103 protein-coding genes and 2 pseudogenes (2 of these 105 running past the window's edge) are annotated in these 111,444 nt (G+C 74.8%); 54 read left to right on the forward strand and 51 right to left on the reverse strand.

The window, feature by feature from the left end:
• On the reverse strand, positions 1-537 hold the 5' portion of the coding sequence (locus ACZ6J5_RS10185) for a LacI family DNA-binding transcriptional regulator (RefSeq protein WP_469389714.1). It extends 486 nt beyond the left edge of the window; 537 of the gene's 1,023 nt are visible here — the first part of the coding sequence; its start codon is at positions 535-537; its stop codon lies off the left edge, out of view.
• A 182-nt stretch (positions 538-719) separates the two neighbouring features.
• Between ACZ6J5_RS10185 and ACZ6J5_RS10190 the strand changes: the two genes are divergently transcribed.
• From ACZ6J5_RS10190 to ACZ6J5_RS10205, 4 genes are all read left to right on the forward strand, one after another.
• Positions 720-1,979 carry an MFS transporter gene (locus ACZ6J5_RS10190; protein WP_469389716.1) on the forward strand — a complete coding sequence of 420 codons (1,260 nt, stop codon included), beginning with the start codon at positions 720-722 and terminating at the stop codon, positions 1,977-1,979.
• A 55-nt stretch (positions 1,980-2,034) separates the two neighbouring features.
• Positions 2,035-2,742: an alpha/beta fold hydrolase gene (locus tag ACZ6J5_RS10195; RefSeq protein ID WP_469389718.1), complete on the forward strand. Its 708-nt coding sequence runs from the start codon at positions 2,035-2,037 to the stop codon at positions 2,740-2,742.
• Between the two features lie 14 nt (positions 2,743-2,756).
• On the forward strand, positions 2,757-2,975 hold the full coding sequence (locus ACZ6J5_RS10200) for a hypothetical protein (RefSeq protein WP_469389720.1): 219 nt from the start codon (positions 2,757-2,759) through the stop codon (positions 2,973-2,975).
• An 82-nt stretch (positions 2,976-3,057) separates the two neighbouring features.
• Positions 3,058-4,458: a flotillin family protein gene (locus ACZ6J5_RS10205; RefSeq protein WP_469389722.1), complete on the forward strand. Its 1,401-nt coding sequence runs from the start codon at positions 3,058-3,060 to the stop codon at positions 4,456-4,458.
• A gap of 236 nt (positions 4,459-4,694) precedes the next feature.
• Here ACZ6J5_RS10205 and ACZ6J5_RS10210 read toward each other — a convergent pair whose 3' ends face one another.
• Both ACZ6J5_RS10210 and ACZ6J5_RS10215 read right to left on the reverse strand, forming a co-directional pair.
• The gene (locus ACZ6J5_RS10210; protein WP_469389724.1) at positions 4,695-4,862 is read right to left on the reverse strand and encodes a hypothetical protein; all 168 of its coding nucleotides are present in this window, start codon (positions 4,860-4,862) and stop codon (positions 4,695-4,697) included.
• Positions 4,863-4,923: 61 nt separating this feature from the next.
• Complete coding sequence (locus ACZ6J5_RS10215; RefSeq protein ID WP_469389726.1) at positions 4,924-6,015, reverse strand: glycosyl hydrolase family 18 protein; 1,092 nt, start codon at positions 6,013-6,015, stop codon at positions 4,924-4,926.
• A gap of 247 nt (positions 6,016-6,262) precedes the next feature.
• Between ACZ6J5_RS10215 and ACZ6J5_RS10220 the strand changes: the two genes are divergently transcribed.
• On the forward strand, positions 6,263-6,679 hold the full coding sequence (locus ACZ6J5_RS10220; RefSeq protein WP_469389728.1) for a type II toxin-antitoxin system PemK/MazF family toxin: 417 nt from the start codon (positions 6,263-6,265) through the stop codon (positions 6,677-6,679).
• On the opposite strand, the gene ACZ6J5_RS10225 is transcribed toward ACZ6J5_RS10220, so the two are convergent.
• Positions 6,664-7,497 carry a TIGR02452 family protein gene (locus ACZ6J5_RS10225; protein ID WP_469389730.1) on the reverse strand — a complete coding sequence of 278 codons (834 nt, stop codon included), beginning with the start codon at positions 7,495-7,497 and terminating at the stop codon, positions 6,664-6,666. The genes ACZ6J5_RS10220 and ACZ6J5_RS10225 overlap by 16 nt on opposite strands.
• Before the next feature lie 145 nt (positions 7,498-7,642).
• Between ACZ6J5_RS10225 and egtA the strand changes: the two genes are divergently transcribed.
• The 4 genes from egtA to egtD are packed head-to-tail and all read left to right on the forward strand — an operon-like array spanning position 7,643 to position 11,923.
• Positions 7,643-8,896 (forward strand): ergothioneine biosynthesis glutamate--cysteine ligase EgtA, encoded by a 1,254-nt coding sequence (egtA, locus tag ACZ6J5_RS10230; protein WP_469389732.1) that lies wholly within the window; start codon positions 7,643-7,645, stop codon positions 8,894-8,896.
• Positions 8,893-10,209, forward strand: coding sequence for an ergothioneine biosynthesis protein EgtB (egtB, locus tag ACZ6J5_RS10235; RefSeq protein WP_469389734.1), 1,317 nt, complete (start codon positions 8,893-8,895; stop codon positions 10,207-10,209). The genes egtA and egtB overlap by 4 nt, the downstream gene beginning before the upstream one ends.
• Complete coding sequence (gene egtC / locus ACZ6J5_RS10240; protein WP_469389736.1) at positions 10,209-10,961, forward strand: ergothioneine biosynthesis protein EgtC; 753 nt, start codon at positions 10,209-10,211, stop codon at positions 10,959-10,961. The genes egtB and egtC overlap by 1 nt, the downstream gene beginning before the upstream one ends.
• The gene (gene egtD, locus ACZ6J5_RS10245) at positions 10,958-11,923 is read left to right on the forward strand and encodes an L-histidine N(alpha)-methyltransferase (RefSeq protein WP_469389738.1); all 966 of its coding nucleotides are present in this window, start codon (positions 10,958-10,960) and stop codon (positions 11,921-11,923) included. The genes egtC and egtD overlap by 4 nt, the downstream gene beginning before the upstream one ends.
• On the opposite strand, the gene ACZ6J5_RS10250 is transcribed toward egtD, so the two are convergent.
• From ACZ6J5_RS10250 to ACZ6J5_RS10260, 3 genes are all read right to left on the reverse strand, one after another.
• Positions 11,818-12,822: a lysophospholipid acyltransferase family protein gene (locus tag ACZ6J5_RS10250; protein WP_469389740.1), complete on the reverse strand. Its 1,005-nt coding sequence runs from the start codon at positions 12,820-12,822 to the stop codon at positions 11,818-11,820. The genes egtD and ACZ6J5_RS10250 overlap by 106 nt on opposite strands.
• A complete protein-coding gene (locus tag ACZ6J5_RS10255) occupies positions 12,819-13,643 on the reverse strand; it encodes a GNAT family N-acetyltransferase (protein ID WP_469389741.1) in 825 nt (274 codons plus the stop codon). The genes ACZ6J5_RS10250 and ACZ6J5_RS10255 overlap by 4 nt, the downstream gene beginning before the upstream one ends.
• Before the next feature lie 148 nt (positions 13,644-13,791).
• Positions 13,792-15,039 (reverse strand): extracellular solute-binding protein, encoded by a 1,248-nt coding sequence (locus tag ACZ6J5_RS10260; protein ID WP_469389743.1) that lies wholly within the window; start codon positions 15,037-15,039, stop codon positions 13,792-13,794.
• Between the two features lie 236 nt (positions 15,040-15,275).
• On the opposite strand from ACZ6J5_RS10260, the gene ACZ6J5_RS10265 reads away from it, so the two are divergent.
• Positions 15,276-15,491 (forward strand): dodecin, encoded by a 216-nt coding sequence (locus ACZ6J5_RS10265; RefSeq protein ID WP_469389745.1) that lies wholly within the window; start codon positions 15,276-15,278, stop codon positions 15,489-15,491.
• A gap of 25 nt (positions 15,492-15,516) precedes the next feature.
• Here ACZ6J5_RS10265 and ACZ6J5_RS10270 read toward each other — a convergent pair whose 3' ends face one another.
• Positions 15,517-16,005 carry a phosphatase domain-containing protein gene (locus tag ACZ6J5_RS10270; RefSeq protein ID WP_469389747.1) on the reverse strand — a complete coding sequence of 163 codons (489 nt, stop codon included), beginning with the start codon at positions 16,003-16,005 and terminating at the stop codon, positions 15,517-15,519.
• A 70-nt stretch (positions 16,006-16,075) separates the two neighbouring features.
• Complete coding sequence (locus tag ACZ6J5_RS10275) at positions 16,076-17,245, reverse strand: Dyp-type peroxidase (protein WP_469389749.1); 1,170 nt, start codon at positions 17,243-17,245, stop codon at positions 16,076-16,078.
• A 90-nt stretch (positions 17,246-17,335) separates the two neighbouring features.
• On the opposite strand from ACZ6J5_RS10275, the gene ACZ6J5_RS10280 reads away from it, so the two are divergent.
• Positions 17,336-18,697, forward strand: coding sequence for a right-handed parallel beta-helix repeat-containing protein (locus tag ACZ6J5_RS10280; RefSeq protein ID WP_469389751.1), 1,362 nt, complete (start codon positions 17,336-17,338; stop codon positions 18,695-18,697).
• Between the two features lie 50 nt (positions 18,698-18,747).
• On the opposite strand, the gene ACZ6J5_RS10285 is transcribed toward ACZ6J5_RS10280, so the two are convergent.
• Positions 18,748-19,467, reverse strand: a complete 720-nt coding sequence (locus tag ACZ6J5_RS10285; protein WP_469389754.1) for a hypothetical protein — start codon at positions 19,465-19,467, stop codon at positions 18,748-18,750.
• Between the two features lie 195 nt (positions 19,468-19,662).
• Positions 19,663-22,053, reverse strand: a complete 2,391-nt coding sequence (locus ACZ6J5_RS10290; protein ID WP_469390510.1) for an SdrD B-like domain-containing protein — start codon at positions 22,051-22,053, stop codon at positions 19,663-19,665.
• Between the two features lie 671 nt (positions 22,054-22,724).
• Here ACZ6J5_RS10290 and ACZ6J5_RS10295 point away from each other — a divergent pair.
• On the forward strand, positions 22,725-25,124 hold the full coding sequence (locus ACZ6J5_RS10295; protein WP_469389755.1) for an ATP-binding cassette domain-containing protein: 2,400 nt from the start codon (positions 22,725-22,727) through the stop codon (positions 25,122-25,124).
• A 13-nt stretch (positions 25,125-25,137) separates the two neighbouring features.
• Here the strand turns inward: ACZ6J5_RS10295 and melC2 are convergent, their stop codons facing one another.
• The 5 genes from melC2 to ACZ6J5_RS10320 form a co-directional block, all read right to left on the reverse strand.
• A complete protein-coding gene (gene melC2, locus ACZ6J5_RS10300) occupies positions 25,138-25,965 on the reverse strand; it encodes a tyrosinase MelC2 (RefSeq protein WP_469389757.1) in 828 nt (275 codons plus the stop codon).
• Between the two features lie 43 nt (positions 25,966-26,008).
• Entirely contained in the window at positions 26,009-26,398 is a 390-nt protein-coding gene (melC1, locus tag ACZ6J5_RS10305; RefSeq protein WP_469389760.1) for an apotyrosinase chaperone MelC1, read from the reverse strand.
• Positions 26,399-26,687: 289 nt separating this feature from the next.
• Positions 26,688-27,434, reverse strand: a complete 747-nt coding sequence (locus ACZ6J5_RS10310; protein WP_469389762.1) for a succinate dehydrogenase/fumarate reductase iron-sulfur subunit — start codon at positions 27,432-27,434, stop codon at positions 26,688-26,690.
• Positions 27,431-29,374 (reverse strand): fumarate reductase/succinate dehydrogenase flavoprotein subunit, encoded by a 1,944-nt coding sequence (locus ACZ6J5_RS10315; RefSeq protein ID WP_469389764.1) that lies wholly within the window; start codon positions 29,372-29,374, stop codon positions 27,431-27,433. Before ACZ6J5_RS10315 ends, ACZ6J5_RS10310 begins: the two co-directional genes overlap by 4 nt.
• Entirely contained in the window at positions 29,375-30,094 is a 720-nt protein-coding gene (locus tag ACZ6J5_RS10320) for a succinate dehydrogenase (protein ID WP_469389766.1), read from the reverse strand.
• Between the two features lie 95 nt (positions 30,095-30,189).
• Here ACZ6J5_RS10320 and ACZ6J5_RS10325 point away from each other — a divergent pair, with 95 nt between their 5' ends.
• On the forward strand, positions 30,190-31,086 hold the full coding sequence (locus tag ACZ6J5_RS10325) for a LysR family transcriptional regulator (protein ID WP_469389768.1): 897 nt from the start codon (positions 30,190-30,192) through the stop codon (positions 31,084-31,086).
• A 15-nt stretch (positions 31,087-31,101) separates the two neighbouring features.
• Here the strand turns inward: ACZ6J5_RS10325 and ACZ6J5_RS10330 are convergent, their stop codons facing one another.
• On the reverse strand, positions 31,102-33,273 hold the full coding sequence (locus ACZ6J5_RS10330) for a putative bifunctional diguanylate cyclase/phosphodiesterase (RefSeq protein ID WP_469389770.1): 2,172 nt from the start codon (positions 33,271-33,273) through the stop codon (positions 31,102-31,104).
• Entirely contained in the window at positions 33,270-34,082 is an 813-nt protein-coding gene (locus tag ACZ6J5_RS10335) for an SAM-dependent methyltransferase (protein WP_469389772.1), read from the reverse strand. The genes ACZ6J5_RS10330 and ACZ6J5_RS10335 overlap by 4 nt, the downstream gene beginning before the upstream one ends.
• A gap of 923 nt (positions 34,083-35,005) precedes the next feature.
• Here ACZ6J5_RS10335 and ACZ6J5_RS10340 point away from each other — a divergent pair.
• The 3 genes from ACZ6J5_RS10340 to ACZ6J5_RS10350 all read left to right on the forward strand — a co-directional run bounded on the left by ACZ6J5_RS10340 (position 35,006) and on the right by ACZ6J5_RS10350 (position 36,775).
• Entirely contained in the window at positions 35,006-35,254 is a 249-nt protein-coding gene (locus ACZ6J5_RS10340) for a hypothetical protein (RefSeq protein WP_469389774.1), read from the forward strand.
• Between the two features lie 28 nt (positions 35,255-35,282).
• The gene (locus tag ACZ6J5_RS10345) at positions 35,283-36,047 is read left to right on the forward strand and encodes a bestrophin-like domain (RefSeq protein ID WP_469389776.1); all 765 of its coding nucleotides are present in this window, start codon (positions 35,283-35,285) and stop codon (positions 36,045-36,047) included.
• Between the two features lie 167 nt (positions 36,048-36,214).
• Positions 36,215-36,775, forward strand: a complete 561-nt coding sequence (locus ACZ6J5_RS10350) for a hypothetical protein (RefSeq protein ID WP_469389777.1) — start codon at positions 36,215-36,217, stop codon at positions 36,773-36,775.
• 106 nt (positions 36,776-36,881) lie between these two features.
• Here ACZ6J5_RS10350 and ACZ6J5_RS10355 read toward each other — a convergent pair whose 3' ends face one another.
• On the reverse strand, positions 36,882-37,367 hold the full coding sequence (locus ACZ6J5_RS10355) for a hypothetical protein (protein ID WP_469389779.1): 486 nt from the start codon (positions 37,365-37,367) through the stop codon (positions 36,882-36,884).
• 324 nt (positions 37,368-37,691) lie between these two features.
• Between ACZ6J5_RS10355 and ACZ6J5_RS10360 the strand changes: the two genes are divergently transcribed.
• On the forward strand, positions 37,692-38,354 hold the full coding sequence (locus ACZ6J5_RS10360; RefSeq protein WP_469389781.1) for a class F sortase: 663 nt from the start codon (positions 37,692-37,694) through the stop codon (positions 38,352-38,354).
• A 61-nt stretch (positions 38,355-38,415) separates the two neighbouring features.
• Here the strand turns inward: ACZ6J5_RS10360 and ACZ6J5_RS10365 are convergent, their stop codons facing one another.
• Positions 38,416-39,291 (reverse strand): polysaccharide deacetylase family protein, encoded by an 876-nt coding sequence (locus ACZ6J5_RS10365; protein WP_469389783.1) that lies wholly within the window; start codon positions 39,289-39,291, stop codon positions 38,416-38,418.
• A 90-nt stretch (positions 39,292-39,381) separates the two neighbouring features.
• Here ACZ6J5_RS10365 and ACZ6J5_RS10370 point away from each other — a divergent pair, with 90 nt between their 5' ends.
• A complete protein-coding gene (locus ACZ6J5_RS10370; protein ID WP_469389785.1) occupies positions 39,382-39,828 on the forward strand; it encodes a universal stress protein in 447 nt (148 codons plus the stop codon).
• A 43-nt stretch (positions 39,829-39,871) separates the two neighbouring features.
• Here ACZ6J5_RS10370 and ACZ6J5_RS10375 read toward each other — a convergent pair whose 3' ends face one another.
• Positions 39,872-41,062, reverse strand: a complete 1,191-nt coding sequence (locus tag ACZ6J5_RS10375; RefSeq protein ID WP_469389787.1) for a CapA family protein — start codon at positions 41,060-41,062, stop codon at positions 39,872-39,874.
• Between the two features lie 230 nt (positions 41,063-41,292).
• On the opposite strand from ACZ6J5_RS10375, the gene ACZ6J5_RS10380 reads away from it, so the two are divergent.
• The 3 genes from ACZ6J5_RS10380 to ACZ6J5_RS10390 all read left to right on the forward strand — a co-directional run bounded on the left by ACZ6J5_RS10380 (position 41,293) and on the right by ACZ6J5_RS10390 (position 42,949).
• Positions 41,293-41,850 carry a sigma-70 family RNA polymerase sigma factor gene (locus tag ACZ6J5_RS10380; RefSeq protein WP_469389789.1) on the forward strand — a complete coding sequence of 186 codons (558 nt, stop codon included), beginning with the start codon at positions 41,293-41,295 and terminating at the stop codon, positions 41,848-41,850.
• A 4-nt stretch (positions 41,851-41,854) separates the two neighbouring features.
• A complete protein-coding gene (locus tag ACZ6J5_RS10385; protein ID WP_469389791.1) occupies positions 41,855-42,286 on the forward strand; it encodes a PaaI family thioesterase in 432 nt (143 codons plus the stop codon).
• 183 nt (positions 42,287-42,469) lie between these two features.
• Entirely contained in the window at positions 42,470-42,949 is a 480-nt protein-coding gene (locus tag ACZ6J5_RS10390; RefSeq protein WP_469389793.1) for a hypothetical protein, read from the forward strand.
• Between the two features lie 18 nt (positions 42,950-42,967).
• Here the strand turns inward: ACZ6J5_RS10390 and ACZ6J5_RS10395 are convergent, their stop codons facing one another.
• The 5 genes and pseudogenes from ACZ6J5_RS10395 to ACZ6J5_RS10415 form a co-directional block, all read right to left on the reverse strand.
• Positions 42,968-44,182 carry a sensor histidine kinase gene (locus ACZ6J5_RS10395; RefSeq protein WP_469389795.1) on the reverse strand — a complete coding sequence of 405 codons (1,215 nt, stop codon included), beginning with the start codon at positions 44,180-44,182 and terminating at the stop codon, positions 42,968-42,970.
• Positions 44,179-45,918, reverse strand: a complete 1,740-nt coding sequence (locus ACZ6J5_RS10400; protein WP_469389796.1) for a sodium/solute symporter — start codon at positions 45,916-45,918, stop codon at positions 44,179-44,181. The genes ACZ6J5_RS10395 and ACZ6J5_RS10400 overlap by 4 nt, the downstream gene beginning before the upstream one ends.
• Positions 45,919-45,928: 10 nt before the next feature.
• Positions 45,929-46,303 carry a hypothetical protein gene (locus tag ACZ6J5_RS10405; RefSeq protein ID WP_469389798.1) on the reverse strand — a complete coding sequence of 125 codons (375 nt, stop codon included), beginning with the start codon at positions 46,301-46,303 and terminating at the stop codon, positions 45,929-45,931.
• A 78-nt stretch (positions 46,304-46,381) separates the two neighbouring features.
• The gene (locus ACZ6J5_RS10410) at positions 46,382-47,131 is read right to left on the reverse strand and encodes a LytR/AlgR family response regulator transcription factor (RefSeq protein WP_469389800.1); all 750 of its coding nucleotides are present in this window, start codon (positions 47,129-47,131) and stop codon (positions 46,382-46,384) included.
• Between the two features lie 72 nt (positions 47,132-47,203).
• Positions 47,204-47,779, reverse strand: a pseudogene (locus tag ACZ6J5_RS10415) (TetR/AcrR family transcriptional regulator); the annotation flags it as partial.
• Between the two features lie 102 nt (positions 47,780-47,881).
• On the opposite strand from ACZ6J5_RS10415, the gene ACZ6J5_RS10420 reads away from it, so the two are divergent.
• Positions 47,882-48,328: an anthrone oxygenase family protein gene (locus ACZ6J5_RS10420; protein ID WP_469389801.1), complete on the forward strand. Its 447-nt coding sequence runs from the start codon at positions 47,882-47,884 to the stop codon at positions 48,326-48,328.
• A gap of 18 nt (positions 48,329-48,346) precedes the next feature.
• Here ACZ6J5_RS10420 and ACZ6J5_RS10425 read toward each other — a convergent pair whose 3' ends face one another.
• The 3 genes from ACZ6J5_RS10425 to ACZ6J5_RS10435 form a co-directional block, all read right to left on the reverse strand.
• Complete coding sequence (locus ACZ6J5_RS10425; RefSeq protein ID WP_469389802.1) at positions 48,347-49,219, reverse strand: Fpg/Nei family DNA glycosylase; 873 nt, start codon at positions 49,217-49,219, stop codon at positions 48,347-48,349.
• A 95-nt stretch (positions 49,220-49,314) separates the two neighbouring features.
• Positions 49,315-51,414: a SpoIIE family protein phosphatase gene (locus ACZ6J5_RS10430; protein WP_469389804.1), complete on the reverse strand. Its 2,100-nt coding sequence runs from the start codon at positions 51,412-51,414 to the stop codon at positions 49,315-49,317.
• 129 nt (positions 51,415-51,543) lie between these two features.
• The gene (locus ACZ6J5_RS10435) at positions 51,544-52,833 is read right to left on the reverse strand and encodes a DUF6777 domain-containing protein (RefSeq protein WP_469389806.1); all 1,290 of its coding nucleotides are present in this window, start codon (positions 52,831-52,833) and stop codon (positions 51,544-51,546) included.
• A gap of 183 nt (positions 52,834-53,016) precedes the next feature.
• Between ACZ6J5_RS10435 and ACZ6J5_RS10440 the strand changes: the two genes are divergently transcribed.
• From ACZ6J5_RS10440 to ACZ6J5_RS10455, 4 genes are read left to right on the forward strand one after another with little or no spacing between them, the layout of a single operon-like run.
• Positions 53,017-54,096, forward strand: a complete 1,080-nt coding sequence (locus tag ACZ6J5_RS10440; protein ID WP_469389808.1) for a YndJ family protein — start codon at positions 53,017-53,019, stop codon at positions 54,094-54,096.
• On the forward strand, positions 54,093-54,644 hold the full coding sequence (locus ACZ6J5_RS10445) for a DUF1990 family protein (protein ID WP_469389810.1): 552 nt from the start codon (positions 54,093-54,095) through the stop codon (positions 54,642-54,644). Before ACZ6J5_RS10440 ends, ACZ6J5_RS10445 begins: the two co-directional genes overlap by 4 nt.
• Before the next feature lie 59 nt (positions 54,645-54,703).
• Positions 54,704-54,859, forward strand: a complete 156-nt coding sequence (locus ACZ6J5_RS10450; RefSeq protein WP_469389812.1) for a hypothetical protein — start codon at positions 54,704-54,706, stop codon at positions 54,857-54,859.
• Positions 54,860-54,917: 58 nt separating this feature from the next.
• Complete coding sequence (locus ACZ6J5_RS10455; protein ID WP_469389814.1) at positions 54,918-56,342, forward strand: lipase maturation factor family protein; 1,425 nt, start codon at positions 54,918-54,920, stop codon at positions 56,340-56,342.
• Positions 56,343-56,411: 69 nt separating this feature from the next.
• On the opposite strand, the gene ACZ6J5_RS10460 is transcribed toward ACZ6J5_RS10455, so the two are convergent.
• The 3 genes from ACZ6J5_RS10460 to ACZ6J5_RS10470 form a co-directional block, all read right to left on the reverse strand.
• A complete protein-coding gene (locus ACZ6J5_RS10460) occupies positions 56,412-56,582 on the reverse strand; it encodes a hypothetical protein (RefSeq protein ID WP_469389816.1) in 171 nt (56 codons plus the stop codon).
• Positions 56,583-56,821: 239 nt separating this feature from the next.
• Positions 56,822-58,306, reverse strand: coding sequence for an SDR family NAD(P)-dependent oxidoreductase (locus ACZ6J5_RS10465; protein WP_469389817.1), 1,485 nt, complete (start codon positions 58,304-58,306; stop codon positions 56,822-56,824).
• Between the two features lie 84 nt (positions 58,307-58,390).
• Positions 58,391-59,131: an IucA/IucC family C-terminal-domain containing protein gene (locus tag ACZ6J5_RS10470; RefSeq protein ID WP_469390512.1), complete on the reverse strand. Its 741-nt coding sequence runs from the start codon at positions 59,129-59,131 to the stop codon at positions 58,391-58,393.
• 320 nt (positions 59,132-59,451) lie between these two features.
• Between ACZ6J5_RS10470 and ACZ6J5_RS10475 the strand changes: the two genes are divergently transcribed.
• Positions 59,452-60,408, forward strand: coding sequence for a DMT family transporter (locus tag ACZ6J5_RS10475; RefSeq protein ID WP_469389819.1), 957 nt, complete (start codon positions 59,452-59,454; stop codon positions 60,406-60,408).
• Here the strand turns inward: ACZ6J5_RS10475 and ACZ6J5_RS10480 are convergent.
• The 6 genes from ACZ6J5_RS10480 to ACZ6J5_RS10505 form a co-directional block, all read right to left on the reverse strand.
• The gene (locus tag ACZ6J5_RS10480; RefSeq protein WP_469389821.1) at positions 60,289-61,620 is read right to left on the reverse strand and encodes a transglycosylase family protein; all 1,332 of its coding nucleotides are present in this window, start codon (positions 61,618-61,620) and stop codon (positions 60,289-60,291) included. The two genes, ACZ6J5_RS10475 and ACZ6J5_RS10480, sit on opposite strands and share 120 nt — an antisense overlap.
• Positions 61,621-61,711: 91 nt before the next feature.
• Positions 61,712-61,864 (reverse strand): hypothetical protein, encoded by a 153-nt coding sequence (locus ACZ6J5_RS10485; protein ID WP_469389823.1) that lies wholly within the window; start codon positions 61,862-61,864, stop codon positions 61,712-61,714.
• A 123-nt stretch (positions 61,865-61,987) separates the two neighbouring features.
• The gene (locus ACZ6J5_RS10490; protein WP_469389825.1) at positions 61,988-62,332 is read right to left on the reverse strand and encodes a GNAT family N-acetyltransferase; all 345 of its coding nucleotides are present in this window, start codon (positions 62,330-62,332) and stop codon (positions 61,988-61,990) included.
• 35 nt (positions 62,333-62,367) lie between these two features.
• On the reverse strand, positions 62,368-62,793 hold the full coding sequence (gene panD, locus ACZ6J5_RS10495) for an aspartate 1-decarboxylase (RefSeq protein ID WP_469389827.1): 426 nt from the start codon (positions 62,791-62,793) through the stop codon (positions 62,368-62,370).
• Positions 62,794-63,064: 271 nt separating this feature from the next.
• Positions 63,065-63,208 carry a hypothetical protein gene (locus ACZ6J5_RS10500; RefSeq protein ID WP_469389829.1) on the reverse strand — a complete coding sequence of 48 codons (144 nt, stop codon included), beginning with the start codon at positions 63,206-63,208 and terminating at the stop codon, positions 63,065-63,067.
• 83 nt (positions 63,209-63,291) lie between these two features.
• On the reverse strand, positions 63,292-64,347 hold the full coding sequence (locus ACZ6J5_RS10505; protein WP_469389831.1) for a serine/threonine-protein kinase: 1,056 nt from the start codon (positions 64,345-64,347) through the stop codon (positions 63,292-63,294).
• Positions 64,348-64,608: 261 nt separating this feature from the next.
• Here ACZ6J5_RS10505 and ACZ6J5_RS10510 point away from each other — a divergent pair, with 261 nt between their 5' ends.
• Both ACZ6J5_RS10510 and ACZ6J5_RS10515 read left to right on the forward strand, forming a co-directional pair.
• Positions 64,609-64,827, forward strand: coding sequence for a DUF6458 family protein (locus tag ACZ6J5_RS10510; protein WP_469389833.1), 219 nt, complete (start codon positions 64,609-64,611; stop codon positions 64,825-64,827).
• 51 nt (positions 64,828-64,878) lie between these two features.
• Positions 64,879-65,250 (forward strand): PRC-barrel domain containing protein, encoded by a 372-nt coding sequence (locus tag ACZ6J5_RS10515; RefSeq protein WP_469389834.1) that lies wholly within the window; start codon positions 64,879-64,881, stop codon positions 65,248-65,250.
• A 250-nt stretch (positions 65,251-65,500) separates the two neighbouring features.
• Here ACZ6J5_RS10515 and ACZ6J5_RS10520 read toward each other — a convergent pair.
• Both ACZ6J5_RS10520 and ACZ6J5_RS10525 read right to left on the reverse strand, forming a co-directional pair.
• Positions 65,501-65,662 (reverse strand): annotated as a pseudogene (locus ACZ6J5_RS10520) (thiamine pyrophosphate-dependent enzyme); the annotation flags it as partial.
• 128 nt (positions 65,663-65,790) lie between these two features.
• Positions 65,791-66,177 (reverse strand): hypothetical protein, encoded by a 387-nt coding sequence (locus tag ACZ6J5_RS10525; RefSeq protein ID WP_469389836.1) that lies wholly within the window; start codon positions 66,175-66,177, stop codon positions 65,791-65,793.
• Between the two features lie 110 nt (positions 66,178-66,287).
• On the opposite strand from ACZ6J5_RS10525, the gene ACZ6J5_RS10530 reads away from it, so the two are divergent.
• Together ACZ6J5_RS10530 and ACZ6J5_RS10535 are read left to right on the forward strand one after the other, a co-directional pair.
• Positions 66,288-66,611, forward strand: coding sequence for a hypothetical protein (locus ACZ6J5_RS10530; RefSeq protein WP_469389838.1), 324 nt, complete (start codon positions 66,288-66,290; stop codon positions 66,609-66,611).
• Between the two features lie 108 nt (positions 66,612-66,719).
• Positions 66,720-66,881, forward strand: coding sequence for a DUF5670 family protein (locus ACZ6J5_RS10535; protein ID WP_469389840.1), 162 nt, complete (start codon positions 66,720-66,722; stop codon positions 66,879-66,881).
• Between the two features lie 73 nt (positions 66,882-66,954).
• Here ACZ6J5_RS10535 and ACZ6J5_RS10540 read toward each other — a convergent pair whose 3' ends face one another.
• On the reverse strand, positions 66,955-67,182 hold the full coding sequence (locus ACZ6J5_RS10540; RefSeq protein ID WP_469389841.1) for a DUF5133 domain-containing protein: 228 nt from the start codon (positions 67,180-67,182) through the stop codon (positions 66,955-66,957).
• A 282-nt stretch (positions 67,183-67,464) separates the two neighbouring features.
• Here ACZ6J5_RS10540 and ACZ6J5_RS10545 point away from each other — a divergent pair, with 282 nt between their 5' ends.
• From ACZ6J5_RS10545 to ACZ6J5_RS10560, 4 genes are all read left to right on the forward strand, one after another.
• Positions 67,465-71,493, forward strand: a complete 4,029-nt coding sequence (locus ACZ6J5_RS10545; protein WP_469389843.1) for a HAMP domain-containing protein — start codon at positions 67,465-67,467, stop codon at positions 71,491-71,493.
• Positions 71,490-73,925 carry a SpoIIE family protein phosphatase gene (locus tag ACZ6J5_RS10550; protein WP_469389845.1) on the forward strand — a complete coding sequence of 812 codons (2,436 nt, stop codon included), beginning with the start codon at positions 71,490-71,492 and terminating at the stop codon, positions 73,923-73,925. Before ACZ6J5_RS10545 ends, ACZ6J5_RS10550 begins: the two co-directional genes overlap by 4 nt.
• An 87-nt stretch (positions 73,926-74,012) precedes the next feature.
• Entirely contained in the window at positions 74,013-74,381 is a 369-nt protein-coding gene (locus tag ACZ6J5_RS10555) for an STAS domain-containing protein (RefSeq protein ID WP_469389847.1), read from the forward strand.
• Between the two features lie 68 nt (positions 74,382-74,449).
• Positions 74,450-75,622 carry a PP2C family protein-serine/threonine phosphatase gene (locus ACZ6J5_RS10560; protein ID WP_469389849.1) on the forward strand — a complete coding sequence of 391 codons (1,173 nt, stop codon included), beginning with the start codon at positions 74,450-74,452 and terminating at the stop codon, positions 75,620-75,622.
• 114 nt (positions 75,623-75,736) lie between these two features.
• On the opposite strand, the gene ACZ6J5_RS10565 is transcribed toward ACZ6J5_RS10560, so the two are convergent.
• Positions 75,737-76,249: a MarR family transcriptional regulator gene (locus ACZ6J5_RS10565; RefSeq protein WP_469389851.1), complete on the reverse strand. Its 513-nt coding sequence runs from the start codon at positions 76,247-76,249 to the stop codon at positions 75,737-75,739.
• Between the two features lie 670 nt (positions 76,250-76,919).
• Between ACZ6J5_RS10565 and ACZ6J5_RS10570 the strand changes: the two genes are divergently transcribed.
• Complete coding sequence (locus tag ACZ6J5_RS10570) at positions 76,920-77,366, forward strand: ATP-binding protein (protein ID WP_469389853.1); 447 nt, start codon at positions 76,920-76,922, stop codon at positions 77,364-77,366.
• Positions 77,367-77,425: 59 nt separating this feature from the next.
• Here ACZ6J5_RS10570 and ACZ6J5_RS10575 read toward each other — a convergent pair whose 3' ends face one another.
• The gene (locus ACZ6J5_RS10575; protein WP_469389855.1) at positions 77,426-77,680 is read right to left on the reverse strand and encodes a WhiB family transcriptional regulator; all 255 of its coding nucleotides are present in this window, start codon (positions 77,678-77,680) and stop codon (positions 77,426-77,428) included.
• A 360-nt stretch (positions 77,681-78,040) separates the two neighbouring features.
• Here ACZ6J5_RS10575 and ACZ6J5_RS10580 point away from each other — a divergent pair, with 360 nt between their 5' ends.
• From ACZ6J5_RS10580 to ACZ6J5_RS10605, 6 genes are all read left to right on the forward strand, one after another.
• Positions 78,041-78,448 (forward strand): STAS domain-containing protein, encoded by a 408-nt coding sequence (locus ACZ6J5_RS10580; protein ID WP_469389857.1) that lies wholly within the window; start codon positions 78,041-78,043, stop codon positions 78,446-78,448.
• The gene (locus ACZ6J5_RS10585) at positions 78,445-80,664 is read left to right on the forward strand and encodes a GAF domain-containing SpoIIE family protein phosphatase (protein WP_469389859.1); all 2,220 of its coding nucleotides are present in this window, start codon (positions 78,445-78,447) and stop codon (positions 80,662-80,664) included. The genes ACZ6J5_RS10580 and ACZ6J5_RS10585 overlap by 4 nt, the downstream gene beginning before the upstream one ends.
• A 175-nt stretch (positions 80,665-80,839) precedes the next feature.
• Positions 80,840-82,507 (forward strand): PP2C family protein-serine/threonine phosphatase, encoded by a 1,668-nt coding sequence (locus tag ACZ6J5_RS10590; protein WP_469389861.1) that lies wholly within the window; start codon positions 80,840-80,842, stop codon positions 82,505-82,507.
• Positions 82,504-83,601, forward strand: coding sequence for a cobalamin B12-binding domain-containing protein (locus tag ACZ6J5_RS10595; protein WP_469389863.1), 1,098 nt, complete (start codon positions 82,504-82,506; stop codon positions 83,599-83,601). The genes ACZ6J5_RS10590 and ACZ6J5_RS10595 overlap by 4 nt, the downstream gene beginning before the upstream one ends.
• Positions 83,598-83,993 carry an STAS domain-containing protein gene (locus tag ACZ6J5_RS10600; protein ID WP_469389865.1) on the forward strand — a complete coding sequence of 132 codons (396 nt, stop codon included), beginning with the start codon at positions 83,598-83,600 and terminating at the stop codon, positions 83,991-83,993. Before ACZ6J5_RS10595 ends, ACZ6J5_RS10600 begins: the two co-directional genes overlap by 4 nt.
• A gap of 130 nt (positions 83,994-84,123) precedes the next feature.
• On the forward strand, positions 84,124-84,549 hold the full coding sequence (locus tag ACZ6J5_RS10605) for an SsgA family sporulation/cell division regulator (RefSeq protein WP_469389867.1): 426 nt from the start codon (positions 84,124-84,126) through the stop codon (positions 84,547-84,549).
• Between the two features lie 23 nt (positions 84,550-84,572).
• On the opposite strand, the gene ACZ6J5_RS10610 is transcribed toward ACZ6J5_RS10605, so the two are convergent.
• Positions 84,573-84,995 carry an ATP-binding protein gene (locus ACZ6J5_RS10610; protein ID WP_469389868.1) on the reverse strand — a complete coding sequence of 141 codons (423 nt, stop codon included), beginning with the start codon at positions 84,993-84,995 and terminating at the stop codon, positions 84,573-84,575.
• A 168-nt stretch (positions 84,996-85,163) separates the two neighbouring features.
• On the opposite strand from ACZ6J5_RS10610, the gene ACZ6J5_RS10615 reads away from it, so the two are divergent.
• From ACZ6J5_RS10615 to ACZ6J5_RS10625, 3 genes are all read left to right on the forward strand, one after another.
• Entirely contained in the window at positions 85,164-86,021 is an 858-nt protein-coding gene (locus ACZ6J5_RS10615) for an RNA polymerase sigma factor SigF (protein WP_469389870.1), read from the forward strand.
• A 58-nt stretch (positions 86,022-86,079) separates the two neighbouring features.
• Complete coding sequence (locus tag ACZ6J5_RS10620) at positions 86,080-87,150, forward strand: YihY/virulence factor BrkB family protein (RefSeq protein ID WP_469389872.1); 1,071 nt, start codon at positions 86,080-86,082, stop codon at positions 87,148-87,150.
• A gap of 110 nt (positions 87,151-87,260) precedes the next feature.
• Positions 87,261-87,962, forward strand: coding sequence for a M24 family metallopeptidase (locus ACZ6J5_RS10625; protein ID WP_469389874.1), 702 nt, complete (start codon positions 87,261-87,263; stop codon positions 87,960-87,962).
• 188 nt (positions 87,963-88,150) lie between these two features.
• On the opposite strand, the gene ACZ6J5_RS10630 is transcribed toward ACZ6J5_RS10625, so the two are convergent.
• The 3 genes from ACZ6J5_RS10630 to ACZ6J5_RS10640 form a co-directional block, all read right to left on the reverse strand.
• The gene (locus ACZ6J5_RS10630) at positions 88,151-88,558 is read right to left on the reverse strand and encodes an excalibur calcium-binding domain-containing protein (RefSeq protein WP_469389876.1); all 408 of its coding nucleotides are present in this window, start codon (positions 88,556-88,558) and stop codon (positions 88,151-88,153) included.
• On the reverse strand, positions 88,555-90,150 hold the full coding sequence (locus ACZ6J5_RS10635) for a prepilin-type N-terminal cleavage/methylation domain-containing protein (protein ID WP_469389878.1): 1,596 nt from the start codon (positions 90,148-90,150) through the stop codon (positions 88,555-88,557). Before ACZ6J5_RS10635 ends, ACZ6J5_RS10630 begins: the two co-directional genes overlap by 4 nt.
• Before the next feature lie 68 nt (positions 90,151-90,218).
• Positions 90,219-90,863 carry a hypothetical protein gene (locus tag ACZ6J5_RS10640; RefSeq protein ID WP_469389880.1) on the reverse strand — a complete coding sequence of 215 codons (645 nt, stop codon included), beginning with the start codon at positions 90,861-90,863 and terminating at the stop codon, positions 90,219-90,221.
• A gap of 283 nt (positions 90,864-91,146) precedes the next feature.
• Here ACZ6J5_RS10640 and ACZ6J5_RS10645 point away from each other — a divergent pair, with 283 nt between their 5' ends.
• Positions 91,147-92,376, forward strand: a complete 1,230-nt coding sequence (locus tag ACZ6J5_RS10645) for a hypothetical protein (RefSeq protein ID WP_469389882.1) — start codon at positions 91,147-91,149, stop codon at positions 92,374-92,376.
• Positions 92,377-92,623: 247 nt separating this feature from the next.
• A complete protein-coding gene (locus tag ACZ6J5_RS10650; RefSeq protein ID WP_469389884.1) occupies positions 92,624-94,570 on the forward strand; it encodes an FG-GAP-like repeat-containing protein in 1,947 nt (648 codons plus the stop codon).
• Between the two features lie 138 nt (positions 94,571-94,708).
• On the opposite strand, the gene ACZ6J5_RS10655 is transcribed toward ACZ6J5_RS10650, so the two are convergent.
• The 3 genes from ACZ6J5_RS10655 to ACZ6J5_RS10665 form a co-directional block, all read right to left on the reverse strand.
• Entirely contained in the window at positions 94,709-95,260 is a 552-nt protein-coding gene (locus tag ACZ6J5_RS10655) for a PadR family transcriptional regulator (protein ID WP_469389886.1), read from the reverse strand.
• Positions 95,247-96,104: a prepilin peptidase gene (locus tag ACZ6J5_RS10660; protein ID WP_469389888.1), complete on the reverse strand. Its 858-nt coding sequence runs from the start codon at positions 96,102-96,104 to the stop codon at positions 95,247-95,249. Before ACZ6J5_RS10660 ends, ACZ6J5_RS10655 begins: the two co-directional genes overlap by 14 nt.
• Before the next feature lie 119 nt (positions 96,105-96,223).
• Positions 96,224-96,607 carry a competence type IV pilus major pilin ComGC gene (locus ACZ6J5_RS10665; protein ID WP_469389890.1) on the reverse strand — a complete coding sequence of 128 codons (384 nt, stop codon included), beginning with the start codon at positions 96,605-96,607 and terminating at the stop codon, positions 96,224-96,226.
• Between the two features lie 241 nt (positions 96,608-96,848).
• Between ACZ6J5_RS10665 and ACZ6J5_RS10670 the strand changes: the two genes are divergently transcribed.
• From ACZ6J5_RS10670 to ACZ6J5_RS10700, 7 genes are all read left to right on the forward strand, one after another.
• Complete coding sequence (locus tag ACZ6J5_RS10670; protein ID WP_469389892.1) at positions 96,849-98,585, forward strand: GspE/PulE family protein; 1,737 nt, start codon at positions 96,849-96,851, stop codon at positions 98,583-98,585.
• Positions 98,586-98,662: 77 nt separating this feature from the next.
• A complete protein-coding gene (locus ACZ6J5_RS10675; RefSeq protein WP_469389894.1) occupies positions 98,663-99,874 on the forward strand; it encodes a type II secretion system F family protein in 1,212 nt (403 codons plus the stop codon).
• Entirely contained in the window at positions 99,871-100,314 is a 444-nt protein-coding gene (locus ACZ6J5_RS10680; RefSeq protein ID WP_469389896.1) for a type IV pilus modification PilV family protein, read from the forward strand. Before ACZ6J5_RS10675 ends, ACZ6J5_RS10680 begins: the two co-directional genes overlap by 4 nt.
• Positions 100,311-100,838: a type II secretion system protein gene (locus tag ACZ6J5_RS10685; RefSeq protein WP_469389898.1), complete on the forward strand. Its 528-nt coding sequence runs from the start codon at positions 100,311-100,313 to the stop codon at positions 100,836-100,838. The genes ACZ6J5_RS10680 and ACZ6J5_RS10685 overlap by 4 nt, the downstream gene beginning before the upstream one ends.
• A complete protein-coding gene (locus ACZ6J5_RS10690; protein ID WP_469389900.1) occupies positions 100,835-104,788 on the forward strand; it encodes a hypothetical protein in 3,954 nt (1,317 codons plus the stop codon). Before ACZ6J5_RS10685 ends, ACZ6J5_RS10690 begins: the two co-directional genes overlap by 4 nt.
• Positions 104,789-104,845: 57 nt before the next feature.
• Complete coding sequence (locus ACZ6J5_RS10695) at positions 104,846-105,934, forward strand: type IV pilus twitching motility protein PilT (RefSeq protein ID WP_469389902.1); 1,089 nt, start codon at positions 104,846-104,848, stop codon at positions 105,932-105,934.
• A gap of 9 nt (positions 105,935-105,943) precedes the next feature.
• On the forward strand, positions 105,944-106,639 hold the full coding sequence (locus ACZ6J5_RS10700) for a 4'-phosphopantetheinyl transferase family protein (RefSeq protein ID WP_469389904.1): 696 nt from the start codon (positions 105,944-105,946) through the stop codon (positions 106,637-106,639).
• A gap of 23 nt (positions 106,640-106,662) precedes the next feature.
• Here ACZ6J5_RS10700 and ACZ6J5_RS10705 read toward each other — a convergent pair whose 3' ends face one another.
• Positions 106,663-111,444, reverse strand: the 3' portion of a protein-coding gene (locus ACZ6J5_RS10705) for a NaeI family type II restriction endonuclease (RefSeq protein WP_469389906.1). Its footprint extends 252 nt past the window's final position; 4,782 of the gene's 5,034 nt are visible here — the last part of the coding sequence; the start codon falls outside the window, past its right edge — the gene reads right to left on this strand; it ends in the stop codon at positions 106,663-106,665.

The raw sequence follows: 111,444 nt of genomic DNA on the forward strand, positions 1-111,444 counted from the left end.
GCGGCCGACCTGGGCCTGGTCCATGACCAGCGCGTGGGTGCCCTCGACCCGCTGCGGGCCGACGGTGATCACGCCCTTCGCGCCGGAGCGCTTGAGCAGCCCGACCCCCTGCGCGGTCAGCTCGACCTGGCCGAGCGAGACCACGGCGACCGGGCGCAGCTCGGCCCAGGCCCGGGCCGCCTCGTCCGGGTCGAGGCCGACGCTGCCGTACTGCACCACGGTGTAGTCGAGGCGCCGCAGCGCCCACTGGAGCTCGTTGAAGAAGCGGCTGTACAGCGGGCCGACCGGCACGTGGGCGGTGGGCAGCAGGACCATCCGGCTGTGGCCGGCGCGCAGGCTGCGGGCGGCGGCGTGCGGGACGTAGCCCAGCTCCTCGGCCGCCTCCTTGACCCGGCGCCGGGTGGGCTCGCTGATCCGCACGGCGGCGGTGTTGTTCAGGACGTAGCTGACGGTGGCCCGGGAGACGCCCGCGAGGCGCGCCACGTCGGCGCTGGTGGGGACGGAGCGTCCGGCGGACTGCTTGGGTGACTGGCTCATCGATCCGGCATCTTTCCAGAACGATCCGGACTCAGGTCTGGCGGATGGCCGGATTCGAGTGCTACACAGGGGTTACACGCGCCACTGACACGTGTAACCATCCTACGCGCCACCCACGCGCGGCACCCCACTCTCTCTTTCCGCTCCCGCCCCCGCACGGGCGTCTTCACCAGGAGGGCATCGTGGCCCTTTCCTCCCCCGGAACCTCTCCGGAAACCGGCACCGCAGGAGCCGCCTCCCCCGGATCACCCCGGCCCACGCGCGGGCTGCTGCCCCTGCTGCTCGCCGGCAACACGGCGATGTACGCGCTCTACATCGGCGTCCCCGGGATGCTGCTCGCGCTCCAGATCGAGGCCATCGACCCGGCCTCCAAGGTGGCCAACTTCGGCCTGGTCTCGGGCATCTCCGCGATCTTCGCGACGATCTTCAACCCGGTGGCGGGCGCGCTCTCCGACCGCTCGGGGCGCCGCAACCCGTGGATCCTCGCGGGCGGCCTGCTCGCCCTGCCGGTGATGTTCCTGCTGGGCAGCGTGCACACGATCCTGCTGGTGACCATCGCCTGGTGCCTCGGCCAGGCCGTGATGAACGTCTACCAGGCGGCCATCACCTCGGTGGTGCCCGACCGGGTCCCCTTCGCCTCGCGCGGCAAGGCGTCGGCCGCCGTCGGCCTCGGTATGCCGATCGGCTCCACCATCGGCGCGCTCGTCGGCGCCGCCTTCTCGGAGCACTACCGCACCGGCTACCTCGTCTTCGGCGCGATCGTCGCCGCGACGGCCGTGCTGTTCACCTCCTGCGCCCGCGAGGAGCGGATGCCCGCCAAGGCGCCGCTCCCGGTCCGGCAGCAGATCGCGGCCTTCGGCAGCGCGCTGAAGAACCACGACTTCCGCTGGGCGTTCATCGGGCGCGCGCTGCTCGTCCTCGGCTACTTCGCGGTCGCCGGCTTCCAGCTGTACATCCTCAAGGACCACACGGACCTGCCCGCCGGGCTCAGCGCCGAGGAGGCCGTGGCGATCCTGATGCCGCTCAACTCGCTTGCCATGGTGGTCTCCACGGTCCTCGGCGGCTGGCTCTCCGACCGCTACGACCGGCGCAAGCTCTTCGTCGGGGCCTCCGCCGCGCTGGCCGCCGTCGCCCTGGTCATCCCCGCCGTCTCGGCGAGCTGGACCGCGATGCTGGTCTTCTCCGTCGTCAACGGCCTCGGCTTCGGCTGCTACATGGCGGTGGACACCGCCCTGGTCACGATGGTGCTGCCGAAGGCCGAGGACGCCGCCCGCGACATGGGCGTGCTGAACATCGCCAACGCCGGTCCGCAGATCGTGGCCCCGTTCGTCGCCTCGCTGATCGTCTCGCTCAGTGGCGGATACACCACGCTGTTCCTGGTCGCCGCCGTACTGTCGGTGCTCGGCGCGCTCGCCGTGCGCCCGATCCGCAGCGTGCGCTAGGGGGTGTCTGACACCCCCTAGGCACCTTCCGCGCACCCGTAGAGAGGCATCCGCCGTGCAGTTGCACACCACCACCTGGGGAGCCGGCGACCGCGTCGCGCTCCTGGTCCACGGGATCATGGCCGACCACCGCACCTGGCGGCGGGTCGGCCCGGAACTCGCCGCGCGCGGCTACCGGGTGGTGGCCGTCGACCTGCGCGGCCACGGCGCCAGCGGGCGCGCGGCGGGGCCTTCCGGCTACGGTCCGCAGGACTACGCCGACGACCTGGCCGAGACCCTGCCCGGCGGGGCCGAGCTGGCGATCGGGCACTCGCTCGGCGGCCTCACCCTGGCGACGGCGGTGGAGCGGCTGGCCCCGCGCCGCGCGGTGTACGTGGACCCGGCCTGGTATCTGCCCGAGGGCCGGGACGGCTACCGGCCCGAGCTGTTCACCCAGCTCAAGTCGCTGACCCGGGAGCACATACGGGAGTTCAACCCGCGCTGGGCCGAGGAGGACCTGGACATCGAGGTCGACTCGGTGCGCGTCTGGGACGAGCGCTCCGCGCACGGCCTGGTGCCGTACACCGGGAAGGACCTGGCGCCCCGGCGCCCGGTGGTGCCCTCGCTGCTGATGCTGGCCGACCCGAGCATGCTGATCTCGCCGGAGCGGGCCGAGGACCTCGCGGGGCGCGGCTTCGAGGTCCGCACCGTGGCCGGGGCGGGGCACACGATCCAGCGGGACGACTTCGACGGGTTCATGTCCGCCCTGGACGGCTGGATCTGACGTACCTTCTGTTCATGGACGACGCTTCGATGGTGGGTTTGCTCGGCCGGGTCACCGGCACCGTGGGGCCCGGTCTCGTCGGTGAGGTGATCGTCCGGATCCGGGGCGGTGCCGAGCACTTCCTCGCCCATCCGGCCGTGCCCGGGGAGCGGATCGCGACCGGGACGGTCGTGATGGTCATGGAACATCTCCCGCCGCGCACCGTCTATGTCACAGCCGCGTACGACAGTTGACCGATCCATTGATCGGCCCGGGTGCCGGGCGCACACTCCCCTCACCGGATCCGCACGGCTCCGGTGAAGGGGGACCTTGCCCATGAGCCTCGGGATCCTGGCGGGCGTCGTCGTCGGCGCGCTGGCCGTTCTGATCGCTCTGTTCAAACTGATGTGGCGCGTCGCCGAACCCAACGAGGCGCTGATCATCTCCGGTTCCAACCACAAGATGGAGGGCCTCGGCGAGGGGATGGGCTTCCGGATCGTCACGGGACGCGGCACGCTGGTGCTGCCGGGTGTCCAGGCGGTGCGCAAGCTCTCGCTCGACCTCAACGAGACGCAGCTCTCGGTGGAGTGCGTGACCCACCAGGGCATCCCGCTGAAGGTGCGGGGCGTGGTGATCTTCAAGGTGGGCGACGACTTCGTGTCGATCGCCAACGCGGCCCGCCGCTTCCTCGACCAGCAGAAGCTGATGTCGGAGCGGGTGCACATCGTCTTCGCCGGCCATCTCCGCGCCATCGTCGGCGGGTTGACCGTGGAGGACATGATCCGTGACCGTGAGAAGCTGACCGGGCAGGCGCGTTCGGCCTGTGGCACGGAGATGGAGAAGCTGGGCCTCATCGTGGACTCGCTGCAGATCCACGAGATCGAGGACCCGACCGGCTACATCAAGAACCTGGCGGCGCCGCACGCGGCCGCGGTCCAGCGGGACGCGCGGATCGCCCAGGCGGAGGCCAACCGGCGGGCGACCGAGGCGGAGCAGCAGGCCGCGGCGCGCATGTCGGAGGCGACCAGGGACAGCGAGATCCTCCAGGCGGGCTACCAGGCCGAGCGCGACCAGGCCTCGGCGAAGGCGCGGCAGGCCGGTCCGCTGGCGGACGCGGCGGCGCGCCAGGAGGTGGTGGTCCAGGAGACCCGGGTGGCCGAGCTGGAGGCACACCGCAAGGAGCAGCAGCTCCAGGCGGAGGTGCGCAAGCCGGCCGACGCGCTGGCGTACGAGAAGCGGACGCTGGCCGTGGCCGAGCGCGACGCGCGCATCTCGGCGGCGGAGGCGGAGGCGAAGGAGACCGAGCTGGCGAGCGCGGCGGCGGCGACGGCCACCCGGGTGACGGGTGAGGCGGACGCGGCGGCGGCGCACGCGCGGGGTCTGGCGGTGGCCGAGGCGACGCGGGCGAAGGGTCTGGCGGAGGCCGAGGCGATCAAGGCGCGGGCGGCGGCGCTCGCGGAGAACCAGGAGGCGGTGGTCGCGCAGCAACTGGCCGAGAAGTGGCCGGAGATCGTGGAGGCGGGTGCCTCGGCGTTCGGCAACGTGGACCAGATGGTGCTGCTCAACGGGGCGGACGGCATGGCGGACATGTTCGCCAAGGCGCTGACCATGGGCGGCACGGGCCTGGGGGTGGCCCGCCGGCTGCTCGCCACGATGGGCCCGGAGGCGGCACCCGACGCCAAGGCCCCGGTCCCGGCGCCGCGTTCGCAGGAGATCGCGGTGGGCGACGGGCAGTAGTCCCGGGTACGGCGCGGGGCCCGGCACCGATGGGGTGCCGGGCCCCGCGTGCGCCTGCCTGCGCGGTGCGGCCGGGATCAGCAGGTCTCGTCCTTCTTGACGGCGCCGAGCATGTTTCCCCCCGGGGCGAGCGTGGACGGGGGTTCATCATCCACACTCCACCCCTGACGTGTACACGCACCCCTCGGAGCGGCACCTCTCGGTTCCCGGTGCGGCACCTCTCGGTCGCGCGCCCCTCAGTTGTGCCCGAACTTGCGTTCCTTGCGGTGGGACGGGGTGTCGAGGACGGGGCGCGGGGCCTCCCCGGCGGCCGAGGCCGGGCTCTCCTTCGCGGCGACCGCCGCCCGGTGCTCGTGACCGCCCGTCCGGGCGCCCTTGTTGACCCGTGTCTGCTTCTTGCCCACGGTCGTGCCTCCCGTCGTGCGTCGTCCTCCCAGGCTCGCACGGGGGTACGAAAGCCGCATGTCAGGCGGCGGGGGCCGGGGCGCCCTGGGCGAGCACCGACCAGAGGGCCGGGTCCTCGAAGCCGAGCGCCCACAGCGCGGTGTGCGTCACCCCGTACCGGCGCGGGACCGGCAGGTGCCCCGCGACCCCCCGGGCGTCCTGGTACCAGACCTCCCGGGTGTCCGCGCCCCGCGCGTAGCGGAAGTACGGGGTGCCGGAGACCGGGTCCAGCCGGTACGGGGCCTTCCGGGCGCGCCGCAGGGCCTCGGCCTCCTTCCACGTGACGTGCGCGGCCCGCCCCGCCGGGGTGCCGTCGGGGCGGACGCGCCAGTCCCAGCCGTAGGCGGGCAGGGCGAGTTCGAGGCGGTCGGCCGGGACGAGCGAGGTGGCGGTGCGCAGCACCTCCTCGTACCAGGCGGTGCTCGCCAGCGGCCCCGGGGCGCCGCCCGCCCAGTGCAGGTTGTAGCCCATGATCCTGACCCGGTCGGCGGCCTTGCCGAGGGCCGCGTAGTCCCAGACCCGGCCGCTCGTCGCGGTCTTCGGCATGACGGTGACGACACAGCTCCGGGCCCGGGCGCGCAGCCGGGCGCAGACGTCGGTGACGAGGGCGGCGTACCCGTCGCGTACGGCCGGGTACGCGACGTCGCCGGTGGTGGCGATGGTCTCGTAGTCGAGGTCGAGCCCGTCGTAGCCGCCCTCGGCGGCGGTGGCGAGGAGGGCGTCGGCGTGCGCGGCGCGCCGGGCCGGGTCGGTGAGGAGGGCGGCGAGCGCGCCGGGCGGCATCGACTCCATGACGGTGGGCACGACCCGGATCCCGGCCCGGCGCAGCCCGTCGACGACCAGCCGCTCCCCCGCCCCGGGGTGGGCGCCGACGGTGCCGTCGGGCTTCGCCTCGTACCAGAAGGGGCTCACGGTGTGGAGCTGGTCGGCGTGGCGCAGGGCCTGGAGGTAGGCGGTCTCCTGATCCCAGTACGGGAGCCAGGCGGAGACGGTGCGGCGGGCGGGCGGGGCGTCGGCGGTCACGGCGGCGCCGGCGGAGGCCCCGGCGGGGGCTTCGGTCAGCGGGGCGAGGGGCAGGAGCAGGGCCGCGGCGGCGAGGAGGGCGAGGCGCATGGGCACGAGCCTGCTGACCGGCCGCGCGTCCCGCCCGGCGTGCTGGGCCGTTCAGGCGCGCGGAGCAGTTCGGAGGTGCCAGGGCCGTTCGGACGCGCCGGGCCGTCCGGACGCGCGGGGACCACTCGCGCGTGCGGGACCGTTCGGGCGTGCGGGACCACTCGCGCATGCGGGACCACTCGCGCGTGCCGGGGCGACTTGTCGACATCCCGCTCCCGGGCGGCCACGGGCCGCTACCGTGCGGGGGATGACGACTCCCCTGTACTCCACGACCGAGGCCGACCCGCACGCCATCGGGCCGGTCCGCACCTCCTACGCGCCCGACCACGACGGCGACCCCGACCCGGGCGAGATCGTCTGGACCTGGGTGCCGTACGAGGAGAACGACGGGCGCGGCAAGGACCGGCCGGTGCTGGTGGTGGCGCGGGAGGAGGCCGGGACGCTGCTGGCCGTGCAGCTCTCCAGCAGGCGGCACGACCACGACCGCGAGTGGGTGCCGATCGGCTCGGGGTCCTGGGACGCGGAGCGGCGCGAGTCCTGGGTGGACCTGGACCGGGTGCTGCGGGTCCGGGACGAGGGGATGCGGCGGGAGGCGTGCGCGCTGGACCGGCCGCGCTTCGACCGGGTGGTGGCGCGGCTGGCCGAGCGCTACGGCTGGTCCTGACCGAACACCCGGCGGAAGGCGGCCAGGGTGGCGCGCTCGCGGCTGCGGTCGAGGATGCCGAAGACGACCTCGTCGAAGTGGCCGGCGAACCGTCCGGCACCGGTGAGCAGCGCCTTGAAGGCCCCGGCGACGTCGGCGGGCTCGTTCTGGAAGACGCCGCAGCCCCAGGCGCCCAGCACCAGCCTGCGGTAGCCCTCGGCGGCGGCCGTCTCCAGGACCCGCTCGGCGCGCCCGGCGAGCACGCCGGGGATGCGGGGCTCGTCCTCGGGGCGGTGCCTGCGCACCACTCCGGCGTTGGGCGCGGGCGAGGTGAGGAAGCCGACGGTGAAGGGCTCGGTGAGCAGCATCCCTCGGTCGGTGCGGAAGACGGGCACCCCGGGCGAGTGGATGACCCGATCGGTGTAGAGCGGGTCGCGGTCCTCCCGGTGGTGCGCGTAGTGGCCGGGGACCCGCAGCAGGGTGGCGTAGAGGGCGGAGGAGCGGCACAGCGCCTCCTCCTGGGCCTGGGCGCCGTTGAGGTAGCCGCCGCCGGGGTTGCGGGCGGAGGCGAAGTTGAGGACCGCGACGGGCCGGGCGGGGTCGGCGCCCACCATCCGGCGGGCGGCGACCAGGCTGCTCTCCTCGGTGACCCGCAGGAGGGTCGCGCGGTCGGTGTCGGGGGTGACGGGGACGGGCTCGGGGCCGTAGGGCCGGGTTCCGGCCAGGGCCGCCGCCAGCGGCTCGGCGAGGTGGACGGTGCGGCCGCCCGGGGCCGTGTAGCGGCCCGCCGCCACGATCTCCTCGGTCTCGTGGGCGAGGGCCCGCAGTCGTGCGCTCATGGGCCCGAAGCATGATCGACCCGGTTCCGGGGCGGCAACGGCTTTTCCCGGCCACCCCGCCGGAGGCGCCCTTGCACGCCCGCCCGGGGTGGCTTTAGGTGGAATCAGCGCTTTCCCAGGAGGTGCAACGATGCCCGTGTCGCCGATGAGCGGCATACCCCGCGGCGGCCCCACGCTCAGCGTGGCGGACGCCGAGGACCTGCTCCGATGTATCTGCTTCAAGACCGGCCCGCCCCGCACCGTCGGGGCCGAGCTCGAATGGCTCGTCCACGAACTGCGCGACCCCCGCCTGCCCGTCCCGCCGTCCCGGCTCGCGGCGGCCCTCGACACCGTACGGGCCCTGCCGCTGGTCTCGGCCCTCACCTTCGAACCCGGCGGGCAGCTGGAGCTCAGCTCGCCGCCCGCCGCCTCCCTGATGGAGTGCCTGGACGTGCTCGCCGCCGACCTGCGGGCGGTGCGCGGGGCGCTCTCCCCGCTCGGCCTCGGGCTCAGCGGCTACGGCGTGGACCCGTGGCACGCGCCCCGGGCGCGGGTGCTGCACGAGCCCCGGTACGACGCGATGGAGATCGCCCTGGGCCGCTCGGGGCCCTCGGGCCGGGCCATGATGTGCGAGTCCGCCTCGGTGCAGGTCTGCCTCGACGCCGGGGTGGAGGGTCCGGGTCCGCTGGGCTACCGGCGGCGCTGGGAGCTCGCCCACCGGCTCGGCCCGGTGCTGGTGGCGGCCTTCGCCAACTCCCCGGCGCACGGCGGCCGCAGGACCGGCTGGCGGTCCACCCGGCAGTTGCTGTGGGCCGACCTCGACCCGGCGCGGGCGCTGGCCCCGCCGGCGGACGGCGAGCCGCGCGCCGAGTGGGCGGCGCACGTCCTGGACACCCCGGTGCTGTGCGTGCGGGCCCCCGAGGGGCCGTGGGCGGTGCCGGAGGGGCTGACCTTCCGCGACTGGCTGCGCACCGGGGATCCGCGCCCGCCCGGGGTGGACGACCTGCGCTACCACATGACGACGCTGTTCCCGCCGGTCCGGCCGCGCGGGCACCTGGAGCTGCGGATGATCGACGCGCAGCCGGGGCCCGACGGATGGATGGTGCCGATCGCCGTGACCACCGCCCTGTTCGAGGACCCGGTGGCGGCCGAGGCGGCGCACCGGGCGACGCTGCCGCTGGCGGCGCGGGCGGCGGCCGGACCCGCGCCGCGCGGCCCGCTGTGGCTGACGGCGGCGCGCGAGGGGCTCACGGACCCGGCGCTGCACGCCGCCGCGCTGACCGCCTTCGACGCGGCGCTCGACGCGCTGCCCCGGATCGGGGCGACCCCTCGGGTGACGGGCGCGGTCGCCGCGTTCCGCGAACGGTACGTGGTGCCGGGCGGCTGTCCGGCCGACGAGCTCCAGGAGGTGGTGTCATGACCGGGCAGGACACGGAGGCGCTGCGGCTGCGGGCCGTGACGGCGCTGACGGCCGCGCGGGAGCGCACCGCGCTGCTCACCTCCTGCGTCGAGGACTCCGAACTGACGGCCCAGCACTCGCCGTTGATGTCTCCGCTGGTGTGGGACCTGGCGCACATCGGCAACCAGGAGGAGCAGTGGCTGTGGCGGGCCGTCGCGGGCGGCGCGGCGCTGCGGCCCGAGATCGACTCGCTGTACGACGCCTTCGAGCACCCGCGCGCCAGCCGCCCCTCGCTGCCGCTGCTGCCCCCGGCCGAGGCCCGCGCCTACGCGGCCGACGTGCGCGGCCGGGTCCTGGACGTGCTGGGCGGGGCACGCCTGGAGGGCCGCCCGCTGGTGGAGTCGGGCTTCGCCTTCGGGATGATCGCGCAGCACGAACAGCAGCACGACGAGACCATGCTGATCACCCATCAGCTCCGCAAGGGACCGGCGGCGCTGTCCGCCCCTCCCCCGCCGCCCGCGCACTCCTCGGGCCCGGTGGCCCGGGAGGTCCTGGTGCCGGGCGGCCCGTTCACCATGGGCACCTCGGACGAGCCGTGGGCGCTCGACAACGAACGGCCCGCGCACACCCGGATCGTGCCCGCCTTCTTCCTCGACACCGTCCCCGTCACCAACGGCGCCTACCAGGCGTTCATGGCCGACGGCGGCTACCGCGAGGAGCGCTGGTGGCACCCCGAGGGCTGGGCTCAGCTGCGCGAACACGGCATCGAGGCACCGCTGTTCTGGCACCGGGACGGCACCGGGTGGCTGCGCCGCCGGTTCGGCGTGACCGAGCCGGTGCCCGCCGACGAGCCGGTGCTGCACGTCAGCTGGTACGAGGCCGACGCCTACGCCCGCTGGGCCGGGCGCCGGCTGCCCACCGAGGCCGAGTGGGAGAAGGCCGCCCGGCACGACCCGGCGGCCGGCCGCTCGCGCCGCTATCCGTGGGGGGACGCCGACCCCGGGCCCGTACACGCCAATCTGGGGCAGCGGCACCTGGGGCCCGCGCCCGCCGGGAGCTATCCCGAGGGGGCGTCCCCGCTCGGGGTGCGGCAGCTGATCGGCGACGTGTGGGAGTGGACGGCGAGCGACTTCCTGCCCTACCCGGGCTTCCGGGCCTTCCCGTACAAGGAGTACTCGGAGGTCTTCTTCGGGCCCGCGCACAAGGTGCTGCGGGGCGGGTCCTTCGCCGTCGACGCGGTGGCCTGCCGGGGCACCTTCCGCAACTGGGACCTCCCGGTGCGGCGGCAGATCTTCGCCGGCTTCCGCACCGCCCGTGACGCGGAGCCCGTCTGATGTGCCGCCACCTCGCCTTCCTCGGCGAACCGGTGGCCCTCGGCGAGCTGCTGCTGCGCCCGCCGCACTCCCTGGAGCGCCAGTCCTGGGCGCCGCGCTCGCAGACCAGCGGCGTGGTGAACGCGGACGGCTTCGGCGTCGGCTGGTGGGCCGAGGGCGACCCGGTGCCCGCCCGCTACCGGCGGGCGGTGCCGATCTGGGGGGACCCGTCCTTCGCGGACCTGGCCCGGGTGGTGCGGACCGGCGCGCTGCTCGCCGCCGTACGGGGCGCGACCCTGCCCGGGGCGGACGGGGAGGCCGCGGCGGCCCCCTTCACCGGGGACCGCCGCCTCTTCAGCCACAACGGGGCCGTGCCCGGCTGGCCGGGGCCGATGGGCGCGCTGGCGGCGACGCTGCCGGCGGCGGAGCTGCTCGCGCTGGAGGCGCGCACCGACTCGGCGTTCCTGTGGGCGCTGGTGCTGCACCGGCTGCGGGCGGGGGAGGCGCCGGAGGCGGCGCTGGCGGGCACGGCCCGGGAGGCGGCCGAGGCGGCCCCCGGGTCCCGGCTCGACATGCTGCTCACCGACGGGACCGCCATCACGGCCGTCACCTGGGGGAATTCGCTCAGCACGCTGACCGGGCCCGACCGCGTGGTCGTGGCCTCCGAACCGTACGACGACGATCCGCGCTGGCGGCCGGTGCCGGACCGCACGGTCCTCACCGCCACCCGCGCGGGCGTCGCCCTCACTCCGCTTGAGGAGCACTCCCCGTGAGCCCGTTCCAGCTGACCCGTACCCTCGCCGAGGACTCCATGGGCGCCGCGCTGCGCGCCGACGTCCTGCACGGCCTCACCCGCACCCCCAAGGAGCTGCCGCCGAAGTGGTTCTACGACACCCGGGGCAGCGAGCTGTTCGACGAGATCACCCGGCTGCCCGAGTACTACCCGACGCGGGCCGAGCGGGAGATCCTGGTCGCCCGCTCCGGCGAGATCGCGGCGGCGACCGGCGCCCGGACGCTGGTGGAGCTCGGCTCCGGCTCCTCGGAGAAGACCCGGCACCTGATCGACGCGCTGCTGCCGGGGCTGGACGCCTATGTGCCGGTCGACGTGAGCGAGTCGGCGCTCCAGGGGGCCGGCGCGGCGCTGCTGGCCGAGCTGCCGGGGCTGCGGGTGCACGCCCTGGTGGCCGACTTCACCCACGGGCTCGACCTGCCCGACACCCCGGGGCCGCGCCTGGTGGCCTTCCTGGGCGGCACGATCGGCAATCTGCTGCCCGGGGAGCGGCGGGAGTTCCTGCGGGCGGTACGGGGGATGCTGGCGCCCGGTGACGCGCTGCTGCTCGGCACCGACCTGGTGAAGGACGAGGCGACGCTGGTCGCCGCGTACGACGACGCGGCCGGGGTGACGGCCGCGTTCAACCGGAACGTGCTGGCGGTGATCGGGCGGGAGCTCGGGGCCGACGCCGACCCGGAGGACTTCGCGCACGTGGCGCTGTGGGACCGCGAGCGGGAGTGGATCGAGATGCGGCTGCGGGCCCGGCGCGCACTGATGGTGAAGATCCCGGAGCTGGACCTGGTGGTGCCGTTCGAGGCGGGCGAGGAGCTGCGGACGGAGGTGTCGGCGAAGTTCCGTCAGGAGGGCGTGCGCAAGGAGCTGGCGGCGGCGGGGCTGACGCTGTCGCGCTGGTGGACGGACGAGGAGGGGCGGTTCGCGCTGTCGCTGGCGACGGTGGGCTGAGCGGGACGGACGGCGGACCGGTCGGCGGACCGGTCCGCGGACCGGTCGCCCGCCGTGGGCCGGCGCGGGATCCCGGCGACGGCGGGCCCGGGGCGGCGCGCCTGGACGGCGGTCTCGGCGGCGCGGGCGAGGGCGCGCCGGCCGGGGTGGTCCCCGGCCCCGATCGGGTCCAGGATCCACAGCTCGGCGACGAGTCCCCGGGCGGTCGCGAGCCGCCACAGCGACGCGCCCAGCGGGTCGTCCCCGACGAACGCCGCCGGGCCCTCGGGCCGGTAGGCGATCCGTACCGGCTGGACGTCGGTCCCGGTGTCCAGGGCCGCCTGGAAGGCCGCCGGGCGGAACGGGCCGCCGTCCCGGCCGCACCAGGTCGAACCCTCGGGGAAGACGACGGCCCGGCCGCCGCCCGCCAGGACGCACCCCAGCGCGGCCACGGTGCCGGGCAGGCTTCGGAGCCGGTCGCGGTCGATGAAGAGGGTGCCGCCGAGCGCGGCGAGAGCGCCGAGCACCGGCCAGCCGCGCACCTCGCGCTTGGCGAGCATCCGGCCGGGCAGCACGGCCGCGACCAGCGGGACGTCCAGCCAGGACAGGTGGTTGGCCACCACCAGGAGCGGGGTCCCCGGGGCCGGGGCCCGGCCGTGGACCCGCAGCCGCACCCCGAAGGCGCGCACCACGGCCCGGCACCAGACGCGGACGCACGCCGGGCGCCGGGCGGGCGGGAGGGCGGCCGCGAGGGGGGCGAGCAGCACCCCGAGGAGTACGGCGGCGAGTCCGGCGGCGAGCCGGAGCACCCCCCGGGCCGCCGTCACGCGCGGGGCGGGCGGCCCGGGGTGGGCGGCGCACCGGCCCGGGGTGCAGGGGGCCGTGGGGAGCCACGGCGAGGGGGCCGCGGGGGTGCTCACCGGACCGGGGCGAGCGAGAGGAAGTGGCGCAGGTAGCGGGGGTTGGTGCGGCGCAGCGACAGCAGGACGTAGAGGTCGGCGACGCCGAAGTCGGGGTCGTGGGCGGGGGCGCCGCAGACCCAGGCGCCGAGCCGGAGGTAGCCGCGGAGCAGCGCGGGGAGTTCGGTGCGGCCCTGCGGCGGGGTGACGCCCTCGGGGGTCCACAGGCGGTGCGGGGTGACCCAGTACTCCTCGGGCGCGAGGTGCCTGGTCCTGACGGTGTCCCAGGTGGCGGCGGCGAGGGTGCCGCCGTCGGCGAGCGGCACGGAGCAGCAGCCGGCCAGCCACTCGTGGCCGGTGCGGGTCATGTAGCGGGCGAGTCCGGCCCAGACGAGGGCGATGACGGCGCCGTTGCGGTGGGCGGGGTGGACGCAGGAGCGGCCGACCTCGACGAGGTCGTGGCGGATGGGGGCGAGCCGGGTCAGGTCGAACTCGCTCTCCGCGTAGAGCCGGCCGGCGACGGCGGCGCGCTCGGGCGGCAGTATCCGGTAGGTGCCGACGACCTCGCCGGTGTCCTCGACGCGGACGAGGAGGTGGTCGCAGTACGCGTCGAAGGCGTCCCCGTCGAGGCCCGGTTCGGGTCCGTCGAGGAGCGCGCCCATCTCGCCGGCGAAGACCTGGTGGCGCAGCCGCTGGGCGGCGCGGACGTCGTCCTGGTCGCGGGCGAGACCGACGACGTAGCGGGGCTGCGGGGCGTCCCCGGAGTGCGGCTGGGCCTGCGGCTGCGGGGGTACGGCCGCGACCGGTGCGGCGAGGGGCTGGGCGAGGGGTACGGCGGCCATGTCGGGCTCCTCCGGCGGTACGGAAGGGGACGGGGAGCCGGACCGGGTGAGCGGTGGTCCGGCTCCTCGTTTCTTCCGCTGCCGGCTGGATTCGACGTGACCGTGCGGGGGCCGCTCGGTGTGGAGGCGCTGAATGCTGTCCGGCGGGCTATTCGGCGAGGCCGGTGGTGATCTGCTCGGAGGCCTCCTTGGCGGCCTCCTTGGCGTCACCGCCCTGGAGGACGGCGGTCATGTACGGCTTGATGGGGTTGGCGCCCTCGATGTCGGCCCACTGCGGGGAGTTCGGGGTGGCCCGGCCTCGGGCGGCGCCGACGGCCATGGTGGCGGTGGCCTCCTGGTCCTCGACGGCGGAGGCGAGCTTGGCCTTGTTGGGCACGTAGTTCATGGCGCGGGCGAGCTCGGTCTGCCACTTCTCGCCGGCGAGCGCCTTGACGACGTCGAGGGCGGCGGCGCGCTCGGGGGCGTTCTCCGGGATGATCAGGTCGGAGCCGCCGGTGAAGACGGAGCAGGGCTCGCCGGCCTTCTTGCCCGGTATGGGGAAGAAGCCCAGCTTGTCCTTGAGGCCGGGGTTGGCCTTGGTGATGACGGGGACGGCGTTGGGGGTCGCGATGATCTGGGCGACCTTGCCCTTGGCGAACACCTCGGCCTGCGGCGGGTTCTGCTCGTCGGCGTCCTTGGGGCCCTGGCCGTGGGACTGGAGCCGCTTGTAGAACTCCATGCCCCGCAGGGCCGCCTCGCTGTCCAGGGTGCCGGTCCAGGCGCCGCCCTTGTCGACGGCGAGCTCGCCGCCCTCGTCCCAGATGAAGCCGGACAGGGTGTACCAGTCCTGGCCCGCGAGGTAGATGCCCTGGTTGCCGCCCTTGTTGAGCTTCTCGGTGTCGTCGAGCCACTCGGCGCGGGTGGCGGGCGGCTTGGTGAGGCCGCCCTGGGCGAAGAGGTCCTTGTTGTAGATGACGATCCGGTTGGCCGCGTACCAGGGGATGCCGTACTGGGCGCCGCCGATGGAGCCGGGCTCGGCGAGGCCGGGGAGCCAGTCCTGGCTGCCGAGGTCGCGGACGGACTCCAGGGTCAGGTCGTAGAGCTTCTCGGTGTCGGCGTACTGCGCGACCTGGGTGTTGCCGACCTCGATGACGTCGGGGCCGCCGGAGCCCTTGATGGCCTCGGTGACCTTCTTCCCGATGCCGGTCCACTCCTGGAAGGTGAACTTCAGCTCGATGTCGTCGTGCTCGGCCTCGAATGCCTCGGTGAAGCGCTGGAGGAAGTCGTCGCTGACGCTGTCCTGCATCAGCCAGACGTTGACCGTGCGGGTGCCACCACCGCCCGGGAGGAGACTGCACCCCGAGAGGACGAGGGCGGAGACGACTGTCAGCGGACAGGCGAGGCGTCGGATCTTCACGTAGGTCACCTTCGGCATGGGGGGCTGACCCGACGTGTGGGGGGACCGAACGGGAGGTTCGCGCGGGTATGTGGCCTGGATTCTGGTCTGGACCAAAGCGGATGGTCAAGTCCTTGACCATCCCGGTCCGGCCGCCGCCGCCCCTCGGGGACCCCGCCGGGCGGCGGCGGACGTGTCGCGCGGCCCGGCGGGGTGGGGCACGGTGGAGGGAACGCACCGAGAGGAGTCCTGCTCCCATGTCGAACCACACCTACCGCGTCACCGAGATCGTCGGCACGTCCACCGAGGGCGTCGACCAGGCCATCCGCAACGGCATCGAGCGCGCTTCGCAGACGCTCCGCGGCCTCGACTGGTTCGTCGTCACCGAGGTCCGCGGGCACCTCGTCGACGGCGCGGTCGAGCACTACCAGGTCGGCCTGAAGGTCGGTTTCCGGCTGGACGACGAGGACTGAGGCCGGAGCGGCCGGAGGGAAGCCCTCAGGTGCGTCCCTCGTCCTCCTGGGCCCGCGTCAGGGCCTCGGACGGGGTCGCCCAGCGGGCCCGGACGACGGTGAAGCCCGCCGCCTCGGCGGCGTCGCAGACCAGTTCGTCGTCGTCGACGAGCATCCGCACCTCGGTGTCCTCGGCGAGCCGCCGCAGCACCTCCAGCTTGGTCTGCCGCGCCGGGCGGAAGTCGCGGTCGCGGCGCATGTGCACCGGGCCCTCGGGCAGTCCGTGCGCGGCGAGCCAGGCGAGCGTGTCGCGGCGGCAGCGCTCGGGCCGGCCGGTGAGGTAGACGACCTCGCACTCCCCGGCCGCCTCCCGGCACAGCGCGACGCCCTCGGCGAGCGGCGGGTCGGCGGGGGCGGCGGCGAAGAAGCCCTTCCAGTCGCGCGGCCGGCCCTCCAGGAAGTGCTGGCGGTGGGCGGTGGAGGCGAGGGTGTTGTCCAGGTCGAAGACGGCCACGGGCCTGCGGTGTCGGGTCACTCCCCCAGCCTAGGCAGGGCCCGCCGCCGGGGCGCGTCCGGCGGCCCCGGGATCCTCCCGGGGGGCGTGGTCAGCCGAACAGCCCGGAACCGAGCGGGTGCCGGTCGTCGAATCCCGGGAGGATCAGGAAGGTCGCGCCGGCCGTCGTGGTGGTGAAGTCCAGCAGCGCGTCGGAGATGTCCATGTGGGCGAGGGTGGCGGTGAAGGTCCGCAGGTCGTTCTGGAAGCTGATGAAGAGCAGACCGGGGGCGGGATCGTCGGTGCCGTACGAACGGCGGAGCATCAGGCCGGTGCCGACCGCGGCGGGGTTCGCCCTGCGCGCGTGGGCGTCCGCGGGGACGAGATAGCGTCCGTCCGGCGTCTTGGCGCCGAGGTCCGGCCCCGCCGCGACGGGGCCGCCCGACAGGGGGGCGCCGCTGGCCCGGCGCCGCCCGAAGACCGCCTCCTGCTCGGGCACGGACAGCGCGGCGAACCGCGCCAGGTCGAGCTCCATGCGCCGCAGTACGGCGAGGGTGCCGCCGGCGACCTCGGGAGGGCCCGACAGCCACAGGTCGCGTTCCCGCTCGGCGCTCGTGTGCGGGCCCACGATGCCGTCGATGAAGCCGAGCGGGTTGCGGGGCGCGGTCAGACCGTCGGCGACGGGCACCTCCGCGCCGCGCCGCGCGGACTGCCGCCACCGTTCGCGGACCCGGTCCCCGGCCTGGGCCAGCAGCGCGGCGGCGACGACCGGGAGGAGCAGCGCGTCACCGGCGCAGATCTGGATCAGCAGGTCGCCGCCCCGGGCCCGGGGCGCGATCCGCTCGCGCGAGAACCGGGGCAGGTCCACCGCGCCGGGCAGCGTGGCCCCGGCCATGCGGACCAGCCGGGGGCCCACGCCCACGGTCACGGTGAGGTCGCCCGGCGGGAGGCCGAGCAGCCGGGGGTCGGTCCCCGCGACGAGCGCCCGGACGGCCCGGCCGAGTTCGGCCAGCAGGGGACCGGGGGCCGCGTCGGCGCCGAGGTCGGCCACCAGCGCCAGGAGGTTCGGCTGGGCCGTGCGCGGGAGGACGATGCCCGCCTGGTGGCGGCCGGTCGGCGGCACCTCCGCGCCCGACGCCGGGGAAGGAGGCCCACCCGGCCCGCTCGGCCCGCCCGGCCGGGCCGAGGGCGCTTCGCACCCCGCGGTCAGCCCGGTGGCCGCGGCGGCCCCGGCGACCCCGATGAACGCGCGGCGTGACGGACGGGAGTCGGGTCGGTGCATGGGGTGCAGAGTGCCACACCGGAATCGCCCGTGTGGGTCAACCTGCCTTTTTCGGGGTGGAATCGGGTGATGCCGTGCCAGGATCGGATCATGCCTCGATTAGCTCTTCGCGTGCTGGCGACCGTACTGGGCACGCTGACGCTTCTGGCCGGCTGCGGCGACGGCGGCGGTGGTGACGGCGACGACGGCGGGCCGGGTGAGGGCAGACGCCCGAGCGGTGCGCGGGTGACGATCCGGGTCCCCGGCGACGCCCCGACGATCTCGGCCGCGGTGTCGCTGGCGCGCCCCGGAGACCTGGTGCTGGTCGCTCCGGGCACGTACCACGAGTCGGTGAAGGTCTCCACGGCCCGGATCACGCTGCGCGGCGAGTCCCGGGACGGGGTCGTCATCGACGGGCGGCTCCAGCAGCCGAACGGTGTCGTCGTCGCGGCTCCCGGGGTGGCCGTGGAGAACCTGACCGTGCGGAACAACACGCAGAACGGCGTGCTGGTGACCGGTTCGGCGAAGGCCGCGGCGGCCGGGCTGCCGGGGCGGGGCGGCGGCTACGACACCGGCGACGAGCCCGTCACCTTCCTGAAGTCGTTCCTGGTCTCGCACGTCACCGCGACCCGCAACGGGCTGTACGGCATCTACGCGTTCTCCGCGCAGAACGGCGTCATCGAGCACTCCTACGCGTCGGGCGGGGCGGACTCGGGGATCTACGTGGGCCAGTGCAAGCCCTGCCGCGTCGTGGTGCGGGACAACATCGCCGAGCTCAACGCGGTCGGCTTCGAAGGCACCAACGCCGGCGGGGACATGTACGTGGTCGGCAACCGGCTGGTCGGCAACCGGGTCGGCCTGACCAGCGGCTCCGACCACCAGGAGAAACTGCTTCCGCAGCGGGGCGCCGTCATCGCCGGCAACCTGATCGCCGCCAACCAGCAGCGGGCCACCCCGCAACAGGCCGACGGCGGCTGGGGCATCGGCGTCGGCGTCGACGGCGGCAGCGACAACCGGTTCGTCCGCAACCGCATCGCCGGCAACACCCACGCGGGGCTCGTGATCACCGCGACCTCCGACATCCCCGCGATCGGCAACCGGATCACGGAGAACACCTTCACCGGAAACGGCCTCGACATCGGCTGGACGTTCCCCACCTCGGCACGGGGACGGGGCAACTGTCTGCGCGGCAACGAGCTGCGGACCACGGTGCCCGGCCGGCTCGCGGCCACGGCCGTCTGCCCGCTGCCGTCCACGACGCTCTCGGCCGGCGGCCGGTGGGCGACGCCGGAACAGCCCGGCGGCATCCCCTTCAGCGAGGTGGCGGCGCCCGCTCCGCAGCCGCAGCTCCCCCACGCCCTCACCAGGGGCGCCACCGCCGTCCCGGCCGTGCCGGAGCTCCCGGACCTGGCGGGCGTCCCGCTGCCGTCGGCGTCCCTGCTCGCCGCCGGGGCGCGGGTGCGGACCTCCTGAGGCGCCCCCGCGCGCGGTGTCGGCAGCGGCCCGGAACTACCGGGCCGCTGCTAGCCCTTGGGGACCGCTCCGGCCACCGGAACGACCGGCCGGAACGGCTGGGTGTCGAACGCGATCTCCACCGGCTGGGGCGCGGACCCGACGTCGGCGCGGACCCGGCGCATCGTGCCGTCAGGGCCCAGCCAGTAGCGCACGTTGCCCGCCGTGCCGGGGCGGTCGCGGGAGGACGGTCCGGTCATGACGTCCACTCGATGCCCGTCCACCCGGTCCCGTCCCCACCAGGCGGCGCCGTTCTGCGACAGCAGTGCGGCGTTGTCCGGCCGGTCGTCGCCGAGACCGAGGGCGATGGCCAGCGACGTGTCCAGCGAGCTCCCCGAGGAGAGCAGCGGGCGGCGGTACCAGCCGGTGCGGGGCGGCGAAGCGGGGGCGTACTCCGGGGCGTTGGCCATCGGGTGGACGTACACCGAGTCGGCCGTCCACTCGATCAGGCCTTCGCTGGAGGTGCCGCGCCCGGTGCCGTGGACCACTCCGTAACCGACCTCGCCCCGGTAGTCGACGGACCCGGTGACGGTCAGCGCTCCGGCGGTGCCCGGTACGGTGATCGTCACCGCGCGGCCGCGCGCCTCGTAGTTGCGGAACCGCGTGATCGCCAGCCGGTTCGCCTCGTCCGGGGTCGGCGCGCGCGGACCGCCGGCTTCGGAGCCGCCGCCGGTGACCAGCAACGCGGCACCGGCCACGACGGCCACCGCCGTCGCGATGCCGACGGCCATCCGGCGTGGCCTCGGCCACCGGCGCCGGCCGGTCGCACGGTCCGGCCGTGCCCGTCGGTATCTCCCGCTCACCCGGCTCGACGTGGCCACTTCATCCCCACCCTCTCGGTTCTCCCGCTTGCTTGGACCGCGCACTGCCCGACCGCGAACCAGTGGGCGCGGCCGGGCAGTGCGGATCAGTGCCGTTCGGTCAGGTCAGTGTTCCCGGGGTCGGCGTTTCCGGCTGATGACCGCGAGGGCCAGGCCCGTACCCAGCAACAGGCCGACGAGGCCGATCACCTGCACCGCGCCGGACGAACCGGTGTGCGCCAGTGATCCTCCCGAATCCCCGTGGTCCCCGTAGTCCCCGTACTCCGGGGGCGGTGTCGAGGCGGAGGGTGAGCTCGGCGTCGGGGTCGGCTTGTGGGGCGGCTTCCCCTTCGGGAGGTAGACCCCGGCGTCGATGGTGTGGTCGACGCCGCCCGGCTTGGCCGGTGCCGTGACGGGCGCGGAGCCGGCGCACAGCCGTCCGGTGGTCGGCGGCGTCACGTTGGAGTCGTGCGTCCGGTCGGTGCCGGCTCGCGGGAGCGTGAACCGCAGCCGGTCCGCGCCGGGCCGCCCGGGCACGCCACCGGTGTCCGCGGTGCACACGTCGAACCGCACCGTGTACTTCGCACCGGGGACGAGCTGGTACGCGGCGCCGACACCACCGAAGTAGTACTCGCCGGCGTCGTCGGTCCTCGTCGTGGCGACCTGCCTGCCGTTCGCGTCCAGCAGGCTGACCGTCGCCCCGGGCAGCAGGGGCTCCCCCGGGTCCTGGATCCCGTCGCGGTCGCCGTCGAACCAGACGAGGTTGCCGATCTGGACCGGGGCGTTCGCCGCCGCGTACGCGATGTCGCCGAGCCCGCCGGCCTTGCCGAAGCCGTTCTGCGCCTGGCCGACGAACTGGTAGGCGTTGGCGTTCGGGGCGTTGCCGGGGCCCGCGCCGGTCGTGATGTGGTGGTAACCGGTGCCGGACGTCTCGACGTTGACGGTCGGGTCGAACTCCGTGCTGACGACCCAGTCCTGCTGCGGGATGAAGGCCACGGAGCCCAGCGCGGTCTCCTGGTGCGGACCCTGGAAGAACTCGCCGGGGAAGTACTCGACGACGTCGGGGGCCTGGCCGCCGTTGTTGCCGGGGGCGGCGTGGTTGGGGCAGTCTCCGGTCCCTTCCCACGCGTATCCGCCGGTGGGAACAGCACAGGCCATGGTGATGTCGCCGCCGGCCATGCCGAGTTCCGGCGTGTTGTTCCCGGGGCGGGGGTCGAGGCCCCTGGCGCTGAGCACGTCCATGAACCGGTCGCGGAAGCCCAGGATCATCGAGCCGTCGCGGCCGAAGGCGAGAGAGGCGAGCTCCGGCTGCGGATCGAGGAAGGCGTTGCCCGCCTTGCGCTCGTCCCAGGTGGCCAGGCTGGTGTTCCACGGGTTCCAGCGGGTGGCCTGGGGGGCGGCGCCCGCACCGGTGAACACGGTGCCGCGCTTGTCGGTGAGCGTGTGGGTCAGGACCGTGGTGAACCGCCTGCCGTCGTACGCGTAGACGACGGCCTTCAGGTCCGTGGTCCGCTGTGTGCTCTCGGCGCTGCACACACCGCCCACGTAGAGGGTGTTGTCGTGGGCTTCGAGGCCGAACGGCCGCCAGTCACCGGCGCTCGCGCACCCCGGGTCGGGGATGGGCGTCGTCGCCTCGGGCGCCGCGGCGGTGGCCCCCCTCGCGTCGAAGCTCACCAGGCTGCGGTTCAGCAGGTTCACCGCGTACAGCGTGGAGCCGTCCTCCGAGAGGGCCAGGGCGCCGACGCTCTCCTTGCCCGGCGCGTCGACGAATCCCGGATCCTTGTTCATGTCGGCGTCGTGCTGCGTCCGCGCGACGTCCGGCACCTGGGCGAAGAGCCGGGGTGCGCCCGATCCGTCGACCGGCACCGTGTAGATCGCGCCGGGGCCCTCGGGCCCGTACGGGGCGAAGCGGCGGGCGAACGCGCTCTGGAACAGCCGGGTGCGGTACCTGTCGTAGGCGAGCCCGTACGTCGTGCCCACCTGGGCCTGCGTGGCCAGCACGCTCGGACACGCCACGCCGGAGGGGCAGGTGCCCCGGGTCTGCGTCCCGAAGGCCACGAGGGCCCGGGTGTCCGTTCCGGTGGCCCCGTTCTGGACCGGCACGAAGTACCGCGTGTCCGGCAGCGCGTAGTCGGCGGGGTTCCACACGCCCGTCACCACCGAGGCGTTCTTGCCGCCCGAGACGTCCACGAACGACGTGAAGCTGTCGAAGTGGTTCTCCGCCGTCGACGCGGGCGCGGCCCGCAGATGGCCGTTGTACGGCGCGGGGACGCTGACGTCGACGCGGTACCGGCCGCCGCGCAGTGCCGTCGACCGCGACACCACCACCTTTCCGGTGGTGTCCGTGACACCGGTGACACCGCGCCCGGCGGGGTCGGAGACCCTCACCCTCATGCCGCGCTGCGGCACGTCCATCGTCGTGTTGATCACGCCGGTGCCGAAGAAGTCGCGCAGCACCTGGACCGTCAGCGTGCCGTCCTCGGGCGAGGCGGCGACGGGTCCGGCCGTCGCTCCCAGAGCACCACCCGCCAGCAGGAGAACGGATAACCCCACGCGTGCCAGCGGGCCCGCGCGGCGCGGGACCGTTCGCCGCGAGCCGGAGTCGACTCGATTCATGGCATCACTCTCCATACACGGAAAGGAAAAGGACCATCGCTGCCGGGTGGGCCTCTTCGCGATGATTTCTAGAGGGATTCACGGGCGAGCCGCGGAGGCCGCGGACCGGGAAAGACGCACACAGATCCAACGCGGCACCCTCCACCGTCGACCTCGCCGACTGCCGTCGTGAGCAGCGCGCGACACTCTAGGCGCGGGGACTCCGCCGCCACCAGCGGAATTCTGGAATTCATCGGAATCAGCGATATTATCCGAGCGCACGAACAAGGCGACCGAATGGATATACGAATTCGATGTGATGGCTGAATCCGGCGCCCTTGTCGGCGCGACAGGCGCAGGTACCGGCATTTCCGTCCGATGAATTCCGGCCGTGCCGTCTCTCTCGGCGGGCGGCCCGCGCCCGTCCCGGTCGCACACGTGACCGGCCGGACGGCCCCGGGGTCACCGTGGAGGTGTCCTCTCTCGTCGTCCTGCGGGCGCCCGGATCGCGCGGCGCGGACCGCGCGGACCGCGGGTCGCCCGTTTGGCGGGCCTGACCAGGGCAAACGCACCCGGCGGCCTAGAATCGGCGGATGCACAGCAGCACTGACGCCCCCGTCGCGCCGCCCGCGCCCGCGACGCCCCACGACCCGTTCGTCCGGGTGCGGGGGGCCCGTGAGCACAATCTGAAGGGTGTCGACGTCGATGTGCCCCGCGACGCGCTGACCGTGTTCGCCGGGGTGTCCGGCTCGGGGAAGTCCTCGCTGGCGTTCGGGACGATCTACGCGGAGGCGCAGCGCCGCTACTTCGAGTCGGTGGCACCGTACGCCCGCCGGCTGATCCACCAGGTGGGGGCGCCGAAGGTCGGGGAGATCAGCGGGCTGCCGCCGGCGGTGTCGCTGGAGCAGCGCAGGTCCGCGCCGAACGCGCGCTCCTCGGTCGGCACGGTGACGACGCTGTCGAACTCGCTGCGGATGCTGTTCTCGCGGGCGGGCGCCTATCCGCCGGGGGCGCCGCGGCTGGACTCGGACGCCTTCTCGCCGAACACGGCGGCGGGGGCCTGTCCGTCCTGCCACGGCATCGGGCGGGTGCACGGGACGACGGAGGAGCTGCTGGTCCCGGACCCGGGGCTGTCCATCCGGGAGGGCGCGATCGCCGCCTGGCCGGGCGCCTGGCAGGGCAAGAACCTGCGGGACGTGCTGGCCGCGCTCGGGTACGACGTGGACCGGCCGTGGCGGGAGCTGGCGGCGGCGGACCGGGAGTGGATCCTGTTCACCGACGAGCAGCCGGTGGTGACGGTCCATCCGGTGCGGGAGGCGGGGCGGATCCAGCGCCCGTACCAGGGCACGTACATGAGCGCCCGGCGCTATGTGACGCACACCTTCTCGGACTCGAAGAGCGCGTCGCTGCGGGCGCGGGCGGAGCGGTTCCTGACCAGCAGCCCGTGCCCGGTGTGCGGGGGCGGGCGGCTGCGGCCGGAGGCGCTGGCGGTGACGTTCGCGGGCCGGGACATCGCGGAGCTCGCCGCGCTGCCGCTGACGGAGCTGGCGCGGACGCTGGAGCGCGCGACGGCGGACGGGGACGCACCGCAGACGGCACGGGTGCTCGGCGCGGACCTGGTGGCGCGGATCGGGACGGTGACGGAGCTGGGGCTGGGCTATCTGAGCCTGGACCGGGCGACGCCGACGCTGTCCGGCGGCGAGCTCCAGCGGCTGCGGCTGGCCACCCAGCTGCGGTCGGGGCTCTTCGGCGTGGTGTACGTGCTCGACGAGCCGTCCGCGGGGCTGCACCCGGCGGACACCGAGGCGCTGCTGGTGGTGCTGGACCGGCTGCGGGCGGCGGGGAACACGGTGTTCGTGGTGGAGCACCAGCTGGACGTGGTGCGGCACGCGGACTGGCTGGTGGACGTGGGGCCGATGGCCGGGGAGCACGGCGGGCGGGTGCTGTACAGCGGCCCGCCGGCGGGGCTGGCGGAGGTGGCCGGGTCGGCGACCCGGCGCTTCCTCTTCGACCGTCCGGCCGTCCCGGCGCGGGAGGTGCGGGAGCCTTCGGGGTGGCTGCGGACGGGCCCGCTGGACCGGCACAACCTGCGGGGGCTGGACACGGCCGTCCCGCTGGGGGTGCTCACGGCGGTCACGGGGGTGTCCGGTTCGGGGAAGTCCACGCTGGCGGCCGCCCTGACCGAGGAACTGCCGGGTGTGGAGCGTCTGGTGACGGTGGACCAGAAGCCGATCGGGCGGACCCCGCGCTCCAACCTGGCCACGTACACCGGGCTGTTCGACGTGGTGCGCAAGCTGTTCGCGGCCACCGACGAGGCGCGGGAGCGGGGGTACGCGGCGGGCCGGTTCTCGTTCAACGTGCCGGGCGGGCGCTGTGAGACCTGCCAGGGCGAGGGCTTCGTCTCGGTGGAGCTGCTGTTCCTGCCGAGCACGTACGCGCCCTGTCCGGACTGTCACGGGGCGCGGTACAACCCCGAGACGCTGGAGGTGCGGCTGCGCGGGCTGACCGTCGCCGAGGTGCTGGACCTGACGGTGGAGGCGGCGGCGGAGTTCCTCGCGGAGGTCCCGGCGGCGGCGCGCGGGCTGCGCACGCTGCTGGACGTGGGGCTCGGCTATCTGCGGCTCGGCCAGCCGGCCACGGAGCTGTCGGGCGGGGAGGCGCAGCGCGTCAAGCTGGCCGCCGAGCTCCAGCGGCCCCGGCGCGCGCACACGCTGTACGTGCTGGACGAGCCGACGACGGGGCTGCACCCGGCCGATGTGGAGGTGCTGGCGCGCCAGTTGCACGGTCTCGCCGACGCCGGGCACACGGTGGTGGTCGTGGAGCACGACATGGACGTGGTGGCGGGCGCGGACTGGGTGATCGACCTGGGGCCGGGCGGCGGCGACGAGGGCGGCCGGATCGTGGCCGAGGGCCCGCCCGCCGCCGTCGCGGCGACGGCGGCGAGCAGGACCGCCCCGTATCTGGCCCGGGCCCTGGGCCTCGCGGGGAGCTAGCGGCGGTGCGCGGCTAGGCGGCCGTGTCGAAGGTGTAGTGCGGGGTGTGGTCGAGCATGTCGGCCGGGGTCACGTCGTTCCACGGGCGCATGGTGTCGTGGAGGTCGACGACGTTCGGGGTGCCGGCGGCGGGCAGGTAGGCCGAGCGGGGGTGGCGGGCCTGCCAGTCGGCCCACAGCTTGTCGACGAAGGCGTGGTGCATCCAGAAGACCGGGTCGTTCGGGGAGACTCCGGTGGCCATCTGGCCGCCGACCCAGACGTGCACCCGGTTGTGCAGGTTGACGCCGCGCCAGCCCTCCAGGTGGTTGCGGAAGCCGTCGGAGGCGCTGTTCCAGGGCGCCATGTCGTAGGTCTCCATGGCGAGGACGGAGTCGGCCTCGGCGCGGGTGGGGAGCTGGCGGCCGCCGGCGCCGAGGTCGCGGCGGAGGTAGTCGCGGCCGTCGACGCGGACGGTGATCGTCCAGCGGTTGCCGGAGCGGGCGAAGGCGCCGTCGAGGACCTGCCCGTCGCGGGCCCGGCCGGTGCCGCCGAGGAAGTCGGGGGCCCAGAGGGAGGAGCCGGCGGTGCGGTCGGCGGTCCAGTCCCAGTAGGGCAGGCTGACGCTCGGGTCGACGGACTGCAGCGCCTGCTCGAACTGTATGAGGAAGCGGCGGTGCCAGGGCAGGAAGGACGGCGAGCGGTGGCCGACGCGGTCGCCGCTGTCGGTGTCGCTCATGATGAAGGCGTTGTGGGTGGTGACGAAGGTGTCGTAGCGGCCCGAGCGCTTGAGTTCGAGGAGGGCGGCGACGAAGCGGCGCTTCTCGTCGGCGGTGAGGGCGGCCTGGTTCTTGCGTACGGTCACGGTGGTACGGCTCCTGGGTGGAACGGGCGGTGGCGGGATCGGGTCAGCCGAGGGCGAGGGGGACGAGCGGGGCCCCCTGGAGCTCGCGGACGGCCGCGCGGGCCACGGCCTTGGGCGTGGCGACGGGCTCGTAGTGGTTGATGACGCTGATCCAGGTGCCGTCGGCGTTCCGCATCACGTGCAGTTCCTCGCCGTCGATGGTCACGGAGTAGCCGCCCCCGTGGTGTCCCCCGTGGTGGCCGCCGTGCGCGGGGCCGCCGGTGATGCGGCGGCCCTGGTAGACCTCGTCGAAGGCGGCGGGCTCCGGGAGGGCGGCGGGCGCGTCGGCGCGCGGTGTCGCGGCTCCGGCGGAGCCGGCCAGGGCGAGGCCCGCGACGGCGCCGGCCGCGCCGGCGGCGACGCCCAGGGCCTGGCGGCGGGTGATGCTGGACATGAGAAACCCCCAAATGGACTGGTACCACCGGGGGTTTGGTCATATGCCCCCGGCAGGGCCTATCAGTACCCGGAGGTGCCCCGACGCCGGAAATCGCCCGGAAGGGGTTGGCCGCGATATGGACGACTCGCCATGATCGGTACAGTGTTGAACAGAGTTGATCTTGCTGTTCCGGCGCATGGAAGCGCCCCGGAACGAAAGTTCTGCGGAGATCATGACGATCTCGTGAACGATCTTTCGTTCCGGGGCGCCCGACGTGGCGGGGCTCACGCTCCCAGACTGTCCGGATTCAGCCGCGCGCCTTCCGGCGCGCCCGCAGCCACTCCTTGTTCATCGCCGCGATCGAGGGCAGCGGGATGCCCTTCGGGCAGGCGGTCGCGCACTCCCCGGTGAGGGTGCAGCCGCCGAAGCCCTCGGCGTCCATCTGCGCCACCATGTCGAGCACCCGGGTCTCGCGCTCGGGCGCGCCCTGCGGCAGCACGCCCAGGTGGTTGACCTTGGCGGAGGTGAAGAGCATCGCCGAGCCGTTGGGGCAGGCGGCGACACAGGCGCCGCAGCCGATGCACTCGGCGTGCTCGAAGGCGAAGTCGGCGTCCGCCTTGGGCACCGGGGTGGCGTGCGCCTCGGGGGCGGAGCCGGTGGGGACGCTGACGTACCCGCCCGCCTGGATGATCCGGTCGAAGGCGGAGCGGTCGACGACCAGGTCCTTCACCACCGGGAAGGCGGCGGCCCGCCAGGGCTCGACGTCGATCGTGTCGCCGTCCCGGAAGGAACGCATGTGCAGCTGGCAGGTGGTGGTGCGCTCGGGCCCGTGGGCGTCGCCGTCGATGACGAGGCTGCACGCGCCGCAGATGCCCTCGCGGCAGTCGTGGTCGAAGGCGACCGGGTCCTCGCCACGCAGGATGAGGTCCTCGTTGAGGGTGTCCAGCATCTCCAGGAAGGACATGTCGGGCGAGACGCCCTCGACGTCGTAGGTGGCCATGGCGCCTTCGGCGTCGGCGTTCCGCTGGCGCCAGACGCGCAGGGTGAGCTTCATGCGTAGCTCCGCTGGGTGGGGTGGACGTGTGCGAAGACGAGGTCCTCCTTGTGGAGGACGGGGGTGCCGGACGGGCCGGCCTCCCAGGCGGCGACGTACGCGAACTCCTCGTCGCGGCGCGCCGCCTCGCCGTCCGGGGTCTGGGACTCCTCGCGGAAGTGGCCGCCACAGGACTCCGCGCGGTGCAGCGCGTCGAGACACATCAGCTCGGCGAGCTCCAGGTAGTCGACGATCCGGTTGGCCTTCTCCAGCGACTGGTTGAACTCCTCTCCGGTGCCCGGCACCTTGATCCGCCGCCAGAACTCCTCGCGGATCTCCGGGATCCGCCGCAGCGCCGTGCGCAGCCCCTCCTCGGTGCGGGCCATCCCGCAGAACTCCCACATGAGCTCGCCGAGTTCGCGGTGGAAGGAGTCGGGGGTGCGGTCGCCGTCGACGGCGAGCAGCAGGTTCAGCCGGTCCTCGGTCTCGGCCAGCGCCTCCCGCACGACCGGGTGGGTGTCGGTGACCGGGGTGTCGTGCGGGTGACGGGCCAGGTAGTCGTTGATGGTGGCGGGGAGCACGAAGTAGCCGTCGGCGAGGCCCTGCATGAGGGCCGAGGCGCCGAGCCGGTTGGCCCCGTGGTCGGAGAAGTTGGCCTCGCCGATGGCGAACAGGCCGGGGACCGTGGTCTGGAGGTCGTAGTCGACCCAGAGGCCGCCCATCGTGTAGTGCACGGCGGGGTAGATCCGCATCGGCACCTCGTACGGGTCCTCGGCGGTGATCCGCGCGTACATGTCGAAGAGGTTGCCGTACCTCTCCTCGACCTTCGCGCGGCCCATCCGGCGGATCGCGTCGGCGAAGTCGAGGTAGACGCCCTGGCCGCCGGGGCCGACGCCGCGCCCCTCGTCGCAGACGTTCTTGGCGGCGCGCGAGGCGATGTCGCGGGGGACGAGGTTGCCGAAGGAGGGGTAGATCCGCTCCAGGTAGTAGTCGCGCTCGTCCTCGGGGATCTCGTGGGCGGGCCGGGTGTCGCCCTGCGCCTTGGGCACCCAGATGCGTCCGTCGTTGCGCAGCGACTCGCTCATCAGGGTCAGCTTCGACTGGTGGTCGCCGGTGCGCGGGATGCAGGTGGGGTGGATCTGGGTGAAGCAGGGGTTGGCGAAGTAGGCGCCCCGGCGGTGCGCCCGCCACACGGCGGTGGCGTTGGAGTTCATGGCGTTGGTGGAGAGGTAGAAGACGTTGCCGTAGCCGCCGGTGGCGAGGACGACGGCGTCCGCGTAGTGGGTGGAGACCGCGCCGGTGACCAGGTCGCGGGCGACGATGCCGCGGGCCCGCCCGTCGACGACGATCAGGTCGAGCATCTCGGTGCGCGGGTGCATCTCCACGTTCCCGGCGGCGATCTGCCGGGAGAGCGCCTGGTAGGCGCCGAGCAGGAGCTGCTGGCCGGTCTGGCCCCGGGCGTAGAAGGTGCGGGAGACCTGGACGCCGCCGAAGGAGCGGGTGTCGAGCAGTCCGCCGTACTCGCGGGCGAAGGGGACGCCCTGGGCGACGCACTGGTCGATGATCTCGACGGAGATCTGGGCGAGCCGGTGCACGTTGGACTCGCGGGCGCGGAAGTCGCCGCCCTTGACGGTGTCGTAGAAGAGGCGGTGCACGGAGTCGCCGTCGTTGCGGTAGTTCTTGGCGGCGTTGATGCCGCCCTGCGCGGCGATGGAGTGGGCGCGGCGCGGGGAGTCCTGGTAGCAGAACTGGACGACCTGGTAGCCCTGTTCGGCGAGGGTGGCGCCGGCGGAGCCGCCCGCCAGGCCGGTGCCGACGACGATCACGCGGTGGCCGCGCCGGTTGGCGGGGTTGACCAGCTTCGCCTCGAAGCGGCGGGTGTCCCAGCGCTCCGCGATGGGCCCGCCGGGGGCCTTCCCGTCGGTGAGCGGGGCGCCGAGGGTGTAGTCGGGGGAGGTCATTCAGCTCACCACTCCGGTCATGACGGCGACGGGTACGGAGATGAAACCTGCGGTCAGCAGCAGCGCGAGGGCGTTGGCCGTGGCCTTCAGGACGCGCTCGCGGCGGGCGTTGCCGGCGCCGAGGGTCTGGGCGGCGCTCCAGAAGCCGTGCCGGACGTGCAGCCCGACGGCCAGCATGGCGACGAGGTAGATCACGTTGCCGTACCAGGTGGAGAAGGTGTCGACGACGTTCTCGTACGGCCTGCCCTCCTGGAAGCCGGGGTGGACGGTGCCGGTGGTCAGGTCGAGGATGTGCCAGACGAGGAAGAGGCCGACGATGACCCCGCCCCAGCGCATGGTGCGGGTGGCGTAGCTCGACCGCCGGCGCTTGTGCGCGTACGCGGTCGGGCGGGCCCGCAGGTCGCGCCGGCTGAGCTGGTACGCGGAGACGACGTGCGCGACGACGGCGACGACCAGCACGATCCGGGCGGCCCACAGGCCCCACTCGTGGTGCAGCACCGGGGCGCCCATGGTGCGCAGCCAGTGGGCGTAGCCGTTGAACTCCTCGGGGCCGAAGAAGACCTTCAGGTTCCCGGCGACGTGCGCGACGAGGTACGCGAGCATCGTCAGGCCGCTGACGGCCATGACGGTCTTCTTGCCGATCGTGGACGCCCAGAAGCCGCGGGTCGGGCCCGCGGGCGGGCGGCCCGCCTTCCGGTCGTGATGGGGTGCCAGAGCCATGCCTGCGACGGTAGGGGCGAAGGGCCCGAGAGGTCCAAGACATGGTTCGGCTGATCTCCATAGGGCCCTCCTATCGAGCGGGGTAGGCTGGTCCCATGCAGTTCCAGCAGCTCCTGTACTTCGTGGCCGTCGCCGAGACCCGTCACTTCACCCGCGCCGCCGAGCGCGTCCACGTGTCGCAGCCCTCGCTCTCCCAGCAGATCAAGGCCCTGGAGCAGGAGCTGGGGGCGGAGCTGTTCAGCCGGGCCCGGGGCAACATCGCGCTGACCGACGCGGGCGAGGCGCTGCTGCCGCTGGCCCGCCGGATCCTCGCCGACACCGACACCGCCCGGCACGAGGTGCAGGAGCTGGTGCAGCTGCGGCGCGGCCGGGTGCGGCTCGGCGCGACCCCCAGCCTCTGCACGGGGCTGCTCCCGGACGTGCTGCGCGCCTTCCACGACCTGCACCCGGGGATCCGGCTGCTGATCGAGGAGGGCGGCTCGCACGACCTGGTCCGGGAGCTGGCGCGCGGCGCCCTGGACCTGGCGCTGGTGGTGCTGCCGCTGCCGACGCCCTCCCCGGCCCTGACCACGGTGGAGCTGCTGACCGAGGACCTGGTGGTGGTCTCCTCGGCCTCCAGCCCCGCGCCGCGCCGCCCGGTGCGCATCGCCGATCTGCGCGACCAGCCGCTCGTGATGTTCCGGCACGGCTACGACCTGCGGGAACTGACCGTGGCGGCCTGCCGCGCGGAGGGCTTCGAGCCCTCGTTCACGGTCGAGGGCGGCGAGATGGACGCCGTCCTCGGCTTCGTACGGGCCGGGCTCGGCCTCGCGGTCGTCCCCACGATGGTCGCGGCCCGCGCGAGCCGCGACCTGCGCGTGACGGCGCTGGCCCGCCCGGGCCTCCAGCGCACGATCGCGCTGGCCCACCGCAGCGACGTGGCCCCGCCCCGCGCGGCCCGCGAGCTCCAGCGGCTGCTCATGGCCTCGCGGCGGGGCGGCTCCGGGGCCTGACCCGCCGCGTCCGCCCTACACCGCGTCCGCCAGGACCAGCGAGTGGATCCGGTCCGGGGCGCCGGGGCGGGCGTAGTACCAGCCCTGGGCCGTGTCGCAGCCGAGCTCGCGCAGCTGCTGGGCCTGCGCCCCGGTCTCCACGCCCTCGACCGTGACGGCCAGCTCCAGGCTGTGGGCCAGCTGGACGATCCCCTCGACGATCTTGAGGTCGACCGGGTCCACCGGGTGCTGCTGCATCCCCTGCGTGAAGGAGCGGTCCAGCTTGAGCACGCTCACCGGCAGCCGGCGCAGGTTGGCGAGGTTGGAGTAGCCGGTGCCGAAGTCGTCGAGCGCGATGTCCACGCCCATGTCGGCGAGCTGCCGCAGCGGCTTGAGCAGGTCGTCGTCCGCGCCGATGAGTGCCGACTCCGTCACCTCCAGGCACAGCGCGCCCGCTTCGAGCCCGGAGCGCTCCAGCACGTCGACGGTGTCGGCGACGAGCCGGGGGTGGTGCAGCTGGGTCGGCGAGAGGTTGACGTTGATCCGCAGCGGGCCGCCGTCGGCGTGCCGGGCCTGCCAGAACCGGGCCTGCCGCACGGCCTCTTCGAGCACCCAGCGGCCCAGCGGCACGATGAGCCCGGTGTTCTCGGCGAGCGGGATGAAGCGGTCCGGGCCGAGCACCCCGTGCTGCGGGTGGCACCAGCGCACCAGCGCCTCGGCACCGTGCACGCTGCCGTCGTCCAGGTGGACCAGCGGCTGGTACTCGATGAAGAACTCGCCCCGCTCCAGGGCCGCGGGCAGCGCGGTGGTGAGCCCGTGCCGGGTGATGGCGCGGGCGTCGGCCTCGGCGTCGGCGAACTCGAAACGGTTGCCGCCCGCCGACTTGGCCCGGTACATGGTGATGTCGGCGCTGCGCAGCACCTCGGCCGCGGTCCGCTCCCCCACCGGGCCCTCCACCACGCCGACGCTGCCGCGCACCGTCAGTTCGCGGCCGTCGACGCGGATCGGGGCGGCGAGCGCGCCGAGCATCCGGTCGGCGAGCTCGGCGACCTTGTGCTCGCTGTCGGAGCCGGTGGTCAGCGCGACGAACTCGTCGCCGCCGAGCCGGGCCACCATCTCGCCGGGCGCCTTCACGGAGCCCTGGAGCCGGTCGGCCACCTCGACCAGCAGCCGGTCGCCGGTGGCGTGGCCGAGGCTGTCGTTGACCACCTTGAAGCCGTCGAGGTCCAGGTAGCACAGGCCGAAGCGCCCGTCGCCCGGGGCCAGCGTCTTCTCCAGGCGCTCGAAGAACAGCGTCCGGTTGGGCAGCCCGGTCAGCGCGTCGTGGGTGGCCTCGTACCGCAACCGCAGGTTGAGCAGCCGCCGTTCGGTGGTGTCCTCCATCAGCGCGAGCTGATAGCGGGGCACCCCGGCGGCGTCGCGCAGCAGCGAGACGGTGAGGTTGGTCCACAGCACGGTGCCGTCGCCTCGGTAGTACGGCTTCTCCACCCGGTAGTGCTCGCGCTCGCCGCGCACCAGCTCGTCGTACAGGCGCCAGACGTGGGGGCCGTCCTCCGGGTGCGACCACTCGGCGATGTTGCGGCTGAGGACGTGCTGTTCGAGGCCGCCGAACATCCGGGTCAGGGTCTCGTTGACCTCCAGGACGTTGCCGTCGAGGTCGGCGATGCCGATGCCGATCGCCGCGCCCTCGAAGACCGCGCGGAAGCGGCTCTCGGTGGCGTGCAGGGCGAGTTCGGCGGCGCTGCGGGCGGAGAGCGCCGAGTGCGCGATGGTCTCCTGCTCGTTCAGCGTCCGCTCGCGCAGCGCCTGGGCGAAACCGGCGGCCATGGCGTGCTGGAGCCGGGAGCAGCGGGCCCGCAGCTCCTCGGCGCCCGCGCCGGCGACGTCCGGGTCGTCGGCGCAGTACAGCACCAGATAGGCGTCGACGACGCCGAGGCTGCGGGCCAGCGCGTCCGGGTCGGTGCAGTGTGCGGCGATCAGGGCCTGGCCGACCCGGTGCGCGGGCGCGGTGTCGAACGGCCTGGCTCGCAGCGCGGCGCTCAACTCGCGGGCCAGCGGCAGCAGATGGCCCTCGAACTCCTGCCGGGTCAGCGAGGTCGCGGTGACCGGGAAGACGGCCCTGCTCCAGATGGTCACGAACCGTCTGAGTCTGTTCTCGGGACCGTCGGCGTCGGCGACGGAGCCGGCCTGCTCGGGCGGGACCTTCACGCCGTGCGCCCCACCCCTGCGAACCCGGAGAAGGCGTAGGGGTCCTCCTCCTCTTCGGGTGCGTCGGGCCGCCAGTGCGGCATCGACACCAGCCCGGGGGCGACGAGTTCGGTGCCGTCGAAGAAGCGGGCGATCTCCTCGCGCGAGCGCATGACGAGCGGGCTGCGGATGTCCCGGTAGACGCCGACCGTGCCGCCGGCCCGTTCGGGCGGCAGCGGGATGCCCTCGTAGGAGGCGTGGGTGAGGATGAGCAGGCTGCCGGGGGCGAGCCCGGCGAGCAGTTCGGCGACGAGGGCGGCGGGGTCCTCGGCGTCCTCCAGGAAGTGCAGCACGGCGACCAGGAGCAGGGCCACCGGCCGCTCCAGGTCGAGGAGTTCGCCGACCTCAGGACTGTCCAGGATCTCGGCGGGCTTGCGCAGGTCGGCGGCGAGCACGGCCGAGCGGTCGTCACCCGCGAGCACGGCCCGGCTGTGGGCGACGGCCACCGGGTCGTGGTCGACGTAGACGACGCGGGCGGAGCCGCTGGCGGCCTGGGCGACCTCGTGGACGTTGCCGAAGGTCGGTATGCCCGAGCCGATGTCGAGAAACTGCGTGACGTCGTTGTCCACCGCGTACCGCACGGCCCGGCGCATGAAGGCGCGGTTCGCCTGCATGATCTTGGGCAGTCCCGGCATGAACTCCATGGCCTTGCGGGCCGCTTCCCGGTCCACTTCGAAATTGTGCGAGCCGCCCAGATAGAAGTCGTACATACGGGACACGCTCGGCACCGATATATCGATGCCGGGCGGAGCCCAGGCGGGACGCTCCATCAAAGTCTCCAACAAGTCGCCACGGGGATACGGCCAAGTGTTCGCGGCCGACGTTCGAGCTGAGGCTACTGATCGCTTGCCTGGAGAGCGAGCAGAAACGGAAATTCGCGATCCGTTCTTGGTCACACGCCATTGGCACGTGCACGGACGACAGAAGAGTTCGCGCCTTCGGCCCGTGCAAATTCACGTGCATATGGTCGTGCGCGGTTCCCGCGTCGGCCGGACCGGCCCCGGAACCCCCCGCCCGCGCCGCCGGGGGGCGACAACCGGCCACCGGTCCGCACGCCCCGCGCCCCTGCCGGCCACTCCGGAACAATCACCCCCAACAGGCCCCAAGAGGGCCTAATATCCGGCAACTTCGCCCCCTTGCGGACCAGTCCGCACCAACAGGTCGACACCGACAGGGGAAACGTCAAACGCGTACACCCGGAAAACCCCTCCATCCGGGGAATCCGGAGCCGTTCCGGGCCTACGGCCCGATTTCCGTGATCATGCTGCTCGGCGTGTCTCTGTTGTCACCGTACGGATCGCTCCTCGCGCGGCCCCTGGCGGCCGGGGCGCTCGTGTGGCTCCTCGCCACACCGGTGCCCGTCGCCGCCGACGCCTGCGCCTCCGCCACGACGGGATCCGATGGTTCGAACACCTCGGTCGCCGTCGCCGGATGGGGCCACTGCCGCCCCACCCACCATCCCCATCCACCTCATCCCCATCCGACCCACCCAACTCACTGGCCCCACCCACCGCATCCCACGCACCCCCCGCACCCGACCTGCCCGCCGGAACCGACCCCCACCCCGACACCGACTCCGACCCCGACTCCGACTCCGACCCCGACCCCGACCCCGAAGCCGACGCCACCACCGCCTCCCCCGCCGCCGAAGCCCACGCCTCCGCCGCCCACGCCCCGGCCGCCCGTGCGGACCGTGCCGCCGCCCGCCCCCGCGCCGACGCCCGCGCCGACGACCCCGCGCGCCGAGCCGCCCGCTCCGCCGAAACCTTCCCCCACCCCGACCCTGCGCCCCCGCCCGCCCGCGCCCGTGGCCCTGCCGCACTACCAGCGCGCCGCGCGGGCCAAGCCGAAGAGCGCCCCGAACGTCATCACCACGACCCTGCTCATCACCGCCCCGGCCGTGATCGCGACCGCGATCCTGCGCCCGCGCGGTTCCCGCTGAGCCCCGCGCTCGGCCAACGGAGGAAACCTTGTCCGAATGGCTCGTCCTGACCATCGCGATGGCCGCCGCCTGCGCGGTCGTCCTGACCATCGTCATCATCAACAACCGGAAGCTCCCGGAGGACGACGACCCCAGCGAGACCCCCGACGTCATCGAATACATGACGATGATGATCGGCGTGGTCTACGCCATCGTCCTCGGCCTCGCCATCGCCGGCGTCTGGGAGGCCCGCAGCGCCGCCCAGGAGACCGTGCGCCAGGAGGCACAGGCCCTGCACGAGATCTCCGCGCGCGCCGAGGTGTACCCCGTGGCCGCCCGCGAACGGATCCGCTCCGACGTCGACACGTACGTCCGGTACGTCGTCCAGGACGAGTTCCCGCACATGACCGAGCACGGCGAGCTCAGCGACGAGGGCACGCGGCTCATGGAGAAGGTGCGGCGCAGCGTCACCGACTACCGGCCCGCGAACGACTTCGAGGGCCAGGCGTACCAGCCGCTGGTGGACCAGGTCGGCGTCGCCGACGACGCGCGCGGGGCGCGCGGGCAGAGCGCCGGGGACACGATGCCGGGCGTGGTCTGGTTCGGCCTGATCATCGGCGCCCTGGTCACCGTCGGCCTCATCTTCACGCTCCAGATCCGGCGCACCGGCAAGGAGCTCCTGCTGGCGGGGCTGTTCAGTGCGCTGATCGCGTTCCTGCTCTTCCTCATCTGGGACTTCGACGCGCCCTTCGGTCGGGGCATCGCGGCGACCGCCGCGCCGTTCCTCGACCTGTTCCCGCAGCTCACCGGCTGACCGGGGCGGCCGTCGTAGGCCGGGCGGGGGACATCGGTGCCCCATTCGCACGTCTGGGATCGCGGCTGTGGTAGGGCGCTCCTAGCGTTTCGGGCATCGAGGTGCATGTCGTCCGATGCGCGGAAGGCCCTTCCGCGGCTGCTCCTCGGGGACCCGGAGGAACCACCATGCGCGCGATACGTGCCGCGTCCACCGTGCTGCTGGGAGCGGCCGCCCTCGCCCTGGCCGCCCCGCTCGCCGTCGCCGCCGACGGACCTCCGGGAGCGCCCCGGCCGCAGGCACCGCGCGCCCGGCAGGCGGGCGACTTCGTCATCTCCCCCGGGACCGTCGCCCCGGGCGGCAGGATCACCCTGAGCGCCCCGGGCTGCGCGAGTACGGCGACGGCGTCGGCGGGCATCTTCGACACGGTCACGATCGCGCCGGGCTCGGCCGCGACCGCGAGCGTGGACTCCGACGCCAAGCGCGGTGCCGTCTACACCGTCTCGTTCAACTGCACCGGCGGGGTCTCCGGCACCGTCGACCTGACCATCAGCGGGGGCGCGAGCCCGACGCCCACCGCGCGCTCCACGCTGCTGACCCCGCCGCGCGGGGTGCAGGGCGGCCTCGGCGGCTCCTTCGGCCCGGCGGACACCTGGACGCTCGCGGCCGGCGGGGCGATGGTGCTGGCCGCGGCCACCGGGGTGGTGCTCGTCGTGCGGCGCCGGTCCGCCGCGGACCGGCGCCATTGACGGCGCGTCCCCGCGCCGCCCGCGCCCCGCACGCCCGTCGCCCCCGGGTCCTGGACAAGGACTCGGGGGCGACGGGCGTTGCGGTCCGGCCGGGAGGTGCGGCCGGTCAGACCCCCGCGCCGGACGTGCGGCGGCGGCGGGCGATGAAGAGGCCGCCGCCCAGCGCGGCCGCGGCGACCAGGCTGCCGCCGACCGCCATCTCGGTGGAGCTCGGGGCGAGCGAGCCGCCGAGGCCGCCCTGCGAACCGCGGCCCGGCAGCACGCGGAACTGGTGCGTGACGACGTTGCTGTTGTCGCTGCACTTGACCGCGAGGTTGTAGCTGCCGGGCGTGGCGTTGTTGTAGACGCGGGCGATCGCGCTGGAGAGACCGTTGGAGTTCACCGAGAGGTTGGTCTCGGGGAACGCGTTCGACGTGACGGTGCCTCCGTGGCCGCAGCCCTTGGCCGTGATGGTGATCGTCGAGCCCGCGTGGACGTCGAACGGATTGACCTGCACGTTGGTCGGCCCGTTGGTGGCGGTGGCGAGGGGGGCCGCGAGCCCGAGCGCCGCGAACGCGGTCGCCGTCACCGCCAGAGTGCGTGCAGCACGCATGGTGAACCTCCAGTGGAAGACGCCCCAAAGCGGTGCTCCGGGAGATTCGACGAGTACGCCTTCCATGACGAACCATCACAAGAGGGACACCGTGCCGCATGTCGGCTTTGGGCCACCCCGGTGAGCCGGGGCACCGGCCGAACGGGGGTCCCCGGCTGACGGTTCCGCAGGTCACGCACCGTCAGACGGATCATCTGACGATTACTCGGATGGGGCATCACCCGGACGCCCCCGCCCCGACGGCCGACACCCGTTCGCCCCGCCCCGATCGCCGGTCCCCCGGCGCCCCCTTACCGTTCCCGTGACGCCCACGAAGGGAGAACCATGAGGACCAAGGACTTCAGCGTCCTCGACGCGGCCAGGAGACGCCAACCCTGGGGCGCCCTGGCCCTGGTCATGCTGTCCGGCCTGGCGATGATGCGCAACGGCGCCGGCTTCGAGTCGGGTCCCCCGCAGCCCACCGCCGCGGCCCGCCCGGTCACCCGTCCCGTCGGCCCCGCTCCGACCGCGGCCGCCGGGCTCCAGCCGCTGCCCTTCGCCCCCGCCTCCCGGATCAGGATCCCGGCGCTCCGGGTGGCCGCCCCGATCATGGACGTGGGGCTCGACCCGAACGGCTGGATCGCCGCGCCCCCGGCCCAGGACGCCAATCTCGCCGGCTGGTACCAGAACGGCATCGCGCCGGGCCAGCGCGGCACCGCGGTGGTGGTGGGGCACGTCGACAACATGGCGGGCCCCGCCGTCTTCTACGGCCTCGGCTCGCTCCAGAAGGGGCAGCACGTCGAGGTCGAGCGCTACGACGGCCGGGTGGCGGTCTTCGAGATCTACGGCGTGGAGGTGTACGCCAAGGACGACTTCCCCGGCGTCCAGGTCTACGCGGACACCGGCGAGCCCGAACTGCGGGTGATCACCTGCGGCGGCGGCTACTCGCGGGCCCGCGGCTACGACGGCAACGTGGTCGTCTACGCCCGGATGGTGAGCACGCGCTGACCCCGGACAGCCCGGACGCGGGGGCCCCGGCACGCGGGAACGTGCCGGGGCCCCCGCGCGCTCAGCGGCGCGGGACGGTGATGCTGTAGCCCGCGTCGAGGAGGGCGGGAAGGTAGCGCCGGAGCGCGGCCACGCTGTGCGCCCGGTCGCCGCCCGCGTCGTGGTTGAGCACGACGACCCCCGGCCCGGCGCCGTCGAGGACCCGGCGCACGATGGAGTCGGTGGGCGGCTCCTGCCAGTCCAGGGTGTCCACGGTCCAGGCCATCGGCTCCATGCCGAGCTCCGCGCCGATCTCGAACGAGTGCCGGTTCCAGGCCCCGTACGGCGCCCGGTACCAGAGCGGTGGGGCGCCCAGGGCCCGTTCGATCACCTCGCTGGTGGAGCCGAGCTCCTGGCGGATCCGGGAGGGGCGCAGCTTCGGGATCAGCGGGTGGGACCAGGAGTGGTTGCCGACCACGTGCCCGTCGGCGGCCATCTCCTTGAGCAGGTCCTGGTTGTCCACGGCCATCTCGCCGCAGACGAAGAACATCGCCCGGCAGCCGTGGGCGCGCAGGACGGCCAGGATGTCCGGGGTGTAGCGGGGGTCGGGCCCGTCGTCGAAGGTGAGCACCATCGAGCGCCCGACGCCGGTGAGATGGAGGAAGGGGCGGGTGCGCACGGGCGGGACCGCGCGCCGGAAGGCCGGGGGCGCGTAGCCGGTCATCGGCTGGAGGCGGTAGGCGGCGGGCCGCAGCCGGGACTGCGCCTGCGCGCCGGGTGCGCCCGCCGGGCGGGCCGGGGGCGCCGGGGACGCCGGGGGCGCGGCCCCGGCCACCGGCCCGGCCTCCGGTCCGCTCAGGCGGTCGGCCGCGAAGACCCCGACCGTGGCCGTGGCGCCGAGGGCGGCGGCGAGCCGCAGCAGCGACCGCCGCCCGACGGGCTTCTCATCGTTTTTCATGGCCAATGGTTCGTACGGCGGGGCGTGCGGGCTTCTCAGCGACACCGGCGGCCCGGCGGAAAGCACTCGATGAGCCGATAGCCTCGGAGGGTGAGTGGTTACGAACGAGGTACCGACGGCCCGAAGGTGATCGTGGCCGGGGTGGACGGCTCGGAGTCCTCCCTGCGCGCGGTCTCCTACGCGGCCGGTCTGGCCCGGCGGCAGAACGCCCTGCTGGCCCTGGTCTACGTGCAGCCGCTGATCACGGCGGGCGCGGCGCTGGGCGCGCCGGTCGCCGGGACCACGGAGGAGATCGCGGAGGGGCTGGTCGCCGACATCCGCGAGTCGGCCGAGCGGGTGAAGGAGATCTGGCGGGTGCGCTGGGAGTTCCACACCGTCCGCGGGGACGCCTACGCGGGGCTGGTGGCCGCCGCGGACGAGCTGAAGGCGGACGCGGTCGTCGTGGGCGCCTCGGAGTCGGCCGGGCACCGGTTCGTGGGCTCGGTCGCGGTGCGCCTGGTCAAGGCGGGCCGCTGGCCGGTCACGGTGGTGCCGTAGGAGCCGGCGCCGGGGCCGGGATCGCGTGTACCGGGCCGGGGCCCTATTCGCCCATGACCAGGCCGTCGCGGGCGGCGCCTCGGCCGAGGACGACCTCGCGGAGGGTGTCGCGGGTCTCGGTGTACTGCTCCTCGCCCGCGCGGATCGCCGCGTTCAGGTTGACCACCCGGCCGCGTGCGGTGTCGAAGAGCTGGGGGACGAACTCGGCCTTGACGACCTCCCAGCGCCGTCCGGGCGCGGCGGGCGGGGCGAAGGTGAAGCGCGCGAGGGTGCCCTGGTTGCCGCGCCGGTCGTAGCCGCCCTCGTAGTTGATCATGTCTCCGGCGATCTGGTCGCCCATGCCGTAGACGATCCAGGTGCCGTTGACCTTCTCGTATGCCTGCGGCACGTGCGCGTGGGTGCCGAGGACGAGGTCGATGTCGGGGCGCCCGTCCGTGGCCGAGGCGGTGAGGGCGCGGCCGAGGGAGAGCTGGCGCTCGTCGGGCTCGGTCTGCCACTCGGTGCCCCAGTGGACGGAGACCACGACGACGTCGGCCCCGGCCCGGCGGGCGGCCCGGGCGTCGGTGACGATCCGCTGCTCGTCGAGGAGCTGGACGGCCCAGGGCTGCCCCTCGGGCATGGGATAGCCGTTGGTGTCGTAGGTGTAGGCGAGCTGGGCCACGGTGGCGCCGCCCGCCTTGAGCAGGGCGGGCCGGCCCGCCTCGGCGGCGGTGCGGGCGGACCCGGCGTGCCGGACGCCCGCCTTGTCGAGGGCGTCGAGGGTGCGGCGGAGCCCGTCGGCGCCGTCGTCGAGGGTGTGGTTGGAGGCGGTGGAGCAGGAGTCGTAGCCGGTCGCCTTGAGCGCGGCGGCGATCTCGGGGGGCGACTTGAAGGCGGGGTAGCCGGTGTAGGGTCCGCCGTCCTCCCCGTAGACGGTCTCCATGTGACAGATGGCCAGGTCGGCGCGGGAGACGACGGGTTTCACACCGGCGAACATGGGGCGGAAGTCGTAGCCCGCGCCGCCCCCGTCGGCGGCGGCCTGGCGGATGATCGAGTCGTGCGGCAGCACGTCCCCGGAGGCGACGAGGGTGAAGCCGGCGGGGGCGGACGCGCCCCCGGGGGCGGCCGGGTGGCGGGGCTGCCCGCTGGGTGCGGCGGGGGCGGGCGGGGCGTGGTCGCGGGCGGCGCAGCCGGTGGCCGCGGCGAGCAGGAGCGCGGCGAGGGCCGCCGCGCCGGGTCGGGTGCGTGAGGTCATCTGCCGAGCTCCAGCCGTTCATAGGATGAGCATCTGATCCCTTTGAATTGAGCCTCGGCAATGGCCCCAGTCAAGGGTCATTGCCGCGTTTCCCGGCAAAGCCCGCTGAATCGGACGCAATGCCTCCGGCTGTCCGTTCGCCGTACCGTTCACCGCGCGGTGCGACCGTTCGTCGCACGCCGCCGTCCGTTCCCTGTCCCCCGCCGCCCGGATGCGTTCGGATACGGGCCATGACCACGGCAACCACCGACGAGCGGACCCTGAAGGAGCTCCAGTCCGAGCACGGGCCCGCGCTGCTCGCCTTCCTGCTCAAGCTGACCCACGGCGACCGGCAGCGCGCCGAGGACCTGGCCCAGGAGACCCTGGTCCGGGCCTGGCTGCACCCCGAGGCCTTCGCCGCGCCCTACGAGTCGATGCGCCCCTGGCTCTTCACGGTGGCCCGGCGGCTCGCCATCGACGCCCGCCGCTCCCGGCTCGCCCGCCCCGCCGAGATCGGCGACGGGGCGCTCGCCGTCACCGCCGACCCGGCCGACGCCACCGAATCCGCCGACGCCGCCCTCGACGTCCGGGCCGCGGTGCGCGACCTCAGCCCGGAGCACCGCGCGGTCCTCGTCCGGCTCTACTTCCGCGGCCTGACCGTCAACGAGGCGGCTGCCGACCTCGGCATCCCGGCGGGCACCGTCAAGTCCCGCTCGCACTACGCGCTGCGGCTGCTGGGACGACGCCTCACCGGCTACCGGCCGCCCCGGCGCACCGTTGCCCGGCCCCGGACCGCCGTCCCACAATGATCCCGTGACGCTGACTCCCGCCGCCGCCGAACGGATCCTCGCCGACAACTTCGCCCCCTGGGTGCGCGACCTGGGGCTCACCGTGGTCTCCGTGCACGGCGCGGACGGCCCGGAGGGCGCCCGGGCCGTGCTCCGGCTGCCCTGGTCCGAACGGCTCGCCCGGGAGGGCGGCGGGCTGTCCGGTCAGGCGCTGATGGCCGCGGCCGACACCGCGACCGTGCTCGCGGTGTCCGCCGCCCGCGGCGGCTTCGTCCCGATGACCACGGTCCAGCAGTCCATCAGCTTCCAGCGCGCGGTGGCCGGCGCGGACGTCCTGGTGCGGGCCCGGCTCACCAAGACCGGCAAGCGGATGGCCTTCGCCGACATCACCATGACCGCCGAGGGGAGCGAGGAGACGGCCGCCCACGCGACGGCGGTGTACGCGCTCCTCGGCTGACCCGCGCGAGCGCCCACGCCCCCTCTCTCACCCCCGTCACACCTCCCCCACCTGCACCGATGTGGCGCGAACCGTATCCGGAACCGCGCGGGCGAGTTGAGCAAAGTGCGCCCCGCGCACGTGCTTCCTGGTGGAGGCTCGTCCTCGGGGCCTCGTGAGGGACGTCCGGGAGAAGGTGGAGCGTTGCTGCCCGAGAGCACGAACGGCGCCGGCGGGGGCGGGCTCGCCGTCCCCATGGACTGGCTCTGCGCCGAGTACGCCGCCGACGACCTGCTGCGCACCAGCGGGCTCGTCGAGCCGGGATCGCTGGAGTTCCGCGCCGGGCGGCAGGCCTTGGCCCTGACCGTCCACCTCGCGGGCGCCGGGGTGGACGAGTGGCTGCGGCGCACCGCCCACGACCACCCCTGGACCGACTGGGTCGAGGCCCGGCTCGCCGCGCCGGCCGACGGGGACGGACCGGACCCCGACCTCGCGCTGGCCCGCGCCACCTGGCGGCTGCTGCGCGCGACCGAGCTGCGCGCCGCCGACCTGGCCGACCTCGCGGGGGTGCCCGGCGCGCTGCCCGCGCCGCCCTCGGCCGCCATCGACGAGGAGCGGCAGGTGTGGCTGCCCGCCTGGCAGCTGGGCGTGGCCCTCGCCCACCTCGCGCTGCACCTGTACTGAGCCCGAGCCGCCGGGCGCTCAGACCACGGGGTGCACCCCGGGCCGGTACTTGGGCAGCCGCACGGTCACCTTCATCCCGGCCCCGGGCCCGGTCTCGATGACGAGCCCGTGCTCCGGCCCGTACACCTGCCGCAGCCGCTCGTCGACGTTGCTCAGGCCGATCCCCGAGGAGGCGGGGCGCTCGCCGCGCAGCAGGGCGCGCAGCTCCTCGGGGTCCATGCCGACCCCGTCGTCCTCGATGGTGACGACCGCCTCGGCGCCCGCGTCCTGGGCCGCGATGACGATCCGGCAGCCGTCGGCGGAGTCCTCCAGGCCGTGCTTGACGGCGTTCTCCACCAGCGGCTGGAGGCACAGGAAGGGCAGCGCCACGGTCAGCACCTCGGGCGCGATCCGCAGGGTGACCGTGAGCCGGTCGCCGAAGCGGGCCCCGGCGAGCGCCAGGTACTGCTCGATGGAGCGCAGTTCGTCGGCGAGCCGGGCGAACTCGCCGTGCCTGCGGAAGGAGTAGCGGGTGAAGTCGGCGAACTCCAGCAGCAGTTCGCGGGCCCGCTCGGGGTCGGTGCGGACGAACGAGGCGATGGCGGCGAGCGAGTTGAAGATGAAGTGCGGGGAGATCTGGGCGCGCAGGGCGCGGATCTCCGCCTCGACGATCCGGGTGCGGGAGCGGTCGAGCTCGGCCAGTTCGAGCTGGACGGAGACCCAGCGGGCCACCTCGGTGGCGGCGCGCACCAGCACCGCCGACTCGCGCGAGCCGTACGCGACGAGGGCGCCGAGCACCCCGTCCTCACCGGTCAGCGGGGCGACCACCGCCCAGCGCAGCGGGCAGGAGTCGTCGGGGCAGTCGGCGTGGTCGGTGTGGACGGAGCGGCTGCGGCCGGAGGCGAGGGTCTCGGCGACCAGTCCGGCGACCCGCTCCCGGTGGTGGGCGCCGCCGGGCCCGTCCCAGGCGAGCACCTCGGCGCGGTCGGTGAGACAGAGCGCCTCGGTGCCGAGCAGCGGGCGCAGCCGTCCGACGGCGCGGGCGGCGGTCTCGCCGGTGAGCCCTGCGCGCAGCGGGGGCGCGGCGAGCGAGGCGGTGTGCAGGGTGTGGAAGGTGGCGCGTTCGACGGGGCTGCCGAGGCCCGCGTCGGCCGGGCCCCGGCCGCGCCGGGCGGTGCTCCGGCCGAGCACGAAGCCGACGGTGAGCAGCACGGCGGCGACGGCGCCCGCCGCGGCCAGCGCGATGCCGCTCATCGCGCGGCCCCCTTCGGTCCGGGCCTGCGGGCCATGCCGAGTTCCTCGGGCAGGTGCAGCCGGGCCAGGATCGCCGGGGTCCCGGGCGGCACCCGGCGCGGGGTGGCGAGCGAGACCAGGACCATGCTGAGGAAGCCGAGCGGCACCGACCAGACGGCGGGCCAGGCCATCAGGGTGTGCGGCCAGCCCGCGGCCGGCAGTCCGGCGCGGGTGGCCATGACGGCGGCGAGCGCGGAGCCGCCGCCGAGCAGCAGTCCGGCGGCGGCGCCGGGCGGGGTGAGCCGGCGCCACCAGATGCCGAGGACGAGCAGCGGGCAGAAGGAGGAGGCGGAGACGGCGAAGGCGAGGCCGACGGCGTCGGCGACCGGCACGGCGGAGGCGACGAGGCCGACGCCCAGCGGCACGGCGGTGGCCAGCAGGGTGGCGAGCCGGAAGTGCCGGACGCCCCGGGCGGGCAGCACGTCCTGGGTGAGCACGCCCGCGACGGACATGGTGAGCCCGGAGGCGGTGGAGAGGAACGCGGCGAAGGCGCCGCCCGCGAGGAGCGCGCCGAGCAGGTCGCCGAGGACCCCGCCGAGCATCCGTTCGGGGAGCACGAGCACGGCGGCGTCGGCGGCGCCGGTCAGGGCGAGTTCGGGGGCGTAGATCCGGCCGAGCGCCCCGTACAGCGGCGGCATCAGGTAGAAGACGCCGACCAGGCCGAGGACGACGAGGGTGGTGCGGCGGGCGGCGCGGCCGTGCGGGCTGGTGTAGAAGCGGACGGCGACGTGCGGCAGGCCCATGGTGCCGAGGAAGGTGGCGAGGATCAGCCCGTAGGTGGCGTACAGCTGGTGCCCGTCGCGGCTCCCGGCGAGCGGCTGGGACCAGCCGAGGGGATCCGATCCGGTGCCGGCGCGGCGCGGCACGGGCGCGCCCTCGGGGAAGGCGAGGGTGGTGCCCGCCTCGACGCGGTGGGTGCCGGGGGCGAGGGTGACGGGCTCACCGGCGTACGTCCGGGAGTCGACCCGGCCGGTGACGGCGAGGGTGAGCGGGGCGTCGGACTCCAGGCGTACGGTCTCGGCGACGCGGACGCTGGTGTGCGCGCGGAAGACGGCGGGGGCGTCGAAGCGGGCGCGCGGGGCGCCGTCCCCGTACCAGGCGGCGGCGAGGAAGAGCACCGGGACGAGGAGGGCGGTGAGCTTGAGCCAGTACTGGAAGGCCTGGACGAAGGTGATGCTGCGCATCCCGCCGGCGGCGACGGTGCCGGTGACGACGAGGGCGACGAGCAGGCCGCCGACCCAGTCGGGGGCGCCGGTGAGGATCTCCAGGGTGAGTCCGGCGCCCTGGAGCTGCGGCAGCAGGTAGAGCCAGCAGACGCCGACGACGAAGAGGCTGGCGAGCCGGCGCACCGGGGCCGATTCGAGCCGCGCCTCGGCGAAGTCGGAGAGGGTGTACGCGCCGGAGCGGCGCAGCGGGGCGGCGACGAGGAGCAGCAGGACGAGGTAGCCGGCGGTGTAGCCGACCGGGTACCAGAGCATGTCGGGGCCCTGGACGAGGACGAGTCCGGCGATGCCGAGGAAGGAGGCGGCGGAGAGGTACTCGCCGCTGATGGCGGCGGCGTTGAGGCGGGGGCCGACGGTGCGGGAGGCCACGTAGAAGTCGGAGGTGGTGCGGGAGATGCGCAGGCCGAGGGCGCCGATGAGGACGGTGGCGAGGACGACGGCGGTGACGGCGGCGATCGCGTAGCTGTGGTTCACGGGGCGGGGTTCACCGCTCGACGAGGCGGGTGAAGTCGCGTTCGTTGCGTTCGGCGCGGCGCACGTACCAGTGGGCGACGGCCCACACGAGGGGGTGGACGCCGACGCCGAGGGCGATCCACACGGCGGCCTCGGGGGCGGGCAGGGCGAGCAGCAGCGGCAGCGGGCCGACGAGCAGGACCAGCGCGGCGAGGGCGGTGAGCGCGGCGCGGAGCTGGCTGCGCATCAGCGAGCGCACATAGGTGTGGCCGAGGGTGGTCTGCTCGCTGATCTCGGAGCGGGCGGGGGCGTGCTGGGGCCGGGGGCCCGGCACTGCGCCGCGGTGGGCCGAGGCGTAGGTGACGGTCTCGCGCGGGGGCCGTCGCGGCGGGTGGTGCTCGGACATCGGCGTCCGCTCTCTCACGGTCTGCTGGGCCCGTGGAGTGTAGGCCGAAGGGCCGGGGCGCCGGTAGGGGCCGGGGCCTCAGGGGGTGCGGCGCATGAGGAGGTCGCGGAGGTGGCGGGCGTGGCGGCGGGAGACGGCGAGTTCGGCGTCGCCGACGCGGACGGAGGTGGCGCCGCCGTCGAGGCGGAGTTCGTCTACGCGGCCGAGGGCGACGAGGTGGCTGCGGTGGATGCGGACGAAGCCCCGGTCGGCCCAGCGCTCCTCCAGGACGGAGAGCGGGATGCGGACGAGGTGGCTGCCGTGGTCGGTGTGCAGCCGGGCGTAGTCGCCGTGGGCCTCGACGTACGCGATGGCGTCGACGGGCACGAAGCGGGTGACGCCGCCGAGTTCGACCGGGATCTGTTCGGGCGCGGGGGCCGGGGCGGTGGCGTGGACGAGGTCGTGGACGCGGCGGACGGCCTCGGCGAGGCGTTCGCGGCGCACGGGCTTGAGCACGTAGTCGACGGCCTCCAGGTCGAAGGCCTGGACGGCGAAGCCCTCGTGGGCGGTGACGAAGACGATGAGCGGTGGGCGGGCGAAACGGCCGAGCACCCGGGCGAGGTCGAGGCCGCCGAGGCCGGGCATGTGGATGTCGAGGAAGACGACGTCGAGGGCGCCGGGCCCCTCGCCGCCGCCGGGGCCGGGCTCCAGGGCGCGCCCGATCCGGCGCAGGGCCTCGGTGGCGTCGCCCGCCCCCTCGGCGCTGCGCACCCTCGGGTCGGCCCGCAGCAGGTAGAGCAGCTCCCCCAGGGCGGGCGCCTCGTCGTCGACGGCCAGTACGCGCACCATGCGGGGAGTCTAGGGCCTGTCCGGCCCCGATCCACCGGTCAGGTCCTTGAGGGTGTCCCCGGGGGCCGCAGCGAGTACGGCGAGGCGGTCCGCGACCAGTTCCGCGCGGCGTCCGGCGTCGGCGGCGGGGAGCCGTCCGGCCCGGGTCAGAGTGGCGAGCCCGTGCAGGGCGGCCCAGAAGGTCTCGGTGAACAGGCCCGGGTCGACCCCGTCCCCGGCGGCCTCGCCGAGGGTTTCCAGGAGCGCGGCGAAGGCGTCCTTCAGGGGCGCGGGGGTGTCCTCGTCCGCGAAGGCGAGGCCGCCGTCGAGCTGGAACATGGCGTCGTAGACCGCCGGGTTGCGCTCGGCGTAGTCGAGGTAGGCGCGGGCGAGGGCGGCGACCCGGGCGCGCGGGCCGGCGGCGGCGCCGGTCGCGGCGCGGACGGCCCGCGCCAGCTCGGCGGCGCCTTCGAGGGCGACGGCGCCGATGATCTCGCGCTTGCCTCGGAAGTGGCTGTAGAGGACGGGCTGGCTGTACTCGATGCGTTCGGCGAGCCGGCGGGTGGTGACCGCGTCCCAGCCCTGGCTCTCGGCGAGTTCGCGGGCCGTGGCCACGATGAGGCGCTCGCGGTCCGCCCGTTCGCGCTGCTTGCGTTCCTGTACCGACATGACCCGATGCTAGCACCGCTAGACAAGCAAGCGATGACAGCACTAGCGTTGCCACATCAGCTAGCGACGCTAGATCCCGTTGCGTTCCCCGGAGGGACCGTCATGCTCAGCACAGTCGAGGTCGTCACCGTCGTGGTCGTCGGCCTGATGGTCGGCGTGGAGTTCTCCGTCGCCTTCGTGATGAACCCGATCTTCAAGGCCCTCCCCGAGGACAGCGGCCTGCTGGGCCGCGCCCACGGGGGCCGGATGCTCGGCGCCGTCATGCCCTTCTGGTACGTCGGCTCGCTCGCCCTGGTCGCGGTGCTGGCCGTCGCCGGGTGGGGCGGGGCGGGGACCGGACTCCTCGTCACGGCGGGCGCGCTGCTGGTCGTCAGCGTGCTCATGTCGGTGCTGCTGCTCGTGCCGATCAACGACCGGGGCAAGACCTGGACGCCGGAGAACCGGCCCGCCGACTGGAAGGAGCAGCAGGCGCGCTGGGACCGCTACCACTACGCCCGGGTCGCCGTCATCGTCGCCGCCTTCGCCGCGCTGGCCGCCGCCCTGGTCTGAACGGGCGGCACCCGAAGGTCACTTGAGCAGGCGCGAGAGCCGGCGGTCGGCCAGCGGCTTCCCGCCGGTCTGGCAGGTCGGGCAGTACTGGAGCGAGCTGTCGCTGAAGGAGACCTCGCGGATGGTGTCCCCGCAGACCGGGCACGGCTCGCCGGTCCGCCCGTGCACCCGCATCCCGCTCCTCTTCTCGGCCTTGAGCCTCCCGGCGGCCACTCCCCGGGAGCGCTCGACGGCCTCCGCGAGGGTCTCCCGCATGGCCGCGTACAGGGCGGCGGTCTCCTCCGGGGTGAGGTTCTGGGTGGGTTTGAACGGGGACATCCTGGCCACGTGCAGGATCTCGTCGCTGTAGGCGTTGCCGATCCCCGCGATCAGGCTCTGGTCGCGCAACGCGCCCTTGATCTGGCGCCGTTCACCGGCCAGCAGCGCCGTGAAGGCGGCCAGGTCGAAGTCCTCGGCGAGCGGGTCGGGGCCGAGCCGGGCCACTCCGGGGACCTCGCCGGGCGCGCGCACGAGGTGGACCGCGAGGCGCTTGGTGGTGCCCGCCTCGGTCAGGTCGAAGCCGTCGCCCCCGGTGAGCGCGGTACGCAGGGCCAGCGGGCCCTTCCCCGGCCGAGGCGGGCCGTCGGGCAGCACGTCCTTCCACTGGAGCCAGCCCGCCCGGGCGAGGTGCACCAGCAGGTGGAGCTCCCCCGCGCCGCCCTCGGTGGCGATGTCCAGGAACTTGCCGTGCCGCGCGACCCCGGTGACCCGCGCCCCGTCGAGGGCGCCGAGCGGCGGGTCGTAGGTCTTGAGCACGCTGATCGCGACGGGCAGCACGCGGGCGATCTCCTTGCCCACCAGGTGCTCGTCCAGGAAGGCGCGGAGGGCTTCGACCTCGGGCAGTTCGGGCATGGTCCCAGCCTGCCCGAGGACGGCGGCGGACGCCCGCCGGGGCCGCCCGCTCCCCCCAGCGGCCGGGCCGCTCACTCCTCTGACGACCGGGCCGCTCACTCCTCCGGTGGCTGGTCCGTGACGAACTCGCACCACACGCACTTGCCTCCGCCGCGCGGCTCCACGCCCCACAGGTCGGAGATCCGGTCGACCAGCAACAGCCCGCGCCCGGACACCCCCGCCTCGCCCGCCTCGCGGCGGCGGGGCAGCGCGCTGGAACGGTCCTCCACCTCGACCCGCAGCCGCCGCTCGGCCCCGGGCAGCATCCGCAGGGTCACGATGGCGCCGCCGTCGGTGTGCATCAGGGCGTTGGTCATCAGCTCGTCGGCGACCAGCTCGATCTCGTCGGAGCGGGTGCCCGCGCCCCAGGCCCGGACCGCGGCCCGGATCATGTGCCGGGCCGAGCTGAGCGCCTCCGGGTCGTTCTGCCCGACGTGCTGCTGGAGGCGCCCGCCGGGCTGCGGCCGGTCGCCGTCGCGGCGCAGCAGCAGGATCGCCACGTCGTCCTCGCCGCCCCGCTCCTCGACGACGTCGCAGAGGTGGTCGGCGAGCTCCTGGAGGTCCCGGGGCCCGCGCTTGACCAGCGAGGAGAGCCACTGGAGCCCCTCGTCGAGGTCGGCGCCCGGCTTCTCCACCAGGCCGTCGGTGTAGAGCAGCAGGGTCTGGCCGGGGTCGAGTTCGACGGTGGTCACCGGGTAGTCCAGCCGGGCGAACTCGGCGGACAGGCCGAGCGGCAGCCCGCCGTCCACGGGGAGCCGGCGGGCCGTGCCGTCGGGGTCCTGGACGAGCGGGTCCACATGGCCGGCGCGGACGATCTGGACCAGTCCGGTGGCCGGGTCGGCCTCGGCGTAGGTGCAGGTGGCGAAGCGCTCGGTGTCGAGCTCGTGCAGGAAGACGGAGGCGCGGGCCATCACGGTGGCCGGGGTGTGCCCCTCGGCGGCGTAGGCGCGCAGCACGATCCGCAGCTGTCCCATGACGGCGGCGGCGTGGGTGTCGTGGCCCTGGACGTCGCCGATGACCGCGCCGACCCGGCCACCGGGCAGGGGGATGAGGTCGTACCAGTCGCCGCCGATGTCCCGGCCCAGCCGGGCGGAGCGGTAGCGGACGGCGATCTGGGTGCCGGGCACGTCGATGATGCGGCGCGGCAGCATCGACTGCTGGAGGCCCTCGGCGAGGTCGTGCTCCTGCTCGTACAGCATGGCCCGCTGGAGGCTCTGGGCGATCGAGCTGCCGAGCGCGACGAGCAGGTTGCGCTCGTCGGCGCTGAAGCCGGTCCGCTCCCCGCTGTAGAGCAGGCCGAAGGCGCCGATCGGGCGGGCCTGGGCGATCAGCGGGAGATAGGCGGCGGAGGTGATGCCGAGTCCGCTGATGTGCGGCCACAGCACCGGGAAGGAGGCGGCGAACTCCTCGGGGGACTCGATGAACCGGGGCCGCAGGGTGCGGATGACCTCGCCCATCGGGTACGGCTCGTCCACCCGGGTGAACCGGGTGCCGGGCACGAAGGCGCCTTCGGGCCCCTCGGCGACCAGGTGGATCCGCCCGGACTCCAGGAGGCCCATGACGAGACTGGCCGCGCCGAAGTGCTCAAGGCCCTGGGAGTCGTTGAGGAAGTCGATGATGTCCTGCACGGTCCGGGCGTGGGCGAGGGCCGCCGTGGTGCCCTCGACGACGCTGGTGCGCTGCCGCCGCCCCTCGTCGAGCCCCAGCCGCGCGGCGGACTCGGTCAGCTCCTCGGAGGCGTCCCGGACGATGCCCACGATGCGGAACGGGCGCCCGTCCGCGTCGCGCCGGACCAGGCCCTGGGTGTGGGTCCAGCGCTGCGCGCCGGTGCGGGTCCGGATGCGGAAGTAGGCGCCGTAGCGGTCGCTGCCGTCCTTGAGCGCCTGGGTCACCAGGGTGTCGAGGCGGCGGCTCTCGTCGGCCAGCACCCGCGAGGCCAGACTGGCGGGGTCGCCGTCGTACGCGTCGGCGTCCAGGTCGAAGACGTCCAGGGCTCCCTCGTCCATGGTCATCCGGCCGGTGAGCAGGTCCCAGTCGAAGCTGCCCATCCGCAGCTCCCGGCCGAACTCATGAAGAAAACAGCAGGTCGGCCCCGCCGAGCCCGCTTCACAGCGGCAGCGCTCGGCCGCCTCCCCGCCCCCTCTGCCCGCATTCATGGGGCCACGCTAGGCGCAGCCCCGCCCCCGCGCACGGCGAAGATCGGAAATGGGTTCGGATCGGGACCGGGGAGGAGCCTGGCAGGGAGCCCGACAGGGGGCCGGGCAGGGAGCCGGGCTCCGGGTCGGTCAGCCCGGGAAGGTCGAGGGCTGCTCGGCGGCCGGGTCGTTCGGGAACAACTCCTCGTACGAGGGCGGGGGCTCTGCGTTGGGAGGCTCGGGCGGCAGGTCATGGGGCGCATCGGGCATCGGGAGGTCGGGGGTGGTGTGGTCGGGGGTGGTGTGGTCGGGGGTGGTGTGGTCCGGAGCCGTGTAGTCCGGGGCCGTGTGGTCCGGAGCCGTGTGGTCCGGAGCCGTGTGGTCCGGAGCCGTGTGGTCCGGAGCCGTGTGGTCCGGAGCCGTGTGGTCCGGAGCCGTGTGGTCCGGGGCGGGGCCGTCGGGCAGCGGGGCCTCGCGGGACGGGGGCTCCTGCGCCGGGGGCTCGGGCCGCGCGGGGGCGTCCGGGCGGGCGGAGCCGCGCGGGTCGGCGGAGGGGGGCGGCGCGGTGGGGGGCCGGGCCGCCCCGGCGTCCGGGAGGGGTTCGGCCGGGGCGGTGACGGGGTCGCAGGAGGCGGGGTCGCAGGGCGGCAGCACGCCGGGCCTGCGATCCGCCTCGCCGTCGCTGCCCGCCTTCCGCTCGATCCAGGTGTTGTCGGCGAGCCCGGCGATCACCAGGCTGGTGACGACGGTGCTGGTGGGGGTCACGGCGACCACCCGGTCCGGCGCGTAGCCCGGCCAGGGCCTCCCGCCGTGCACGGCGCCCGGGGCGGCGGCTGGGGAGCGCAGCGGGTTCCCGCCGGCGCAGCGGACCCTGGGGGCGCCGTAGTGGTCGACGAGGACGGCGGTGCCCGCCTCCAGGACGGACTGGAAGGCGGTGGCGCGCCCGTCGCGGTAGCCGTGGTCGGTGACCCGGGTGTCGGCGCGCAGCAGGACGGGGGTGAGCCCGCGCAGCCAGCCGGCCACCCCGGTCTCGGGGATCCCGGCGGCCTCGGCGAAGGAACGGACCCGGGGCGCCTCGGCGGTGAGCAGGGCGACCTGCTGGGCGACGTTGCAGCTGGCGACAGACCGGGTGCCGGCGTAGAGGCCCGGGGTGGCGCCGCCGACCTCGCGGGCGGCGGGCACCGGGGTGCCGACGACCCCGTCGGGCACGGTGCCGGAGCGCGCGGGGGCGCCCTCCTGCACGGTGGAGGGGGTGAAGGCGTCGGGCCCCTGGGCGCCGGCGGCCTGGAGCAGCACCTCGCGGACGGGGGCGGCGGCGGTCTGCTCCGCGCCCGCCTCGGCCGGTCCGCCGGAGGCGCAGCCCGCCATCAGGAGGGCCGGGGCCAGGGCGGCGCCCGCCACGGCCGCGGGCCGCGTGGGCCATCGTCTGGGTGTGCGCACCTGTGCTCCCGCCTTTCGCCCCCGAGTCGTTCCTTCATGTCTGCCGCAGGGCCCGGGGCGCCGCAATCCACGTACGCCCATCCGGCGCGGAGCCGTCACCCACCCCGCCCTTGAACGTGTTCAAGCAAAGCCCTACGCTCACTCCTGAAGGTTGAACACGTTCAACACAGGGGGGTGGCCGCCGTGTCCGTACTGGTGGCGCTGATCGTGACGCTCGGCATGCTGGTGATCGTCCCGCTGGGGCTGCGGCTCGTCGACGGACCGGTCGACAGACCTGTCGACGGGCGGGGCGGCAGACCGGACGGCAGACCGGACGACCGTCGGGGCGGCAGACCGGCCGAGGGGCCACGCCGGCCGCCCGCGCCGCGCCTGCTGACGCGGGTCTGGCCGCTGCTCGCGCTGCCCGGGGCGGTGGCCCTCTGGCTCCCCCGCTCCCCGCTCGCCGCCGCCCTGGCCGGGTGCTACGCGCTGGCCACCCTGGCCCTCGCGCTGTACGCCCCGGCCCGGCTCGTGGCCGCCCGCGCGTGGCGCCCGCCCGCCCCCGCCGAGGTCGCGGTCCTGACCGCGCTGGTCACGCCCTCCGTCGCGGGCCTCGCCCTGGTCGCCGAGCGCGGCGGGCACGAGCTGTTCGGCTTCGAGCTCGGCATCCTCGCGCTCACCGTCCCGCACTTCCACTTCGCGGGCTTCGCCGCCGCCCTGGTCGCCGGACTGGTCTGCCGGACGAGCGGCACCCGGGCCGCCCGCTTCGCCGCGTACAGCGTCCCGCTCGGCACCCTGCTGGTGCTGCTCGGCTACTTCGTCGACGACTGGGCCGAGCTGGCCGGGGCCGTCGTGCTCACCGCCGGGATGTGGGCGGTCGCCCTGACGACCTGGCGCGAGCACCGCGCCGCCGCGCCCGACCCGGTCACCCGCGCCCTGCTCGGGGTCTCGGCCTCGGTCCTGGCCGTCACCATGCTGCTCGCGTTCAGCTGGGCGCTCGGCGAGGCCACCGGGCTGCCGCACCCGAGCCTGACCTGGATGGCCGCGACCCACGGCCTCGGCAACGCGCTCGGCTTCGCCCTCTGCTCGCTGCTCGCCTGGCGCCGCCGCCCGCACGGGCTCCCGCTCCGTCCAAGGACCCCGGCGGACCGCGCGGGAGACCCCGCGCACCGCGCCGGGACCCGGGCCCGCCGCCCCCTTCCCCGTACCGCGTCCCGCACCACGTCCCGCACCACGTCCCGCACCGCACCACGTCCCACTCCCCGAACGGAGCTCCCGGCATGACCCGTCTCCTGCGCAGTCTCTCCGACACCCCGGTCCGCGGGGCCGCCGCGCCCAACTACCCCGAGGTCGGCGCGACCCGCGCCCGGCCGCTGCCGGCCGGCTACCACCACCTGAGCCACAGCGTGCGGGTGGGCCTCGGCCGGGCCGACTTCGAGGCCGCCGGCGCGGCCGTCACCACCTGGGCCATGCACCGGGCCACCGGCGCCCGGGTGACCAGCGCCGCCGTCCGCGCCGAGCCGGGCGTCACCCTGGAGGTCTCGCTCGGCCTCGGCCCGGTCCGCTTCAGCGCGCCGTGCCGGGTCATCTGGACCACGGCCACCGAGACCGAGGCGGGCTTCGCCTACGGGACCCTCGCCGGGCACCCGGAGTGCGGCGAGGAGTCCTTCGTGGCCGAGCTGCGCGCGGACGGCTCGGTCTGGTTCACCGTGACCGCGTTCAGCCGCGCCGCCGTCTGGTACACCCGGCTCGGCGGGCCCGTCGTACGGGCGCTCCAGCTCGCCTACGCCCGCAGACTGGGCCGCTCCCTCACCGCTCTCGTCGCCCGCTGACAGGGGGATCGGGGTTACGGTTCTTCTGTACTCTCCCGTGCTTCCCGAAGGAGGCAGCCATGAGCCAGTACGACGAGTACACGACACCCGCGCAGGCCGAGGGTGAACGCCTCGAAGAGGACCTGGACCCGCAGCAGAAGGCGCAGCGCCATCCGCAGACGCTCCGCACCACGCCGTCCCAGGCGGAGGGCGAGCGGAAGGCCGACGAGGAGTAGCGGGACCTGACGGGCGGCCCCCGGCTCCGGGGCGCCGCCCCACGGCCATGGGCGTCCCATGGGCTGGTTCACCGCACCTGACTACTGGCTGAGCCGGATCGTCTTCCAGCGGGGGCTCGCCGGGCTGTACCTCGTCGCCTTCCTCTCGGCGGCCCTCCAGTTCCGCGCCCTCATCGGGGAGCGCGGGATGCTCCCCGTACCCGCGTATGTGCGCCGGGTCCCGGCGCGGCGCGCGCCCAGCCTCTTCCAGTGGCGCTACTCCGACCGGCTGTTCGCGTCGGTGGCCTGGGGCGGGGCGGGCCTCGCGCTCGCGATGGCGGCGGGCGCGGGCGACGCGGTGCCGCTGGCCGCCTCGATGCTGCTGTGGCTGCTGCTGTGGGGGCTCTACCTGTCGATCGTGAACGTCGGGCAGACCTGGTACGCCTTCGGCTGGGAGTCGCTGCTCCTGGAGACCGGTTTCCTCGCCGTCCTGCTCGGCAACGACGACACCGGGCCGCCCGTGCTGGTCCTCTTCCTGCTCCGCTGGCTGCTGTTCCGGGTGGAGTTCGGGGCGGGCCTGATCAAGATGCGCGGCGACCGCTGCTGGCGGGACCTCACCTGCCTCTACCACCACCACGAGACCCAGCCGATGCCCGGCCCGCTGAGCTGGTTCTTCCACCACCTGCCGAAGCCGCTGCACAAGGCGGAGTGCGCCGCCAACCACGTCGTGCAGCTCGCCGTCCCGTTCCTGCTCTTCGCCCCGCGGCCGGTCGCGACCGTCGCGGCGGGCCTGATGGCGGCGACCCAGCTGTGGCTGGTGCTCTCCGGCAACTTCGCCTGGCTGAACTGGCTGACCATCCTGCTCGCCCTGTCCGCGATGGACGGCTCCCTCGTCACGGGCCCGCACCCGCTCCCGGACCCCCCGCTCTGGTACGTGGCCGTCGTCTGCGCCGCCACCGCCCTGGTCCTGGTGCTCAGCCGCCACCCGGTGCGCAACCTGCTCTCCCGGCGGCAGGCGATGAACCGCTCCTTCGACGCCTTCCACCTGGTCAACACCTACGGCGCCTTCGGCACGGTCGGCCGGATCCGGGACGAGATCGTGATCGAGGGCACCGACGACCCGGAGCCCGGCCCGGGCACGGTCTGGCGGGAGTACGGCTTCAAGGGGAAGCCGGGCGACCCGCGCCGGATGCCCCGCCAGTTCGCCCCGTACCACCTGCGGCTGGACTGGCTGATGTGGTTCGCGGCGCTCTCCCCCGGCTACGCCCGCGACTGGTTCGGGCCCTTCGTCGAGCGGCTGCTCGCCGGGGACCGGGACACCCTGCGGCTGCTGCGCCACAACCCCTTCCCCGACGCGCCGCCCGTCCTGGTGCGGGCCCGGCTCTACCGTTACCGGTTCACCGGCCCGCGCGAGCTGCGGGAGACCGGGGCGTGGTGGCGGCGCGGGCTGGTGCGGGAGTACCTGCCGCCGGTGCGGCTGCGGGAGGCGGCGGGGCCGCCGTGAGGGGCCGGGAATGCCCGTGCCCCCGGGCGCGCGGGGCGGCCGGGGGCACGGGGGAAGGCGATCGCCGACTCAGTCGATGCCCTGCAGGATGTGGGGCTCGGCGAGGTCGTCCTCGTAGCCGGCGAGACGGATCGGGGCCGAGCGGGCCCACACTTCGAGGCTGCCGAGCTCGCCGGACCGGCGCTTGCGCTCGGCCGGTTCGGCCGGACGCTGCTCCTGCTGGGTCAGTTCTGGTGTCACCGCGCACTCCTTTGTGTCGCGTACCAAGGGGGACTAGGACCGTCGGTCGCGGTGGCGCCGTTCTCCGGGCGGGGCCGCGGCCTTGGTCGGGCCTGTCCCCAGGACGGCCGTGAGGGTTCGGTGAAACCCTGGTGGCCGTCCGTGGACATCAGATTAACCAGATGAGCGCGTCAGCGCTCTATGGGGCACCAAAGTGTGACGCGATCGGGTGAAGCCCTTTACTCCCGGGCGCGGACGAACTACCACTTACCGGGTGCGTAGTCCTTCATGAAGACGCCGTAGAGGTCCTCGCCCAGCTCGCCGCGCACGATCGGGTCGTAGACCCGGGCCGCGCCGTCCACGAGGTCCAGCGGAGCGTGGAAGCCGGCCTCGGCGAGCCGCAGCTTGTCGAAGTGGGGCCGCTCGTCGGTGATCCATCCGGTGTCGACCGAGGTCATCAGGATGCGGTCGGTCTCGAACATCTCCTGGGCGCTGGTCCGCGTCACCATGTTCATCGCGGCCTTGGCCGCGTTGGTGTTCGGGTGGCCGGCGCCCTTGTAGCCGCGACTGAAGACGCCCTCCATCGCGGAGACGTTGACGACGTACGAGCGCCCGCTGGGCGCCTTGGCGGCGGCCTCGGCCATCACCCCGCGCAGCTTGCTGATGAGGATGAACGGCGCCGTGTAGTTGCACAGCTGGGTCTCCAGCAGCTCCACCGGCGAGATCTGCTCGATGGACTGCACCCAGGTGTTGGAGTCGACGACGTCCGGCACCAGGCCGCCCGCGTCGATGGCGGTGCCGTCGAGGTGTCTGGCGACGCTCGCGTTGCCCGCGACCAGCGCGAGGTCGGCGACCTGCTGGGCGTCGAGCCCGCTCACGCCGGCCGGGAGCGCCGCGCCGGAGCCGAGCTCGCCGACCGCGCCGGAGCCGAAGGCGCCGATGACGTGGTGGGCGGGCAGCTCGCCGGCGGGCAGCGGGGCGTTCTCGCCGTCGACCAGGGCCGCGTACGCGGAGGCCAGCCGGCGCACGGTCTGGGTCGCGTTGTTGACCAGGATGTCGAGCGGACCGGCCGCGGCGACCTGCTCGGCGAGGGCCACGGCCTGCGCCGGGTCGCGCAGGTCGATGCCGACGACCTCCAGGCGGTGCATCCAGTCCGCCGAGTCCTCCATCGCCTTGAAGCGGCGGATGGCGTCCTTCGGGAAGCGGGTGGTGACGGTGGTGTGGGCGCCGTCGCGCAGCAGCCGCAGCGCGATGTACATGCCGATCTTGGCCCGGCCGCCGGTGAGCAGCGCGCGCTTGCCGGTGAGGTCGGCGCGGGCGTCGCGGCGGGAGCGGTTGAGGGCCGCGCACTCCTGGCAGAGCTGGTGGTAGAAGAAGTCGACCTCGACGTAGCGCGTCTTGCAGGTGTAGCAGGAGCGCGGGCGCTGGAGTATCCCCGCGATCTCGCCGGCCTCGGTGACCGAGCTGGGCAGGATGCCCTCGGTCTCGTCGTCGATGCGCTGGGCGGAGCCGGTGGCGGTGGCCTCGGTGACGGCCTTGTCGTGGGCGGTCTTGGCGGCCCGGCGCTCCTGGCGGCGGCGCTGCTTCACGGTCCGGTAGATGCCCGCGGTCGCGCGCCGGACGGCGATGGCGTCCGGGTGGTCCACCTCGATCTTGTCCAGCTCGTCGAGCACGCTCAGGCAGACGGCCAGGCGCTCGGGGTCGATGCCCGGCCCGTGGTCCTGGGTCTCTTCAGTCACCGTCATGGCCTTCGTCGTTCCTCGATCGCTCGCGCCGTGATTGCTCCGGGAGCGCTCGCACACTCCGTCGCTTCTCCCAAAGACGCAACTTTACGGAGCGGGGGGCCGCCGCTCCAAACCCGTTCGGGGCGGGTGGTCGAACACACAGTCGCCGCAGAGTCCGCCGGAGGGGCAGCGGTAGTAGAGACAGCAGCTCGCGCGGCGCAGCGCCGGGCCCCGGACGGTGCGGGCCAGCTCGGGGTGGTCGAGGAGGCCGTGGACCAGAGCGGTCGCGCGGTCGGCGGCGTCCGGGCGGCCGTGGGCGCGGGCCCAGCGGACCAGTTCGCGCAGGGCTCCGGCGAGCGCGGAGCCCGCGTTGCCCCAGAGCAGCCGCTCGGAGATCCGCCCGTCGCGCGCGAAGGCGGCGTGCAGCGGGACGAGGTGGGCCTCCAGGACCAAGGCCCGCAGCTCCGCCACCCCGGCGGGGCGGCTGCCCGTACCGGACCACCACAGGTCCTCGGGCGAGCTGAGGGCGCCGTCCCAGTGCAGGGTGCCGGGGGTCAGGTCGGGGAAGCGGCCGTGGAGGGCGGCGGGGCCGAGCGCGGTGGACCAGAGGCGGGCGGCGAGGCCGAGGTGGGCGACCGAGGCGCCGACCCGCCGCTCGGGGGCGCCGAGCCGGGCGGCGACCCGGTCCACGCGCGCGGCGAGCGGGGCGTCCTCCCCCGCGTACAGCAGGGCGAGCGGCCGGTGCGCCGTGCCGGGGGCGGGCGGGGCGGTGCGCAGCGCGAAGAAGCCGCCCACCTCGGCGGTGTCCGCGCGGTACGCGGGCTCGTCGCCGCGCGGGGCTTCCACGCCGCGCGCGGGCTCGTCGCCGGGGGCGCTCTCGTCGGGATCCACGCCCGCATCCTGCCGTACCGGCGCGGCGGCGGGGGCGGGATCGGGGTGCGGGCCGCTGTGGACCGCGTCACGCGCCGGCCGGCTCGTTCCGGATTCCGCGCGGGGCCGCCGCCGGCCCCGTCCAGGAGACCGAAATCGACCCGTTCCCCCCGTCCTGACCTGCGCGGCCCTCCACCCCAGGGTGTACGAGGGGGCTTCGTACTCCATCCGCGGTACCCGCGATCGCGTCCCCTGGTACGAAGACGGGAGCGCCCGGGAGGGGGATCGTGGAAGGTATGAGCCCCCTCCTGCTGTCCGTGCTCCTGGCCCTGGTCTCGGCGGTCGCCTACGCGGCCGCGGCGATCGTGCAGGAGCGCGTCGCGGCCGCCGCCGACGGCCCGCGCTACGCCCCGCTGCGCGTCCCCGCCTGGTGGGGTTCCGTGCTGCTCAACGGCCTCGGCGCGGCGCTCCACGTGGCGGCGCTCGCCTATGGCCCGCTCAGCCTGGTCCAGCCGCTGGGCGCCCTGACGATCGTGTTCGCGCTGCCGATGGCCGCGCTGTTCGTGGGCCGCCGGGCGGGCCGCCGGGCCTGGCGGGGCGCGCTGATGGCGACGGCGGGCCTGGCCGGGCTGCTGAGCCTGACCGGCGGCGCCGGGTCGGGGACCCTCGCGGCGGACGAGCGGCACCTGCTGGCCGTGGGCACCTTCGGCGTGGTCGTCCTGCTGTTCGGGCTGGCGCGCGCGGTGGGCCGCTCGGTGCTGCGGAGCGTGATCCTGGCCGCGGCGGCCGGGGTGTCGTTCGGCATCGCGTCGGTCTTCACGAAGACGGTCGCCGAGGTGTGGACGCCGGGCGCTCCGCTCGCCCAGTGGACGAGTCTGCTGACGCTGTCGGCGCTGGCGGTGACCGGACTGCTGCTCTCCCAGGCCTCGTACCGGGGCGCGGGGCTCGCGGCGCCGCTCGCCACGGTCACCGTGGTCAATCCGGTGATCGCGGCGACGGTGGGCCTGACGCTGTTCGGCGAGTCCTTCCGCTACGGGACGGCCGGCGCCGTCGCCGCGCTGATCTGCGGCGCGGTGGCGGCGGGCGGCCTGGTCCAGCTCACCCTCGACCGGCTGGACCGGGCGGGGGCGCGATCAGATGGGAACGCCCCGGGCGCGCAGGTAGGCCAGGGGGTCGATGTCGAAGCCGTACCCGGGACCCGTGCGCATCTCGAAGTGGAGGTGCGGCCCCGAACTGTTGCCGGTCGATCCTGAGCGCGCGATGCGCTGCCCGGTGTTGACCCGCTGCCCTTCCCGGACGGTGAGGGCGGAGAGGTGGGCGTACTGGCTGTAGCGGCCGTCCTCGTGCCGGATGACCACCTGGTAGCCGTACGAGCCGCCCCAGCCGGCGGAGACGACGGTGCCGGTGGCCACGGCGCGTACGGAGGTGCCGGTGGGGACGGGGAAGTCGACGCCGGTGTGGTAGCCGCTGGCCCAGGAGGAGCCGGACTTGCGGTAGCGGGTGCCGATGTCGGTGTCGGAGACGGGCGAGGTGAAGCGGTCGGCCTCGGGGGCGGCGGGCCGGGCGGCGGGCTTCTGGGCCGGCTTCGCGGCGGGCTTGGCGGCCGGCTTCTGGGCCGGCTTGGCGGCCGGCTTCGCGGCGGGGGTGGCCACGGGCCGGGTCACGGGCTTGGCCGCCGGGCGGGCGGCCGGGGCCTTCGCGGCGGGCTTAGGCGCCGGCTTCGCGGCGGGCTTCGTCGCGGGCTTGGCGGGCTTCGCGGGTGCCTGGGCGGCCTTGGGCTGCGCCATCCGCAGGGTGAGGCGCTGGCCCGGGTGGATGAGGTCGGGGTCGTCGCCGACGACCTTCCGGTTCGCCTGGTAGAGGCGCTGCCAGCCGCCGTGGACGCGCTCCTCGCGGGCGATGGCGGAGAGCGAGTCGCCGGGCGCCACGGTGTACATCTCCCGCACGGTCGGGACGGCCGTCGGGCTGGTGCCCGCGGGCTTCTTCCGCTGCGCGGGTAACGCGGCCTTCGCGGCGGTGGCGGCCGTGGCGGTGTCCGCCACCGGCCGGGTGCGCTGGGTCTGCGGCGCCAGGTCGGGTCCGGGGCCGCCGCGCTCCAGGCCCGCGCGCGGCGCGCAGGCGGGCCAGGCGCCGGGGCCCTGCCCCTTGAGGACCCGTTCGGCGATGGCGATCTGCTGGTCCTTGGAGGCCAGGTCGGCGCGCGGCGCGTAGTGCGTGCCGCCGTACCGCTCCCAGGTCGACTGGCTGAACTGGAGCCCGCCGAAGTAGCCGTTGCCGGTGTTGATCTGCCAGTTGGAGGTGGACTCGCAGGCGGCGAGCTTCTCCCACACGTCGAGCGAGGCCGCCTGGGCCGTGCCCGCGCCGACCAGCGGCAGGGCCATGCCGGCGCCTCCCGCGGTGACGGTGAGCGAGGCTCGGTTGATCAGGCTCGGCTGGTACCGGCGGTGTCTCCCGCGTACGGCCATGGGCCCCCCTTGAAGGCGTATGCAGTCGCCCACGGTAAGGGCGGGCAACCGTACGTGACAAGGGCTCCGGCGCAATCCCCCGGCGGCTCCGTCAGCTCGTGCCCGCCGGTCCCGGCTGGGGCAGCGGCTCCGGGTCGGGCACCGGGTTCGGCGGCGGCACGGGCGGCGGCGTGGGCACCGGCGGCGGGCCGGGCGGGGCCGGCACCGGCGGGGGCAGCGGATCGGGGTACGGGGGCTGGGTCATGGCACGCTCCGGTACGGGCTCGGGGTCGTCGGGCGGGGCGGATCCCTGGTCCAGGGTGACCCGTGCCGTGCTGACCCGCGCGCCGAGCAGGTCCCTCCGGGGGCCGTCGCGGCCCCCGGAGGGTCACCAGAGCTCGGGTGAGGCGGCGAGCTCGCGCTTGGCCTCGCGGACGATCTCCGGGGGCGCCGCCGGGGCCTCCTCGGGGTGCCGCTCGGCCCACTTCGCCGCGTACGGGCAGAGCGGGACGACGGGGACGCCCTCGGCGGCGGCGATCCGGTAGAACTCCCGGACCAGCGCCCCGGCGACGCCCTTCCCCTCGTGGGTCGCCTCGACGACGGTGTGCACCACGACGAGGGCGTGCGGTGCCGCGTCCAGGGCGAAGTAGACGACGACACCGGCGTACTCGCCGTCGTCGAAGGCCTCCAGACGGCGCCTCTCCCGGTCGTCGCGGATCGTCAGCTGGGTCATGCCCTGGGTCCTCCCGGTCGCTCGCTCGGACGGGCTCAGACCCGGGCGGGCACCGCGTGCGGCGCCCGTACCGTGTCGCTCCCGGGGACCGGCGCCGAGGCGTCCCGTCCCAGCTCCACGATGCGGTTCGCCCCGTCGACGTGCACGACGCGCGGCGTGAACGCGCGGGCGTCGGCGTCCGCCATCTGGGCGTAGCTGATGAGGATGACCAGGTCCCCGGGGTGCACGAGATGGGCCGCGGCCCCGTTGATCCCGATCACGCCGGAGCCGCGCTCGCCCTCGATGACGTAGGTCTCCAGCCGGGCCCCGTTGTCGATGTCGACGATGTGGACGAGCTCGCCGGGCAGCAGGTCGGCGGCCTCCATCAGCTCCGCGTCGACGGTGACGGAGCCGACGTAGTGGAGGTCGGCCTGGGTGACGGTGGCGCGGTGGATCTTGGACTTGAACATGGTACGCAGCATCGAGGTACTCCTGGACGTAGGCTCCCTGCCTGCGCATGTGCAGGTCAAGGGCTGTTTCCCCACCCTATGACGGGTCGGGCCGCGGCGGCCGGCCCGAGCTGTCCGGGACCCTCCACCACGGCGGCCCCACCAGCCTACGCAGGCGGCGCCCCTGGGCCCTCGTGATCAGCGTCACCGAGGGGACCGGCGGCGCGGGGGTACGCGCGCCCGGGCCGCCGGTGCCCTCGGTGCCGATCGGCGCGTCCTGGTGGGGCTCGCGGCGCGGCGCGCGTCAGCGGCGGCGCAGCCTGCCGAACAGGCGGCGCGCCTGGTCGCGCTTGCGGGGGTCGGCCGCGGCGCGCCGGAGGGACGCGGCGGCGCCGCGTCCCTGGGGGCTGCGGACGAAGCGCTTGATGCGGTCCAGCAGTGCGGTCATGGGATTCTCCTCCGATGTCCGTGTCCTGGCACTCCGTGTTGCCCCGGACGGGGATTTCACACCCCCGCAGACATGGCGGGACGTCAGATGGAGTGTTCGGGGCCGCTGTTGTCCTGGGGGAGCGGCGCCGCCGGCACGTCCGTCCGGCTCCCGTGCGCCGCCCGGCCGGCGGGAGCTCCGCCCAGCGTGCCCGTCAGGGTGAGCCCCAGCGCGGCGAGACCCGCCACCACGGCCCGGACGGGTGCGGGTGGGCCCGGCCGTGCGCCGGGAGGCGCCGGAGCCCGCCCCGAGGTCCGCGGGTCGGCGAGGATCCGGGCGCAGGCGGCGGCGTCCGGCCGGGCCTCGGAGGAGCGTTCGGTCATCGCCGTGAGCAGGCGGGCGAGTCCCGCCGGGAGGCCGGCCGGCGGCACCGGGGGGCGGTACAGCCGGGCCACGGCCGCCTCCAGCGGCGCTCCCCCGTACTCCGCCTCGCCCTTGAGCGCTTCGAGCAGGACGAGGCCGAGGCTGTACACGTCGGCCGCGGGCCCCGTACCGCGGCCCAGGGCCTGCTCGGGCGCCATGTAAGAGGCGGTGCCGACGAGCGTGTCCGCGTCCTCGGCGTCCTCGGCGTCCTCGGCGCCGTCGGCCGCCGCCTCGACGCGGCGGGAGATCCCGAAGTCCGTGAGGAACGGCGTGCCCGACCGGTCCAGGAGGATGTTCGACGGCTTGACGTCGCGGTGGACCACGCGCCGGGCGTGGACGTGGGCGAGCGCGGAGGCCAGGGCCGCACCCGTCCGGCAGGTCTCGGCGGGCGTGAGGACGCCCCGGGCGATCCGCCGCCGCAGGGTCGTCCCCCGCACGAGCCGCATCACGAGGAACGGCCGGCCGTCGTCGCGGCCCGTGTCGTAGAGGGCCACCAGGCCGGGATGGCGCATCCGGGCCAGCGTCCGGGCCTCCCCGTCGCACTGGGCGGCGGCCCGGCGGGCGTCCGCGGGCCGGAACAGCTTCACCGCCACGGGGCAGCGCAGCCGCAGGTCCAGTGCCTCGTACACGTCCGCCGCGCCGCCCCTGCCCAGGAGACGGTCGAGCCGGTAGCGCCCGGCGACGGCGCGCGCCGTCCCCGTGGTGTCCGGATGTGCGGGCCTCGCTCGGAGCTGCATCGGTGTGCTCCCTGGGGATGTGACCGGTCCGCCGCCGACGGGCCGGGGGTCGGGTGCGCGGCCCGCCGGTGTGTGCGCGGCCCGCTGTTCGAACGCCTGCCCCCTCCCTCCGCGAACATCCCCTGGAGGACGGCGAATCGGCGGTCCGGCGCGTTCGAGGGCGGGCGGGGGCCGGTCCGTACATCTCCTCGAAACGGCGGAATGATCCCGGGGGACCCGGGTACGCGGACGCTGTCCGACGCAGGGGAGGAGCAAGCACACATGGGTATAGGGCTGTTCATCATCATGATCGCCGTCGGGGCCATCCTGACGTTCGCGACCGACTGGGAGATGCAAGGGGTCGACCTCGATCTGGTCGGCCTGATCCTGATGGCCGTCGGCGTGCTCGGGACCGCCGTCTACACCGCCGTGCTGCGCCGCCGCCGCGTGGTGGTCCCGCCGGTCACGACGGTCACCGACGACCGTCGCGACCTGCTCTGAGGCGGCCGGCACCGCACCCTGCACGAGAAGAGCGACAGAGGAGTGACAGCGATGAACGACAATCCGTGGTCCTTCGACACGGCTTCCGGCCACCTGACGGGCACCGACCTCACCGGCTGGCGCGTCGAGGCCTCCGACGGGCACATCGGCAAGGTGGACAAGCACTCCGACGAGGTGGACGACTCCTACCTGGTCGTGGACACGGGCGTGTGGATCTTCGGCAAGGAGGTGCTCATCCCGGCGCGGGCGGTGGTCCTCGTGGACCCGGAGGAGGAGACCCTCCGCCTCTCCCTGTCGAAGGAACAGGTCAAGGACTCGCCCGAGTTCGTCGCCGACAAGCACCTCGCGGACCGCCAGTACCGCGAGGAGATCGGCCAGTACTACCGGATGCCCTGGCAGTTCCCGGGCGGCGGAGCCCTCTGACGGGCCGGCCCGCCCGGAGACGGCCCCCGTCGCCCCCTTCCCGCGCGCCGGCGCATGGATCCCGGCCGCCGGGGCAGACGGGTCCCGAGCGGGGGACCCGCTCGCGCCGGGTCCGCGGCACCCCCCTTCTGCCGTGGATCGACGGCACCCGTGAGTGGCCCGCACCTTCCACGGTGCGGGCCACTCGCCTGCCCCCGTCGACGGGGCCCGCGCCGTGCGGCGCCCCGCCCCGATCGTGCCGCGTGCCGCGCTTTCCGGGGACGGCCACCTCCGCCGGGTTGGTCAGCACATCGAGGAGGACCGGTCCGGGGAGGGCGAGCGCCTCGCGCACCGCCTCGTCGAGCTGGGCGGGCGCGGTGACCCGGATGCCGGTCAGCCCGATCGCCTGGGCGACGGTACGGGGCCTGGGGTCTCCCTTCCTCGTGGCCGCCGGGCCGGCTCACCGGAGGGTGAACCGGTCCGGATGGGCCGCCTTCCAGTCGCCTGCCCAGGTCTCCGGAAGCGACGCGGGCGAAAGGAGCAGACCGGGTGCGAACGGCTCTACAGCATCGACGGGACCAGGTACTCGGTCCCGGTCCGGTCCGGCTCCAGTTCGGTGCCGAAGGGGTCCTCGGCGTCCGTGCCCTTCGCCCGCTGGTAGACGATGGACCGGGTGTCCCGGTCGAAGGGCACGCCGTCGACGTTCCCCTCGACGACGTACTGCGGGGCCTCCGGGCGGATCGCCTCCATCGCGAACCGCAGGTGCCCGAGGAGCGGACAGTCGCGCGGGATCGAGTGGCGCCGCTGGACCACGTCGTACGACGCGACCGCGGCGAGCGGCAGGGCGGGCCCGGCCGCGCACCACCGCCACGGGGACACCAGGACGGCCGCGAGGCCGGTGGCGAGCGCGCCGAGGGCGGTACCGACCAGGATCAGTGACGTCACCATCGACGGGCGTCGGTCCCGGACGGGCGCGCTCAAGCGCGCGGCGGACCAAGGAGCGGCGGGGCGCGGAAACCGCCAGGTTTAGCGGGCGGGACTCCGGCCAGACGGTGCCCATGAGTGCTTCGGAGAACAGCGGACGGAACCGCTTCCACCGGACCGGCCCCTACGCCGTCCCGGACTGGCCCGGCCCGGTACCCGGTGCGGACCCCGACGGTGCCGGGGACCCGCCTTCCCCCGCCTCGCCGTTCCGGGGGACCGTCCGCGGCACCGCGGGCGACCTGTGGTCCGCCGTGTGGACCCACCGGGCCGTGGCGGCGGGTTCCGCGGCCGGTGCGGCCGCGCTCGTCCTCGCGTACGGGTGGGGGCGCCGGAGCGGGCGCCTGGCGGCCCGGCGCGACCTGGGCCGGCTGGCCCTGTTCTTCGCACGCCGCGCCTGAACGGGCGCTCGCCGACCGGCCCGGGGCCGACGGGCGCGCACGCGCCGATCGGCCCTTTCGCACGCTTTCCCTCATCGTCCGTCCACGTCTTCACGGAGGTAGACCCTCATGGTCCCCCTGCTCCTCGTCCTGCTGCTCGCCCTGATCCTCTTCGGCGCCGGTTTCGCCGTGCAGGCGCTCTGGTGGATAGCCGTCATCGTGCTCGTCGTGTGGCTGCTGGGCTTCGTGGCCCGGCCGAAGGGCGGTTCGGGCCGCTGGTACCGCTGGTAGGCGGCGCGCGACCACCGGTGACGCGGCCGGGCCCGGCACCTCCGCCAGGAGGGTGCCGGGCCCGGCCGCGTACTCAGGCGGTCAGCACCGAGTCGTCCTCGGGGCGCGCGCCCGGCAGACGGTGGCGGGCCGCGATCAGCGCCGCGTCCACGTCCCGCGTACCGGTGGACACGCAGAGCGTGTAGGCGATGTCGTCCATGCGCCGGCGCACCTCCTCGCCGCCGTTCTCGGCCTTGAGCATCGTGAGCGTCTCGTACTGTGCGATGAGCTCGCGCAGGACCGCGGGGTGGGCCATGAGCACGTACTGCTCCCCTCGTCGTGGGGCGGGGACCGCCCGGTTCGGGGCGCGTGTACCCCGGCCGGGGCGTCGCACACGTGAGGCAGCGGGGCCGGGGGGACCGGTTCCGGCCGGATGACCCGCACCGCCCTCCTGTTGTCGATCACGGAGGGGTAATGTCGTCATGATTGCCGTACGGCAACGATCACGACCGTCGGATCCGGTTCGGGGAAACGGTCGTCCGATGCCCGACCCGGGCCGCACGGTCCGTGCGCGCCCAGGGTGGGTGGGGAACGAGGATGGGGCATGTCTGAGACGATGACCAGGGGTTCCTCCGGACAGGAGCAGTCCGGGTCGGCCCCGGTGGTCGAGCCTGAACTCCGTCAACTGCTGGCCGGACTCACGGCGGTGCGGGACGGCGACTTCGGCACCCGGCTGCCGGACGAGGCGGACGGGCTGCTGGGCGAGATCTCCCGGGTGTTCAACGGGATGGTCGACCAGCTCTCCCTGTTCACCTCCGAGGTGACGCGGGTGGCCCGCGAGGTCGGCACGGAGGGGACGCTCGGCGGGCAGGCCGCCGTGCCCGGCGTCTCCGGCACCTGGGCCGATCTGACGGACTCCGTCAACGCGATGGCGGGCAATCTCACCACCCAGGTCCGCGACATCGCCCAGGTGGCGACGGCCGTCGCCAGGGGAGACCTGTCCCAGAAGATCGACGTGGACGCGCGCGGCGAGATCCTGGAGCTGAAGAACACCATCAACACGATGGTCGACCAGCTCTCGGCCTTCGCCGACGAGGTCACCCGGATGGCCAGGGACGTGGGCACCGAGGGCATCCTCGGCGGCCAGGCCGACGTGAAGGGCGTCTCCGGCACCTGGCGCGACCTGACCGACTCCGTCAACTCGATGGCGGGGAACCTCACCGCCCAGGTGCGGGCGATCGCCCACGTCGCCACCGCGGTCGCGGGCGGCGACCTGTCGAAGAAGGTCGACGTGGACGCCCGGGGCGAGATCCTGGAGCTGAAGACGACCATCAACACGATGGTCGACCGGCTCTCGGCCTTCGCCGACGAGGTCACCCGGGTCGCCCGCGAGGTCGGCACCGAGGGCAACCTCGGGGGCCAGGCCACCGTCCGGGGCGCCTCGGGCACCTGGAAGGACCTCACCGACAACGTCAACGTGATGGCCTCCAACCTCACCGGACAGGTGCGTTCGATCGCCCAGGTCGCCACCGCCGTGGCCCGGGGCGACCTCTCCCGCCGGATCACCGTGGAGGCCAAGGGCGAGGTCGCCGCCCTCGCCGACACCATCAACACCATGGTGGACACCCTGTCCGCCTTCGCCGACGAGGTGACCCGCGTGGCCCGCGAGGTCGGCACCGAGGGGCGGCTCGGGGGGCAGGCGAGGGTGCCGAACGTGGCCGGCACCTGGAAGGACCTCACCGACAACGTCAACTCCATGGCGAACAACCTGACCGGACAGGTCCGCAACATCGCCCAGGTCACGACCGCCGTAGCCAACGGCGACCTGTCGAAGAAGATCGACGTCGACGCCCGGGGCGAGATCCTGGAGCTGAAGACGACCATCAACACGATGGTCGACCAGTTGTCCTCGTTCGCGGCCGAGGTGACCCGGGTCGCCCGCGAGGTCGGCAGCGAGGGCCGGCTCGGCGGGCAGGCCGAGGTCGAGGGTGTCTCCGGCACCTGGAAGCGGCTGACCGAGAACGTCAACGAGCTGGCGGGCAACCTCACCCGCCAGGTTCGCGCCATCGCCGAGGTCGCGAGCGCCGTCGCCGAGGGCGACCTCACCCGCTCGATCACCGTCGAGGCCTCGGGCGAGGTGGCCGAGCTCAAGGACAACATCAACGCCATGGTCGGCTCGCTGCGCGAGACGACGCGGGCCAACCAGGAGCAGGACTGGCTCAAGTCCAGTCTGGCCCGGATGTCCGCGCTGATGCAGGGCCACCGCGACCTGGCCGTCGTCGCGGAACTCGTCATGGACGAGCTGACCCCGCTCGTGGGGGCCCAGTACGGCGCCTTCTACCTCGCCGAGGAGGGGGCCGACGGCGTCGAGCTGGGCCTCGTCGGCTCGTACGGACGCCCCGCCGGCGACCGGGACGGGGTGCGCTTCCGGCTGGGCGAGTCGCTCGTCGGGCAGGCCGCCCGCAGCCGCCGCACCGTCACCGCCGAGAACGTCCCCTCGGACTACGCGACGATCTCCTCGGGACTCGGCAGCACGTCCCGTGGCAGCCTCGTGGTGCTGCCCGTCGTCGTCGAGGAGCAGGTGCTCGGCGTCATCGAACTGATGTCCTTCGGCCCCTTCACCTCCGTGCACCGGGACTTCCTGGAACAGCTCATGGAGACCGTCGGCGTCAACCTGAGCACCATCGTCGCCAACTCCCGCACCGACGAGCTCCTGGACGAGTCCCAGCGGCTGGCCGGCGAACTGCGCTCGCGCACCGAGGAACTCCAGGTGCGGCAGGAGGAGCTCCAGCGCTCCAACGCCGAGCTGGAGGAGAAGGCGGCCCTGCTCGCCACGCAGAACCGCGACATCGAGGCCAAGAACCTCCAGATCGAGCAGGCGAGGCAGGAGCTGGAGGCCCGCGCCCAGCAGCTCGACCTGGCCTCCACGTACAAGTCGGAGTTCCTGGCCAACATGAGCCACGAACTGCGCACCCCGCTCAACAGCCTGCTGATCCTGGCCCAGCTGCTGGCCCAGAACCCGACCCGCAACCTGACGGCCAAGCAGGTCGAGTACGCCGGCATCATCCACTCGGCCGGATCCGACCTGCTCCAGCTGATCAACGACATCCTCGACCTCTCCAAGGTGGAGGCCGGGAAGATGGACCTGCACCCGGAACGGGTCCCGCTGCACAGGCTGCTCGACTACGTCGAGGCCACCTTCCGGCCCCTCACCTCGCAGCAGAGCCTCGCCTTCGCGGTCTCCACGGCCGCCGGGGTCCCGGCCGACCTCGTCACCGACGACACCCGGCTCCGGCAGGTGCTGCGCAACCTGCTGTCGAACGCCGTCAAGTTCACCGAGCACGGCACCGTCGAGCTGCGCATCGAACCGGCACCGGACGACGAGCCGCCCTCGTCCGTGCACCGCGGCGGCCCCGTCGTCGCCTTCCGCGTCTCCGACACCGGCATCGGTATCGCCCCCGAGAACCTGGAGGCCATCTTCGGCGCCTTCCAGCAGGCCGACGGGACGACCAACCGCAAGTACGGCGGCACCGGCCTGGGCCTGTCCATCAGCCGCGAGATCGCCCACCTCCTCGGCGGCGCCCTCACCGTCACCAGCGCGCCGGGCGAGGGCAGCACCTTCACCCTCTATCTTCCCGTCGCCCGCACCGACTTCGCCGAACAGTCCGCCCCCGGCGCGCCCCCGGCGGCCTCCCCGGCCGGGCTCGCCTTCCCCGCCGCGGCGCCGGGCGGCTCGCCCGCGCCGGGCGGCGCCGCGGACACCCGGCCCACCCGGCGGCTGCTGGTGATCGAGGAGCGCCCGCGCGGACTCCTCGCCGTCGTCGCCGAGAACGCGGTCGGCCAGCTCACGGCCGACGGCCGGCACACGGGCCGTGCGGACATCGACCTGGTGGCGGTCGTCGGTCCCCAGGAGGCCGCCGCCGCGCTCGCCACCCGGCCGTTCCACTGCGTCGTGCTCGACGTCGACATGGCGGACGGCGACGCCCTGCGCTTCCTGGACGCCCTGGACGGCGACGAGGCGCTGCGCACCGTGCCCGTCCTCGCCCACAACAACCGCCGGCTCCCCGCCGACGAGGAGAACGCCCTCCAGGACCTCGCCCGCCGCCGCCCGCTGGAGCTCCTGTCCAGCCTCGACGAACTGCGCGAGCGGATCGCCCTGCATCTGTCCGCGGAGCAGCCCGGCGACGTCGTGCCCCTGGTGCGCGGCGACCACCGGGTGCCCGCGCCCCGGGCCGTCGACGACACCTTGAGCGGCCGGACGGTGCTGGCCGTCGACGACGACGCCCGCAACCTGTACGCCCTCAGCGGCATCCTGGAGCTGCACGGCATCACCGTGCTGCACGCCGAGAACGGGCGGAAGGGGATCGAGACCCTGCTGGCGAACCCGGCCGTCGCCCTCGTCCTGATGGACGTGATGATGCCGGAGATGGACGGATACACCGCGACCGCGCGGATCAGGGAACTGCCGCAGTACGCGGACCTGCCCGTGATCGCCGTCACCGCGAAGGCCATGCCGGGCGACCGGGAGAAGAGCCTGGCGTCCGGGGCGAGCGACTACGTCACGAAGCCGGTCGACGCCGACGAACTCATCGCCTGCGTCAGCCGCTGGCTCGACGGGGGGACGGCCTCGTGACCCTGCCCCCGCCCCGCGTCGGCGGCCCGCCCGCCGCCGACGGCACGCCGGCCGCCCCGGACACCGCCGTCCCGGACGGCCGGCTCGCCGCCACCGTGGAACGGCTGCGCGGCGAGGTGCGCGCCGCCCACGCGGCGGCCGAGGGCCGCGCCCTGATCGAACTCGCCAAGGGGGTCATCGTCGAGCGCCTGGGCTGCGGCCCGGCCCAGGCGGCCCGCCAGCTCGCGGAACTCGCCGACCGGGCCGGCCTGTCCCAGCTCGAACTGGCCGCCGACATCATCAACCAGGCGGCCCGCGACCGGCTGGCCGAGGCCACGGACACGTTCGTGAGGACGGCCGTCGGCGAGGCCCCGGCCGCCACCGCTGCCACGGCCACCGCCACCGCCTCGGTCGCCGTGCGGCTGCGCACGGCGGAGAGCGCGGCACTCGGCGCGGGCGACACCCAGGCCGTCGCCGAGTCCCTGCTCCGGCACGCTCTCGAACCGCTGGGCGCCGTCGCCGTCGCGATCTGGACCACCGGTCCGGACACCTCGCTGAGCCTGCGCGGCCACGCCGGCTTCGGCCCTGACGAGGCGGCCCGCTGGCACTACGTGCCGCCGGGTGTGACGACCGCGGCCCGCCAGGCGCTCATCGGGCGCCGGACCGTCCGCTACGCCTCCCTCGCGGCGTCGGGCATCCCCTCGCTGGGACGGGGGCGCCTTCCCGACGGAGGCAGGGTCGTCGTCCCCGCCGGGACCGGCGGCCGGATCCACGGCGTCCTGGAGATCTGCTGGGCCCGCCCGATCGACCCGCTGCCGCAGGCCGTGGAGCGCCAGATCGAGGCCCTCGCCGAGCTCTGCGCCCACACCCTGGAGACGCTGCCCGAGGCGTCCCCCGGGGGCTTCGCCGTACCCGGCGGCCTCCCGGTCACCGGCGGGGAGGGGGCGGCGGCCCTGGCCGAACTCTCGGACGGGCTCTACGATCCCGCCCTCGTGCTCACCCCTCACCTGGACGAGGCGGGGAGGCTCGTCGACTTCCGCATCCGGCACGCCAACGCGCACTTCCAGGACCCGGCGGGACGGCCCCGCGGCTCCGTCGACGGGGCGCTGCTCCTGGAGGCGTACCCGGCCACAGCGGGGGGCGACGAGCTCTTCGAGCGGATCGAGCGGGTCTACGCCACCGGGGAGCCGTTCCGCGCCCGCCGGGTCCGGCTCACGGCTCTGGTGGACCAGGTGCCGCTGGCCTCGCTCGCCGACCTCAGCATCAGCCGGTACGGCGCGAGCGTCCTGTTCATCTGGCGCGTCGAGGACGAGTCGGCCCGCCTCGCCAGCCTCCTCCAGCACGCCCAGCGGCTCGGCCGGGTCGGCGCCTTCGCGGAGGACCTCGTCAGCGGCGAGATCACCTGGCACGGCCAGCTCTACGAGCTCTTCGGCCGCGCGTCGACAGAGCCGCCGGTCGCCCTGCGCGACCTCGCCGGCCACGCCCACCCGGACGACGCCGACACCATCCGCCGGTTCCTCCAGAAGGTGCTGGAGCAGCGGCGGGTGGGCTCCGCCGCGTTCCGTATGCTCCGCCACGACGGCGTCACCCGGCACATCCGGGTGACCGCCGAACCCGCCCCGGGCGGCGACGGCGGTCTCCAGTCCGTCCGGGGCGCCTACCAGGACATCTCGGCGCAGCACTGGACCGAGGTCGCCCTCACGGCGACCCGCGACCGGCTGGCGGCGACGGAGGAGGCGGCCGAGGAACGCAACCGGCTCACCCTCCAGCTCCAGCACGCGATCATGCCGCCGGCCATGCCGCCGCTCGACGCGCCGGGTCTGGACGTGGCCGTGCGCTACCGGCCGGCCGAGTCCGACTCCCTGGTCGGCGGCGACTGGTACGACGCGGTCGTGCTGCCGTCCAAGAAGGTGCTCCTGTGCGTCGGGGACGTCGCGGGACACGGCGTGGAGGCCGCCACCGGCATGGTGGTGCTGCGCAACGCGCTGCGCGGCCTGGCGGTCACGGGCGCGGGCCCGGGGCAGCTGCTGTCCTGGCTGAACAGCGTCGCCCACCACCTCACCGCCCAGGTGACGGCCACCGCCGTCTGCGGCGTGTACGACCCGGAGAACCGTACGCTGCGCTGGGCCCGCGCGGGGCACCTCCCGCCGGTGCTGGTGCGCGGGAAAGAGGCGTTCGACCTGCCGCTCCTGCGCGGGGTGCTGCTCGGGGCCCTCGCGGAGACCGACTACGAGGAGACGGAGCTGCGGCTCGAACCCGGCGACACGGTACTGATGTACACCGACGGACTCGTCGAGCGGCGTGACACCGCCGTGCACGATTCCGTCGCTCATCTGCTCGCCGTCGCCCGGCAGCCGTCCGACGGCCTCGAACACCGGCTGGACCAGCTGCTCGCGCTGAGCAAGTCGGACACGGACGACGACACGTGCGTGGTCGGTGTCCAGGTGTCCTGACCCCGGCCGGCCGGCACCGGCCCGGTCACCCGCGAGAAGCCCCATGCCAAGCCCCCCCTCCCGGCAAGCCCCACGAAAGCAGGAGACATGTCCGAGCGTGAACCGAACCTTGATGTCGACGTCGAGATCCGCGACGCCCGCACGGCCGTGCTGACCGTGGCGGGCGAGCTGGACATGGAGACGGCCGACCGGCTCCAGGAGCGTCTGGCGGAGCAGTTCGGCCAGGGGCGGCGCCGTCTGGTGCTGGACCTGTCCACCCTCGACTTCATGGACTCCTCGGGGCTGAACGTCCTGATAAGAGCGGTGAACAGGGCGCGGGAGGACGGCGGTGACCTGTATCTCGCCGCGCCCACCTCCGCGGTGCGCCGCATCCTGGAGATCACCGGGGTGACGACGACGATCCCGCCGCACGACACCATGGCGGACGCGCTGGCCGCGGCCAGCGGCGCGAGATAGCGGAAGGGTGCCCGGTCCCGTACCGGGCCGGGCACGCACGAGGAAGAGAGAAGGAGAAGAGGAGGACCGTGCGCGAGATCGCCGAGATCGAGGAGGCGCTCCGCCGGGCGGCCCCGCACCGGCTCGTGGAGGTCGTCCAGGACGCCCTCGGGGACCGCGGGGTGCTGCGGGTGGAACTCCGCATGGCCGACTACGGCCTGCGGACGCTCCAGCTCGTCGGGCCCGTCGCCGGAACGGAACCGTCGGTGCCGATCCACGACAGCCCCCAGGGGCGCGCCTTCGGCGCCCAGGAGCCGCACGTGTCCCGGGAGTCCGGGACGCTCCGGCTGCATCTTCCCGTGACGGTCCGCGGGGACCGGCTCGGGGTGCTGACGGCCGAACTGCCGCCGCGGGCCGACGTCGGGCCGCTGCTGCCCGGGCTCGCCCAGGTCTGCGAGGCGCTCGGCCACGAGATCCTGGTGGCGGAGCGGGACACGGACCTGTACGTCCTGGCGAGGCGCGCGACCCGGCTCACGCTGGCGGCCGAGATGCAGTGGCAGCTGCTGCCCGGCCGTTCCTGCGCTCGTCCCGAGTTCGCCCTGGCCGCTCATCTGGAGCCCGCCTACGCCATCTTCGGCGACAACTACGACTGGTCGGTCTCGGACGACCGGCTGACCCTGACGGTCACGAACGGCATGGGAGAGGGCATCGAGGCCGCCCTGCTGACGAACCTCGCGATCAACGCGCTCCGCAACGCCCGGCGGGCCGGCCTCCCGCCGGCGGACCAGGCCGCGCTGGCCGATCAGGCCGTGTACGCGCAGTACCGGGGCGAGGCGTTCGTGTCGGTGCTGCTGCTCTGCTTCGACCTGGCCACGGGCGAGGTGGAGGCCGTGGACGCGGGTTCGCCCCGGCTGTGGCGGCAGCGGGGGCAGGCGGTGGAGTCCGTCGCCTTCGAGGCGCAGCTGCCGCTGGGCATGTTCGAGGACACCGTGTACGTGCCGGAGCGGTTCTCCGTGCGGCCGGGCGACCGGCTGCTGTTCGGGAGCGACGGCGTGTACGCGACCGTCTCGCCGGCCGGTGAGAGCTACGGGGACCGGGCGCTGGCCCGCGCGCTGCGGGGGACGCGGCTGCTGCCGCCCACGCACGTGCCACAGGCGGTGCTCCGGGAGCTGGCCGTCCATCACGGCGGCGGCCCGCTGGAGGACGACGCCCTGGTCGTCTGCCTCGACTGGCACGGCAGCCCGTCCACAGTCGCCGGGTGACGAACGTATCCCCGGGGCGGCCCGGCGGATGCCCGGAAGCACGCCGTCAAGGACGCCCGGAGGGGGCGAGCGAGGGCAGGGGGTGGGCTCCGGGCCGAGGCCGGTGCGCGGGGATCAGGCCGAGCTGACGTCCTTCAGCGGAGGGCGGGCGCGTGACGGGGCGGTCCCTCCGCGCCCTCCCACCGCGTCGTGGAAGCCGGTCAGCCCGCGCAGCAGCTGCTTGCGGCTCGTCGCCGACATCTCCGTGATGACCGCGAGCAGGGCCTCCTCGCGCTGGGTCCTCAGGTCCCGCAGGTACGCCTTGCCGCGCGGGGTCAGGTGCAGCTCCACCTGCCGGCGGCTCACCGGGCTGGGCAGCCGCCGCACGAAGCCGAGCGCCTCCAGCCGGTCGCACATCCGGCTCACCGAAGGCGGCGCGGAGCCCAGCAGCTCGCCCAGCGTGCGCAGGCTGATGCCCTCCTCGCGGTCCAGGCTGTACAGCACGCGCAGCTGGCTCGCCGAGACGGGCGTCGGCGACACCATGTCCCGGCCGCGCTCCCACAGCACCTCCAGCAGCTCGATGAGCTCGCGGGCGGACGCGGCCGTCCGCTGCGGATCCCGCGCCGGCGGGGCCGGTTCGCTGGTCATGCCTGCCGGTCCTCCTCGGATGTCCGGGGCCGGGGACGGGTGCCTCGCGAGGGACCGGTCATCTCCACATCTCTCCAGAAAGCGGTACAGATCCGGTGGATCGACACATGACAGTGGAGGGCGCACGACACGGGGCGGCACCACACCTCCTCCTGGACTCCCTCCGTACCAGTCTCTCGCGCACCTGCACGCCGCGACCTCCGCCGAGCGGCTGCCACCGACCACGGATCCACGATTCCGCGCTCCCCCTGGAGCCCGTCCGGACAGCCGCGGGGACGGCGCACACGCCCCTGGACGCGGGCCCCGCCGGCCGTGCCCTCCGCATCCGGCAACCATATCTTTCCCGTGCCGCCGGGCCCACGGCACCCGTTTCCCGGCCCGTCGCGGTGCGCGGAGAGCGGTCCGGTGCCTGTCCGCACGGGGCCCGCGGTGCGGGCGTCGCGCGGCGGGCTCCGCGGCGCGCCGGACGCCGTCCTCTACGCTGTCCCGACCGGCGAGGCACGGGGCCGGGACTCCGGGCGGGGAACGGCACGGGGAGGACGCGCCGACCGCGTCGGCGCACCCGCCGCGCGTGTGATCCGCGTTGCGTGCGGTGTGGGAACCATGAACAGGGGAAAGGCGGGTACGAGAAGCCCAGCCGCCGACCCAGGACGAGGGGAGTACCAGCGCCATGACGGACGCGATCACCGCGGAGCGTGCGGTCCCGGAGCCTCTGCTCTCCGCAGGTGTCGTCTACGAAGACGCCGCCCGCGGCGGCGCGATCGCGGCCGCGCGCGCCTTCACCGCGGAGTTCCTCGCGGGCGCCGTGACCGTGCTGCGCGGGCCGGTCCGCGGCGAGGGCGTCGATCTCGCGCAGCTGGTGGTCAGCGAACTGGTCACCAACGCCGTCCGGCACACGGCCGGCCCCTGCCGTCTCCTCCTGGAACTCGGCCCCGACGCCCTGGAGATCTCGGTCTTCGACCAGGAATCCGCCGCGCCCGTGCCCCGCGGACACGACCCGCGCCGCATCGGCCAGCACGGCGTGGAGATCGTCGTCGCCATCTGCGAGAGCGTGACCGTGGAGCCCACCGCGGACGGGAAGCGGGTCCGCGCCCGTCTCTCCCTGCGACCGGAATAGGGCGCCCCGGCGCGCCCGAGGCGCCCTGGGGCGCCGGCCGGGCGGGATCCGCGGGCGGGTCACCCCCGGTGCTCCGCCCGGCGCCGCCGGCGCACCAGGGAACGCCGCTCGTCCTCGGTCAGGCCGCCCCACACGCCCGACGGCGGGCGCGACTGCGTCAGGGCCTCGCGCAGGCACGGTTCGCGCACCGGGCAGGCACGGCAGACCTTCTTGGCCTCCTCCTCCTGGGCGAGCGCGGGGGCGCCGGTGCCCACCGGGAAGAACAGATCGGGGTCGACCTCCTGGCAGGCCGCGGCGGTACGCCAGCCGTCCATGTGAGCCTCCTGGCACGTGCGTGGGGATTCCTGTCCCCGTCCGCCTGACCGTTCGGCCGTCCGCGAAACCCGCGGGGGCCGCGCCGGACGTCAACGGGGGCCGCGCCGCGCTCCGCGGGGAACGGGCGCGACACTCCACCACGCCATGGCCACACCGACACCGAACACCAGGACCAGCAAGACCGGCACGACGGATTCCTTCCGGGAGCGGAACGCGTTCGAGGATGCGGATGACCCCGCGCACCACGCCGAAACCCCTTCCCGCGGCATGAATCCGGAGGACCGGGAAACACGGAATCAAGCGCGACGACAGGCCCTAGGCTGAAGCGTCCGCGGAGTCGCACACGGAGGAAATCGAGGGTGTTCTCGGTCGACGTCATACAGGAGGAACGGGGCACGGTGTGGGTGCTCCGCGGCGAGCTGGACTTCGACAGCGCCGTCCAGCTCGACGAGGCGGGGCGCGGGGCTACGGGCGCCGACGGCGCGACGGGGCCCGTCGTGGTCGACCTCGCCGCGCTGACCTTCTGCGACTCCAGCGGCATCAGCGCGCTGCTGAGGATCTACCGGGACCTGGCCACCCAGGGCAGGCCGCTCCGGCTGGCCGCCGTACCGCCGCCCGTCCGGCGGCTGTTCACCCTGACGGGCCTCGACCAGGTCTTCACCGTGCACGCCGACGCGCACGAAGCACTCGCGGCGGGGCCGGCCGGCCCGGACCCCGTATCCGGAGCCGGGACACCGGCGCCGCAGAACAGGAGAGAGAGCGCATGAGGCGCGTACCGGGTCAGCACCCGCACCGGCCCGGCCTGTCGGACGGCGCCGCCCGGCGCTCCGACGGCCCAGCGGACGACGACCTCAGGGTGCTGTTCGGCGAGGCCACCGCCGTCTTCGCCTCCCTCGCCGGCCCCGCGCACATGGTCGAGAGCGCCAACCCGGCCTTCTTCCGGGGCATCGGCGCCGGCCCGCGCGTCCGCACCGGCATGCCCTTGGCGCAGCTGCTGCCCGAGCCCGCCGACCAGGCGCTCATCAGGGTGCTCGACCGGGTCTACCGGTCCGGCGTCCCCAGCGCCGGACGCGACGCCCGGCTCCTGCTGGACGACGAGGACGGCGGCGAGCCTCGGGAGGCCTTCTTCGACCTCAGTTACGAACCGCGTGTCGACTCCGGCGGCAATGTCACCGGCGTCCGGGTCATCGGGATCGAGACGACGCAGGTCAAGCAGGCCCAGCGGTTCACGGCGGAACACCGGGCCCTGCTGGAACAGATCGCCCGGCAGGCACCCCTGCCCGAGATCCTGGACGGCATGGTCCGCGCGATAGAGGAGCTGTCGTCGGAGGGTCTCGTCGCCTCCGTCCTCCTCGCCGACCAGGACGGCCGGCGCCTCGTCCACGGCGCGGCCCCGAGCCTGCCCGGCTTCTACAACCGGGCCGTCGACGGCATCGGGGTCGCCGAGGGCGCCGGGTCCTGCGGCACCGCCGCGCACCGCCGCGAGACCGTCGTCGTCGGGGACATCGCGACGGACCCCCTGTGGGACGACTTCCGCGACCTCGCGCGGCGGGCCGGCCTGGCCGCCTGCTGGTCCACCCCCGTCATGGGACGCGACGGGGCCCTCCTGGGCACCTTCGCGATGTACCACCGCGCCCCGAGACTCCCCCAGGCGGCCGACCTTGCCCTCGCCCGGCTGTTCGCCGACACCGCGGCGCTCGCCGTGGAACGGCAGCGGGCCGAGACCGCCCGGACCGCCGCCGAGGCCCGTGAGCGGGCGGCCCGCGAGGACCTCGGTTTCCTCCTCCAGGCCAGCACCGCGCTCACCGTCGACCTCGACGCCGTCCAGACCCTGGAGCGGCTGGCCGCCTCCTGCGCCCCACGGCTGGCGCCCCTGTGCGCCGTCGACGTGGTGGAGAACGGGCGCCTGCGCCGGGTCGCCACGGCCGCCCCCGACGAACGCCGCCGGGAGCTCCTCGCCGCGCACGTCCCGCGCCACGACGCCGACGAGGACGCCGTCGCCCGGGTCCTCGCGACGCGCGCGAGCGAGGTCGCCCGGCGCGCCCCGACCGGCCCCGGCCCCTGGCGGGACCTCGGCGTGACGGGCTACCTCTGCATCCCGCTGCTGGACCGGGGTACCCCTTTCGGCACGGTGACGCTCCTCTCCACCGACGCGGAGCCCTTCGACGGCCACCATGTCGCGCTCGCCGAGGAACTCGCCCGCAGGGCCGCCTCGGCCGCCCGCCACGCCCGCCAGTACACGCACCGGGTGACCCTCGCCCGGGATCTGCAGGCCGGGCTGCTCATGCCGGAACTCCCGGACGTGCCCGGCGCGGACGTCGCCACCTCCTATCACCCCGCCGGCGAGGGCCTCGACATCGGCGGTGACTTCTACGACGTCTTCCCGCTGGACGACGGGCGGTGGGCCTTCCTGCTCGGCGACGTCTGCGGGCGCGGCGCCATCGCCGCCACCACCACCGCGCTCGTCCGCCACACCGCGCGCGCCGTCGCCCCCCTGCTGCCCGGCCCCGAGGAGGTCGTCGCCGCCGTCAACCGGGCCCTCGTCAACCGCCCCGGCAGCCACGGCACCGGATTCGTCACCCTCGTGTACGGCCGGCTCACCCCCACCGGCCACGGGCTGGACGTCGAGCTGGTCCGGGCCGGCCACACCCTGCCCCTCCGCCTCGACACCCGGCACGCCACCCGTCTCGTGGACGCCCCCGGGTCCCTGCTCGGCATCTCCGACGGGACCGACGTCGTCTCCCGGACCCTCCATCTCGACCCGCACGAGAGCCTGCTGCTCTACACCGACGGCATCACGGAGGCCCGCGACGGTTCGGGCGAGCAGTTCGGCGAGAAGCGGCTCGCCGAGGCCGTCGCCGGGGCCCCGGCCCGCCCGTCGGCCCAGCAGCTCGTCGACGCGCTCACCCGCGCGGTGCGCGACTTCACGGGCGGGCACGACATCGACGACGACCGGGCGATCCTGGTCCTCACCGCCACCTGAGGGCCGCGTCCGGTGTGAAGCACGTGTGCTTCAATCGTGTGGATCGTGCGGGGCTGGACCGGATGCGTACCGGAAGAGCGGGCCTCACTTGATGTGCGGAGCCCGGTGCGCGAGGGTGGACGGACGAGCTGTCGTCGAGTGGGAAGGTGGCGGGCCACGACGTGCGGCCACGCTTATGACTGTTTTCGAGCACGAGTCCGGCCGCCCCGGGGAGACCGCGGAGGCGGTCCCCCTGTGGCGCGGCTCGCCGCACCCGGCGCTGGTGGCCGACCGCGAGGGCGGTGTCGTGGAGTTCAACGCCGCCGCGGCCGACCTCTTCCCTCGGATGGGGGTCGGCAAGGGGCTGGACGAGGTCGTGCCGCGCTGGCTCGCCGACGCCCACCGGCGGCTGGCCCGTCCGGCACCCGCCCCGGCCGGGGCGGAATCCGTCCCGTTGCGCGGCAGCCACGACGGCAGGCTCCTGCGGGCCCACCCCACCGAGTCCGGCCACGGCGACGTGGCCTGGTGGCTGGTCGACGACTCCGACCTGACGGCCGCGCAGGACGCCCTGCGGGTCGAACGGGAGCGCCACGCGATCCTGGCCGAGGCCTCCACCCAGCTGCTGGCCTCGCTCAACCCCGACCGCTGCCTGGAGAAGGCGGCCCTGCTCGCCGCCGACCACCTCGGCGACGCGGCGCTCGTGATCTCCCCGCCCGGGGCGCGCAACCGGTCCACCGTGGTCACCGCCATGGCCGGGGGCTTCGAGCGGACGCTGCTCGCCCTGGACCCGAACCTGGTGCCCGGTCTGGCCGAGGCGCTCCAGGGCTTCCCTCCGGTGCCCGCCCGCTGGATCGACCCGGCCGAGCTTCCGCCCTGGGCCGTGCCCGAGGGCTTCGGGGGCACCCCCGGGTCCGTCGTCGTCACCCCGCTGCCGGGGCACGGCGTTCCCGCGGGCGCCCTGATCCTGCTGCGGCGCGGCGGACGGCGGGCCTTCGACACCTCCGAGGAGCACTTCGCCCGGCTGTTCGCCGCCCGCGCCGGGGCCGCCCTGTCGGCCGCGCGCCTCTACGCGGAGCAGGCCGGCGTCACGCGCGCGCTGATCGCCGAACTGCTCCCGCCCAAGCTCCACCACGTCGACGGGGTCGACTTCGCCGGCGGCTACCGCACCTCGCGGGAGACCGAGCGGATCGGCGGCGACTTCTACGAGGTGCACCCCGGCACCGACGACGGCCGCGACACGCTCGCCGTCCTCGGCGACGTGTGCGGCAAGGGGCTGGACGCCGCCGTGCTCACGGGCCGGATCCGCAGCACCGTGCAGGCGCTGCTGCCGCTCGCCGGCGACCACCAGGAGGTCCTGCGGCTCCTCAACGGCGCCCTGCTGACCGCCCGGCACACCCGCTTCGCCACCCTGGTCCTGGCCTCGGTGCGGCGCACCGGCGGCCGGGTGCGGCTCCGGCTCACCAGCGCCGGACACCCCCGCCCGCTCGTCCTGCGCGCCACGGGAGAGGTGGAGGAGGTGGACACCGACGGGACCCTGGTGGGCGCCCTCCCCCTCGTCACCAGCCGGTCCACGACGGTGGACCTCTCCCCCGGCGAGACCTGCCTGCTCTACACGGACGGGATCACGGAAGCCCGGGGCGGGCCGCTCGGACCCGCCATGTTCGGCGAGGAGCGGCTCCGTTCCGTGCTCTCCGAGTGCGTGGGCCTCCCGGCCGAGGCCGTCGTCGAGCGGGTGCAGATGATCGCCGGGGACTGGGTGGGCCGCGGTCCCCACGACGACATGGCGGTCGTCGCCATCACCGCGCCCCACACCACCCATCTCTCGGCGGTGAACGGCCACACCCGGGGCAGGTACACCGCGTGACCACACAGACCACCGCCCCGACCGACGTCCTCGTCGCCACTCGCCGACAGCTCTGGGCCGCCCTGGAGGCGAGGGACGAACCGGCGGCCACCGCCACCGTCCTCGGCGCCCACGACGCCGGGGTCCCCGTCGAGGACCTCCTCCTCGACGTGATCGGCCGCGTGCAGGCCGGGATCGGCGCGGAATGGGCCGCCGGCCGCGTCGGCGTCGCCCAGGAACACGCCGCCACGGCCATCCAGGACCGGGTCGTCTCGGTGCTCGCCCACCGCACGGCGGGCGCGGCGGGCCGCCGGCCGGAGACCGGGCAGGCGCCCCGGCGGGTCACCGTCGCCTGCGTCGACGGCGAGTGGCACGCCCTGCCCGCCCGGCTCCTCGCCGAGGTCCTGCGCTGCCGGGGCTTCCTCGTCGACTACCTCGGGGCGCACGTCCCCACCTCCCACCTCGTCGCCCATCTGCACCAGACCGGCACGGACGTCGTCGCCCTCTCGTCCTCGCTGCCCGTCCGGCTCCCGGCGGCCCACGCCGCCGTCACCGCCGTCCAGGCCACCGGACTACCGGTCCTCGTCGGGGGTGCCGCCTTCGGCCCCGACGGCCGCTACGCCCGGCTGCTGGGTGCCGACGGGTGGGCCCCGGACGCCCGGGCCGCCGCCCGGCTCCTCGCCGTCGGACCGCCGCCGCGCCCGGTCCGGCCGGCCGCCGACCTGCCCCACCTCGCCGACCAGGAGTACACCCTGGTCACCCGGGCCCGGAACGGGCTGATCCGGCAGACCCTGCAGGGACTTGAGGACACGGTCCCGGCCATGGCCTCGTACACCGACCGGCAGCGGGAGCGGACCGCCGAGGACCTCGCCCACATCGTCGACTTCCTCGGCGCCTCGCTCTACACGGACGACCCCGGGCTGTTCACCGGCTTCGTCACCTGGACCGCCGGGGTCCTCGGGGCCCGGGGCGTCCCGGGCGGTGCCCTGGTCGCCGCCCTCGACCTGCTCGCCGACGCCCAGCGGGACTTCCCCCGCGCGCGGGCGCACCTCGCCGCCGGGCGTCGCGCGCTCCTTTCCGTACCCGCTCCGCACGCCCCGGGACCCGCGTCGTGAACACACCCGACCGCACCTTCGACATCGAGGCAGTCGCCGCGCCCGGCGGTGCCTTGCGCGTGACGCTCGCCGGCGACCTGGCCTGGGAGAGCGCCGACGAGCTGGTGGACGCCGTCCGGGCCGTCCTCGGCCCGGAGACCTCGGACCTGCGCCTCGACTGCTCCGCGCTCACCCTCTGCGACTCGATGGGCCTCTCGGCCCTGCTGGCCCTCCACCGGCTCGCCGGGACGGCGGGCATTCCGCTGCGCCTCGACCGCCGACCGCCCTTCCTCGACCGGCTGCTCCTGCTCACCGGCACGTACGAGCACCTGACGGGCCGGTCCGAGAGCAGGGATCCCGACGGGGACACGCCCAGCGGCGCGACGGAGGGCCCTCGGCCCGCCGGTCCCTGACGGGATCTCACGGCCGAGGCGCGCGGCGGGGCCCGGCCGTGCGTCGGGCACGGCGAGACGAGGTGTAAGAACGGCGGGACGGGTCAAGCGGACACGGACCGCTCGCTGACATCCCCGGCAGGAGACCCCCGTGTCGCGTCCGCCCCTCGCACCGCTCCCCGCACCGCGCACCCTCGTCCGGCCGATGGCCATGGAACTGTTCACCGCGGAGGCGGCGGTCCCGATCGAGACCACCGTCGGCTACGAGTCCCGCGACCCGTACGCCCTGAGCCTCGCCTTCCACCTCCTCGGCGAGGACCCGGTGGTGTGGCGGGTCGACCGCGAGATGGTGCTCGCCGGGGCCCTCGGCCCCACCGGGGACGGCGAGGTGCGGATCGGCCCGTCCCCCGACGGCGGGCTCCTGCTCCGGCTCGGGCCGGCGGGGTGGCGCGCCGTCGTCCGCTGCGACCAGGAGGCGCTCCGCGGCTTCGCCCGCGAGACCTTCGTCCTGGTGCCGCGCGGCACCGAGGACCGCCATGTCGACTGGGCGCCGCTGCTCGCCTCCCTCGGCCGTTGAGGTGCCGCGTGGGCGGCGGCGCCTCAGCCGGTGCGGGCTCCGCCGCCCGGGCGGAAGCACGCCGTGACGTCCTTGCCGCGCGGGCAGGGGCGGGTGCGCACCTCGTCGGCGAGCGCGTCGACGAGGAGCAGTCCGCGCCCGCCCAGCGCGCCGTGGTCGGGGCTCCGCTGCTGGGGCACCAGGTGGGAGGCGTCGTGCACGGTGACGTGCAGGCACTCGTCATCCCAGGCGAGGATCAGCTGCGCGGCACTGCGGGCGTGCACATGGGCGTTGGTGACGAGCTCGGACACCGCCAGCACGACGGCGTCCGCCACGCCGGGCGCGGTACGGTCCCAGCCCAGGCTCTCCAGGTGCCCGCGCGTCCAGTCCCGGGCCGTCTTCACGCTGCTGCCCATCGGCAGCGACCGCGCCCAGCCGACGGCCCTCATCGACGGATCCCGTGTCATGTCTCTCCTTCCGACGAACGGTCAGGGCGTCCGTCTGCCCCCCGCCATGGCGGGGAAAACCGGCCGAAAACTCATACGCATCCGACAGGCCTGAAGAAGAGAAGTCAGGGTAGGCGCACAATATCGAGCCATGGGTTCCGATGAGGAAGCACACGAAAGGGGACGGGTGTGACGGTCACTACGATGCCTGTGACGGGAGTCGAGTCCGGGAAGGGGACACTGCCGCAGATCACGGACACGTTGGCGGTCGCGCCCAAGGACGCGAGGGCGCTCTCGAAGATCTTCTTCCAGGAGCTCACGACACTGGAGGAGGGGACGCACGCGTACCAGTACGCGCGGAACACCCTCATCGAGATGAACATGAGCCTGGTCCGCTACGCGGCCGGGCGCTTCCGGCACCGCGCCGACGAGATGGAGGACATCGTCCAGGTCGGCATGATCGGCCTGATCAAGGCGATCGACCGGTTCGAGCTGTCGCGCGAGGTCGAGTTCGCCACCTTCGCCGTCCCCTACATCGTCGGCGAGATCAAGCGGTTCTTCCGGGACACCTCCTGGGCGGTGCACGTGCCCCGCAGGCTCCAGGAGGCGCGGGTGGAGCTGGCCAAGGCGACCGAGGAGCTCAGCAGCCGCCTCGGACGGACGCCGACGGCCAAGGAGCTGGCCGCCCTGATGAGCCTCAGCGAGGAGGAGGTCACCGAGGCGCGGCTGGCGTCCAACGGCTACAACTCCTCGTCGCTCGACGCCGCCCTGAGCGGTGAGGACGAGGACGGCGACGCCTCGCTGGCCGACTTCATCGGCACCGAGGACCCGGCCATGGAGCTGGTGGAGGACTTCCACTCGCTGGCCCCGCTCATCGCGGACCTCGACGAACGCGACCGCACGATCATCCACTTGCGGTTCGTGGAGGAACTGACCCAGGCGCAGATCGGCGAGCGGCTGGGCTGCTCGCAGATGCACGTCTCCCGGCTCCTCGGCCGCACGGTGAAGCGACTGCGCGCGGGCCTGCTCGGCACCGGCGCGGGCTGATCCGGCTCGCGCCCGACGGCTCCGGCGTAGGACCGGCGAAGGCGGGTAACCGGCGGGCATGGCCGAACGCGACGTCCGCGCACGACGGACCCCCGAACCCCTGCCCCCGACCCCCGCCCGGGGCCCGGGGCCGGGCGCCGCCGTCGAGGAGCGCGCCCCGGACTCGCCCGCCGCCCTCTCCCGGTCCTCCTGGGCCGAGGTCCTGAAGGGGTCGGCGCGCGGGTTCGCGGACGACGAACTCATGGACCGGGCCGGGACGCTGACGTACTACGGCGTCCTGTCGCTCTTCCCGGCGCTGCTCGCCCTGGTCTCGCTGCTCGGGATCAGCGGACGGCGGACCACCGACCGGGTGACGGAGAACCTGCGGGAGCTGGCACCGGGACCGGCCCGGGACGTCCTGGAACAGGGCCTTCAGGCGATCTCCGGCAGCGGTGGCACCGGAGTCCTCACGGCCTGCGTCGGACTCCTGGTGGCGCTGTGGTCCGCGTCCGGCTACGTCGGGGCCTTCATGCGCGCCGCCAACCACGTGCACGACGTCCCCGAGGGCCGCCCCCTGTGGAAGCTGCTGCCGATCCGGCTCGGCATGACGGCCCTGCTCATGGTCATGGCCGCCGCGGCCGCCCCGCTGCTCGTGGTCAGCGGCGACGTGGCACGCCGGGCCGGCGGCGCGCTGGGCGTCGGCGACACCGCCGTGACGGTCTGGTCGACGGCCCGGCCGCCCCTCCTGCTGGTACTCGCCGTGGTCATGATCGCCCTGCTGTACTGGGGCAGCCCGAACGCCAAGGGCCGCGGCTGGCGCTGGATCACCCCCGGCAGCGCGCTCGCCCTGCTGATCTGGATGGCGGCCTCGGCGGGCTTCGCGGTGTACGTCTCCTCCTTCGCCTCGTACAACCGGGTCTACGGCGCGATGGCCGGCGTCGTCGTCTTCCTCGTCTGGCTGTGGATCAGCAACCTGGCGCTGCTGCTGGGGCTGGAGTTCGATGCCGAACTGCTCCGGCGGCGCGCGGTGGTCGGAGGTATGCCGCCGGACCGGGAACCGTACGTCAGGCCACGTGACACGCGGGCGTGGAGCGACGAGGAGCGCCGCGAGGCGGGCCTGCCCGAGAAGCCGGGTCACCACGGTGCGTGAGGCAGCCGCCCGCTGTCGTGGTGTGAACCAGGCGCGGGGGCACCGGAGTTCCCTTCTCCTGGAGGATCATCCGGTGATGCCGGGCGCGCGGGCGCTGTTAGCTTCGCCCGATGACTACGTTGGACCTGATGGACTCGGGGCTGCGCGCCCTCCACCTGCGGGAGGGGCAGCGCCTGGCGCAGCGCCTGTTCGCGCAGGTGATCGACACGCAGGTGCTCCGGCCCGGCCGCAGCGAGGAAGAGGCGGACAACCGGATCGCCCTCCTCGCCCGGGACGTGTTCGGCGCGCGGGCGGGCCGGGTGCGGCGCCGTTTCGTGCGCGCGGAGCCGCACGCCCCGGTGGCCGGGCGGTGGCAGGAGCGGCTCATCGGGGCGCAGGACCTGGTCGTGCTGGACTTCGAGCCGTTGCTCGCCCCGTACGAGACGGGCTTCGCCCGGACCGTGGCCCTCGGCGACGCCCCGGTGCGGCGGCGGCTCGTGCAGGACGCGGCGGCGGTGGCCGCCGCCGCCCGGGACGCCTTCCGGGCCGACGGCTCCCTCACCGGCCGCGAGCTGCACGCGCGGGTGCGCGAGCTGGCCGCCGGGGCGGGGCGGGCGCTGGGCGGGCGGCACTGCGGCCGGCTGACCGGACCCGCGCCGGGCGCGCGGCCCGGGGCGGCCCGGCCGGAGCTGCTCATCGGGCCGGACAACGCGCTGCCGCTGCGCCGCAGGCTGGCGGACGGCGGCCGGGCGCACTGGATCCTCCATGTGCACCTCGTCGACGAGCGGGGCGGCCACGGGGCCGTCCACACCGAGCTGCTCGACCTCGTCTGACCCGGGCCGCGCCGCCGGCCCGTGCCCCGGCCCGACGGGCCGGGCGGATCACGTCCGGACCTGGACGGCCGGGGACCTCGGCGTCCTGGCCGGTCTCGGGCTCGGCGCCGAGGGCATGGCCGGCGGGCCGGCCGGCCCGGACGCCCTGCCCGACACCAGGCCGCGGGAGATCGCGGAGCGGTGCGGCTTCACGGCCGCGTTCGACCGGCTGCGCCGGTAGCGCGAGGCGGGGCGGGCGGGGTGAGCGGGGCGACGACCGGTGCCCCGTCCAGGTCCGTCACGTAGTCGCGCCGGACCGGGTCGCGGTCCGTCGGGGCGGGCAGCTCCGGGCAGGCGACGCCGTCGCCGTCGCGGTCGAGCCCGTTGGGGTCGAAGCCGTCCGCGCGCAGCACCGCCTGCGCGTCGGCCTGGGCCGGGAAGGCGGCGCAGTCGGCCACGTGTCCCTTGCCCACGTAGGGGGTGACGTCGAAGGGGCGTCGCGGGGGGTCGCCGGCCCCGCATGCGGTCAGGGCGAGCGCCGCGAGCACGCCGGCCGTCGCGAGGAGCGGCCGGCGAGCCGGGGCCCGCCGGCCCCGGGACGGGTCCTTCGTCGTCATGCCTTGCCCGTCCGGAACACGACGACCCGGTTCGCCGCCGGGTCCACCGCGTACAGCTTCGCGGTGGCCTCGTTCACCGCGAGCGCGCCGAACTGGTCGGGCGTGCCGACCGGTTCCCCGGTGAGCAGGGTGCCGGCGTCGGAGCTGCCGATGCCGCCGGGCGGGCCGGGGGTGCCGTCCGGTCCGGCCGCGGCGAACTGGGCGACGAACACCCGGTTGTACTTCCCGAGGACGGCCATCTTGCGGGCGTGGTTGCCGGCGGCGGCGGACATCGCGCAGACCTGCGCCTGCCCGGTGGGGCGGGTGCCGACGAAGCGGTCGACGCGGCCGCCGGATCCCGCGCAGTGCGTGCCGCCGGAGAAGTAGACGTAGACCGAGGAGACCGAGGGGTTGTAGGCGGCGGTGACGGCGCCGTACGGCGTGCCCGCCGGGTCGTCGACGGGCGTGGCCTCGCCGGTCGCGGGGTCGACGACGACGACCGTCGCCACCGGCTTCCAGACGGCGGCGGGGCCGGATCCGTCGGGCGCGCAGCGCCGGGCGAGGAGGTAGACGAGGTTGCGGATCGGGTCGACGACGGTCCGGCCGCGCACGGTGTTGGCGAGGAGGAGGTCTCCGCTGGTCCCGCAACTCGTCTTCGTCGGGAAGTCCACGACGGTCCTGGCCTGGCGGGTCTCGGTCGAGACGGCGAACAGGCCGGCCTTGGCGGCGGGGGTGGCGCCGCTGCCGATGCCCGCCTTGGCGAAGTAGACGGCGTGGCGGGCCGCGTCGAAGCTGAAGTCCATGCCATTGCTGGCGCTCACCAGGCCCTGGGCGGGCAGGGCGATGGGCTTCGCCCCGGTCTCGCCGCGCGGGACGTAGGCCAGTGCGGAGGTGTTGAGGGAGCCGCCCGCGACGTAGAGGTCCCCGGTGTCGGGGGCGATGCCGAGGGCGGTGACGGGGGCCGAGAAGTTCCCGATACGGGTGACCCGGCCGCCGTCGGCGGTGTCGACCAGCGCGACGCCGTCCGTGCCGCCGACGTAGACCTTCCCGGTGCCGGGGACGACGGCGACGCGCGTGGGCGCGGCGACGGCGCCGGTGAGGTCGACCGGGGCACCGACCGGCTTGTCCGTCCGCCCGTCGATGACGGTCACGGAGGGCGCGCCGCCGGAGACGACGTACACGCGGTCGGTCTTCTCGTCGACGGCGAGGTCGGCCGGGCCGGTGCCCACCGCGATGCCCTGCTCCTCGCGTTCGGTGGGGGCGCTGCCGTCGTACACCGTGTACGAGGAGTTCTGGCCCTGGCCGCACTTGCCTTCCTGGCCGACGACGACGGTGCTGTAGACCGGGTCGCCGCCGAGCAGGCCCTTGGCCTTGAGCTCGTCGGCCGTGGCGTAGCGGCCGTACTTGGCGCAGTACGCCTCCTCGGCCGTGCGCAGGGTGGCCGCGTCGGCGGCGACGGCGCTGCCGCGGCCCTTGTCGCCGATGCCCCGGACGGAGAAGACCACGATGGCGGCGAGGACGCCCAGGATCACGATGGTCACGAGCAGTTCGATGAGCGTGAAGCCGTCCTGGCCCCGGGCGCGTGAGCGGACCGGGCGGTGGTCCGGTGTCATGGCGGTGGGGCTTTCCTTCGGTCGGTGGGTCGCGTCCGGGCGAGGCTCCCCGGGAGTCCCGGGCCGGGTCACGGCGTGCTCCGCTTCACGGGCTTCAGGTCCTTCGGTCCGGGCAGCTCCGGGCAGGCGACGCCGTCGCCGTCGGGGTCCAGCCGGTTCGGGTCGGCGGGCGCGTAGCGCAGCACGGCCTGGGCGTCAGCCTGGCGCGCGAGGTCGGCGCAGTCGTAGGCGTCGTCGCCGTAGCGCAGGAAGGAGCGGGCGTCGAAGGCCCGGCCCGGCTGCGGGCAGAGCGCGCTGCGACTGTCGCCGGGTGCGCAGACGTAGGTTGTCGCGAGGGCCGCGACGGGGGCGGTGTCACGCGGCGCCGGCAGGCCGCGGCAGGCGATTCCGCCGCCGCCGTCGAGGCGGTTGGGGTCCCGGGGGTCGGCGCGCAGCACGGCCTGGGCGTCGGCCTGGCTGGCGAAGTGGAGGCATTCGAAGGCGTCGCCGTGGGTGGCGTACTCCTTCGCGTCGAACGCCTCGGCGTTCGGGCAGAGCGCGCTGCGCTGGGTGCCCGGGGTGCACCATTCGCGGTCCTGCCGCTGGGGCTGGGCGGACGAGTCCGATCCGCCCCGGACGAACACCACGACGGTCAGCGCGACCGCGAGGACCGCGAGGGCCAAGACGCCCCGCCGGATCGCGCGGGAGCGCTTCGGTCCGTTCAACTCTGCCATCAGGCGCCTCTGTTCATCGTGCCGTCCGTCCTCCTGGCGCGCCGCCGCGGGCCGGCGGCGCCTGGCCGCCGGCCCGCGGCGGGCTGGATGCGTGCATTACATCCAGCGCCGATCCGGTTGTCAATCATTGACTACCGACCTTCGGGCTGCGCACCATCTACGCGGACGCGGCACCGCCATGCCGGAACACCGGGCCGCATGCCCGGCGTTGGCCGGCATCACCCGAACTCACCGGGTGTCCGCGCGGCAGCCGCGACCGATCGGATCGACGAGGAGCAGAAGAATGCAGGAAAGGTCCAGAGGCGCGCTGAGCGCCCGGAACCACGGATTCACCGTGATGCGCCGCGTACGGAGCGCGCTCGCGGTGGCCGCCCTCGCGACGGCGCTGGTCGCCGCCGCGCCCACGGCGTTCGCCGCCACGACGGATTCCAAGGTCGGCATCGCGAACAACATGTACCCGGCCGTGAAGGACATGAGGGGCCAGATCGCGACCCTCCAGTCCTTCACGCCGTTCACGGCGAACAACGCCTCCCAGGTCGGCGGGTTCTGGAACAAGCCCGCGATCGACACGTCCACGATGCGCGGCATCACCTCGGGCAGCCTGCGCCAGCAGCTGAAGAGCGCCGGCCCGTACACCACGTGCAACCCCTCCTCGTCGAACAACTGCGTCGACGGCCCGCTGCACATCGACGCGTTCCTGTCGGCTGACGAGGCCAACGTGGACGCCGTCATCCCGACCGCCGCCGGCGGCACCTGCACCGCGAGCGCGACCGTCGAGTGCAACGGCGACGGCGCCAGCAAGTACCCGGTGGCCATCGGCAAGCTCGCCATCTACAGCTGCAACGGCAGCTGGGCGGGCGCGACCAAGGGCGACGACCCGTCCAACGGCGCCACCCCGCCGCTGGCCCTCGGCGCGGACGCCAACGGCAGCGGCAACGGCAAGGCGCAGTCGCCCCGTTGTGACGCCGCCCCGGTCTCCGGCGGCGCGCCCACCACGATCCCGGGTGTCGTGACCTGGCTCGCCACGAGCGGCAACCGGCTCGCGGTCGCCGACCCGGCCTCCGCCCCGTTCGGCGCGGCGTCCAAGCAGGCGCTGATCCAGAACGGCTTCACCTGGACCGAGAGCGGCGCGGGCCAGAACGTGTACCGCGGCAGCGCCTGCGACAGCGCGGGCACGGCCTGCAAGATCCGCCTGGAGTCCGGCATCAGCCAGGTGCGCGGCGCGGTGACGGCGAACGCGGGCGGCAACACCCGGCTGGGCCTGGTCGCCAAGTCGAACATCATGAACGTGAGCTGGACCTCCGGCTCGCTGAACGGCACCACGGGCAACGACCCCAACACGTGGACCGAGGTGGCCGCCGGCTCCTACTCCGGCTACGGGCCCATCGAGCAGTTCGGCGTCGCCCTGACCGGCGGCACCGCGGGCGCGGCGGCCGCCTGGAGCGACCTGTTCAACAACCAGTGGGGCTTCGACACCACCATCCAGTCGACCCTCGCCGCGTACGGCTACTAGGCGTCCACGACCACCAGGCGGCTACGACCACCAGGCGGTAGCGGCACCGGACACCGGGCCGCCGCCCGGGCGGGGACATCGCCCGGGCGACGGCCCCCGAGCCGGACCGGAGCCGGACCCGGACCAGAGCCGGACCAGAGCCGGACCGGACCCGGCGGCACTCCCCCGCCGCCGGGGCGGCCCCGGCTCCGGAGCTCCCCCTCCCCCTCCCTTCCTCACCACCAGGCCCCCAGGAGGGTCCTCACCCATGCACAGATCACCTCGCCGGCACCGCCGCGTCCCGGCGCTCGCCCTCGCGGTCGCGAGCGTCGCCCTGGCCACGAGCCCGGCCACGGCCGCGGGCGTCGCCCAGACGACCTCCTTCGCCGCCGCGGCGAACCTCGACGACCACGGCCGGGGCGGCTCCGCCATCGCGGTCGGCGACCTCGACGGCGACGGCACACCCGACCTCGTGACGGCGATCCGCGCCGAGGGCCTCGGCGTGTTCCTCGGCTCCGGCGGCGGCGCCTTCGGCGCCGTGACGAAGTACCCGGCGCCGCAGACCGCGTCGAGCGTCTTCCTCGGCTCGGCCGTGATCACCGACGTCGACGGCGACGGGCACCAGGACGTCGTCAGCCAGGACGCGCGCGGCAACGTCGCCCTGGTCTGGCGCGGCGACGGCACCGGCGCGCTCGGCGCCGGGACGGCCGTACCGCTCAACCCGACACCCGGCTGCGACACCACCGGCGACAACCCGTGCCTCGTGCGCTTCCCGGCCGACGTCGCCGTGGGCGACTTCGACGAGGACGGCGCCCCGGACCTCGCCACCGCGAACACGAACACCCACAACGTCTCCGTCGTGCCCGGCCGCGGCGACGGCACCTTCGGCACCGCCGTCCCGTACGCGCTGGGCGCGGGCACCGGCCCGCAGGGCGTCGCCGCCTCGGACCTCGACGGCGACGGGCACCTCGACCTCGTCACCGCCAACCAGTCGAACGGCACGCTCTCCGTCCTGAGGGGCGACGGCACCGGCGGCTTCGGCACCCCGTCGAGCGTGCCGACCGGCCTCTCCCTGCCCTCGAAGGTCGAGCTCGCCGACGTCGACGGGGACGGCGACCCGGACGCCGTCGTCGTGGCACCCGGCTCGCCCGGCCGCCTCGCCGTCCTGCCCGGCGACGGGGCCGGCGGCTTCGGCACCGCGAACGTCCTGTCGGCGGGCGCCAACCTCAGCTCCGCCTCGGTCGCCGACGTGAACGGCGACGGCCGCCCCGACCTGCTGGTCTCCAGCGGCGGCACGCACGAGGTCCTCGTCCTTGAGGGCGACGACACGGGCGGCTTCGGCACCCCGCTCGCCTTCGGGCTCAACGGCGGGCGCACCCCGCAGGCCACCGCGACGGCCGACCTCGACGGCGACGGGCGCACCGACGTCGTCACGGCCAACCTCAACACCTCCGCCGCCTTCGTCGACGACGCGTCGGTGCTGCTCAACACGACCAACCGGGCCCCGAAGGCGGGGAACGGCTCGTACGCCCACATCGGGGCGGACACCCCGCTCGTCGTGGCCGCGCCCGGGGTCCTCGGCGCCGCCACGGACGCCGACGGCGACCCGCTGACCGCGTCGCTCGTGACCGGCCCGGCGCACGGCACCCTGGCGCTGGCCGCCGACGGCTCGTTCACCTACCAGCCGGACAGCGCCTACGTGGGGGCCGACAGCTTCACGTACGAGGCGTCCGACGGAAGCTCCGGCTCGGGCGCCGCGACCGTGACCCTCGCGGTCGCGGCCGGCTGCCGCGGGCTGCCCGCCACGATCGTCGGCTCCGGCGCCGTCAGCGGGACGAGCGGCGCCGACGTCATCGTGACCGGCAACGGGAACGACAGCGTCAACGGGAACGGCGGCAGCGACACCATCTGCACCTACGGCGGCAACGACGCCGTGGCGGCCGGTGCGGGCAACGACCACATCGACGCGGGTGATGGCAACGACGCCGTCAGCGGCGGCGACGGCGCCGACACGGTCCGCGGCGGGAACGGCGACGACGCGCTCTCCGGCGGCGGCGGCGCGGACGTCGTGATCGGCGGCGCGGGCAGCGACACGCTGGCGGGCGGCGCCGGCACGGACCTCTGCGCCGGTGACGCCAACGGCGGCCCGGTGCTGCCGGGCACGGACTCGATCGCGCACGGCGGCTCGTGCGAGACGGTGATCGAGGTGCCGTAGCCCTGGCCGTGGCTGTGGCTGTGGCTGTGCCTGTGCCTGTGCCTGTGGCCGTGGCCGTGGCGTACGGAAGCGGGCCCGGTGATCGCGTTCCTCGCGATCACCGGGCCCGTCCTCGTGTCCTCGTCCGCGCGCCGCGCCTCAGCCGTTCTTGCCCGCCGGGCTCGCCGCCCCGGCGCCCACCGTGTCGAGGAACCGGCGCGCGGCGCCTACGTGTTCCTGTCGCCAGGCGTAGCTCGCGCGGGCGATGGGGTCGTCGGCGGCCTCCTCCTTGGCCCGCAGCGACGCCTCGATCTCGTCGAGGACCTCCCGCTGGCGCTCGACGAGCCGGGCGGGGCTCGTGTCGCGGCGCTTGAGCAGCAGCAGCTTGCAGGTGAGCTCGGCGCGCACGTCGAACAGCTCGGTCACCGGCTCGGCCAGCCAGTGCCCGACGGTCTCCCCGGCCTCCGGGGTGGCGGCGTAGATCATGCGCTGCGGCCCCCGGTTGCCCTCCTCGGCGCCGACGGCCGTGATCAGCCCGCGCTCGACGAGCCGGGTGATCGACCGGTAGACCATGGGCCGGGACACGTACCAGAACTCACCGATCTCCGCGCCCTCCGCGGTGAGCGTCGAGATGGCGAAGCCGTGGCTCGGGCGTTCGGCCACGAGGGCGAGCACGATCCACTCGGCCAGGGGAAGATCAGGTTCGGTCATGCGTACCAGGATAGGAACCGGCACCGCCGTGCGCGATCCTCGGGTGCGGGGCACTCGTCGCGTACGGGTCGAGGACGCGCGCGTACCAGTCGACGACGGGACCGCCGACGAGCAGCGCGGCGAGGGCGCCGACGGCGAGGAACAGGCCGAACGGGAGGCGGGTGGCGCGGCTCGCGCGTCCCGCCGCCATCAGCGCGAGCCCGGCCAGCAGGCCGACGGCGCTGCCCGCGAACACCGCGAAGACGAGGTACCAGGGGCCGTACCAGCCCAGCCCGGCGCCGATCAGGCCGGCCAGCCGCACGTCGCCGAAGCCGAGCCAGGCGGGCCGGGCCCAGTGCAGGGCGAAGAAGGCGGCGTACCCGCCCGCCGCGCAGCCCGCGGTCACGGCGAGCCGCTGCCACTGGCCGGTCGCCGCGGCGGCGCCGAGGAGGCACAGGGCGGTGAGGGCGAACGTCGGGTGGACCAGGCGGCGGGGCAGCAGGAGGTGTTCGGCGTCGCAGGCGGCGAGGGCGAGCAGCCCGGCGGTGAAGACCAACGCGGCCGGCAGCGCGGCCGAGGGCCCGAGGCGCAGCGCCTCGGCGGCGAACAGCAGCCCGGTGAGCGCTTCGAGGAGCGGGTAGCGCGCGGGGATCGGCTCCCGGCAGGCGCGGCAGCGGCGCCCGAGCAGCAGCCAGGAGACGACGGGGACGTTGTCCCGGGCGGCGATGGGCGCCTCGCAGCGCGGGCAGGCGGAGCGGGGCCGTACGACGGAGCGGCCGGCGGGCACGCGGGAGACGGCGACGTTGAGGAACGACCCGACGGTGAGCCCCGCCAGACCGATCAGCAGCACGTAGAGGGACGGCATGGCGGTGACGCTGCCTTTCTGCCGGGGTCTGCCGGGGTCTGCCGGGGTCTGCCGGGGCGGGCCCGGTCCCATGGGGACGCGGGCGGCCCGGAGGAGCGCTCCGGGCCGCCGGGCGCGCGTCAGGCACAGGGGTTGGCCCGGCCGTCCTTGAGCTTCGGGAGGGGCGTGACGGCGTAGAAGTCGCCGACCGGCTCGGCGTCGTGCCACAGGGAGTAGTCGGTCAGGAAGCCGCCCTTGACCAGCTGCTCCATCGTGCCGTACGTGCTGCGGTTGCGGTCGGCGTAGTACGCCTCCTCCGCGGTCTCGATCGTGGACTTGTCCGTCTTGCAGGCCGCGCCCTGGCCCTTGTCGTTGATGCCGCGGACGGAGAAGACGACGATGGCGGACAGGACTCCCATGATCACGATGACGACGAGGAGTTCGATCAGCGTGAAGCCCGCCTCCGCCGTCTCGTTCAGGGCGCGCGTACGCCGGCGCGGCTTGCCTTGCAGGTACGTGAACATCTCTCTCCATCCGCGGCGGACACCGCGAGCGCGTCGCGCGTCGCGCGCCGGGCGCGTTAGTAATCCATTGAATAATCAGCCGTAGACTACTGAGCAGGCAGGGGCGTCACAAGAGGTGCGGGATGCAGTAGTATCCGGCTGACTATTCAATGGCTGACAGTTGAGTGACCGTACCGACAGTGGGGTGGGTTCCGTGGTGAATCGGCGGCTTCTCCGGCGCCGGGAGGCGACGACGGACCCGGTGACCGAGCCGGCCCCGGACACCCCGTCCGGCCCGGCGGCGGCGCCCGACGAGCGGCCAGCCGGTCGAACGCGCATCGGTGAACTCCTGGTCGCACGCGGCCTGGTGACATCGACTCAGGTCGATGAGGCGCTGCTCCAGCAGGCGGCCTCGGGCAAGCGTCTCGGCACCCTGCTGGTCGAACTCGGCATGGTCGACGAGCGCTCCCTGATCGAGGCGCTCGCGCTCCACCTCGGCGTCCCGGTCGCCGATCTGCGCCGGAGCGGGCCCGAGCCCGAGGCGGCGGCCCGGATCCCGGAGGCGCTGGCCCGCTCGCTGGGCGTGGTCGCCGTACAGCGCTCCGACGGCACGCTGCTGGTCGCGGCGGGCGACCCGGGCGACCCGCGGCTGCGCGACGAACTGGCCCGCGCCGTCGCGCCCGACCGGGTCGAACTCGCCATCGCCGCCCCCGCCGACATCCGCCGCTCGATCGACGGCGCCTACCGTGCGCTGGCCGGAGTCGGCAGCCTGGTCGAGGCGTTCGAGGCGGCCGGGACCGGCCGCGAGGCCGACTCGGGCGCCCTGGTGGTGAGCGAGGACGCGCCGGTCGTGCGGCTCGTCAGCCTCATGCTCACCCAGGGGCTGCGCGACCGCGCCTCGGACATCCACGTCGAGCCGCACGGCGACCGGGTGCGGGTCCGCTACCGCATCGACGGCGCCCTCCACGACGTACTGAGCCTGCCGCAGAGCATGGGCCCGTCCGTGGTCAGCCGGATCAAGATCATGGCCAATATGAACATCGTCGACCGGCGGCGCCCGCAGGACGGGCAGATCGCCACCGAGATCGACGGCCGCTCGGTCGACATCCGGGTCGCGACCACTCCTACCATCTGGGGCGAGAAGGCGGTGCTGCGGCTGCTCGACAGCAACCGCACCCTGCTGCGGCTCAGCGAGCTCGGGATGCCCGCCGCCACCTACGAGCGCTTCGCGTCGCTGCTGCGCTCCCCGTACGGGATGGTCGCCTGCGGCGGCCCGACCGGCAGCGGCAAGACGACCACCCTGTACGCCACGCTCGGCGAGCTCAACCAGAGCGAACGCAACATCACCACCATCGAGGACCCGGTCGAGTACGTCGTCCCGTCGGTCAACCAGATCCAGATCAACGACCAGGCGGGCATCACCTTCGCGACCGGACTGCGCTCGATCCTGCGGCAGGACCCCGACGTGATCCTGGTCGGCGAGATCCGCGACGCCGAGACCGCGCGGATCGCCGTCGAGTCCGCGCTCACCGGCCACTTCGTCCTCTCGTCCATCCACGCCGCCGACGCCTGCTCCGCGCTGCACCGGTTCTCCGACATGGGCATCGAGCCCTTCCTCATCACCTCCACGGTCGCCGGGGTGGTCAGCCAGCGGCTGGTGCGCCGGATCTGCGACCACTGCCGCGAGCCCTACCGGCCCGGCGTGGACGAGCTGGCCTTCTTCGAGAAGGCGGGCGGCTGCGCCGACACGGGGTTCTGGCAGGGCCGCGGCTGCGCCTTCTGCTCCCGCACCGGCTACCAGGAGCGGATCGGCGTCTTCGAACTCCTCGCCATGGACGACGCGGTGAAGCGGCTCCTGGTCGAGAAGGCGCCCATCGGCAGCCTGCGCCGGGCCGCCCGCGAGCAGCACATGGCCAGCCTCCTCGACGGCGGCGTCCGCCTCGTGGAGGAGGGCACCACGACCATCGCCGAGATCATGTCCAGCGTGTACGTGGTGTAGCGCGGGCCGTCCCCCTCTCCGACTCTCAGAGACTTTCCGATGACCTCCCCGACGACGAACAGCAGGAGCACACCGGCATGGCCACCTTCACGTACGTCGCGACCGCCCCGGACGGGCGGCGCGCCACCGGGCGGCTCAAGGGCTCCAGCGTCGACGGCGTCACCGACAGCCTGACCCGGCAGGGGTACGAGGTGAGCTCGGTCAAGGCCGCCGGCCGCGACCTGCTGCACCTCGAACTGACCGCGCGGAAGGTGGACCTGGTCGCGCTGAGCGACTTCTCCCGCCAGATGGGCGCCTTCATCAAGGCGGGCGTGCCGCTCCTGGACGCCCTCGGGATCATCCGCGCCGAGACCCGGGACAAGAAGCTGCGCGAGGTGCTCGGCGACGTCATGGACGCGCTGCGCTTCGGCGAGAGCTTCGCCGGCGCGATGGGCGTCCACGCGAAGGCGCTCCCCGCGTTCTACGTCTCCGTCCTCCGCTCCGCCGAGGCGACCGGCGAACTCGACGTGGTCATGGCCCAGTTGGCCCGCTACATCGACCGGGACGTCGAGGGCAGGCGCACGGTCCGCTCCGCGCTCACCTATCCGTCCCTGGTGATGGTGCTCGCCGTCGCCGTCGTGCTGGTCCTGGTCGTCTTCGTCCTGCCCCGCTTCAAGCAGTTCTTCGAGTCCTTCCACGCCGAACTTCCCCTGCCCACCAGGATCCTGCTGGGCGTCACCGACTTCCTGACCGCCTGGTACCCGGTCATCGCGGGCGCCGCCGCCGTGCTCCTCGTGGGCCTGGCCGCCGCGCTGCGCACCGCCCGGGGGCGGCTGCTGCGCGACCGGGTGCTGCTGCGGACACCGGCGCTCGGGGACGTGGTCCGCTATCTGGTCATCGAGCGGTTCTGCCGGATCCTCACCTCGATGATCAAGGCGGGTGTGCCGATCCCGGAGGCGCTGAGCCTGGCCGGCGCGGGCGCCGACAACCTGGTCTTCGAGCGGGCCATCGCGACGGCCCGCAGGGAGATGCTCGAAGGCGGCGGCATGTCCCGGCCGATCGCCCGCACGAAGCTCTTCCCCGGGGCCGTCACCCAGATGATGCGCGTGGGCGAGGAGACCGGCACCCTCGACGAACAGCTCGCCAACGTCTCGGACTTCTACGAGAAGGAGCTCCAGCACAAGCTCAAGCGGCTGACCAGCCTCTTCGAGCCCGCCGTGGTGGTCATGGTCGGCGTCGTCGTGGGATTCGTGGCCGTCGCCCTGCTCTCCGCGATCTACGGCGTCTACAACCAGGTCCAGGTCCCGTGACCGGCCCGGCCCCCCGCGCGCGCCGCGACCGCCCGCGCCGCGGCGACGAGGGCGAGACCCTGATCGAGGCGCTCGTCGCCGTCGTGCTCATCGGCGTCGCCTTCGTGGCCGTCCTCGGCGGCATCGGCACCTCGATCATCGGCTCTGGTGTCCAGCAGCGGCTCACCACCACCGCCTCGATCGTCCGCACCGCCGCCGAGAAGACCGTCGGCGCCCCCTACGTCCCCTGCGCCTCGGGGTACCCGGCCCCGGCGTCGCCCGCCGGGTACACCGTGACCGTCGAGGTCGCGTACTGGGACGGGGTCGGCGCGTTCGTCACGGACTGCCCGGCGGCCGACACCGGCGTGCAGCGGGTCACCCTCACCGTGCGCGCGACCGGCCCCCGCTCCGGGAAGGACGCCGTCCTCGACGTGGTCAAGCGGGCGGGGGCCCCGTCATGACGGCTCGACGGCTCGCCGGAAGGGCGGAGTCGGGGTTCACCCTGACCGAACTGCTGGTCACCATCGTCATCGTGGGCGTCATCGGCACGCTGCTGTCCCGGGCGTTCGTCATGGGGCTGCGGTTCACCGCCGACACCGAGCGGCGGATCTCCGCGACCGGCGCGGCGGGCGCCCTCAACCGCTTCTTCTACGGCGACGTGCAGAGCGCGGACCGGGTCAGCACCGCCCCCGCCTGCGGCGTCACCGACGTCATCGTCCGGCTGAGCGGCGGCGGCACCGACGTCGTCTACACGTACGAGCCGTCCACCGGGGCCCTCACCCGCGTGAGGTGCACCGGCGAAGGATCCGTCACCACCATGCCGCTGGGCCGCCTCCCCGCCGCCCCGCCGGATCCCCCGGTGACGCTGAGCTGCGGTGCCGAATCCCCGTGCACCTCGCCCCTGGAGGTAACGCTGACCGTGCGGAACGACCCCGCCGCGCCCCCGACGGCCCTCACCGCCGTGCGCCGATCGGGCGCCTCATGACCGCCCGCCGCCCGGACCCCTGTCGTCCGCTCCCCCGCCCGGACCGCCTCGCGCCCGGCCGCCGCCCGGACCGGCGCCGGAACAGCCGCCCGGACCGCCTCGCGCCCGGCCGTCGTCGGCCCGACGACGAGCGGGGCGCGACGCTGATCCTCGCGCTCGCCTTCGTGATGATCTTCACCCTGGTCACCGTCTCGGTGCTGTCCCTCGCCACCGCGGGCCTGACGGCCGCGCGCACCCAGGCGGGACAGGGCGAGGTCGGCTACGCCGCCGACGGCGCCACCCAGCTCGCCATCGACCGCTTCGCCCAGGGCAACCCCTGCGCCGCGTACACCGCCCCGCCGCTCAACGGGCGCCGTATGACGGTCCATTGCGACCCGCTCGACTCCTCCCCCGAGACCGCCCGCGCCACCCGGCCGCAGGACGCGCTGCGCGCCCTCGGCGAGGGCGCCGGGGACGGCGTCGAGGTGACGGCGACCGGACTGCGCGTGCAGGGCTCCGTGTTCTCCCGCTCCGGCATCACCACCACCGGCGGCGCCTCGATGGTGGTCGCGGGCGACGTCTCCGCCGTCGGGAACTGCTCCCGCGCCGTGACCCAGCCCCGGCTGCCCGCCTCCCGCACCCCGTACACGCGCGGCTGCGCCGACGACACCCCGCCGGCCCCCGCCGACGAGGCCGTGGGCACCGACCCGGACCTCGCCCCGCCCGCCACGGCCGTCCCGGTCCGGCGGACCGTCCCCGCCTGCCCCCGCTCCGGCTCCGGGCCCGGCTCGTGGCTGGTGCGGCTGCTCCCCGGCTCCTACGACGACCCAAGCGCCCTCGGCCGCCTCACCGGCGGCGCCTGCCCCGGCGCCGTCGTCTGGCTCCAGCCCGGGCTCTACTACTTCGACTTCGGCTTCACCGGCGGCCCCTCCCTGTGGACCGTCGACGACCCGACCGTCAGCGTGGTCGGCGGCACCCCGGCGGGCTGGTCCCCCGAGGCCGCCACCCGCCCCGCCGTCCCCGAACCGGGCGGCTGCGACCGGACCCGGCCCGAGGGCGTCCAGATCGTGATGGGCGGCGCCAGCCGCCTCCAGGTCGACCGGGGCCACGCCGAGCTGTGCGCCCCGGTGACCCCGGGCGCGCAGCAGGTCGCCGTGTACGGGGTCCAGCCCCCGAAGCCGTCCCATACGCTGCGGCCGACGGAGGTCGTCGCCAACACCGGCTTCACCGAGCCCGGTCAGGCCCTGACCGGCGGCGAGCGGCCCACCCGCCCCGGCTGCCCCCGGCCCACCGGCACCTCGGGCTGCACCGCCGACGCATCCCTCGACGCGGACCGGAGCGGCTCCGCCTCGATCCGGTTCGCCGGCTTCACCCCCCGGGTGCCGCCCGGCTCCCTCGTCACCGGCGCGACCCTGCGCGTACGGCACGCGGAGAGCGGCGGCCTCACCGCCCGGGACGCGGTCACGGTCACCACCGCCGTCGGCGGCGAGACCTGCCGCACCGACGCGCTGCCCCGGCACAGCCAGCTCACCACCGACCCGGCGATCGACCTGCTCGGCGCCTGCGGGCTCACCGACCCGGCCCGGCTCGCCGCCCTGACGGTGGACTACACCGCCACCCTGGACGCCGACGGCACCGCCGCCACCGCCCGGCTGGACGGCGTCTGGCTGGAGGTCGCCTACCGCACGCCCACCACCTTCAAGCCGACCGGCGTGCTCGCCTCGGCCGGCTTCACCGCCCCCGGCACCACGCCCGACGCCGCCCTGGAGATCGGCGAGCAGCCGACGGCCGCCGTGGCGGGCGCCGAGCTGAGCCCGGCGCGCCCCACCGCCTCGGCCACGCTCTCCGGCTTCGTGCCGGCCCCGCTGCCCGCCGGGACGACGGTCCGCTCCGTCGTGCTGCGGGTCGCCCACCGGGAGACCGGCCGCGCCGCCGCGCCCCGTGTCACCGTCACCCCGGCGGGCGGCGGCACCCGCTGCACCGGTCTGCCGCTGCCCGCGCGGACCGACCTCGCCGACGACCGCGTCGACCTCACGGCCTGCGGCATCACCGGGGCCGCGCAGCTCACCGGGCTGACCGCGACCTACACCGCCGGGCTCGACGAGGACGGCGGCGCCACGGGCACGGCCGCCCTCGACGGCGCCTGGCTCGAAGTGGTCCACGACCCGCCGCCCGCCCGGCCCGCGACGAGCGCGGAGTCCGCGAGCTTCCGGCCCGCCGCCGACGCCCGCGCGATCGACGGCACCGACACGGCCGCCGCCGCGCTCGACGCGGTCACGCCGACCGCCGCCCTCGGCCTCGGCGGCTTCGACTCCCCCGTCCAGGCGCCCGGTTCGGCCGTGGACCGGGCCGTGCTGCGCGTCGCGCACCGCGAGGACCCCGGGACGCCCGGCGGGCCCCCGCCCGCCGTCACGGTCACCCTGGCGGGGCCCGGCCTGCCCCGCGCCTGCGCCACCGCGCACCCGCTCCCGGCACGCCGGGGCGCCCTGGGCACCGACACCCTGGACCTGGTCGCCCGCTGCGGGATCACCGACACCGCTCAACTGACCGGGCTGGCCGTGACGTACACCGCCGCCCTCGGTGGTGGCGCCGCCACCGGCACCGCCCGCCTGGACGGCGTGGAGCTCGACCTCGCCGACCGCCCGCCGCTCTCCGTCCGCCCCGCCACGGCGACCGGGGCCACCGGGCCCGGCACCGCGCCCTTCGCCGCCCCCGAGGACGCCCGGACGATCGACGCCGCCCCGGCGACCGCCCGGCTCGGCCCGGCGGCCCCGTCCGCCTCACTCCGGCTCGGCGGCTACGCCGTACCCGCCCTGCCGGCGGGCGCGGCGACCGACCGGATCCGGCTGCGCGTGGCCCACCGCGAGGACGCCGGCACCGCCCCGGACCCGGCACCGCCCGCGCGCCCGCAGCCGCCCGCCGCCGTGCTGACCGTCTCCGGCACCGGCACGGCGTGCGACGCGGACCACGCCCTGCCCGCCCGCGAGGGCGCGCTCGGCGTCGACGTCATCGACCTCGCCGCCTGCGGGGTCACCGCGCCGGAGCAACTGGCCGCGCTCTCCGTCACGTACACCGCGACGGCGGGCGACGGCGGCGGGAACGTCGACGGTGGGGAGGCGACCGCCGGGCTCGACGGCGTCGCACTCGACCTGGTGTTCCGGGCCCCGTCCGTCCGCCCGCTGTCCGGCTGCCTCACCGAGGGCAACCGGTGCCCGGTCCTGAAGTCGACCGACACCGCCGACACCGCCACCGACCACAGCCGCCTGCTGGTCAACGGCACCGTGTACGCGCCGACCGGCGCCGTGGACCTCGCCATGAGCCGGGTCGCCTCGCAGGTCGTCACCCGGGGCGTCGTCGCCCGGAGCATCCGGCTCGGCGTCCGCGCGGCGCCCGGCTACCTCCGCCCGGTCGTCGGCGTCCCGCCGGAGCCCGTCGCCTTCACCACGTACCCGGCCGTCTCCGCGCGTCCGTCGACGGCGACCGCCGCCACCGGCTTCGCCGCCCCGGCCCCCGGCGCGCCCGCCGACGTCACGGCCGCCACCCTCCCCGGCGGCGGGACCGCCTCCCTCACCCTCGGCGGCTACCGGGTGCCCGACCCGGCGCCGGACGGGGCGCTCGACCACACCGTCCTGGAGATCGCGCACCGCGAGAGCGGCGACGTGGCCTCGGTGAAGGTGTCGGCGGAGTTCGCGGGCAGCACCTGCGCGGGGGCCGGGGCGCTGGACCTGCCGGTCCGCCTCGGCGCGGCCGCCCCCGTCGCCGACCAGCTCGACCTGGCCCCGTGCGGGCTGACCCGGGCCGCCCAACTGGGCGGGCTGCGCCTGACCTACACCGTCACCGCCGGGGGCGGCGGGGCGACCGCCCGGCTCGACGGCACCCGCGCCGACCTGCTGTCCCGGCCCCTGCTCCGGGCCGCCGTGTCCTTCGACGGCCGCACCGCCACCGTCGGCGCGTGGACGGTACTGCCGTGACGCCGCTCCCTGTCCCGTCCCCCACGCCCGTACACGTACATCCCTGAGGAGAGCACCATGTCCGGTCCGAGTGCCGAGGTCGTCGACGGGCTTCTCGGCGAGCTGTGGGAGCGCGGCGGCAGCGACCTGCTGCTGACCGCCGGTTCCGCGCCGTTCCTGCGCGTCGACGGGGCCCTGCGCCCGGTGCCGGGCGCCGCGCTGAGCGAGCCGGAGGCCGACCGGCTGGTGACCGGGGTGCTGGGCGAGGAGCTGACCGAGCGGTTCCGCCGCGAGAGGCAGGTGGACTTCGCCTTCACCTGGGGCGAGAAGGCCCGGCTGCGCGGGAACGCCTTCGTGCAGCGCGGCGCCTCGGCGCTGGCGCTGCGGCTCATCCCGTACGAGGTGCCGTCGCCCGAGCGGCTCGGGCTGCCGCCCGTCGCGGTCGGCTGGGCGGGGCTGCCGCGCGGTCTGGTGCTGGTCACCGGGCCGACCGGGTCGGGCAAGTCCACGAGCCTGGCCGCCCTCCTCGACCACGTCAACACACACCGGGCCGCGCACATCCTGACCATCGAGGACCCGATCGAGTACCTGCACCGGCACAGGCGCTCGGCCGTCAGCCAGCGCGAGGTCGGCACCGACACCGACTCGTTCCCCGCCGCGCTCCGTTCGGCGCTGCGCGAGGATCCCGACGTGCTGCTGCTGGGCGAGATGCGCGACCCGGAGAGCGTCTCGGCGGCCCTGACCATCGCCGAGACCGGGCACCTGGTCTTCGCCACCCTGCACACCAACGACACCGCGCAGACCCTCGACCGGATCGTCGACGTCTTCCCGGCGGAGCAACAGCCGCAGATCCGGCTCCAGTTGGCACACACGCTGGCCGGCGTCCTGAACCAGACGCTCATCCCCCGGATCGGCGGCGGCCGAGTGGCGGCCTTCGAGGTGCTGGTGGGCACGTCCGCGATCCGCAACCTGATCCGCGAGGGCAAGACCCGGCAGATCCGCAACCTCATCGCGACCGGCCACCGCGACGGGATGCAGACCCTGGAGACCGGCATCAACGCCCTGGTCGCCGCGGGTGTCATCGCGTACGAGGAGGGCGTCCGGGCCACGGCCCACCCGGAGGAGATCCACCGCCCCCACGCACGGGCGGCGGGGCCCGGCGCCTAGAGTCGGGGCGTGGAAGAAGTCGGTTTCGAACCCCAGGAGTTCGGCGGCCGGGCGCGGCCGTCGGGAGGACCGCCCGAGGGCGCCGAGCTGTGGCTGGTGCCGCCCGGGGCGGTGCCCGAGGGCGCCGAGGTGCTCGACGCGGCCGAGCGGGACCGGGCGGGGCGGTTCCGGCGGGCGGTGGACCGGGAGATGTACGTGGCGGCGCACACCGCCCTGCGGGTGCTGGCCGGGGCGTACCTGGGCCGGGCGCCCCAGGCGCTGGAGTTCGCGCGGCTGGACTGCCCCGGGTGCGGCGGGCCGCACGGGCGCCCGGTGCTGGCCGGGGCGGGGGCCGGGCTGCACTTCTCGCTCTCGCACAGCGGCGGCCTCGCCCTGCTCGCGTTCGCGCCCGTGCCGGTGGGCGCGGACGTGGAGGGCGTCCCGGACCCCCGTACGGTCGGCCAGGTCGCGGACGCGCTGCACCCGGCCGAGCGGCGGGAGCTCGCCGCCCTCGACGGCGCGGCGCGCGCGGCGGCCTTCGCGCGCTGCTGGACGCGCAAGGAGGCGTATCTCAAGGGGACGGGCCAGGGCCTGTCCGGCACCGGCTTCGCCGACACGCTCGTCGGCACGGGCCCCCGCCCGGTGGCGCCGCCCGGCTGGACCCTCACCGACGTCCGCGTCCCGGCCGGCTTCGCCGGTGCTTGCGCGGTGCGCGAGGGGGCGTAAAGGCTGCTCAGCGGCTCAGCGGCTCAGCGGCTGCGCAGGTTGGGGAAGCCCGACGGGAGCGGGGCGAGTTCGTCGTCGTCCAGCGCGACGACCCAGGCGGCCCCGTCAGCGACGACCGAGGGCCGTGACCCGTGCTCGGAGCGGCGCCGGGTGAGGGCCACGCACACGTACTCGTCCGGCTCCGGTACCGGCAGCCGCAGGGTCCGGGCGGTCTCCCGGCCGCGCGGGTTGCCCCGCAGGAGGAGCAGCCCCTCCTCGCGCAGGGCGCCGCCCGCGAGGCGAACGGTCCGGGCCTCCTCCTTGGCGCGGACGAAGGCGCGGAGGGTGGAGGCGGCCACCCGGCGGCGCGTCACGCTGCGGAAGAGGGCGGCGGTGCGGGCCACGTCGTCGGGTTCGGCCAGGATCCCGTCCCGGGTCTCCGGGTCGAGGCCGAGCAGGACGTTCTCCGGGAGCGGCGCCTCCCGGTGCAGCCAGAGGACGGCGCCGCGCAGCGCCTCGGGCGTGAGGACGAGGCCGGTCTGGGGGCCGCCGGGCACGAGGTGTTCGGGCCGCACCCGCAGCAGGCCCGCCGACCAGCGGGCCCGCGCGTCGTCCGCGTACACGAGCAGGAACACGCCTCCGGCGTTCTCGGGGCGGAAGCCCCGCCAGTCGCGCCGGAAGGAGAATCGCACGGCGAACGGCACGTCCCCCTGCGGGCGCGCCCAGCGCAGACCGCCCGGCGGGACCTCCGTGATCCTGGTCTCGGCCGTCCGGGTCTCGGCCGTCCGGGTCTCGGCGGCCCGGGCCTCCGTGAAGGGGAGGGAGCGGGTGAGCCGAGGTGTCAGCCACCGTTCGACGCGGCCGGGTCCGGTGGTGACGGGGCGGCCGGTGGCCAGTGTCTCGGGCAGGGCGTCCAGGGCCTCACGCAGCAGGCCGGCGAGGTGCCGTCCCTCGGGGTCGTGCTCGTTGAACGCCAGCCCCAGTTCGATGAGTTCGCCGTCGATCGCGGCGAGGTCGAGGCGGGGGGTGAGGATCACGCAGACCTCGTCGCCGTCGCCGGTGCGCACCACGTCCTGGCCGAAGCCTCCGGGGAAGCCGGTGTCCCGCAGCAGGGCGAAGACCTCCGGGGAGACGCACAGCGTGACGTCGTCCGGGTGCTGCGCCGACAGCCGGGCGAACTCGACGGAGTGGAGCATCGACCGGGCGTACTCGGCGCCCAGGCCCGGGAACGGGTCGTCGGCGCCGCTGCGGGCCGGGCCGGTGTGGGCCGCGATCCGGGGCACCGCGCCGTCCAGGCGCGGGGGCAGCCGCTCGGCCAGCTCCCGCAGGACCTCGTGGACGGGGGCGGCGGTGTCGAGGAGCAGCAGCACGTGGCCCGCGGTGGTGTGGACCTGCCGCCGGTCGAGGGCGAGGTCCGCCAGGACGCCGAGGGCCGCCGCGGCCAGGCGCTCCGGTTCGGCGCCGCTCAGGGCGACGAAGAGCCGGTCGGGCGACGGCTGTTCGGGGGCCGTGGCGCCGTCCAGGAGCCGCCGGGCCGTCCGGGCCCCCTCCTCGTCGCCGGCGGCTTCGAGGAGGGCGAGGGCCCGCCGGGCCGGGGCCGCCGCCTCGGCGGGGCGGTCGAGGAAGAGCAGCGTGTCGGCGAGCCGGGCCAGGACCCGGCCCTCCTCGTCGTGCAGCCCCCGGTCCGCGAGGTGCCGGGCCAGCCGCCGCTGGGCGGTGCCCAGTTCCGCGTACGCGCGGTCCTCGGCGAGGGCCTGTTCGAGGCAGCGCAGGGCGTCGGCGGTCTCGGGGCTGCGGGCGGTGGCGCCGACGTCCAGGTAGGCGAGGGCCTCCTCGGCCCAGGAGACCGCGGCCCCGGTCGTCCCGGATCCGCCGCCGAGCGAGAGCCGGGCCAGCAGCAGGGCCGCCGGGCCGTAGGTGGCGGCGTCGCCCTGGAGCTGGAAGGTGCTCGCCTTGTGCAGGGCGTCCCAGGCCTCGCGCGGCCGCCCGGCGGCGTACTGGGCGTGGGCCAGGGCGACGACGGCCCGCACCCAGGCCTCGTCGGTGAGCAGCGAGCGTCCGTCGACGAGCGAGCGGGCGGCATGGGTGAAGCGGGCCCGGTACGCGGGGTCGGCGCCGCTCTCGTGGAGGAGGAGCAGGGTGTCGGCGTCCGGGCCCGGGGCGCCGGTGCGGGCGGGGACCAGCGCGTTCGGGATCCACACCTCGGGGTGCGGCGCGGCCGCGGGGGTGACGCCGAGGAGCGCGGGCAGGGCGCCGCCGGGGTGGCGTTCCTCGCGGAGCGCGGCGGCGGCGGCGCGGTGGACGCGGGTGACGCGTTCGCGGGCGACGGCGCGGCGGGGGTCGGCGGACGCCTCCCGTTCGACCTCGGCGTGGACGGCGCCGGGGAGGGCGTACCGTTCGGGTCCGGTGCGTTCCAGGAGGGCGGAGCGGAGCAGGGCGTCGAGGAGGCGGGCGTTCCCGGCAGGGCTGCCGTCCAGGGCGGCTTCGGCCTCCTGGCGGGTGAACTCCCCGGTGCCGACGCCCGCGAGGCGCACCAGCGCGCCCCAGACCCGGCCCCCGGAGACGCGGTCCGTTCCGAGGACATCGTGGATCAACCGGACCGGGTCCAGGGCCTGTTCGGTGGAGCGGCGGCGTCCCGGAAAGCCGCGCAGGGCGAAGTCCGGGTCGGACGCGGTGGCGAACACGCCGCCGAGGAGGCGCAGCGTCAGCGGCCACCACGCGTCCCGGCCGACGATCTCGGCGGCCCGGTCCGGGGAGGCGTCCGGGCCCATGGCGGCGGCGAGCACCTCGGCCGCGTCTCGGCCCTGGAGGGGCGGCAGTTGGAGGACGCCGTCCCCGCCGGACCGGAGGTAGGGGGCCTTCGGCTCGTCGCGGCCGGAGACGAGGACCGCGCAGCCCGGCGGCGGGTCGAGGAGGAGGGGGGTCAGGTCCCGGTCGCCGCCCAGGTCGTCGAGGACGAGCAGGACCCGTCTGCCCGCCGTCGCCGTGCGCAGCGCCTGGACGAGGGTCCGCACGCCCTCCGGCGGGCGCGCGTCGGGGATGTCCTCCTCGGCGACCCCCACACCCCGCAGCATCCGGTGCAGCGCCGCCTCGGCGGGCAGCGGGTGCGGGGTGGAGCCGCGCAGCGGTACGAGGACGACGCCGTCGGGGAAGTCGGGGCGGAGCCGGTGCGCCACCTGGCGGGCGAAGGCGGTGCGGCCCGCGCCGGGCACGCCGTCGCGGGCGGTGACGCGCAGCAGCCGTACGGTCCCGTCGGCGAGGGCGCGTACGGCCTCGTCGAGGAGTTCGGCGTGGCCGACGAAGGCGGGCTCGGCCGGGGCCCCGTCCGGGCCGTCGGGCCCGTCGGGTCCTTCACCTCCTCCGTCCCGTCCGTCACTTCTGTTCCCTCCGTCCCCTTCGGCCGTTTCGGGGGCGGCGAAGCCGAGGAGTTCCAGGGTGCGCCGCGAGGCCCGCGCGAAGGCCTCCTTCTCGGCGGCCCAGTCGTGCGGTCCCGTGCCGTCGCCCGCGACGGACGGCAGCCGGGCCGGTCCGGGGCCGTGCTCGGCGACGTAGCGGTCGAGCTCCTGGTGGACGGCCCACAGTTCGTGGGCGGGCAGCCGCTCGCGCAGCACGCTCTGGGCGGCGGGGGGCAGCACGAGCTCGACGCCTCCGGCGGCGTCCTCGGCCGTCTCGAAGACCCCGCTCGTGACGACCTCGGCGATGTCGGCGATGCCCGCCTCGGGGACCAGCTGCTCGCGGAGCAGGTGGAGCAGCCGCAGGCTGAGGCGGTCGAACGGGGAGCAGAGCACGGCCAGCCGGGCCGCGCGGGGGGAGGCGGTGCGCAGCAGGTTGACGGCGAGGACGTCGGGCGGCAGGGGGCTCGCGGCGGGCCGCGCGGCCCCGGGAAGGCGCCCGGTCGGCGGGACGAGCATGGCGGTGCACCCTTCCGGCGCGCCGCGCATGAGGGCCTGGGACCAGCGGCCGAGGGAGTGCGGGGTGAGCGAGAGCACGGGGACGGGGAGCCAGGCGGCGGGGGCGGAGGCCGCGTGGGACACGGCGGAAGCGGCGGAGGAGGCGGAGGCTGCCGCGCCGGCCACACCGGCGGCACCGGCCCCACCCACCGCACCGGCCACACCCGGCACACGGGCCTCCCCCACCGCACCGGCCACACCCGGCGCGTCCGGCGGGCCGAGGAGCGGTGGCGGTGCGACGGGGGCGCGGCTGCGGTGGGCGCCGGGGGCGACGGGGAGGAAGCGGCCGGTGGGGAGGTTGAGGCCGCCTCGGCGCCAGAGGCGGGTGGGCAGCGGGTTGAGGACGGCGGTCGGGGTGACGCCCGCCCACTCCCGCAGCAGGTGCCAGACCTCGGGGCGGCGCCAGGCCCCGGCCATGCAGTCGGAGACCACGACGACGAGCCGGCGCCCGTCGGCGGAGCGGAGCCGCCGGGGGACGAGGGGTTCGCCGGCCGCGTCGAAGGAGAGGTCGGTGACGAGCAGGGTGCGGAAGGCGCCGAGCCGGTCGAGGACGGCGGTGAACTCGGCGACGGTGTCCTGCCAGACGCGCATCCCGGGCGAGCGGTCCACGACGAGGGCGAGGTCGAACCAGCGCTCGGGCGCCGCCGCGAGGACCGGGATGAGCTCGCCGCTGCGGGCGTAGCCCTCGACGGTCGCGTCGACGTCGAGCGCCGTGCGCCGGCCCCGGGGCCACCGCCGCATCCAGGGGCGCAGCGCGCGGGTCAGCTCCAGGGACCGGGGCAGTCCGGTGGCGCGGGGCGCGGCGACGGCGTGGCCTCGGACGCGGCTGTCGCCGCCGGTGAGCCGCTCGTGGAGCGGGCGGCTGCCGGGCGCGGG

The organism is Streptomyces sp. NPDC042100 (assembly GCF_055582325.1).

Coding starts and splice junctions, on each gene's coding strand:
- ACZ6J5_RS10530 (WP_469389838.1), top strand. CDS start 66,288: ATGAGTGCTTCGGAGAACAGCGGACGGAACCGCTTCCACCGGACCGGC.
- ACZ6J5_RS10565 (WP_469389851.1), bottom strand. CDS start 76,249: ATGACCAGCGAACCGGCCCCGCCGGCGCGGGATCCGCAGCGGACGGCC.
- ACZ6J5_RS10425 (WP_469389802.1), bottom strand. CDS start 49,219: ATGCCCGAACTGCCCGAGGTCGAAGCCCTCCGCGCCTTCCTGGACGAG.
- ACZ6J5_RS10490 (WP_469389825.1), bottom strand. CDS start 62,332: ATGACCCAGCTGACGATCCGCGACGACCGGGAGAGGCGCCGTCTGGAG.
- ACZ6J5_RS10650 (WP_469389884.1), top strand. CDS start 92,624: ATGCACAGATCACCTCGCCGGCACCGCCGCGTCCCGGCGCTCGCCCTC.
- ACZ6J5_RS10225 (WP_469389730.1), bottom strand. CDS start 7,497: ATGAGCGCACGACTGCGGGCCCTCGCCCACGAGACCGAGGAGATCGTG.
- ACZ6J5_RS10350 (WP_469389777.1), top strand. CDS start 36,215: ATGCGCGCGATACGTGCCGCGTCCACCGTGCTGCTGGGAGCGGCCGCC.
- ACZ6J5_RS10265 (WP_469389745.1), top strand. CDS start 15,276: ATGTCGAACCACACCTACCGCGTCACCGAGATCGTCGGCACGTCCACC.
- ACZ6J5_RS10515 (WP_469389834.1), top strand. CDS start 64,879: ATGAACGACAATCCGTGGTCCTTCGACACGGCTTCCGGCCACCTGACG.
- ACZ6J5_RS10480 (WP_469389821.1), bottom strand. CDS start 61,620: ATGGCCGTACGCGGGAGACACCGCCGGTACCAGCCGAGCCTGATCAAC.
- ACZ6J5_RS10465 (WP_469389817.1), bottom strand. CDS start 58,306: ATGACGGTGACTGAAGAGACCCAGGACCACGGGCCGGGCATCGACCCC.
- ACZ6J5_RS10450 (WP_469389812.1), top strand. CDS start 54,704: ATGAGCCAGTACGACGAGTACACGACACCCGCGCAGGCCGAGGGTGAA.
- ACZ6J5_RS10655 (WP_469389886.1), bottom strand. CDS start 95,260: ATGACCGAACCTGATCTTCCCCTGGCCGAGTGGATCGTGCTCGCCCTC.
- ACZ6J5_RS10620 (WP_469389872.1), top strand. CDS start 86,080: ATGGCCGAACGCGACGTCCGCGCACGACGGACCCCCGAACCCCTGCCC.
- ACZ6J5_RS10215 (WP_469389726.1), bottom strand. CDS start 6,015: ATGCGCCTCGCCCTCCTCGCCGCCGCGGCCCTGCTCCTGCCCCTCGCC.
- panD (WP_469389827.1), bottom strand. CDS start 62,793: ATGCTGCGTACCATGTTCAAGTCCAAGATCCACCGCGCCACCGTCACC.
- ACZ6J5_RS10570 (WP_469389853.1), top strand. CDS start 76,920: ATGACGGACGCGATCACCGCGGAGCGTGCGGTCCCGGAGCCTCTGCTC.
- ACZ6J5_RS10380 (WP_469389789.1), top strand. CDS start 41,293: ATGACCACGGCAACCACCGACGAGCGGACCCTGAAGGAGCTCCAGTCC.
- ACZ6J5_RS10690 (WP_469389900.1), top strand. CDS start 100,835: ATGACCGCCCGCCGCCCGGACCCCTGTCGTCCGCTCCCCCGCCCGGAC.
- ACZ6J5_RS10375 (WP_469389787.1), bottom strand. CDS start 41,062: ATGACCTCACGCACCCGACCCGGCGCGGCGGCCCTCGCCGCGCTCCTG.
- ACZ6J5_RS10485 (WP_469389823.1), bottom strand. CDS start 61,864: ATGACCCAGCCCCCGTACCCCGATCCGCTGCCCCCGCCGGTGCCGGCC.
- ACZ6J5_RS10625 (WP_469389874.1), top strand. CDS start 87,261: ATGACTACGTTGGACCTGATGGACTCGGGGCTGCGCGCCCTCCACCTG.
- ACZ6J5_RS10675 (WP_469389894.1), top strand. CDS start 98,663: ATGGCCACCTTCACGTACGTCGCGACCGCCCCGGACGGGCGGCGCGCC.
- ACZ6J5_RS10325 (WP_469389768.1), top strand. CDS start 30,190: ATGCAGTTCCAGCAGCTCCTGTACTTCGTGGCCGTCGCCGAGACCCGT.
- ACZ6J5_RS10365 (WP_469389783.1), bottom strand. CDS start 39,291: ATGAAAAACGATGAGAAGCCCGTCGGGCGGCGGTCGCTGCTGCGGCTC.
- ACZ6J5_RS10500 (WP_469389829.1), bottom strand. CDS start 63,208: ATGACCGCACTGCTGGACCGCATCAAGCGCTTCGTCCGCAGCCCCCAG.
- ACZ6J5_RS10255 (WP_469389741.1), bottom strand. CDS start 13,643: ATGGCCGCCGTACCCCTCGCCCAGCCCCTCGCCGCACCGGTCGCGGCC.
- ACZ6J5_RS10535 (WP_469389840.1), top strand. CDS start 66,720: ATGGTCCCCCTGCTCCTCGTCCTGCTGCTCGCCCTGATCCTCTTCGGC.
- ACZ6J5_RS10660 (WP_469389888.1), bottom strand. CDS start 96,104: ATGCCGTCCCTCTACGTGCTGCTGATCGGTCTGGCGGGGCTCACCGTC.
- egtA (WP_469389732.1), top strand. CDS start 7,643: ATGAGCGGCATACCCCGCGGCGGCCCCACGCTCAGCGTGGCGGACGCC.
- ACZ6J5_RS10420 (WP_469389801.1), top strand. CDS start 47,882: ATGCTCAGCACAGTCGAGGTCGTCACCGTCGTGGTCGTCGGCCTGATG.
- ACZ6J5_RS10315 (WP_469389764.1), bottom strand. CDS start 29,374: ATGACCTCCCCCGACTACACCCTCGGCGCCCCGCTCACCGACGGGAAG.
- ACZ6J5_RS10310 (WP_469389762.1), bottom strand. CDS start 27,434: ATGAAGCTCACCCTGCGCGTCTGGCGCCAGCGGAACGCCGACGCCGAA.
- melC1 (WP_469389760.1), bottom strand. CDS start 26,398: ATGTCCAGCATCACCCGCCGCCAGGCCCTGGGCGTCGCCGCCGGCGCG.
- ACZ6J5_RS10635 (WP_469389878.1), bottom strand. CDS start 90,150: ATGACACCGGACCACCGCCCGGTCCGCTCACGCGCCCGGGGCCAGGAC.
- ACZ6J5_RS10645 (WP_469389882.1), top strand. CDS start 91,147: ATGCAGGAAAGGTCCAGAGGCGCGCTGAGCGCCCGGAACCACGGATTC.
- ACZ6J5_RS10295 (WP_469389755.1), top strand. CDS start 22,725: ATGCACAGCAGCACTGACGCCCCCGTCGCGCCGCCCGCGCCCGCGACG.
- ACZ6J5_RS10640 (WP_469389880.1), bottom strand. CDS start 90,863: ATGGCAGAGTTGAACGGACCGAAGCGCTCCCGCGCGATCCGGCGGGGC.
- ACZ6J5_RS10555 (WP_469389847.1), top strand. CDS start 74,013: ATGTCCGAGCGTGAACCGAACCTTGATGTCGACGTCGAGATCCGCGAC.
- ACZ6J5_RS10510 (WP_469389833.1), top strand. CDS start 64,609: ATGGGTATAGGGCTGTTCATCATCATGATCGCCGTCGGGGCCATCCTG.
- ACZ6J5_RS10590 (WP_469389861.1), top strand. CDS start 80,840: ATGACTGTTTTCGAGCACGAGTCCGGCCGCCCCGGGGAGACCGCGGAG.
- ACZ6J5_RS10505 (WP_469389831.1), bottom strand. CDS start 64,347: ATGCAGCTCCGAGCGAGGCCCGCACATCCGGACACCACGGGGACGGCG.
- ACZ6J5_RS10410 (WP_469389800.1), bottom strand. CDS start 47,131: ATGGTGCGCGTACTGGCCGTCGACGACGAGGCGCCCGCCCTGGGGGAG.
- ACZ6J5_RS10630 (WP_469389876.1), bottom strand. CDS start 88,558: ATGACGACGAAGGACCCGTCCCGGGGCCGGCGGGCCCCGGCTCGCCGG.
- ACZ6J5_RS10585 (WP_469389859.1), top strand. CDS start 78,445: ATGAGGCGCGTACCGGGTCAGCACCCGCACCGGCCCGGCCTGTCGGAC.
- ACZ6J5_RS10320 (WP_469389766.1), bottom strand. CDS start 30,094: ATGGCTCTGGCACCCCATCACGACCGGAAGGCGGGCCGCCCGCCCGCG.
- ACZ6J5_RS10395 (WP_469389795.1), bottom strand. CDS start 44,182: ATGAGCGGCATCGCGCTGGCCGCGGCGGGCGCCGTCGCCGCCGTGCTG.
- ACZ6J5_RS10430 (WP_469389804.1), bottom strand. CDS start 51,414: ATGAATGCGGGCAGAGGGGGCGGGGAGGCGGCCGAGCGCTGCCGCTGT.
- ACZ6J5_RS10285 (WP_469389754.1), bottom strand. CDS start 19,467: ATGGCCGTCGGCATCGCGACGGCGGTGGCCGTCGTGGCCGGTGCCGCG.
- ACZ6J5_RS10665 (WP_469389890.1), bottom strand. CDS start 96,607: ATGTTCACGTACCTGCAAGGCAAGCCGCGCCGGCGTACGCGCGCCCTG.
- ACZ6J5_RS10280 (WP_469389751.1), top strand. CDS start 17,336: ATGCCTCGATTAGCTCTTCGCGTGCTGGCGACCGTACTGGGCACGCTG.
- egtB (WP_469389734.1), top strand. CDS start 8,893: ATGACCGGGCAGGACACGGAGGCGCTGCGGCTGCGGGCCGTGACGGCG.
- ACZ6J5_RS10220 (WP_469389728.1), top strand. CDS start 6,263: ATGACGACTCCCCTGTACTCCACGACCGAGGCCGACCCGCACGCCATC.
- ACZ6J5_RS10475 (WP_469389819.1), top strand. CDS start 59,452: ATGAGCCCCCTCCTGCTGTCCGTGCTCCTGGCCCTGGTCTCGGCGGTC.
- ACZ6J5_RS10205 (WP_469389722.1), top strand. CDS start 3,058: ATGAGCCTCGGGATCCTGGCGGGCGTCGTCGTCGGCGCGCTGGCCGTT.
- ACZ6J5_RS10545 (WP_469389843.1), top strand. CDS start 67,465: ATGTCTGAGACGATGACCAGGGGTTCCTCCGGACAGGAGCAGTCCGGG.
- ACZ6J5_RS10335 (WP_469389772.1), bottom strand. CDS start 34,082: ATGGAGCGTCCCGCCTGGGCTCCGCCCGGCATCGATATATCGGTGCCG.
- ACZ6J5_RS10355 (WP_469389779.1), bottom strand. CDS start 37,367: ATGCGTGCTGCACGCACTCTGGCGGTGACGGCGACCGCGTTCGCGGCG.
- ACZ6J5_RS10445 (WP_469389810.1), top strand. CDS start 54,093: ATGACCCGTCTCCTGCGCAGTCTCTCCGACACCCCGGTCCGCGGGGCC.
- ACZ6J5_RS10695 (WP_469389902.1), top strand. CDS start 104,846: ATGTCCGGTCCGAGTGCCGAGGTCGTCGACGGGCTTCTCGGCGAGCTG.
- ACZ6J5_RS10455 (WP_469389814.1), top strand. CDS start 54,918: ATGGGCTGGTTCACCGCACCTGACTACTGGCTGAGCCGGATCGTCTTC.
- ACZ6J5_RS10275 (WP_469389749.1), bottom strand. CDS start 17,245: ATGCACCGACCCGACTCCCGTCCGTCACGCCGCGCGTTCATCGGGGTC.
- ACZ6J5_RS10575 (WP_469389855.1), bottom strand. CDS start 77,680: ATGGACGGCTGGCGTACCGCCGCGGCCTGCCAGGAGGTCGACCCCGAT.
- ACZ6J5_RS10610 (WP_469389868.1), bottom strand. CDS start 84,995: ATGACACGGGATCCGTCGATGAGGGCCGTCGGCTGGGCGCGGTCGCTG.
- ACZ6J5_RS10685 (WP_469389898.1), top strand. CDS start 100,311: ATGACGGCTCGACGGCTCGCCGGAAGGGCGGAGTCGGGGTTCACCCTG.
- egtC (WP_469389736.1), top strand. CDS start 10,209: ATGTGCCGCCACCTCGCCTTCCTCGGCGAACCGGTGGCCCTCGGCGAG.
- ACZ6J5_RS10200 (WP_469389720.1), top strand. CDS start 2,757: ATGGACGACGCTTCGATGGTGGGTTTGCTCGGCCGGGTCACCGGCACC.
- ACZ6J5_RS10360 (WP_469389781.1), top strand. CDS start 37,692: ATGAGGACCAAGGACTTCAGCGTCCTCGACGCGGCCAGGAGACGCCAA.
- ACZ6J5_RS10525 (WP_469389836.1), bottom strand. CDS start 66,177: ATGGTGACGTCACTGATCCTGGTCGGTACCGCCCTCGGCGCGCTCGCC.
- ACZ6J5_RS10405 (WP_469389798.1), bottom strand. CDS start 46,303: ATGTCCGAGCACCACCCGCCGCGACGGCCCCCGCGCGAGACCGTCACC.